Origin of the sequence: Pantoea sp. Seng (genome assembly GCF_009829935.1) — a bacterium.
Lineage (GTDB): Bacteria > Pseudomonadota > Gammaproteobacteria > Enterobacterales > Enterobacteriaceae > Pantoea > Pantoea communis.
This window is the reverse complement of the sequence record NZ_SZZV01000004.1, coordinates 57672-173014: the sequence shown is the minus strand read 5'-3', so window position 1 is coordinate 173014 and position 115343 is coordinate 57672. Positions and strand designations below refer to the sequence as shown.

Genomic DNA, 115343 nt, shown 5'->3' with positions numbered 1-115343 from the left:
ATAGTGCGCGTTTGAACATCATCATTTCTCACTCCTGTTGATGAAAAAATCAGCCAAAACATCAAGTATATAACCTGCTCACAATCATGCTGCAGGCTACACTGCTGAAAGTCCTCTTTGAAACCCCAGGAGCATCGGATGCCAGCCTCTTCACTCGCGTTGTTTACCGCCGCCACGCAGCAATGGTTTCGCGACACCTTTAAAGCGGCGACGCCCGCACAACATGAAGCCTGGCAGGCCATTTCGAGCGGTAAGAACTGTTTGGTGATTGCGCCCACCGGTTCTGGTAAAACGCTGGCGGCATTTCTCTATGCGATTGATGCCCTGTTTCGTGAACGCAGCGCCGAAGATCTCCCCGAACGAAGTCACAGAACACGCATTCTTTACCTCTCTCCGGTGAAAGCGCTGGCGGCGGATGTTCAGCGCAATCTGCAACGGCCTTTAGCGGGGGTGGCTGAAGAGCGGCGCAAACGCGGTGAAGCCGAGATCACCCTGGAGGTGGGCATGCGATCGGGCGATACGCTCAGCAGCGAGCGGGCAAAATTACAGCGGCGCCCACCGGATATTTTGATCACCACGCCCGAATCTTTATTTCTGATGCTGACATCAAAAGCCCGCGACACGCTGCGTGGCATCTCTACGGTGATTGTTGATGAAGTACATGCCATCGCGGGCAGCAAACGCGGCGCGCATCTGGCGCTCAGCCTTGAACGGCTGGATACGCTGCTAACGCACCCTGCGCAGCGTATCGGCCTCTCCGCCACGGTAAAACCGCCGGAGGCCGTCGCACGGTTTCTAGGTGGGAGTCGCGAAACGCTGATCGTGAATCCTACAGCTCAGCGCCCATTAGCATTAACTATCCGGGTGCCTGTTGAAGATATGACGGATATTCAGCAGCGCCCCGATAGCCGTTCAGTGCAGGATGCCACACTGTCCGCAGGATCCATCTGGCCACACATTGAAGCCGGGATTTTGGATGAGGTGTTACGCCATCGCGCCACTTTGGTGTTTACCAATTCCCGCGGATTGGCTGAAAAACTTACCGCGAGGCTGAATGAGCTCTACACGCGTCGCCTCGGAGAAAAGCCCACTGCGCCAGAAGAGTCCTTTGCCTACGGTTCCTTTACCGGCGGTACAGAGAAACGCACCGTCACACCGAATGACTTATTGGCCCGATCCCACCACGGTTCTGTTTCTAAAGAACAACGGCTGGAAATTGAAAACGCGCTCAAAGCGGGCGAGCTGCGTTGCGTGGTCGCCACATCAAGCCTGGAGCTGGGTATTGATATGGGCGATATCGATCTGGTGATTCAGGTTGGTGCGCCCCCTTCGGTTGCCAGTGCGCTCCAGCGCGTCGGGCGCGCGGGTCATCAGGTCGGCGGTACGCCGAAAGGCATCATCTGGCCGCGCACCCGACGCGATTTGGTGGATGCGGCTGTCATTGTTGAGTCGATGTTGGCGGGTGAACTCGATGCGATTACCCTGCCACACAATCCGGTGGACCTGCTGGCTCAGCACACGGTCGCCGCCGCCTCAATGGACACGCTGGAAATCGACAGCTGGTTTGAGCTGGTACGGCGTGCAGAACCGTTTAAAACGTTACCACGTCACGCATTTGAAGCGGTGCTAAACATGTTAGCCGGGCGCTATCCTTCCGATGAGTTCGCCAACCTGCGACCCCGCCTAATTTGGGACCGACAGAATAATACCCTGACTGGACGGCCTGGCGCGCAGCACCTGGCTGTCACCAGCGGTGGCACCATCCCGGATCGCGGGATGTTCAGCGTTATGCTGCCCGAAGGTGAAGAACAGACGGGCGCACGACGCGTCGGGGAACTGGATGAAGAGATGGTTTATGAGTCGCGGATTAACGACATCATTACCCTTGGCGCAACATCATGGCGTATTCAGCAAATCACCCATGACCAGGTTGTGGTGGTGCCTGCGCCGGGCCGTTCAGCGCGTCTGCCATTCTGGCATGGCGACAGTCTCGGCCGTTCAGCGACACTGGGTGAAGCGATTGGTGGTTATTTACGACAGGCCCATAGTGAAACGTCACTACCCGGTGACAGTCTTGACGCCAATGCCCGACACAATATTAAAAGCCTGATCGCCGAACAAATTCAGGCAACTGGCGAGTTGCCCACCGACCGCAGCTTGTTGATTGAGCCTTGTCGGGATGAAACCGGCGACTGGCGCGTGATCCTGCACTCCCCTTATGGTCAACGCGTGCACGCGCCCTGGGCGCTGGCGGTGGCAGAACGCATTGGCCGCATCATGGGGATCGATCCGGCTGTGGTCGCCAGCGACGACGGTATCGTGGCACGCTTCCCCGATAGTGACGGTCGGGTGCCGGGTGCCGAGCTCTTTTTATTCGAACCTGATGAACTACAACGTATCGTCATGGTATCAGTCGGGCATTCGGCGCTGTTCGCCGCACGTTTTCGCGAATGTGCTGCCCGCGCCCTGCTATTGCCACGCCGCAATCCCGGCAAACGTTCTCCTCTCTGGCAACAACGTTTACGCGCGAGCCAGTTGCTGGAAGTGGCGCGTCAGTTTACAGACTTCCCGATCCTGATTGAGACGGCACGCGAATGTTTGCAAGATGTATACGACCTACCCGCGCTGCATCACCTGATGGCGCGATTACATCAGGGTGATGTGCGGTTGACAGAAGTCACCACCGAAACGCCCTCGCCGTTTGCCGCACCGCTGCTGTTTGGCTACGTCGCCGAGTTCATGTATGCCAGTGATGCACCGCAGGCTGAACGACGCGCTTCAATGCTGGCGCTCGACAGCAATCTGCTGAGTGATCTCCTGGGTCAGGCGGAGATGCGTGAGTTACTGGAACCCGCCGTGATTGCACGGGTTGAACAGGAGTTACAGCGCTGCGTGGCAGAGTATCAGGCGCGCACTATTGAGGCTCTGGTGGATATGCTGCGCGAACTGGGTCCGTTATCAACCGAAGAACTTGTTGCACGCTTCAATGGCGATGAGCCCCTTGAGCCCGGCTTACACGCGCTGCAACAGGCGCAGCGGATCGTCAGTGTGAAAATCGCGGGTATCGCACGCTGGGCAGTGGCTGAAGATGCGGTACGTCTGCACGATGCGCTGGGTTGCGTGTTGCCGACAGGCCTCCCGGCTGCACTGCTCGAACCGGTCGTCCGACCATTGCAGGATCTATTGGGGCGCTACGCCCGCACCCACGCCGTGTTTACCAGTTTGCAAGTGGCTCAACGCTTTGGCCTCGGTCGCGCCGTTGTGGATGAAGCTTTGGATCAGCTTCGCCAGCAAAATAAATTACTTAAAGGCGATTTTCTCGCTTCAGGATCTGATGAGTCCACGCAGTGGGCAGCAGAAAGCGTCTTTCGCCGCTTACGTGTGCGATCGTTACAGTCCGCGCGCGACGCCACTCAACCCGTTGCACCGGCCGCCTATGTGACGTTTCTGCTTGAGCGTCAGGGGCTGTTGAGTGATGCAAACGCGCGACAGCCACAAGGCGCTTTCTCCGGTCTGAATGGCGTAATGAGAGTCGTTGAACAACTGGCAGGCGTGGTGCTGCCGGTATCACTGTGGGAATCGCAAATCTTCCCTGCACGCATTCGGGATTATCAGCCAGCCATGCTGGATGAATTGCTCTCATCGGGAGAGGTCATTTGGGTTGGTCATCCCTCATCAAACATGCAGGACGGCTTGGTTTCCCTGCATTTAAGTGAATTCGCCAGCGAAACCTTGCCTGCCCTGGATAACAAAGTGACATTGTCACCCATTGAGTCATCTTTACTGGCGTTGATGCAGGATGGCGCGGGTTGGTTCGTCAAACAACTGATCCCGCGCATAACCGAAATCCGGGACAACGGAGAAATAATCGATCCGACGGAGATTTATCAGGCTCTTTGGCAACTAGTCTGGCGCGGCGTCCTCACCATTGATACCTGGTCGGCGTTGCGTAATCTCAGCCAAATGACCATCACACCCAAACCACGCCCTGTACGTGCTCGTCATGGACGGCATAGTCGCGCCAGTTTTAGCGCCGGTCGCACCACAGCTCCCCGCTTATCGCTGAATACCATGGCCGGTCGCTGGTCGTTGATCCCCCGCCAGCCGATTGCTGACACCGAACGCGCGCTGTCAATGGCAGAAAATATGCTGGATCGATTTGGTGTCATCACGCGTGGTGCCGCAATCGCCGAACAGATTCCCGGCGGCTTTCCGGCGCTGCAACCGGTGTTGCGCGGGATGGAAGATGCCGGGCGACTGTTGCGTGGGCGTTTTATTGCAGGCATGGGCGCGGCACAGTTTGCCGATAACCCTGCTATCGATCGTCTGCGTCAACTCGACGCTGGCAAGTCAGTGCGACATCCCCCTGTCGTATTATCCGCAGTTGACCCCGCGAACCCCTTCGGTTTAACACTACCATGGCCGCTCAGCCTCACAGGAGCCAAACCCACGCGCCGTGCGGGTGCTTTTACGGTCATCGCCAGTGGTCGTGTCCTGCTTTACCTTCCCCCTGGAGGTAAAGAGCTGATGACCTTTGATGCGCAGGATGGCGACGAAGATCTTCATGCCGCACTGGTTGCGCTGGGCCAGGCGTTAAGCCGCGAAAAGCATCTTAATTTCACGCTGGAACGGGTTAACGATCGACCCGTCGGACAATCCAACCTGCTCGCAGCGTTGAAAGAGGCGGGTTTCTCACGTGTCCCCAAAGGTTACAGTTGGTACGGTTAATAAGCGCGCTGACGATAATCCTGCAGTTGCATTCTTTCCAACTGGCGCGGCGTGGCAATGGGCCACGCTTGCTCAGGAAACAGGTAAAGACGAATGCTAAACAGATGAAACAGCGGTGTGAGTAACCCGTCATCCTGCTTTGCCAGCCGCTCCAGCAGCAGCAACAGCCAGTCGAGTTCGTCCAGCAAATCCTGGTGTGGTCGTGTTTGTAGCGATTTCAGACGCCGTTTCAGGAACAAGGCAAGCTCGTGAAACATCTGTCCGCTGTCCAGCTGATGTTTTGCCAGCAGATCTTTATGGCGGGCGTAGTAATCAAAACTGTTCACGCCCAGCCACACTTCCGTCAGTAACATCCCGGCGGTCGACATATCCGGTTGTGGATCCAGTCGTAAACGCGGCAGTACCACGTTGACCTTATCCAGCATCAAACTGATGAAACGCTGTCTGCCCAGCAGCGATGAACCGGTACGTTCAAGTTCCTTGATAAAGCGTAATAGCTCACGTAACCCCTGACGAACCGCACGACGCGCCGTCCATGAAGGCCGTTTATTACGCATCAATACAGTCATAATGACGGCAAATAGCACGCCAGCCAACGAAGCAATCGCGTTGTTAATCAACAACACCAGATCGGGCTTAAGATGATGGCCTAAACCAATAAAGCCGGGAATCTGGATAGCCACGCTGATGCCAATCATATTGGTTGAGGGGCGTGCAATCATCAGGCCGAGTATCAGCAAGCCCGGCACCAGACAAATAATCAACGCTTCAAATGAGGTGGCCTGCGGTAACAGCAATGCCACATAAATCACGCTGATGAAGATGGCCACAATTACACCGCGCACAAACAATTTCATTGAGGTCAGTGGCGTATCCATACTGGCAAAGAGCGAGCTCAGGATGGCAGCCATTACGGGTGCTGAGGCACCGTCGTGCCAACCCGTGCCAATCCACAGTAAACAGGAACCAAAAATCGCGCAGAATGCGGTTAAGGCCGACAGCCTGATCAACCCTTTGTCATAGAAACGATGGGTACGTTTGCCGCGTGCGGGTGTGGTGTCACCCGAGAGATCGCTGACCAACCCGCCGACGCTTTGATAAGCGCCCGCAATGCGGACAAAGTCCGCCATGCGCTCCAGCAAACCGGTAAACAGCAGGCAGTGTTCAATCGGTAGCTCCCCGCTACGCCAGGCCTGGTTGATATCACTCTGACAACGGCTTAATTCCAGCTGGATACCGCTGGTTTCACCCACGGCTTCGCCATCGTTGAGCCAATGCAAAAACAGGCGGAATGCTACCGCGACGTTGTCCGGGAAGGTAATCTGCAATGCCGATAATCGCTGCAGGCGTAGTTCAATCGCAGTGAGCGTGGGGATTAAATAAGAGAGATATTGATACTGCACGCTGACCAGACGAATCAAACGGCGCGCGGCATCACCCTCGTAAACACAGTGCGTGATCAAAATTTCCACTTGCTGCGGATTGGTCGCCATACGCGTCAGTATTTCATCGCGTTCGGGAGACTTATCCCCCGGAATACCGGACAGCAAATCGTGGCAAAGTTTGCGCGCATTCAAATACCACTGGCTGACACTCTGTTCCAGCAAACTACGCATCGAGACCGGAAACAATAGCGCATGTACCAGGCTGCTACACACAGTGCCAACAGCGATCTCTTCAATGCGGGATAACACGGTATTGGTGATAGACAGCGGCGTCATCACCTCAGGAAATCCCATGATGGCAGCGCTGTAACCTGCCAGCATGAATACATAGCTTTTTGGCGTGCGATCGTGCAGGGAAAGGTACAGGCACACACTCACCCACAGTGAGATAATGAAGCTAAAAAGTAAGGGGTGTTCAACAGTGACGGGAAAAACAAAGAAGATAAACACGCCGCCTAACAAGGTGCCGAGCATGCGAAACAGTGATTTCGAAATGGTGGACGCAGAGTAAAGCTGAGAGGCAATGAAAACCGTGGTAATGGCCCAGGCGGGTTTATCCAGGTTGAGTTCCAGTGAGAAGTACAATGCCAAAAAGGCAGCCAGACAGGTTTTTACAGAAAAAAAAACGGCGTTTTTTGAAAACCACTGCATGACAGTATTGAGACCAGACGGCACTAAGTGCGGCGTATCCTGCCAGAATATTCAATCTACTCACGGCGATAAATATGTCAGGTTGTTACAGCATCAAAATTGGTGATATTGGCAGGCAATCAATATCAGAGTAATTATTAAGGGTTACTAATGGACTAAATGCAAATTCAGCTTCTATTTACAGAATCTCTCTGATTTATAAGCCTATTGCTTCACAACCTGTCATCAGTCGTATAAATGTGTCCTGGATCACACTTTTCTAAACAACCTCAATGATTACAACGGCTCCATAAAAACATTTCGCGCAATCTGGCGCAGAGCATTGCGCCAGATCATCGCAAGGGGGACTCAGTCACTTAGCACCGTTACCCAGTTCGCATCTTTACCAGCAGGCGCTTCACCCACACGCTTTAACGAACCACTTTTGGCATCAATGGCGTAGCTGCCTGTCACTGCGCTTTTTTCACCGCTGGCGATCAGCCATTTGCCGTCCGGTGTTATGGCAATACTGCGCGGCTGCTTCTCTACTGGCCAACTACCTATCAGCGTCAGTTTGCCACTGTGTTGATCAACGCGGTATCCGCTCACTGTGCTGCTGGTGCGTTCGGTCACAAACAGGAAATGACCGTTTGGCGTCAGATGAATATCGGCTGACCAGATGCGTGGCGTGGTATCGCTGTAACCTGCCGGTCGCTCACGTCCATGCTGCAACTTATACTCTGTGGCTACGGCGTTGGGGGTTTCGCTGACTTTGACCAGTTCGCCACTCGGCTCGCGACGGAACTGGGTGATGATGCCGCCCATCTCACCGACGTTATACAGAAAGCGTTGATCCGGTGATAACACCGAATGACGCGGGCCATTTTCGTCGGCGGTTTTGACATAACCGTTGCCCAGCGCGCTGAGTTCCCCCTCCTCGCTCAGCTTCAACTGCAATACGCGGTCAGTACCGAGATTGCCGACGTAGGCGGTTTTACCGGCATTATCAACAATCACCGAATGTGCCGCATGGCCAGTCTTGTAGCTGCCCACCGGCGGTGCTATCACCTTGCCATCTTTGGCTAGCCGATAGACATGCACCACATCGCCATCGTAGGAGGCGCCCAGCAGGAATCGCCCCTGTTTATCGGTGCTGATATAGGGATAACTGGCCATGGCAGGCACTGCAATCCTCTGATTAAGGTCGCCCGTCGCGCGATCGATGTGCCAGCTCACCAGTTGCAGTGGTTTACTGCGAATGGCCGCGTATAAATGCTGGTGGTCAGCACTCAACGCCAGCGGCATCACTTTTCCGCCTGCCTGAGTGCGCCCCATCAACTGCAATGCGCCGGTTTGTTCGTTCAGCGTGTAGCGGGCGATGGTGCCATCATCCGCTTCTGATACGTAGACAAAAGTTTTTGCCAGCAATGGTGCGCTGAGCGCCATCGCCGTAAGTAATGTGGCTATGTGAAAGGTTTTCTTCATTTAATGTCCTCAGCGAACCAGAGCCGGACGTTTTGCGTCAAAACGCCAGTTATCAATCAAAAACTGCATGCCCAATGCATCGTTGCGGTTCTTATCGGGCAGTGCGTTATAGAGCGCATGCGCCTGCTCGACGCGTTCCATATTCAGTTCAATGCCCAAACCTGGCCCCGGCGGCAGCTCCAGATAACCATCACGAATTTGCGGTGGCTGGTGGCTGAGTGGCTGGCCATCCTGCCATATCCAGTGCGTATCGAAGGCGGTCTGACGATTGCCAGGTGCTGCAGCACCAAGATGGGCCACCATCGCCAGTGAAACATCAAAGTGATTATTGGAGTGGCAACCGGTGGTAAGGCCCCATTCGTTACACAGTTGCGCGACGACGTTGGCGTTGCGCATTGTCCAGAAATGGGGATCGGCGAGCGGGATGTCGATGGCGTTGAGCTGCAGAGCGTGCTGCAGCTGCCGCCAGTCATTGGCGATCATATTAGTGGCCACCGGCACGCCAGTGGCGCGACGGAACTCGGCCAGGGTCTCGCGCCCGGAATATCCCTGCTCTGCGCCACAAGGATCTTCCAGGTATGGCACCTTACCTGCCAGCTGTTTACCAAAGCGAATCGCTTCATCCAGCGACCAACTGGCATTCGGATCCACGGTGACGCGAGATTGTGGAAACCGCGACAGCAAGGCTTCCACGGTTTCGACTTCCTGCTCGCCATGCAAGACGCCGCCTTTTAGCTTGAAGTCCCGAAAACCGTATTGTTCTACTGCGGCTTCTGCGAGCCGTACCACTGCTGCACTGTCCATTGCCGGTTGATGACGTAACCGGAACCAGCCATCCGCTTCGTCATCACCCGAACGGTAGTGCATGTTCGTGCGTTGACGATCTGCGATATAAAACAGATAGCCCAACACCGGAATACGCTCTCGTTGCTTACCGCTGGCGAGCAGATCCGCTACCGGTAAATCGAGGAATTTACCCTGCAAATCGAGCAACGCAGCCTCAATAGCCGCCGCCGCGTTGTAAAACTTCTCTGGATTCATCTGCGGAATATGAATGTCATTGGTGTGCGAGGTGTGTTGCTGCCGCGCGTCGCTGGCGAACAGTTGGCTCAACGTGGCGTTAGCACGCATCAGTGAGCTACCGATAATCAGCGGGCGAAAATGTTCTAGCAGTTGCAACGTTGAAGCGTGGCACGGCGTTTCCCCCACGCCGCTGTTGCCTGCTGAATCGGTAAGGATCACCAGAATGCGCGTGAAACAGCAGTTATGCGCCCCGCCGATGTTCAGCAGCATGCTGTCGTATCCGGCAACCGGAACGATACGCATCGATTTAATGACTGGTGTGTCGGACATGGTTTCTCTCCGTGTGACCGAATGCAGGGGGAACAGGTTTGCGTCGCAGCAGCAGCCAGACACCGGTGATGACCGACACGCTGGTCAGCGCATACAGCCCGCCGGTGGTGCTGCCGGTATGAAGTTCAAGATAGCCAAACACGGTGGGTGCAAAGAACCCGCCGAGGTTGCCGATGGAGTTGATGAGGGCAATACCAGGCGCGGCGATTGAAGCAGGTAATTCGCTTTGCGGCATTGGCCAGAAGAATGCCGCGCTGACTTTCGAGCCAATGCAAGCGACGATCATCGCGACAAAGCCAAACCAGGGTGTGCCGGTGGTGGCCATAAAGGTGCCGCACGCGGCAATCAGCATCGCAAGCCCCAGCCCTTTATCCAGCTTATCGCGGTAGCGGTCGGTGGTTTTACCCAGCAGGAACAAGGCAACAATGGCACATAACCACGGAACGGCGGTCAGCAAACCTATTTCAAAGCTGTTGTAACCCTGAATACGCTGGATGATTTGCGGCAGCCAGAAGACCAGGGTGTAACCGGTCATGGTCATGGTGAAAAAAATCAGACAATAGAACAGTAAGCTGCGATCGCGCAATAAACCCCAGCGGCCGTGCTCTTTAGCATGTACGTCACGAGCGGCATCCTCTAACGCTAACTGTGCTTGCAACGCACGTTGCTCTGCTGGGTTAAGCCATTTGGCATCCTGCGGTTTAGAGACCAGCACTAGCGCGGCCAGCAAACCAATCACAATCGATCCGCCCCCTTCCAGGAACATCACCCATTTCCACCCGGCTAGCCCGTTCACCTCATGCAGCATCAGAATGGCGCCAGTTAAGGGGCCGGAAAACAGAAAGGCGCTGGCGGTGGCACTCAGCACCATCGCGGTGGCACGACCGCGCCATGCGTTCGGCACCCATTGGCGAAAGTAGAATAAGACGCCAGGGAAAAATCCCGCCTCTGCCACACCCAACAAGAAGCGCAGGACATAGAAATGCAGCGGCGTGCTCACAAAACCGTTTAACACCACCACGATGCCCCAGGTAATCATGATGCGCGTCAGCCACACGCGTGCCCCGAGTTTTTTCAGCATCATATTGCTGGGCACTTCGAACAGCGCATAACCAATAAAGAACAATCCTGCGCCCAGACCAAAGGCTGCGGCACTGATCCCCGCATCCGTCTGTAATTCGGCTTTGACGAATCCAATGTTGGCTCGGTCAATCTGGTTAACAATCAGCATCAGCGCCAGCATCGGGATGATGCGACGGAAAAACTTAGCGATTGCGGAGGCGATATGCGCGTCGTGATCTGCTGCTAAATCATAAGATTGTTGAACCGTCATGCGTCACCTATTGGGTTAATTGCACCGCTATAGGTATACGCAGTCGATTAAAGAGCAGTTATGTGAGAATGCCCGAGACCGTTTGTGCAGATGTTGAAGGTGCTTTTATGTTCAATGCGTTAGCGGTTTTCCCAGCGTAAAGTTTTGTGTGGGTTTGTGCGCTGGCTCACTGGGAAGATAGATACCTCCCAGCGCTATTAGAGCAATGAGTCAGTTTTTCGTTTTTTAGGTCGTTTGACGTCAGTGGTTAAAAATACATTGTTAGTCGCCACGCTGCGAGTCAGAGACTGGGCGATTGATTCCTTAAGCGCAGGGAAATCATCGAAAATCGGGTTGTTATTTATTTGGTCACTTATGATATCTGCGAATTGCTCAATGATATCAGCAGGCTTGATGATTTTAAGCTCACGCGCAAACTTCAGCAGATTATCTCGATTGGGGAATAGTTTGCTTTTATTTAATTTAAGCGCCAACTCTTTATCAGTAGTTGGATAAATGTCTGTATTGACCACGTCATAGAGTGGGGATAACTTGGGTGATCCATTATTTTCACTTGCATACAGTAATGAAAAATTCTTCAAATGCGCGTCACCGTTGCCTACCATGCAGCTAAAAAGAACATAGCGCCAATACAACTCAACCTGGGACTGATCGCGCGTAAATAAACTCACAATTTTCCCACCGGTTTCATAAGAACCACTGTATTTATGGTCTGATGTTTTCCCTGATAGCACACAGAAGTCCTCCATTGCCAGACGTCTATTATGCTGAATATCAAAGCGTTCCATAATAAAAAGTTCTTTATTATCAGAAAGCCAAAAATCGGCAACTGGCAAGCCACAAAGCTTCGCCAGGGACATACAGATAAATTCATTTTCCGCTAATCGTGGGTACTCTTCATCACCCGTTTTCGCTATAAGATTTGGGTACAACACGGTACCACGATTCTCAGTGCTGATCATTACCTTAGGCTGCACACCCGAAATGGAGGTTTGTAGCAGGTATTTATTTAGCAAATATTGAAAAGCGCTTTCTTTATGATCCCAGCGAAGCAAATCATCCAGTTTTTCCGGTGAAGGCCGCGGAAAATCGATCTCACTTTTATACGATAATGCGCCTATTCCAGTGTCCTGCTGTAATGCGAGGAAAAGCATATCACTCACGTTCCCCACATAACGGCGTAAACGTTCAGCGATGTGGTAGCGAACATAGCCTTCAGGTATGTTCATCTCAAAAATATTAAATAATCGACTACCGTTATAACTGATCCGATTTTCCGCCAACATGGTAAGCGATACGGGGCGTGCCATTTCAGAGAAATAACTGAAATTGTAACTCCCCCGTTCATGCAACAATCTTCCGCTGTACTCACCCCCGCTAAACACGTCAATGTAACGCAGTGGCTTTGCCAATTGGTTGAAATCAGTCATCGTTAAACAATTCCTCCAGTTCATCCAGTTGCGGTATGCCCGCAGACTGCACGGAAAGTTTTAGTTCGAGCGTATTGAGATACAACGTCAATACTTTGAGTGACCCAGAATAAAGGCCGTTCTCAATCTGCGAGATCACGGTGCGGTGAACACCCGAATGCAAGGCTGCTTTGGCTTGCGTCCACCTTTTCGCTTTACGTTTTTCCTGGCACTTTCTGCCGATATCTTGCATGCCTGGCAGCATACGCCTCCAAATGTTGTTATATAGCAACATATATGTAAAAAACACCTAATTGTTATTATATAGCAACATTTCAAGATTGCGACAAACTCTTAAATAGGTTTCTACTACACTTGCCTGATTCAAATGAGTAAAGAGGTTTACATGACGCAATCCCCTGACAGCAATCAAGCCTGGCTATTGGCATCGCGCCCCGATGGCGAACCGGTTAAAGAGAATTTCCGGCTTGTTGAACAACCTATTCCCTCCATCAAAACAGGTGAAATGCTGCTCCGCACGGTTTACCTCTCACTGGATCCTTATATGCGCGGGCGCATGGATGACAGTAAATCCTATGCGCCTCCGGCACAACTTGATCAGCCAATGGTCGGCGGTACAGTTTCACAGGTGGTTGAATCGCAGCATCCCGATTATAAAACCGGTGACTGGGTACTGGCAGGCAGCGGATGGCAACGTTATGCCGTCTCGGATGGCACTGGCGTAGCGAAAATCGGCGATCTGCCCCACCCATCCTGGGCGCTGGGCATTCTGGGGATGCCCGGCTTCACCGCTTACATGGGCCTGATGGACATTGGGCAGCCAAAAGCAGGCGAAACCCTGGTGGTCGCCGCCGCGACGGGCCCGGTGGGAGCCACCGTCGGGCAACTGGGTAAGCTCAAAGGCTGTCATGTGGTTGGCGTTGCCGGTGGTGAAGAGAAATGCCGCTACGCGATTGAAAAACTCGGGTTCTCAGCCTGTCTCGATCACTATCGCGAGGATTTTGCTGAACAGTTGGCGAACGCCTGCCCGGACGGGATCGATATCTATTTCGAGAACGTTGGTGGCAAAGTGTTTGATGCCGTGTTCCCGCTGTTGAACACCGCCGCTCGCGTACCGGTTTGTGGACTGGTCTCAACCTATAACAGTGGCAAAACCCTACCCGCTGGTCCTGACCGTACGCCACAAATCCTGAGTGGGATATTGAAGCGCCGAATCCGTATGCAGGGGTTTATTATTTTCCAGGATTACGGTGATCGATATCCGGAATTTCTGCAGGCGATGACGCCATTGGTTGAACAGCAGAAAATTCACTATCGTGAACACATGATCGATGGATTAGAAAATGCACCACAGGCGTTCTTCGATATGTTGAAGGGTAATAACTTTGGTAAAACCGTGGTCAAAGTGGCTGAAGAAGAGTGATAAGGGCCGGTTATTCTTAACATTAAATAACCGGCTAAATAGCAGCGTTATCTCTGTTTGGCCTGCGGCAGCAAGAGTTCCGTCAAAATTTTATTACGCTGTTTTTTGGTCAGCCAAAACATGCGTGGAACCCACGCCGGACGCGGCTGCGCGGCATAGAAATGCTGCATTTCATCTAACCAGGTTGCGTTGTTCATTGTTCCCTCCTTTGTTAAAAAAAGTATGAAGGGAAAAAACCGGAACAAATAGTGAGAGGATTATAAAATTTGTTCCGGGTTTAAACAGTCATGGCAAATCCAGGGAAAATTTAACGCCCTTTCTTTTTACGACCAGGTTGAGCAAAGCGCTGACGTCCTGCTGGTTTGGCCGCAGCTTTCTCTGGAATCTTTGCACCGTTCGATGCGACTTTTTTCGCCGCTGCTGCCGGTTTCTTTTTCGCCTGGCTTTGCTGCGTTTTTTTGTCTTCGGATGAAGAATCCTCGATCAAGTTAAACAACTCAATCAATTCGTCATCAGTAAAATCACGCCATTCGCCCAGCGGGATGCCTTTCAGACTGACATTCATGATACGCGTACGTTCAAGCTTGGTGACTTCGAAGCCAAAATGCTTGGTCATTCGGCGAATCTGGCGGTTAAGACCCTGAACCAGGATGATACGAAACACAAAGGTCGACTCTTTCTTCACTTTGCATTTTTTGGTCACAGTACCCAGCATCGGCACACCCGCCGCCATCCCGGCAATAAACTCGTCGGTGATGGGCTTATCTACGGTCACCACGTACTCTTTCTCGTGGTTGTTACCGGCGCGCAGGATCTTATTGACCAGGTCACCGTGGTTGGTGAGGAAAATCAGACCCTGTGAGTCTTTATCCAGACGGCCGATCGGGAACACGCGTTTACTGTGGTTAACAAAATCACCGATGTTATCACGTTCACCCTCTTCCATAGTGGTAATAATGCCCACCGGCTTGTTAAGCGCAATCAGCACTAAATCTTCTTCGTTACGCGGCTCGATCAACTGTCCATTCACTTTCACTTCATCCCCGGCAAAGACCTGTGCGCCAACGGTCGCGCGCTTGCCGTTAATAAAAACGTTACCTTGCTCTATGTAACGATCGGCATCACGTCGTGAGCAGATTCCGCTCTCGCTAATGTATTTGTTCAGGCGCGTGGATGAGTTGGGCAGCATGGTTCCTCCGAAAAAAACGGACTATACAACAACCTTAGACATTGTGTAAGACACGGTTAAACATCATTGTTCCAGCTTGTAACCTCATCACCGTTTGGTAACAGCACACTAACATTGTGGTTGTTCCTCAGGAATCGATCAGCGACAATCGCCATCCATCGCGTTTTCTTATGACAGAGTATGACCTTCATGACACACCTGCGTCGCGCCAGCTGGATAACATCGCTGCGGACTTTCCTTGCCCGTCTTTGGCCGCATCCGTTACCGGTCGCCAAAAAACAGAGAGTGATGGCCAGCATCGGTGCGGGCCTCGGCCTGATGATCACCAGCCTGACCAGCCACTGGCTGCTTGGTGAGGTCAACTTATGGTTTGTGGCACCGATGGGGGCGTCTGCAGTGCTGCTTTTCGGCTTACCGAATAGTCCGTTGGCGCAACCCTGGTCGATTGTTGGCGGGAATCTGGTCGCAGGCGTGATAGGCGTGACAACCGCGATGTATGTGCCCTATCCCGCAGTCGCTTGCGGCATTGCGGCTTGTCTCGCCATTGCCGTGATGTTTCAGCTGCGCTGCTTGCATCCTCCCAGCGGGGCGGTGGCGCTGACAGCGATTCTGGGCGGCAGTGGCGTTCAGCAATTGGGATATCAGTTTATTCTCTCTCCCGTGCTGCTAAATTCCGTGTGTCTCGCTGTACTGGCAATCATTTTTAATAATCTTGCGGGTCGCCGTTACCCGCATCCGCTGGCTGCTAACGAACCTAAAACGAATTCAGTGGCGCTTGAAGTGCCAATTACTCGCGATGATCTGCATCAGGCACTGGAGAACGGTCAGCTTCTCGATATTGACGAGGATGATTTGCAGCAGCTGTTACAGCGTGCTGAAGAGATTGCGCGTCGTCGGCAACAGCTGCCGGTACAGTCGCTGAAGCGCGCTAGTTAAATAGCAGGCGGTACTAAACCCAACTGCAAACTGTATTAAAACAGACCGCGACTGATTTCCCCGCCGAAGCCGTGAATCCTTACACCATTATCATCCACTTCGACCACCGCAAAGGGCACTTCGGCTGGGCCATCGAGCATGCCCTTCATGGTATAAAACCCTGTCTGACCGATGTATGCAGCGTTGCCGCGGTGGTCATGCCCTGAGAAGCAAAAATGTATGTTGTAACTAGAAAGGAGATCCACCAGCACACTGGCGTTCATCAGTATATGCGTGGTGTGAGGCGCCAGCGGGTAATGACCAAACACCCCCACTTTTTCCCCCCGTTGCTGAGCTTCAATCAATTGCTGTTCAATCCAGTTCAGCTGCTGCTGACCGACGGCACCGTTCCATGGCTGAGCCTGCGGCTGTCGCTGCGCCTTTAATTCCGCTAACAGGTTCTCAGCCTGGTAATAGTCATCACCATTCAGTGCATTGCAGTACAAACTGACATCGTTACCGTCATAAACAATAAACCGCCACCCCGCTAAGCGAAACGAGTAATAACTTTTGGGGAGTGCCGCACGATTATTCAGATGCTGAGCAAGGGTTTGCGCATCATGATTCCCCAACACTACCGCATGCGGATGCACCAACTGGTCATACAGCGGCAGAATGGCGGCATAGCTTGCCCAATCGCGGTCAACCAAATCCCCCAGCGTGACAACAAAATCCAGCGGTTGCTGATTCAGGGCTTCAATTGCCTGCGGTAACTTATCAAGTGCATGACGGTAGTAGAGGTTATTGGCGATATCAGCTTCGACATCGGCATACTGCGGATCAGCAATCACACCGAAACGCAGCACGTTATCCATCATTGCAGGACGTAAATCAGGTAAAGCATAAAGCTCGGCCACATCGCCGAGGAGTTCGCGCTGCAAGGATGTCAATGGATGCGGATGAGTCACGAAAAACACTCCTTAGCGAATACCAGCACGCATGAACGACTGAATAAACTGGCGCTGGAAAATCAGGAACAGCACCAGCAACGGCAAGGTGGTCATCAAGGTAGCGGCACCAATGAGCGCCCACTGTACACCCTGCTCTGGCGCCGAGAACAATTGCAATCCGACGGTGAGCGGTCTTACGTTGACGGAATCGGTAATCACCAGCGGCCACAGGAAATCATTCCAGTGGAAACTGATCGAGACCAGGGCAAAAGCGATGTAGATCGGTTTCGCCAATGGAATGTAGATTTTGCGCAAGATATAAAACCGACTGGCTCCCTCCACAATCGCCGCCTCTTCCAGCACCAGTGGGATACTTTTGAACGTCTGACGCAGCAGGAAAATGGCAAAAGCAGAGGCGAAATACGGCAATGCTATTCCCGTTAAAGTATCGCGCAGCCCAAACGCACCGATGGTTTTGTAATTGTTCAAAATCAAAACGTCCGGACTAATCATCAACTGCAGCAGGATCAGCGCGAAAATAACCCCTGAGAATTTCATTTTGAAACGCACCAGCGCATAGGCCGCCATGGTCGCCAAAATTAACTGCACCACCACAATCATCAGCACCAGCAAGGTGGTATTGAGGAAGTAGCGGGCAAACGGCGCGGCATGCCAGGCCTTGATGAAATTATCAAAGGTCAGCGGTGAGAACAGCGAAAAACTGGCCTGATCCGATGCAGGATGGATTGCTACCCACAGGGCGACCAGAATCGGCAACAGCCACAGCAGCGCGGCCAGCCAAATGATGAGGTTCAGACACCAGCCACCCAACGCGTTCGTCTTCTTCATTGATAATGGGCTCGCTTGTCCAGCAGCGTAAATTTAATCAGCGCAATCGCCGCCAGAATCACCAGCAATACCACGGTCATCGCCGCGGCAGCAGGCATATCCCAGAAACTGAATGCGGTGCGATAGATGTAGAACAGCAGCAGACTACTGCTGTTGTTGGGGCCCCCGTTGGTCATGGCAATCACCTGATCGACAATGCGGAAGGCGTTCATCGAAGCATTGATCAACACAAATAGCGTCGTTGGCATCAACAGCGGCCATTGCACGCGACGGAAAAAGTAACCGCGTGAAGCCCCTTCAATCGCTGCCGCTTCATTGAGGCGGGGATCGATCTGATGTAAGGCAGCAAGATAGAAGATCATAAAGAAGCCCGCTTCACGCCAGACAGAAACCGCCATCAGACAATAAAGGGACGTGCCCGGCTCACCGAGCCAGTTCACGGCAGGCAGTGAGAACAGCGCCAGCAACTTATTCAACAGCCCCAACTGCGGAGTGTAGAAAAACAGCCATAGGTTGGCGATGGCAATCATTGGGAGCAATGATGGAATAAAAAACGCCGCGCGGACCAGCGAATTTGCCGCCAATCGTCGATTCACAGCCAGCGCCATCATTAACGCCAGCGCGACGGCCAGCGGAATGGTGATCAGTGCATACAACAAGTTGTTCCAGAACGACTGGATGAAGATATCGTCATCCAGCAAGGCCATGTAATTATCCAGCCCAACAAAGTGGGCCGGATGATTATTACGGGAAGCGCTGAACAGACTCTCCCAGATCGTCGCCACCGCGGGATAATGCGTAAACAGCAGCAAAAAACTCAGTGCTGGCAAAATCAGCAGGTAACCATAAAGCTGCGTCGACCAGAATGCGGGACGACGCTGCGCCGTACTGGCATTTATCGTGCTCATCGCGCTTCCATTACTGGTAGGACTTCAACAGGCGATCCGCTTGCTTCTGCGCACCTTCAAGCGCTTCTGCCGGGGTTTTTGCCTGGGTCACCGCCGCTTCGACAGCATGGTTCAACGCATCCTGAATCTGTACGCTGTTGTAGGTCGAGAGTTCTGGCTGCGCATACTTCAACTGCTCACGCGCGACCAGCGCCTGAGGGACCTCTTTCACGTAGTCTTTCATCACCGTGGTGTCCCATGCTGCTGGAGATGTCGCCACATAGCCTGTCGCGATACTCCAGCGCGCAGCTTGCTCCGGTGAAGTCACCCAGCGGATAAACTCCATCGCGGCTTTTTGCTGCTCGGGTGAGGCATTCTTAAAGACGTAAAGGTTACCGCCGCCGGTTGGGCTGCCACGCTGTGTTTTCTCTGGCAGCATCGCCACACCAAATGGGAATTTGGCGTTATCGCGCACGTTGGTCAGGTTACCGGTGGTGGTGACCATCATGGCGGTTTTACCGCTGATAAAGTCCTGTGGTGTGGTACCCCAGGCGATGGCGCCTTTCGGTGACACTTCTTCTTTTTGCCCGAGGTCGGTCAGCCATTGCAGTGTTTCAACGTTACCAGGGGTGTTGAAATGTACGGCCGTGCCTTTTCCGTTATCCAGACGACCGCCATTGGTGGCAGAGAGTCCCTGGAAGTTCCAGTAACCGTTTGGCGTGGACGGAATCTCGATGCCCCATTGGCTCACGCCGTTAGCATCTTTGATGGTCAGTTTTTTACTGAATTCCACCACCTGCTGCCAGTTGGCCGGCGGTGTGTCGCCATTCAAGCCAGCTTTCTCAAAGGCCTGTTTATTCCAGTACATCACCACGGTTGAACGCTGGAATGGCACGCCCCACACTTTGCCATCAATGTGACGCAGGAACGCTGGATAGAATCCATCGATCCATTTTTTACCTTCATCACCGGTCGCCAGATCGCTGGCGGCGACAATCGCGCCCGCATCAATCAGGGAATAAGCCTCAATGTCACCAATGACCGCCAGCTGCGGTGCATTGCCACCACGAAATGCGGTCAGCGCTTTGGTGACGGTTGTCGCATAATCACCGGTATACACCGGCTGAATGCTCACTTCCGGATGCACTTTTTCGAAATCAGCCACCAGCGCGTCAACGGTGTGGCTGACTTTGCCACCGACCGCGATCGGATAGTACATCTGCAATTTGACCGGATCAGCGGCAAAAGCGGAAACCGTAGTGCAGAGCAGTAAAGCAGAGGCCAGGCGTGAGTAACGAATCGCAGACATGATTATCCCTTGGGCGAAAAACAACGGTTAAACAGCGTATTTTTTCTGTGAAACAAACATCTGTTGCTCGGCAGACACACAGCGCTTGCCGGTCGTGGTGGAAAACAGATATTGACGGGTTGCGGACCACTGCAAGCCGACCTGGCTGTCCTCGACAAAATGCTGCATGCCGGGCACTTTTACGGTGATGGCATCGGCCAGGCCAGCCAGTTGGCACACCAGCAAGGTATCAGCACCCATGTATTCGTAGCTGATCACTCTGGCCTTTAAGGCAGCGTGTTCAGGTGAGATCAGCTGAATATCTTCCGCTCGTAAACCGAGACTCAATGCCACCTCATCGCAATGCTCAACCACCGGCGCCAGTAAGTGGCTCAGGTAATGACGGTTTTCTTTGTTGTGCAACGGCAGGATATTCATGGGTGGCGCGCCAATAAACTGCGCGGCAAAAACCGTGGCGGGGTTGTTATAGAGATCGTTCGGTGTGCCTTGTTGCTCAATGTGGCCGTCATTCAGCAGAATAATACTGTCCGCCATGCTCATCGCTTCGGTCTGGTCATGCGTGACATACAGCATGGTGAGCCCCAGCTTCTTCTGTAAGGCACGAATCTCACGGCGCATGCTTTGGCGAAGTTTGGCATCAAGGTTGGACAGAGGTTCATCCATCAAACATAGGTTGTTATTCGCGATAACCGCCCTTCCCAGCGCGACACGTTGCTGTTGGCCCCCCGAGAGCTGAGATGGCAGGCGATCAAGCAACTTATCCAGTTCCATCAGCTTACTGACGTCATCCAGTCGGCTCGCAAACGTCTGCTTGTCTTCCCCACGCGCTTTTAAGCCAAACAGCAGATTCTCGCGGACATTCAGATGTGGAAAAAGCGCATAGGATTGAAAAACCATCGAGAGTTTGCGCTGCGATGGGGGCAAATGAGTGATATCAGCGTGTTTAAAGTGGATTTCACCGCGGTCAGCAGTTTCCAGGCCGGCAATGGTGCGCAGCAGAGTAGATTTTCCACAACCGGAGGGCCCAAGCAGCGCAACAAAGCTCCCTTCTGCGGCATCAAAGGTAATGTCATTGAGGGCAATTTTTTCCCCCCAGGCTTTAGTGATGTGATGTAGCGAAAGGTGGCTCATGCATCCGCAGTCCTGAAAACAGAATGGCGGTAAGCTAGCTCAGGGAAATGAAGGATTTATGTTGCTGGGGTGACGGTTGGGTGACTGGAACAGGCTACCCTGCTGTTATAAGGGAGTGAAAAAACCTGCCGTGCAGTTTATATAAAGTCAAAAGGACGGCGATAATTGCCGTGCAACTCAAACACAACAAACCAAAATTTCCATCTGGTTTGCTTAATTTGAAATTAACGGCGATAATTGCCGTCATATGACCATTATGCAAACCAAAAGCAATGTTGAACGCTGAAAGTCGTAAAAGGCTGAAACAGATACTTCCTGCGGGATTACTCGCCACTAAACCCTGGTTGGTGACACAGGGTTTTAATCCGCACTTCATTGATAACGCGGTCAAAAGCCAAACCCTGCTGACACTGACCCCTGGGGTGTACGTCCGCGAAACATCGCAGGTTAACTGGAAAGGCGTTGTCACCTCATTGCAAAGAATGAGTCTCTTCCCCATCCATGTCGGCGGATTGAGCGCACTCGATCTGGAAGGACTCGCACATTATCAATCACGTAGCAAACATATCCACATCGAGCTATACGCAGAAACGGCATTGCCTGCATGGCTGAATAAAATTGACAGCAACATTCATTTTGCATGGCACAGCACCCGCCGGTTATGGCCAGCTTCACTGATGCAGGAAATACGCTATCTTCGTGAAGATAACTGGCGAGAGTCACTTCCGCCCTTGCTCTACTCTACACCCGAAAAAGCGATTCTTGAGGCCCTGGCCGGGGTTCCAACAGCAATGAGCTTTGAACATGCAGATCAACTGATGCAGAGCTTGCCTACTCTATCGCCCAAAAAAGTGGATGCGCTTTTGCGTGCCAGCTCCAGCATCAAGAGCAAACGATTATTTTTATGGCTGTCTCAGCAGCATAATCATGCCTGGTTCAAATACCTTAAGCCGGAAGAATATGATTTAGGTGTGGGTAAACGTGAAATAGCACGTGGCGGCAGATTGGATAAAACATGGAATATTACCGTCCCCAGGGAGTCGAATTAATGGACCGCCAAAGTGTTTATTGGTGGAATTACATAATTTATTGAATATGCAGCCATCTAAACACACTGAGGCGCTGGCGAAACTCAAAGAGGTATTGCTAATAACCACTTAGCTAAGCCATGCAGCATGGCTTAGCCACGGAATAGGATTTACTGCGACATACTCAAAATCGTCCGAATATTTTGCGCCGTGGTCGCCACAATGTCGATCGCCCCGGTACGCAGTGCGCCGAGTAGTGCCATCGCTTTGGTATTCTCGGAGGCAATGGCAATCACGCAGGGAATTTTACGTAATTCCTCGATGCTAAGACCAATCACCCGGTCATTCATCACCGTATCCACATGCTGTCCCTGGGCATTGAAGAAGTCATAACCCGCAACATCCCCGGTGACGCCCTGATTCACATGCGCATCGATGATCTCATGCGGCGTAAACCAGCCGAGTTTCACCATATAGCTGTTTTCATTCATATCACCGATACCCACCAGCGCCACATCGGCCTTACGTGCGCGATCGAGCGTCTCTTTGATGGTGCCATTCTGCATAAAGGCATCGCGTAGTGCGCGGTTCTCGACATAGGCGGGGGCGTACAGGGTTTCACTGGTACCGCCAAATTTCTTGGCGAGTCGACGGCTGATATGATCGGCGTTAATCGCATCACCGGGACGATGAGTCCCACCAATGCCGCTGATAAACAGGCAGTTACGTGTCGGCACCTGGCCGGGGTAATCGGCGACAGCGGCGACGTTGCGCCCTTGCCCGACAGCGACAATCGCATTGTCTTATAATGATTGTGCCAGATGGGCTGAGACTAACGCCGCTACCTGACGACGCTGTTCTTCATCGTCCGGCGAATCCAGTGCAATGAGCGCACGTTGTAGTTGGGGGAAACGGCTTTGCAGCTGTTGTTCAAGGCGCGTACTGAACACCGGATGGTAGCGCACATTAATTTCGACGATGCCCTCTTCACGCGCACGTTTGAGCAGTCGGCCAACTTTAATGCGGGATATCCCAAACTTACGCGCAATCTCCTCCTGGGTGATTTCGTCCTGATAATAGGCCACCGCAATTTCTGTCAGCAGCTCGGAGTCCTGAGAAAGCGTGTTCTTTTCCATCCGTTACCTGTCTTGTATCGTGACACCTGATTTAAGGAGGGAGTTATATCATTGATACGACTCGCTTCGCCAGACAGCAGCGAGGCGAGTCGCAGGTTGCATCACGCTTAACGTTTAATGGCGTCGATTTTCAGCATGCGGGCAATCACGATATCCAGCTCTTTCTGATCGAAGATCTGCTTCCAGTCTGGCTTCACAATCTTCTCGCGACCGTATTCCATGGCGATCATACAGGCATCAGAGAACGGGTTGGTGGCGCGGAAGGCCACGGCCAGTGCGATCTGAATATGGCCATACAGCATCGCTTTGGCCGCTTCTTCCGGCACGCCGCTGTGCTTGACGGTCTCATCCAGTGCTTCTTTCATAAAAGCACCCACCATGCAGGCCACGGTTTCCACCAGCGTTGGCTCCAGATAGGCCAGCTGCGTCACCGTGACCCAATGCACTTCCTCTACCGGACCGTACATCACGCTAATGACTTTGCTCAGTTCGGCTTTCTGCGCATCTGTGCCGGTTTCATACGAAGCGGCCACATGCTGTACCGCCGCGATGCCACCGAAGGCATCCGCGTGCTCTTCTTTGGTGTAGCGCTCGAGGAACACGGAAGGATGGCAAGGGTGCGCCACCGCATATTCGATGCCGTCACGATGGGCAATCAGGTTTGCGTAAGCCGCAGCCGGGTCCAGCGTCAGCAGAATCGCACCGGCCTTCATCTGTGGCACCACGCCCTCAGACACTTTGCCCAGAACGATATCCGGTACCGCCAGAATTACCACGTCACTGACCGGCACAACGGAAGCGGCATCAGACAACTCTCGGCCTTGCGCCGTGACTTGTTCCTGCGCCTTCGGTGAGTTCTCAACGTAAAACACCTGGTAATCGCTTTTCTGGAAGTTGGCAGAAATGCGCATACCCATTTTGCCGCCTGCGCCAATTACGGTGATGGTTTTCAATGCATTGCTCATTGGTATAACTCCTGATCTTGTTTACTACGTAAGAATTCAACGGTGCGGCGCGTCCATTCGGCTTCGCGCTCGCAGGTCAGCACGGCATCGTCCTGCCACGGCAACCAGTGTTCAACGATTTGATTAATCTCTCTTTCTGCCGGACGCACGCTGGCGATCATCCGGTCATAGTCCAGCAGGCCTTCGCCCATCAGGCAGCCAGCATAGGTAAAGCCGACCCAGCCATCACGACGCGTAAAGGCAAAATCTTTAATGTGCAGGTTGCCGACGCGCGCCGCCGTATTGGCGATCACCTGTTCAGGCAATTCCAGTCCTGCTACGCAGTTAGCGGGATCGAGACACACGCATAACCACGGCGAAAGAAACTAATTGATCACCGACATCATCGCGCCGCTGTTGACCTGCTCATACGTCTCCAGGCACAGACGCACCTGCTGACGGGCGAAATCAGGCAACACCGCACCAATCAACTCTGCCGCTTCATCCAGTGACGGACGGTGATCAGCGGTGTAGAACATGGAGCGCACCACATGCGCATCAAGAATGTTCGCCATATGCAGATATCGACGCAGATGCGCAGTGCCTAAGCCACGTGTGCCTAACTCCAGGGTGATGCCCAGCTTGTCGGCCAATTGGCGAAGGTCCTGCAACTGCGCATCAGACCAGCTTTCAATCGCCGGATAATCACAAATCTGGAATACCGAGACATCCATCTCGGCGGTCTGCTGCAGCATCTGCTCCAGCGATAGCGGGTTGGGCACTTTGCTGGACATGCGCCAGAAAAAGGCATAAGTACTGAGTCCGATACGGCTCATTAACGGATCTCCTTCGCCAGCACGCTGGCCTCTTCAATGATTTGCGCCAGTGCATTCGGGTCGTGGGCAAAACGGCCCAGGAACAGACCATGAACGTCAGTCCCCAGACGCTGAATCAGCCCCGGCCCGGCGCTGCCGCCATAAATGATTTTTAAGGTGATACCCTCCGGCGTTTTCAACTGTTGCAGGCCCGAACACACTGCGCGGATATAGCTATCCGGTGCAGGTTGTGGTGCACCAATCGCCCACTGCGGCTCATAGGCAAAGAACACTTCGCCGCGTAAACCTTGTTGCACCGCATCGGCCAATGCTTCCTCCAGCTGCAGCTCGCATAGCGCGATGGCCTGCTCCGGCTCAGCCTGCTGTTCTTCGCCGATGCACAATACCGGCGTTAACCCGTGTCGCAGCGACATAGCCACTTTGGCAGCAATCTGCGCTTTATCTTCATGAAAGTGGCGACGACGTTCAGCGTGACCGATTTCGGCCAGTGAGCAACCGAGCTCCTGCAACATGCTGGCGCTGACCTCACCGGTCCAGGCGCCGTTCTCAGCCTGGCAAACATCCTGGCCGCCATAGCGCACCGGTGTTTTTGCGAAAATGTCAGCCACAACGGGAATAGCCGGATAAGCGGGCAGTACAAACAACCCGACATCACCGTTTTTCACCGCCGGCAACTGAGCTAATCCGGCGACTTTGCGGCACCAGTCCAGTGTCTGCTGGTAACCGAAATACATTTTCAGGCTGACGCCGAGCCAGATTTTGGGCTGAGACATCATTACGCTCCTTGCTGAGAGGCTTTATGTTCTTTTAGCAGATCGCCAACGGTATTGACGATCATCGCCAGTGAAATGGCTCCCGCATCTGGCGTACCGACACTTTTTTCGGCTAGCGGACGCGCACGACCCATTTTCGGCACCAGCTGAGCGGTGTCTTGTGCGGCCTTATCGGCTACCTGCGCCGCCGCCAACCAGGCATCGGTCAGTGAAGCACCCTCTGCGACTGCAGCGTTAAGGCTGTCGCTAAACGGCGCCAACACATCGACCATGGTTTTATCGCCCACCTTCGCTTTGCCAAAGTGCATAATGCCCTCTTTGGCTTCGCGTACGCCGGTTGCAACGCGTTGCGCATTGGGTGACTGCTGATCGCCAATGGCCGTCCCCAGCGCAGTTAATGCCACACCCCACAGTGCACCCGATGTGCCGCCAGCTTTATCGGCCCAGGCATCCGCAGCACGGCACAACAGGCTGCCGGCACCTGCACCACGCGCAGCCACTTCACGCGCCTTCTCCACCGCGCCCAGCACGCCACGTTCCATACCGATACCGTGGTCACCGTCACCGGCCACTGCATCGATATCACCTAATTTTTTCGCGTTACGCTGTAACAAATCTGCCACTAATTCCAGGATATGTAACACGCGCTGTGCGCTCTGCTGGGACTCAGCTGAAGCCTGCGGCAATGCTTCTTCCGTGCTCTCTTCACGCTCTTCCGCACTTAGCGGTTCCGCGATCAGCACGCTTCCTTTGCGATAGGCTGGTGCATTTGCCGGCGCACACCACAGTGTCTCCAGCTCATCGTCCAACCACATCAGCGTCAGCGATGCGCCCGCCATGTTGAAGCTGGTAACAAACTCACCGACATCGGGCTGAACCACTTTAAGTCCTGCAGCGTCCAGCAGTTGTGCCACGCGGCGATACACCACGAATAACTCTTCATACTTCACTGAACCCAAACCGTTGAGGATCACCGCCACGCGATGACCTTCAATCTGTTTGACGTCGGCAGGTACTTCGCCTAGCAGACGTTCAACAAACAACTCGGCCAACTCATCGGCACTGGGCACATCAGTCTCACTGATACCCGGCTCACCGTGGATGCCCAGACCGAGCGCCATGCGCCCTTTCTCGACTTCAAATAAAGGATGCGTGGCACCCGGCAAGGTACATCCGCCAAATGCCACACCGAAAGTCCGCGTACGATCGTTAGCGTGTTGTGATTTCTTCAGCACGGTCGCTAAATCGTCGCCCGCTTCTGCCGCTGCACACGCTGCTTTAAACACACACAAATCGCCGGCCACACCACGACGCTTCACCCGTTCGTCTTTACTGGCGCTGGAAATATCGTCCGTTACCGCCAGAATTTCACAGGCAATACCTTCGGCACGCAGACGTTCGCAAGCCTGGCCGAAGTGCAGTACATCGCCCGCATAGTTTCCGAACATCAGCAACACGCCCGCGCCGTTATGTGCCGCTCTTGCCACGTTGTAGATCTGCTGAGCAGACGGCGAAGCAAACAGGTTCCCCATGGCTGCGCCGTGTGCCAGACCTTGTCCAACCAACCCGGCGAAGGCCGGATAATGACCGGAACCGCCGCCCACAATCACCGCAACCGTATTGGGTTGGCTGCGCGTGCTGCGCACCACACCACCGGTGACCTGACGAACTTTATCGGCGTTGGCGGCGACAAAGCCTTCAATGAGTTCAGCAGCAAAGGCTGAAGGTTGGTTAAACAGGTACGTCATTTTAGTGCTCCTGTGCGATAGAGGTCGGCTGAGACTGCGGGCGCTGGCGATTCAATAACAGCATAAGGACGGCTGACAGCAGCATGAAGCCACCGACCACGAACATCGGTAACACATAGCTGTTGGTGGCGTCGTGCAGTGCGCCAGTGATGTAGCCCGCGGAGAAGCCCGCCACGTTTCCTAAGGTGTTGATAAGTGCGATAGCCGCTGCGGCTGACGCGCCGGTCAGGAACTGCGTTGGCAGTGTCCAGAAGTTAGGCAAGGCAGCAAAGATGGAACTGGCAGTAATCGCGATCACCATGATGGTGGTGAACGGTGAATCCATATACAGCGCCAATGGCACGCTGATACCACCGGCCAGCGCTGGAATCGCGATGTGCCAGGTTTTGCAACCACGACGGGTGGCATCTTTTGACCAGAAGTACATCACCACGGCAGCAATCAGGTATGGCACGCCGGTGATCAATCCCTTCTGCATCACGTTAAAGGTAGTGCCGAACTGCTGCTGGAAGCCGCCGATAATGGTTGGCAGGAAGAAGGCCAGCGCATACAGGCCATAGATAAAGCCGAAGTAGATCAGGCACAGCGTCCACACACGGCCGTTGCCCATGACGGAGCGCAGGCTATGTTTCTTATGGCCCTGCTTCTGTTGATGCTCCGCTTCCAGCTCGTTGGTCAGCCAGGTCTTCTCATCTGCGGTTAACCATTTCGCCTGACGCGGTGAATCCACCAGCCAGAACAGCGCCACAATACCGATCAGAATCGCTGGGATGGAAACACCCAGGAACATTACGCGCCAGCCATCCAGACCGAACAGACCGTGTTGCTCAATCAAACCTGCCGCCAGGGGCGCACCGAATACGACGGTCAGCGGCTGTGCCAGATAGAACAAGGACAGGATTTTGCTGCGATGACGTCCCGGTACCCACATGCTCAGATAAAGAATCGCACCCGGGAAGAAGCCCGCTTCAGCAATACCCAGCAGCAGGCGCAGCGTATACAGGCCTTCGACACTGCTCACCCAGGTGAACAGCAGCGAGACGATACCCCAGCTGATCATGATGCGTGCCAGCCAGCGACGTGCGCCGAACTTATGCAACGCCAGGTTGCTCGGCACTTCCAGCAAGATATAACCGATAAAGAAGATGCCGGATGCCAGACCAAACTGCACACCTGTCAGACCGAGGTCCTGCGTCATGCCATTTGGGCCAGCAAAAGAAATTGCGGTGCGGTCAAGGAAGTTAATAAAGAACATCAGTGCCACGAAAGGCACCAGACGCCAGGAGATTTTGCTGATAGCGGATTTCTCAACCGCCGTCATGTTTTGCTGACTCATAACGCACCTCCGTGACGTGCGTGGTTAAAACTGTTGTTTGGTGTTGACCAGACGCGAAATGAGCGCTGGCTGCAGGTGTACTGAGAGGTACGGTGTAAATGACACATGTTCGAGTCCTCAAGGGGTCTTCTTGTACATTGGTATCGTTATGCGAACAAATGAACACTACACGTATAAATGTACATCTCTCAACTGCAATGATTGAAAATGTGAGCCTGCTCATGAGATTTGATTTTGGCCCTGAATCGGAAAAATACGCAGAAATGCAGCGCAATCCGCGCGGTATCAGCACCCTTCGCGCTTTGCATCACTAAATCAGCACGTAAGACACATGAACAACCATTGAACATATGATTGGATTTGTGGCAGGCTATCGATGAACATCTTCTCGCCTGCATAACAAACGTTCAGGCGTCAGAACTAAACCCTGCTGGAGAATGACGATGAAAACTATCGCAATTGGCGCCGATGATGCGGCTATCGAATTGAAAAACATCATTAAAAAACTGCTTGAAGAGAAAGACTTTCAAGTGACGGACTACACCAATGACGCACAAAATGACCGTCCGATGTACCCGGATGTGGCATTTGCGCTGGCAACCGCTATCCAGAAGAATGAATTTGAGCGCGGCATCCTGCTGTGCGGCACCGGTATCGGCGTGGCAATCGTGGCCAACAAAGTGGAAGGCGTGCGTGCGGCACAGTGCCATGACACCTTCTCTGCTGAACGTGCCCGTAAAAGCAACAATGCTCAGATCATGACCATGGGCGCACGCGTTATCGGTCCAGAACTGGCGAAGAACATCGTCAATGCCTGGCTGGCCTCAGAGTTTGAAGGTGGTGGCTCCACCGCCAAAGTCGAGAAAATCGGTTACTACGAACAAGTTTCACATTCTAAATAATCACCGACTTCTTACCTCTGGAGAACCTTATGTCAACACGCCGGGAAAGAGCCAACGCCATCCGTGCTTTAAGCATGGATGGCGTACAACAAGCCAAGTCAGGTCATCCGGGTGCCCCTATGGGCATGGCGGACATCGCCGAAGTTTTGTGGCTCGATTTTTTACAGCACAATCCAAACAATCCTAAGTGGGCTAACCGCGACCGCTTCGTCCTGTCGAATGGCCACGGTTCGATGCTGATTTACAGCCTGCTGCACCTGAGCGGTTATGATCTGCCACTCAGCGAACTGAAGAATTTCCGTCAACTGCATTCAAAAACGCCGGGTCATCCGGAATACGGTTATACGCCAGGCGTTGAAACCACCACCGGCCCGCTGGGTCAGGGGATCGCCAATGCCGTCGGCTTCGCGATTGCCGAACGTACGCTGGCGGCGCAGTTTAACCGTCCTGGCCACGACATCGTTGATCACCATACCTATGTGTTTATGGGCGACGGCTGCATGATGGAGGGCATTTCGCACGAAGTCTGCTCCATCGCCGGGACGCTGAAGCTGGGGAAACTGGTGGCCTTCTATGATGACAACGGCATCTCTATTGATGGTCACGTTGATGGCTGGTTCACCGACGATACCGCCGCCCGTTTCGAAGCGTACGGCTGGCACGTGGTGCGTGACGTAGACGGTCATGACGGCGACGCGATTAAGAAAGCGGTTGAAGCAGCCAAAGCGGTCTCGGACAAGCCTTCTCTGCTGATGTGCAAAACCGTGATCGGTTTTGGCTCACCGAACAAAGCCGGTACCCACGATGTGCATGGCGCACCACTGGGCGACGACGAAATTGCACAGATTCGTCAACAGCTGGGCTGGCACCACGCGCCGTTCGAAGTCCCTTCAGAACTTTATGCGCAGTGGGATGCGAAAGAGGCCGGCCAGGCGAAAGAGTCCGCGTGGGAGGCAAAAGTCGCGGCTTATGCCGAGGCTTACCCGGAACTGGCGGCGGAGTTTAACCGTCGTATCAAAGATGCGTTGCCGGATAACTGGGAAACTGAGTCGCAACAGTTTATCGAGCAGCTGCAGGCCAATCCGGCGAAAATTGCCAGCCGTAAAGCGTCGCAAAATGCGATTGAAGCCTTCGGCAAGATTCTGCCGGAATACCTTGGGGGTTCTGCTGACCTGGCACCCAGCAACCTGACGATGTGGTCGGGTGCTAAGCCGATCAATGAAGATCCCGCGGGGAATTACATTCATTACGGCGTGCGTGAATTCGGTATGACCGCGATCGCCAACGGTATCGCGCTGCACGGTGGTTTCCTGCCTTACACCGCCACCTTCCTGATGTTTGTCGAGTACGCACGCAATGCGGCACGTATGGCGGCGTTGATGAAAGTGCGTCAGATCATGGTCTACACCCATGACTCCATCGGCTTAGGCGAAGATGGCCCCACCCACCAGCCGGTTGAGCAGATGGCCAGTTTGCGCGTGACGCCGAACATGAGCTTATGGCGTCCGTGTGATCAGGTTGAGTCTGCGGTGGCATGGAAATACGCGATTGAGCGCGTCAACGGCCCTACTGCCTTAATCTTCTCGCGTCAGAATCTGGCGCAGCAAGATCGTACCGCTGAGCAGTTGGCTAACGTGGTGCGCGGCGGTTATGTGTTGAAAGACAGTGAAGGGGTTCCAGAGCTGATCCTCATCGCCACCGGTTCAGAAGTGGAGCTGGCGGTTGCTGCGTATGAGCAATTGACGGGCGAGGGCCGTAAGGTGCGCGTAGTTTCGATGCCTTCAACCGACGCCTTCGACAAGCAGGACGCGGCTTACCGTGAATCTGTGCTGCCTAAAGCGGTGGCCGCGCGTGTGGCGATCGAAGCCGGTATCGCCGATTACTGGTTCAAGTACACCGGTCTGCACGGCGCGATTGTCGGCATGACCACTTTCGGCGAATCCGCGCCAGCGGAGCTGCTGTTCAAAGAGTTTGGTTTCACCGTGGAAAACGTGGTTCAAACGGCGAAATCGATTCTGTAAATGGTCAACGCCAGAAATGGCGTGCGCCTGGCTACATAAGATGTGAGATGCCTCCAGGGGCGGCAAGAATGCCGCCCTTTTTCAGCCATTTCAACACAGCACTGATTTCCCGCTCGACGTGACATCATCAATGGCCTCCTCTGGTTGCAGGATGCGCACCTGACTCAACACGAAAATCACTCCGCTTATCTTTGCATCCGAATCAGCGTATTCTGTCCTCCGCTTGCCCTTTTCTCACGGAACTGGAGGAAACATGTCCACCTTACGTTTGCTGATCTCTGATTCACACGATCCCTGGTTTAACCTCGCGGTGGAAGAGTGCATATTCCGTCAGATGCCTACCACGCAGCGCGTATTGTTCTTATGGCAGAACGCTGAAACGGTGGTGATTGGCCGCGCGCAAAACCCGTGGAAAGAGTGCAACACGCGTCGGATGGCGGAAGATGGCATCAAACTGGCGCGACGCAGCAGCGGCGGCGGTGCGGTGTTTCATGATTTGGGCAACGCCTGTTTCACCTTTATGGCCGGTAAACCGGAGTATGACAAAACCGTCTCGACGGCGATTATTTTGCAGGCGCTTGAGAAGCTGGGTATGCGCGCCGAAGCCTCCGGTCGCAATGACATCGTGGTCAATGTGAATGGCGATATGCGTAAGATTTCCGGTTCCGCCTATCGTGAAACGCCGGATCGCGGTTTTCACCACGGCACTTTCCTGATGAGCGCCGATCTGTCGCGCCTTGCCGATTACCTCAACCCGGACATCAAAAAGCTTCAGGCCAAAGGGATCACCTCGGTGCGTTCCCGCGTGGCGAACATCGCGGATTTTATTCCTGATATCCGGTTTGCAGACATCCGTCGTGAGGTGATTGCGGCTTACTTCGCGCATTACCATGAAACCTGCGAGCCCGAGATTATTTCACCGGAAGCCCTGCCTGACCTTCCCGGCTTTAAGGCGCAGTTCGCCCGCCAGAGCAGCTGGGAGTGGAATTTTGGTCAGGCGCCTGATTTCTCACATCTGCTGCAGGAACGTTTTGTCTGGGGTGGCGTTGAGATTCACTTTGACGTTGAGCGTGGCACCATTACCCGCAGTCAAATTTTCACCGATAGCCTCAATCCCGCACCGCTTGAAACGCTGGCGATGCAGTTGCACGGTGTGGCGTATCGACCGGAGTCACTGCAGGCTGAAATGCAGAAACTGATTGCGGCGTTTCCGGAACAGCAGAAGGAACTCACCGAACTAACAAACTGGCTGGTGAACAGCATCAGATAAGGTGGCGCTGCACCAGCGCCTCAATGAGTCCCTGCAGTTCCTTTACGCCATCCAGCTGCCGGATATCGCCACACACTACAGCGTTTGAGAGGGCGTCTGCCGCGCCCAGTAAACCCCACAGGCTGGATTGCGGCAGCTTCGCCTCAGCAAACCACAGACGTAACTTCGCCATGAAATCGAGTTGGTATTTGCGCTTCACTTCAGCCAGTTCTGGCGAGCTATTGAGTGCTGACAGCACATCGGGAATTTCGCGCCCTTGTGTCAGTACACAGTTCACGTAACAAGCGGCTACCGTGCTGGCGCGTTCTGCCAGATCGTCTCCCGCTTTTGCCATCGCCGCGTCAATGACAGCGTTTTGCCGCACATCGAAGTCCTCATAAAGCGCAGCGAGCAAACCGTGGCGAGTGCCAAAATGCTCATACACCACAGGCTTGCTGACACCCGCTTCAATGGCCACTCGCCCAAGAGTAAGGGCATCGCTGCCCTGCTCTCGCACCAGATTCCACGCTGTGTTCATCAGCTGCTCGCGGCGGGCGTCAAAGGTCATACGCTGGCGCGTTGGTGAGTTCATGCAGATTCCTTTACAGTAAAAAGTCGCTGCCCCAGTTGCCGGGCAAGCGCGTAATGCGCATCAGGATAACCCTCATCGGAAGGCAACAACAGTTCGCTGGTGACTACCGGCGCGCCGCAATAACCAAATATTCCCTCATCGATCTGATTGCGCATACTGCTGAAATAGCCACGACGCAGGTAAGTGCGCGTATTGGCCGCACCCAGTGCCAGCAGATGCACCTGCAGATGCCCCAACTTTTTGATGACCTTTTCGCCGGTGTCGTCGTACGCCCAGCCCTGGGTAAACACGCGGTCAATCCACCCTTTTAACTGTGCCGGGAAAGACCACCAGTAAATCGGATACACCAATACCAACGCATCGGCACGATTGAGACGCTGCTGTTCGGCCAATACATCCTGAGGCGAAACGGTTCCCGATTTGAACTGTTCGACATCCGCCTGATTGAAGCGTGGATCAAAGTGCTCAGCCGCTAAATCGGCGATTTCAACACTGTGTTGGCCGCTCGCTGAAATGCCTTTAACCAGCTGTTCAACCACAGCATGGGTGTGTGAGTGATGGTCTGGATGAGCTGTAACGATAAGCGTGTGCATGGGGTTAACCTCCGACAATGATTGACCTACTATTGGTAACTTACCAGTGGTAGGTTGTCAATTATTCGTTTGCTGTTGGACTTGAGCGTGTGATGCCTTTGGTTGGGATGACGGGTGATGACAGCGTTTTGAGATTGGCTGGTGGTGGAGTGATTGGAGGCAGAGGCGATAATAAAGTCGGAGGTTGATTGGCTAGGTTGCAGAGTGGCGAAGGTGTTGGCTGTCATTGTCTGGGTGCGCAGGTGATGACGCTTGCTGGAGTCGCTTAGGTTCTGGCTTTCTCGTTTGATTCAATGCGTGTTGTTGAAGGATTAATCTGCTGGATTCAATCAAGGCATCCTCACAAATTGACCTAAGTCTACTCGGAAGCTTCAGTGGGTTTTATCAAAACGGGCACCATATGAATGGCGGTAGCGCCTCTGATGCTGCAAGGGCTATCCGCAGCGCTGAGGCTTTTACGTTGGGCCAGGAGATCCGCGCAGGGATGCGTGGATCAGTTCGGGGCCGACCAGGGATGGTCGATCCCCGAACGTTCCGTAGGCACGACGTGGAAGCCGAGGGCACCGCGTCAGCGGCGCGAGGACTGCCCGGCAGCAGCAGAGGTGCTACGGCCCGCACCACCGCACAAAAAAGCCCAAATGGTCCTCGCAGTAACAGGCTTTCTCATGAACAATGGCAGCCTGTACTCACAAAAACGTGACACCGTCACCCACCAGGAAAGCAATCACTGTCGCGTCACGCTCGCCTCGGACTGCAGGTAATGCGCCCTGCTCGCTGATAGCATCCCCCTGCAACAGCCGCTCCTCGCCAACAGTTACAATGCCATCCAGCAAGGTCAGCCATGTTGAGTAACCAGCAAGGTGTGGCACCTCAACCTGCGCGCCCCGCTCCACTTTCAGATCATAAATGAACACCTCCTGACCCAACGGCAGCGGCGCGTCGCTAGTTTCAGGTCCCGCCAGCAATGTCCAGGCGTTAAGCGGCACCCCATCAGCGCGAGTAAAATCCAGGGTGCGTGGTGCACCGCCGCTTTTGGCCGGACGGATATAAGCCTGCAACATCTCGGTTTCAACAAAAGGCGCAGACTCTTCATAACGCACGCCACTTCCTGCACTCACCACCATAGCGCGCTTGGCATTCAGCGCGGTTTTGTCGCCATTTTCAGCAAGGTGCTGCGCCGAACCACGCCAGACGTAGCTGAAAATCTCTTCGTCCTGACGGGTGTGCATCGGTATACGCGCATCCATTTTCAACGACATCTGATCAATAATCGTCAGCGGGCCAAAAGCCTCGCCAGGCCGTTGCCGGCGGATGGTAAAGGGACCGTATTCAAACAGTTGGTCACGCTGGGCACGCATTACGTTCATAATTTGCTCCTCAAAATGTGGCTATGCTCATCATGATAGCGACAAGAAAATCCCTGAACAGGTGTGCAATTTGCTCACTTAAGTCAAAATTTTTGAATATTGATAACTAACAGCAATAATTAGAAAAAGAAACAATCTAAAGAACGCGACTATTTAGCATTCAGGATTAGTCAGGCTGCTTGTTTTTGCGTAAAATACGCTTTTCCGTGATGAGTAAATAACATGAATCGCAGCGAACAGATTCTTGATGCAGCTGAACAGTGCATGCGCCTAAAAGGGTTTCATCAAACTTCTATTCAGAATATTGCCAGCCAGGCAAATGTTAGCATTGGTTTAATTTATAAATATTATAAAAACAAAGATGCCATTATCGAAGCGCTGGTGACCAATGTGGTGCAACGCATGATCGCATTATTAAACGCTGATTTTGAACGAATTGCCCATGCGGGAGGCGTCACGCATTCGGTGCAGGACATTGTGCCGCCCGAAGTTGAGCACAGTATTGTCTTGTTGATGGAAGTCTCATCTGAAGCCACACGTAACGAGCGTATTCGTCAGATAATGAATGATGCGTGGTTGGTATTAAAAAACAACTTTATTGCTCAGGAGCAGACGCTCAATCCGGCGCTGAAAGCCGACGTCATCAACACCCGACTGCATATCATCTCTCTGGTGATCGATGGGATGATCATTCGCCGTTGCATGAAACAACGTGACGTGCCCGACGGATTTATGCCCTTTTTTGATGCCATCACGCGTGACATCAATCAGCATGATATGGCCTGAAATCAGCCAAACAAATGATGTGTGAGAATGCCATTGATCCTGCCCTGTTCGTGATGATCCAGGTTCTTATCACCAAATGCGCGGCAGGCAACACCGTCTACCAGCATTAACAAAAATTGGATACGCTCATTACGCTGCTGTGGACTCACTTGAGCATACTGGCGGCTAAACGCTTTTTCCAAATCAGCAATCAATAGCTGTTCTTCTTGTGCCAAAACTTCCCGCACAGATTGATTACGCGACGCTTCCGAATACATCTCCAGTAATAAGCAGCGGTCCTGATAGGGCCAGTCCTGCCAAAATGGCGATTCCGCATCAATAATATCGCGGGTGCTGCTTTGCTTCGGCAGATTATCTTGTAAAAAAACACGCCAACTCGTGGCGATACTTTTAATCGTTTCACTGACGATGAATTCTTTGCTCTCGAAATAACGATATATCTGCCCTGCACCCAAACCTGATTCCCGGCTTATATCAGCCATGCTCGCCCCGTGAAAACCGGAGCGACTAAAACATATTTTTGCAGCGGCAATAATTATTTGCTGTCGCTGTCGCACGAAGGCGTCATTCTCTGATTTGCTCAACATAACTCCTAAAAGTGGCCGGCGCGTTATTATTGTTTTTTCCTATCATACGCGAAGGGATTTATAGCCGATATGCTGGCTATAAATCCGGTTACATTTTTCCCCAGGTCGCTAACGCATCGACCCGGGGCGATCATCACAGTTTCAGTTCAGATTCTTTCAACGCAGTACCACCACCCATCACTTTGTAGAAAGTATTGAGGTTCTGGTAGTAAGCCTGCTCAACGCTCACCAGGCTAGTGCGTGCTGTATACAGCGTGCGCTGTGCAGTTAACGCATTCAGATAGGTATCCACACCATTTTGATAGCGCAGATCTGCCAGGTGGTAATAGGTTTGCGAAGCAGCAACATTATTACGCTGACTGGTCAGCTGATCGTTGATGGTGCCGCGTCGTGCCAACGCATCGGCCACTTCTGAGAACGCCGTTTGGACCGCCTTCTCATACACCGCCACGTAATACTCTTTCTGCGCTTTGGTGTAGTTGAGGTAGGAAACGTTGTAGCCGCCTTTGAAAATCGGCAGCGAGATACTTGGGGCAAACGACCAGATTCCCGCACCGTTCTTGAACAGCGAAGACAAATCTGAACTGCCCACCCCACCGCTGGCGGTGAGGGAGATGCTTGGGAAGAAGTTAGCGCGTGCCGCCCCGATATTGGCATTAGCGGCTTTTAAGTTGTGCTCTGCCTGCAACACGTCCGGGCGATTGTTCAGTGCATCCGATGACACGCCAGCAGGTACGGCTTTCAATGCATCGCCAATGGACTCAATGCTTTCAGGCAACAAATTATCTGGCACGCTTTTGCCTACCACCAGATCCAGCGCGTTTTTATCCTGCGCCACGCTTGTGGTGTAACTGGCCACATCCGCCTGAGCAGATTGATAAGTGGTCTCTGCTGACGCGACATCCACCATCGAATCCACACCGTTCTGCAGACGCTTGCGCGTCACTTCCAGTGACTGACGCGCACTCTCTGCCGTCTCTTTAGCGATCGCCAGATTGCTGCGATCGGCGGCCAGCTGCAGCCAGTAATCCACGGTGTTATACAGCACCGTCAGGCGCGTACTGCGGGCGCCCTCCAGCGTGCCGAGATAAGTTTCATACTGCTGGCGCGACAGACTCTGGTTCTTGCCAAACAGATCCAATTCAAACGAGCTGACGCTGCCCTCGGCTGAATAGGTATTGCTGAGCGCAGTTTGATTTCCCTCCCCGGTTAGCGCGCGTGAACGTGTGCCGCTCACGCCAGCGCTCAGGCTGGGGAACAAATCGGCACGCTGCTCACCATACTGAGCATGAGCCGATTTCACACTGGCGACCGCTTCACGCAGATCGCGGCTGCTGTCCAGCGCCATCGTCACCACCTGGCGCAGCTTCGCATCCAGCACATAATCCTGCCAGCTGATATCACGATAGTTAGCCGGTGTGCCTTGTAACGTCCGATAGGCATCGCCGGTGGGCGCGGTGGTATTCACCGCATCCTTTGGCCGATCGTAATGCGGATCGAGAGATACGCAACCCGCAAGGAAACACGGCAAAAACACCATTAAAAGTTTTGCAGACATATTACTCCTCCGCCTTCACAGCAGATTCGGTTGACTGTGCATCGTCATGCGGAATCGCCGGGAAAACGCGACGGACCAGAACAAAGAACAGCGGTACAAAGAAGATGGCCAGCAAGGTCGCGGTCAGGGTGCCGCCGATAATGCCGGTGCCGATAGCGATACGGCTGTTCGCCCCCGCACCGGTTGAAATCGCCAATGGCAGTACCCCAGCGGTAAACGCCAGCGAAGTCATGATGATCGGACGCAAACGCATGGTGGCGGCATGCACCGCGGCTTTCACCAGGTTCTCACCCTTGCGATAGTTCTCCTCAGCGAATTCCACGATCAAAATCGCGTTCTTGGCCGAGAGACCAATGATGGTCAATAACGCTACCTGGAAATAGACGTCGTTTTCCAGACCGCGTAGCGTAATGGCCAGCAAGGAACCGATGACGCCCAACGGCACCACCATCATCACCGAGAACGGCACTGACCAACTTTCATACAGCGCGGCCAGACACAGGAACACCACAATCAGGGAGATGCCATACAACGACATTGCCTGGTTGCCGGAGAGTTTTTCCTGATAAGAGAGGCCGCTCCATGCATAGGTGGTACCGGTTGGCAGTTTGGCCGCCAGTTTTTCCATAGCGGTGATGGCATCGCCGGAACTCTTGCCCGATGCTGAAGATCCTTCAATCTCATAGGAAGCCAGGCCGTTATAACGTGACAGCACATCTGGACCGTAAGCCCATTTTGAGGAGGCGAACGACGAGAACGGCACCATGGTGGTGTTGCTGCTGCTATCCGTTCCACGCACGTACCATTGATCGATATCTTCAGGCTTACTGCGGAATTGCTGATCGCCCTGCATGTAAACCTTCTTCACGCGACCGCGGTCGGTGAAGTCGTTGACGTAACTGCCGCCAATCGCTGCACTCAAGGTGGTATTGATGTCAATGATGGTCAGGCCCAGTGACTGCGCTTTGGCATCATCAATACTCACATCCAGCTGAGGCAAATCGGGTAACGAGTTGGCACGCACCGCGCTCAACACCGGATCCTGATTGGCTTCAGCGATCAGCTGGTTACGCATCTTCAGCAGTTGGTCACGATCGGTTGAGCCGCGTGCTTGCAGTTCAAAAGTAAAGCCGTTGGACTGGCCCAATCCCGAGACTGAAGGCGGTGACAACACGAAAATCTGTGCATCACGAATACTGGATAGCGCAGCCATGGCGCGTCCTGCTATCGCATCGGCGCTGTTCTCTGAGCCTTTACGCTCACTCCAGTTTTTCAGCGAGATAAAACCAATACCGGCGTTCTGTCCGCTGCCCGCAAAGCTGAAGCCGTTCACCAGCATGCTGACGTTAACGTTATCTTTCTCTTTGGTCGCGAAGTACTGCTGAACCTGCTGACGGACTTCACTGGTGCGGTTTTCCGTGGCACCCGGTGCCAGCTGATACTGCACCATGATATAGCCCTGATCTTCGGTCGGCAGGAAGCCGGTCGGCAGGCGCAGATACAGCACCGCACATCCGATCAACAATACGCCGTACAGCAGCAGATAACGCACTGAACTGTGCACCACATGGCCGACGCCGTTTTGATAGCGCCCCTGTACTTTTTCATAGCTACGGTTAAACCAGCCAAAGAAGCCTTTGGTGCCGCTTTCATGGTTATGTGGTTTCAGCAAGGTGGCACAGAGTGCCGGCGTCAGCGTCAGCGCGACAATCACCGACAGCACCATCGACGACACAATGGTGATCGAAAACTGGCGATAGATCACACCGGTTGAACCACTGAAGAAGGTCATCGGCAGGAACACCGCCGACAGCACTAAGGCAATACCGATCAGCGCCCCTGTGATCTCTTTCATCGATTTTTCGGTGGCCTGACGCGGTGATAATCCCTCTTCGCGCATCACGCGCTCAACGTTTTCCACGACGACAATCGCATCATCGACCAGCAAGCCGATGGCGAGCACCATACCGAACATGGTTAAGGTGTTAATCGAATAACCAAACAGCGACAGCACGCCAAAGGTGCCCAGTAACACGACCGGCACGGCAATCGCCGGGATCAGTGTGGTACGAATGTTCTGCAGGAACACGAACATCACGATGACCACCAGAATCACCGCTTCGATCAGCGTTTTCACCACTTCTTCAATCGAGATTTTTACAAAGTCGGTACTGTCGAGCGGATAAGCGATCTCATAACCCGCAGGCATACTGCTGCGGAACTCATTGATGGTGGATTTCACCTGTTCGGCGGTGGAAAGCGCATTGGCACCCGACGCCAGCTGAACCGCGATACCCGAAGCGGGATGGCCGTTCGCCAGCACGTTGGCACTGTAATCCTCATCACCCATCTCGACGCGCGCCACATCACTCAGGCGCACCACGGAACCGTCAGACTGGCTTTTCAGCACAATATTACGGAACTGTTCTGGCGTTTGCAGACGTGAACGCGAACGCACCGTTGCCACCAGTTGCTGCTCTTTACTGGCAGGCTGCGCACCCAACTGGCCGGAAGAGACCTGGGTGTTTTGGCTCTCCAGTGCGGTGGTGACATCCGACGGCATCAGCGAATAGGAGGCGAGCTTGCTCGGATCTAACCAGATACGCATCGCGTATTCGGCACCAAATACCTGCACGCTCCCGACGCCGCTCACACGCGCCAGCGTATCTTCCATATTACTGACCATATAGTCAGCCACATCGGAAGAACTGCTTTTATTGGTTTTATCGTACACCGCAAGGATCAGCAGGAAGTCGCTCTGCGCTTTTTCCACGGTGACACCCTGTGTGGTCACGGCGGTAGGCAGACGGCTTTCTGCCTGCTGAACCTTGTTTTGTACCTGAACCTGAGCGATATCGGGGTCAGTGCCTTGCTGGAAGGTCACATTGATTTTTACCTGACCGGTCGATGCGGTGCTGGTGGAGTTGAAATAGAGTAAACCATCCAACCCGGTCAACTGCTGCTCAATCACCTGGGTGACACTGCTCTCCAGCGTTTCCGCCGAGGCTCCGGTGTAGGTGGCCTGAATGCTGATCTGTGGCGGCGCCACATCGGGATATTGCGCCACGGGCAGGCTGTTAATACTGAGTAAACCGAACATCATGATGCAGATGGCGATAACCCAGGCAAACACCGGCCGACGAATAAAGAACTGAGCCAACATATCAGTTGCCCTCGCTGGTCGCGGCTATATCGTTTGGCGTCACTTCTACGGCTTTAACGCTCATGCCCGCCTGCACTTTACCGGTACCTTCAACAATCAGTTTGTCGCCGCTGTTGAGACCAGAGGTAATCAGCCACTTATTGCCGATCACGCGATCGGCCACCACTTCACGGCTCTCGACTTTATTCTCTTTATCCACCACCAGCGCGGTGGCATTGCCTTTGGCGTCACGTGTGATGCCCTGTTGCGGTGCGAGGATCGCGTCGGTTTTAACGCCGTTAGTCACATTGGCGCGCACATACATGCCCGGCAACAACTCATGTTGCGGGTTAGGGAAAATCGCGCGCAGCGTCACGGTGCCCGTCGCTTCATCTACCGACACTTCCGTCAGTTCCAGCTTGCCCGGATGGTCATAAGCACTGCCATCTTCGAGTTTCACCGTCACCGGCACGGCATCCGTGCTCTGCTGCAAGGAAGCCTGCTGACGTTTCAGCTTCAGCAGTTGAACGCTGGATTGGGTGAGATCGACATAAATAGGATCGAGCGCGCGAATGGTCGCCAGCGCGGTGGTCTGGCTGGCAGTCACCAGCGCACCTGGCGTCACGGAGGAAATGCCAATGCGTCCACTGATTGGGGCTTTGATCTGCGTGTAATTAAGATTGATGCGAGCGCTTTCAACCGCAGCACGATACTGATCCACGGATGCGACATTTTGTTGGTAAGTGGCTAACGCGTCATCTGCATCCTGACGCGACACGCCGTTCTCTTTCACCAGTGCTGCATAGCGCTCCGCTTTGAGTTTGCTGCTTTTCACCAATGCCTGAGCATTCTTTAATTGTGCCAAAGCCTGATCGTAACTGGCCTGATAGCTGGCCGGATCGATTTGATACAGCACCTGACCGGCTTTCACTTCATCCCCTTCGGTAAACAGGCGCTTCAAAATAATCCCTTCAACCTGGGGGCGCACTTCTGAGGTCATACTGCCCGTCACGCGGCCCGCGAGCTGGCTGTCCAGCGCCACTGACTCGCTTTGCAAGGTTTTAACACCCACTTCGGTGGTCGGAGTGGCGGCTTGTTGACTGCTGTTTTGATCGCAGGCGGCGACTAACATCACCAGCCCGGCGATCACACTGCGCTGAAAATTCTTCATGAATTACCCTGTAGTGAACGTTCATTCTCAGAATGAAGTCTATCAAATTAGCTTTCCTTACACTGTCAGGAAAATGAAAAGAGAGAGGGCGTAGTGGATTTTTACAATGCGGACTTTAGATAAGGTGATGATGAATCTTTGTCGTTATAACACATGCTTTTCCCAAACTTCGTCGCAGCACGAACTCTCGTGCTGCGACGAAGCATTATTCCGCCGATATACGTACAACACTCTCAAGCTTTGCCGCTTTGGTCGCCGCGCCGTCATTTTTCACCGTGACGAACAGGGCGTGATTAGCCTCATCGAGTGCCAGGCTATTGGGGTGCGGACGCAACGCCAGGGTGTTAATTCGCTGCAGCGATCGGGCATCAAAGATCGTCACCGTGCCCGCGCCCTTTTCGACTCTGACACCGTTGCGGTTGGTGACATAAATGCGCTGCTGCTGCGCATCCAGCAGTAAGCCAATCGGCACCTGATCGGTATCCACCTTCGCCAGAACCTTGCCGCTGTCTGCATCCAGAGCAAACAGCTGATGTCCGCTGCTGCGTCGGGTGTAGGTCTGTCCCAGATAGTTATTTCGCGGCTTGTCACGATCGATCCCCTGATCAACGCCAAGCAGGCGATTCCCCTGCGGGTCATAGACCAGATTGAGCAGTTGATCGGCTTCAATCTCCTGCGTATGGGTGATCTCAAGCGTGTCCGCGTTCAGCGTCATCAGTTGCCCCTGCATATTGGAGACAAACACCCGACGCCCCGCTTCATCAATGGCGATACCGGTGGCGTTAAAGCCAAAACCAGGAATGACTTTCTCAAGCTGCTGCTTGCGGGTATCCACGACGAACAGCACACTTTCTACGCCGTAGCCTAGACCGGGTAAAAACAGTCGACCGCTGCGCGCGTCATATTTCACTTCACGTACTTTGTACAAGTAATCATCGCTGATACCGAAGCGCTGTAACTCTTCCAGCATTTAGTGGTGAGTTCACGCAGCCCCGCCGGATTGAGCAGCAGTTTGGCGCGCGCATTGGTGGTTTGCACTTCGCGCGGATCGCCCACCGGCGTGTAAGCGGGCAGATCGATGTCACTGCGGCGGCGCTGGCGATCAACGCTGACACGAAACGCCAGCTGTTCATCAATCAGTGGGCCACTGGCCATCGCCGCCAGTTATGAGGCGTGCTGATTGCCAAATCCACCCTTTATAGCGCTCTCCCATTCGAAGCTGGGATCTTTGGTGGTCATCACAATCGCACCGGCGATGGCATTGCGACCCTGAATGTAACTTTGCGGCCCTCGAAACACTTCCACGCGATCTAAATCCCACAGCGATTGCGGTCCATAGGCCTGTTCGTTATAGGTGAGCGCACGGCCATCCAGTGATAATCCTAAACGCGGGCGTGTTCCGCTAAGGAATGCCCCTGCACCCGTCGATGGGCCGGAGCCATGCACCCCGCGCACTGTTGGCAGATCGTTGCCGATCCCGACATCAACGGTATTCGCGGTCATCCGCATTAAGTCTGAAACGGTTTCAGCACCGGGCAGTGAATCAATCCTGCGGCTATCAAAAACTTCAACGCTCGATCCGGTATCAAAAATCGATCGTTCCGTTTTCTCTCCGGTTACCACCAGCTCTTGTTCGTCCTGATAGCTACGCTCCCGGCTGCTGGTAACTTCCTCCGAGTCCTTTTCTGCGGCGACGGCGGAACCCGACATGCCAATACACAGGCCGATAGCGATACTGATGACTTTAAGACGCGCATAATAGCCGTGGTGTGTGGTAATAGACTGACGCTTTTCGCGTGTCTCCTTCATCCCAAAGGTTTAAAAAACATTCATGTTTATTGACACAACCCACATTTTATTGAGTGCCATCAGTCTTTATTTTTCTGACTAACGGCAATAGCAAAGCCACCTCTTTTGCAGAGGTTGTTATAAGAAGATGTTCGTGAAGCGTAAAAAAGTGTTGCCAACCATAATCACTAATATCAGGCGATGCAAACAAATATTACACATTCATGAAAGCGTATTGTTATTAGCGGATCTATTAACCTGCCGGATTCAGCGGTTATTAACATGCGATAAATATCTGCACTAAAATAATCTCACAGTGATATGATTTTAAATCACAAGCGGATTCTTAATTTTTTTGTCAACCTTGTTCAGGTTGCTGGAGATGAAAAATGGGACTGATTGAACTGTTGAGACATACGCCAACATGGGTGTGGATATTACTCGTCTATCTGATTTTTCGCGGCATTAAGGCATTACAGACTCGTGAAGTCGCGGTGCAAAAACTGTTCTACATTCCAGTTTTGTTTTTAGTTTGGGGCTTTTATGGCGTATTTCGGGAAACCACCTGGGTTGCTTATACGCTGTTTTCCATGATTATCGGTTTACTGATTGGGGGTATCATCGGTGCCATGTTGTCTCACGCGACAGGCAAACCCATCTCCAGTGAAAATCACGGCATGATTATTCGCCCAGGTTCGGCGTTGCCATTAATATTTATGTTATTAGCCTTTGCCGCCAAATATACGCTTTCCGTTTCTGTGGCTTTGCACCCTGAATTAATCGCTTCCCTGTCATTTAATCTGATTCACGGTGCAATCAGCGGCGTTACTGCGGGGATATTCTGGGGGAGCATGCTGGTTTATTTCATTCCCTGGTATCGACAGCTAAAGAGGTTATCCCTTTAACGAGCAAAAGAGGGAGGACGCCACCCTCAGGCATTCCCTTCGCGACATTAACGCTTTGTGATCAACGCGGCTAATGCCAGCTGCGGAATCGTCAACGGACGCTCGCTCTCCGGCAGGCTGTCTGCCGCCGCCGCCATTGAAACCTGCGCCAGTGCTAGGTGTTGTGCGCCCTGCTCGCGTCCCTGTTTTACCGCGTCAGCGATGAGCGCGTGGTAGCGTTGATGATCACCCGCTTTAAATGCGGCCCAGGCGTCAGGAATCAGAGCGACCTGTGGCTGTTTTTCAGATGGCAACGTTGGTGGACAGAACAACAGACGGGTAGCCGCTAAGGTTGACTCAGCCGCGCAGAGTACCAGCGCAGGCCCTGCCATTTGATGCAGGTGATCTGCCAGCATCCGATCTGCGCGATAGACCGGGCAGCCCGATTTTTGCGGTTGGAAGGTGTCGGCCACTGGCCCCAGCGTTGAACAAGTAATGACTATCGCATCAAACCACGGTCCCATACTGTGCATCAGCTGAGCCAAACGTTGCTGTTGCTCCTGCGTCATACCGGCATTTTGCTCAGCTTCAGCCAGCAGGTGCGGCATCACAATATGGCTCAGTGTGTGGGGAGGTAATTCAAGGGCGTGTGCCGCGTGATCGAACAGCGCGATATTACTGGCGGCGGTGTGCAGGCAAGCGATGGTCATGGTCATCCTTATAGTTATGCTATTTATAGGTCCGCTGAGTCCTGGCGGCGTGATTGCAGTGGTAGATTATTGCTTCACCATCTAATAATATTCAAAATTATTTAACATTCCTTAGCCGTTACCCTCATGAACCTGCACGTGCTCGCCTTTATCATTGCGATCTTACCTGTGGCCTTGTCGCCAGGGGCGAGTTTCACCCTCGCGATTAACAACACGCTGGTGGCAGGCACGCGCGGGCTGGCGGCGATCATTCTCGGCACGGCTCTGGGTATTTATACCCATGCGCTGCTGATTGGTCTGGGCATCAGCGCCCTGCTGGTGCGTTCCCCCATTATCTTTAATCTGTTAAGCGTGGCGGGTGCTGCTTATCTGCTGTGGCTCGGCGTACAGTTGTTGCGTCGAGGTCGTCATATTTCCCAACCCGTCGCCTCTTACCGTAGCGCCCGCATGGGGATTAAAGATGCCTGGCTAGCCAATCTGCTTAATCCAAAAGCGGTGATGTTGTATCTCACCGTGGTATCGCAATTCGCCGGTCGCGATCATGCCTTGCTGCATTATCTGCTGCTGGCCTCCATACACGTTGCCATTATGGCACTGTGGCTGGTGATCATCTGTTTTACGCTGCTGACTTCAGCACGAGTGATCAGCATTCGTAAGCTGTCCATCGCCATCAACATTGGCGGCGGGCTGATACTGGTGTTTTTTGCTATCAGCAATTTGGTTCAGCTTTTTATGAAATTAAAAGGATTTTCATCATGATGGCATTAAGCGACTTCGGCCCACGCATCTGCATTTTGGGGCCTTCAAACAGCGGTAAATCGACACTGGCTCAGGCCATCGCCAGCAAGACAGCGCGCCCGCTCATCCACCTGGATCAGCTTTATCACCTCCCCAACACGCACTGGCAAGCCCGCGCTGAAGCAGATTTCCGGCAACTGCATCTCGACGCTATCGCAGGGGAAAGCTGGGTCATGGACGGCAATTATGTGCGCACGCTACCGGACCGCTTAACGCGTGCCAGTGGTATCATTCTGCTTGACCTGCCACCGACTCAAAGTTTCTTTCGTTATCTGCGTCGTACGCTGTTTGATGCCCAGCGCATTGGCGGTGTTGTCCCCTCACATCAGCGCGAGAAGTTGACCTGGGAAATGACGCGTTATCTGCTTATCACCTCTCGGCGCCATCGCCCGCGTAACCAACGCATGTATGCGGAATGGACCTTGCCCAAGCTGTTGCTTAGCTCCCCTTATGAGGTTAACCAACTCTGCCGAGAATGGGGCTTGCTCACGGACAAAATCTAATCCACGCGTCACAGCCTTGGTGGCAATAATTTAATCATGGATTTGATTGAATTCAGAAGATAACCGGCATCCTGACAACGTTAATATTTACCGCTTCGCATGCAATCCCTTCAGGGCCGGCTATGATAAATAAGTCTTTATTACGCCCTGTGATAAGACCTGCTCTCATTGGAAATGTTTGGTACAGGATTGTACAAGCCCGGTTGCCACCACTCCCGGGCTTTATTTTTGTAGCGATGAGAATTTTTTGGTGAAATGTGAAGTCGAGGACGTGAAGAACATCATTATTTATTGCTGACATCAAACACGTTACTGTTAATTTTTACTCGCTCTCCTAACGACCAGCCTTTTTTCCCCAGGATACGGTCTGGCGTGCCGTCCGGCACATTGAAATAATACGCCCCTGATGGCGTACCTGAAGAGCTATTCTCTTGAAAAATATCGTCTGAGTGTAGACCCATCTCCTTGACTTCGTCTTCCGTCAGACCTAATTCATTTGCAAGTGAAGAATAATCCATTGTTTATCCCCTTAATGCTATAAAAATCAATGATTACGCACTTTTAATGCGCGACTCACGCTACTTATCCTTGAATGGATCGTGCTTGTGATCCTGGCTATCATCACGCGTGCGAGGGATCTCGCCATGTTCATCAGGATTATCTGTAGCGGGATGATCATCCTCTTCGTACGCATTGCCGGCATTGGGCGCGGCCTCCGGAAGGCCTTTTTTGACATTGCCTTCTTTCTTTCGCTGTTCGTTCGTATTATGTGCTTTCATAATTAACTCCTTAGGAAGGAATGTTTTAGGTTAGGCTAACTTTTAAAAGTTCGCTTTCATGACTTAGCGTTTTAGTTATTTAATCGCATGTATCCGGACATCAATAATTTCCCGCTTGGCTTTTATCACTGTGTAAAAACACTGACAATGTTCTGACCTTCACTTGCCCGAGATTGAACCATTTATACGGCTTCGTTTATTTTCGTTCGAACAAATAACCACCTGCTAATATTTTTTCTTCTCCTATATTTAATGGGGTCATTAAATCAGTCACTGGAGAATAGCAATGTCGAGCGAAACCGATAAGAAAAAGCTGACTCAGCGAGCCCCGACGAAAGGGCCAGAATCATCACAACCTGGATTAGGGTCGCTGGCACCCATAGACGGTTCACACCAACCTCCCGCTGAACCAACTCCACCCGGAAAGCAGCCTACGGCACCGGGCAGCCTCAAAGCTCCTGATACACAGAGCACCAAGCTTGAGCAACTTGCTGCGCATCGTAAAAACGGCACCGAGCAGCCTCTAACGACGAATCAGGGCACGCGGATTGCGAACGATCAAAACTCATTGCGCGCGGGCACGCGTGGCCCGACTTTGCTTGAAGATTTCATCATGCGTGAAAAAATCACGCACTTTGACCATGAACGCATCCCTGAACGCATCGTTCACGCCCGAGGATCCGCTGCACACGGCTACTTCCAGCCATACCACTCGTTAAAAGCGCTGACTAAAGCGCACTTCCTTTCTGATCCGGAACGAGTCACGCCGGTGTTTGTCCGTTTTTCCACCGTCCAGGGCGGTGCCGGATCGGCTGACACCGTGCGCGATATTCGCGGGTTTGCCACTAAGTTTTATACCGATGAAGGGGTTTTTGATTTAGTGGGTAACAATACCCCGGTATTTTTCATTCAGGATGCTCATAAGTTCCCGGATTTTGTGCACGCCGTTAAGCCTGAGCCGCACAATGAAATCCCTCAGGGTCAAAGTGCACATGACACCTTCTGGGATTACGTTTCCCTGCAGCCTGAGACCTTGCATAACGTTATCTGGGCGATGTCCGACCGCGGGATTCCACGCAGTTACCGCACCATGGAAGGCTTCGGTATTCACACTTTCCGACTGATCAATGCGGAAGGCAAAGCGACCTTTGTGCGCTTCCACTGGAAGCCTGTCGCAGGTAAAGCCTCTTTGCTCTGGGATGAGTCGCAAAAACTGACCGGACGCGACCCTGATTTCCACCGACGCGATTTGTGGGAAGCCATTGAAGCCGGAGACTTCCCTGAATATGAATTAGGCCTACAACTGATCCCCGAAGAGGACGAGTTTAAGTTCGATTTCGATATCCTGGATGCCACCAAATTGATTCCGGAAGAGCTGGTGCCAGTAGAAATCGTTGGCAAGATGGTATTAAACCGCAATCCCGATAACTTCTTTGCTGAAACGGAACAGGTTGCTTTCCATCCAGGACATATTGTTCCGGGGCTGGATTTTTCAAACGATCCCCTGCTACAAGGCAGATTGTTCTCCTATACCGATACGCAGATTAGCCGCCTGGGTGGCCCTAATTTCCATGAGATCCCTATTAATCGTCCGGTTTGCCCTTACCATAATTTCCAACGGCAGGGCATGCACCGTCAGGACATTGATACTAATCCAGCGAATTATGAACCCAATTCGATTAATGATAATTGGCCACGTGAAACACCGCCGGCAGCGGAAGGTGGCGGCTTTGACAGTTATCAGGAGCGCATGGAGGGGCATAAAGTGCGCGAGCGTAGCCCGTCCTTTGGCGAATATTACTCTCAGCCGAGATTATTCTGGTTAAGCCAAACGCCTGTCGAGCAACAGCACATCATTGATGCCTATTCATTTGAGTTAAGCAAAGTCGCCCGACCGTACATTCGTGAGCGAGTGGTCGATCATCTGTTGAATATTGATATTGCCTTAGCGCAAGGGGTTGCTGATAACCTCGGGATTGCCTTGACGGCTGATCAATTGAAGACGCCGCCAGCACCCGATGTTAATGGCCTGCAGAAAGACAGTAGTCTGAGTTTGTATGCTGTTCCCGACGGTGATATCAAAGGCCGCCAGGTTGCCCTGCTGTTGAACGATGGCGTGAAATCAGCAGATGTACTGGCTGTATTACAGTCACTTAAAGCGGCTGGCGTACATACAAAATTATTGGCGGCTCACATGGGACAGGTTCGAGCCGACGATGGTTCAGTCTTACCCATTGATGCGACCTTTGCTGGGCTCCCTTCACTGACCTTTGACGCGGTGTTTGTACCCGATGGCAACATTGATGCGCTGTTGCTGAGTGGTGACAGTCGTTATTTCTTGCTGGAGGCTTATAAACATCTGAAGGTGATCGGCCTGAGCGGTGAAGCACGCCGCTTTAAAGCCCAGTTTGCGCTGCAGGAGAGCGAAAAAGAAGAGGGAATTATTGAAGGTGACAGTTCAGATGATGCTTTGCTGAGTGCTTTTATAGATGCAATGAAAGCACACCGTGTCTGGTCACGTAGCCAGAAAGCCCTTTCCGTTCCTGCCTGATGTTACGCATCGTCCAGAGGAATATTCCTCTGGACGACTTGGCTGTTATTTCACATTACTTCAAACGGAACGCCACCACACTGTCACCCGCCTGGGTGCCCAGCGAACCGTGACCGCCCGCCGCAATCACCACGTACTGCTTACCGTCTTTACCCATAAAGGTCGACGGTGTGGCTTGTGCGCCCGCGCTCAGCTCGGTCTGCCACAGCAACTCACCGGTGGTGCTGTCGTAAGCGCGGAAGAAGTTATCCGCGGTTGCGCCATGGAACACCAGGTCACCCGCTGTCAGCAATGGACCACCGTGTGCCACCATGCCCATCGGGAAGCCGATTGGGAAGCGGCCCGGCAGGAAGCTGGTTTTCAGGTTTTTGGTCACACCCACACGGCGCAACCACTCGGTTTTCCCGGTTTTCAGGTCTACGCCCACCATACGACCCCACGGCGGTGCGATACACGGAATGCCGAGGCCAGAGGCCAGCTGCTGAATGTGAATCGCGTAGTCACCCTGGAAGTTTTCATTCCAGTATGGCTGACCATCTTTGGTGAACAGACGCTGCGTTTCGGTCTGCGGCGTACGCCTGATCAGGTTGTATTTGTAAGCCAGGCGCACAGGCGCGGCAATCAGCATCTGACGCTGCGGATCAACCGCCACAGAACCCCAGTTGAACACGCCAATGTTACCCGGGAAGATCAGCGAACCGGCTTCAGTAGCTGGCGTCCATGGGTTGCCATCATAACGCAGCGAACGGAAGTCCATGCGGCATGACATCTGGTCAAACGGCGTGATGCCCCACATTGATTTCTCAGTCAGCGGGTCTGGAATAAAGTTCAGGCTTGATACCGGCTGTGTCGCGGCAAACTTCTCACCCGGCACACCGCCTTCAGTGGAAACCTTCACCTGATTAACCGGATACACGGGCTGACCGGTCAGGCGATTCAAGACAAACAGGTTGCCGGTTTTAGTTGGCAGGATCACCACAGGCTGTTTCTGGCCTTGATAATCGATATCCAGCAATGACGGCTGTGATGGGTTATCGCGGTCCCACAGATCGTGGTTCGAACTCTGATAACGCCATTTGAACGCACCGGTTTGCAGATCCAGCGCCACTAACGCATCGCGGAACTTCTCGGTGTTGCTGTTGGCATCACGTTCGATACCCACTTCATCCGGTGACGCGTTACCAAACGGCACGTAAACCAGACCATTTTTCAGGTCAGCGCTCAGCGTACCCCAGGCGACTGGCGTATCTTGCGGGTAGTTTTGTCCCGCAGCGATCGGCGCCGTATTTTCTGGGTTCGATGGATCAAAGTTCCACACCAGACGACCGGTTTCAGCGTCATAAGCACGAATCACACCTGACGGGTTACCACTGTTGAAGCCGTTGTCCATCACGGAACCACCGACAATCACCAGCTTGCCGGCCACCAGCGGTGCGGCGGTTTGCATCAACGCATGTGGACGTACTTCACCCATGTTGGCATGCAGATCCACCACACCATTGGTGCCGAAATCAGCACAAGGTTTGCCGGTATCGGCATCCAGTGCAATCAGCTGTGCATCGGTGGTGGCGTTGAAGATACGCTTACGGCAGATGGCCGGCGCTGCAGCAGAATCCTGCGCAGCAACCGGGCTTTGCTCGTAATAGCTCACGCCACGGCAGGTCTGGTGCTGCTGCAGGTAAGAACGATCTTTATTCGGCGTGTACTTCCACTTCACTGCACCGGTTTCGGGATCAAGTGCGTGCACTTCGTTATGCGGCGTACAGAAATACAGCATGCCGTTGGCTTTCACCGGCGTCGCTTCGAAGGTGTATTCGCTGGCATCCGCATCCTGACGCAGGTCACCAGTGTGGTAAGTCCAGGCCACTTCGAGGTTTTGCACGTTTTCTTTGCTGATTTGATTCAGTGAAGAGAAACGCTGGCCATCAGTGGTGCCGCCGTACGCGGTCCAGTCGTTAGCGGCGCCCTGCTCGCTAGCTTGTTCACGCGCATTGCTAATCGTGCCCGCCTGCGGTAACGGATCGTAGAAGCACAGACCGATCACCACCACAATCATCACGATCACCGTGCCACCCAGGAAGGTGTGGAAGCGGCGTTCGCCTTGATACAGCGGTTTCACCACCCACGGCATCGCCAGCCACAGGCCAATCACGCCAAACAGGTCGCCGCGTGGGATCCACTGCCATTTATCAAAGCCCACTTCCCAGATAATCCAGGCCAGGGTAATCCACATCAAAACCGCATACAGCGCCAGTGCACTACGCTGGTTTCTGAACAGTAAAATGGCGGTGATCAGTAAGCCCACCGCCATCAATGCATAGAACGCGCTGCCGCCCAGCATCAGCAACTTACCACCCATATAGAGCAACGCTAATGCCAGAATCGCCAGCACGATACTGGTTAATTTGTTAACCATGCCAATCCCTCAACGTTTTTCATCAATTACCACCCAAAATAAACCTACATAAACTCAACAGAATTTTAACTTACGTTATCGAACAGTAAAAACCCGTTGCTGAGTGTGTCGTTAGCTCCGCTTATGAATGTAGCCGGGCTAATGACTGACAAATCAGGCAGCCTTCAATCTGTGACTGAAATCACGTTTTATTTTTCGTTGTGATAATTAATCATTAGTGAGGATAACTCGCATTTTTTGATAACGGCAGTTGCGCAATCTTTCACCCTTCGTGGCTTTTGCGCTCATTGCATATCGTTGCGCGGATTTGTTACTACGCCTGCTGTAGCGGAAAACTTACGCTGTTTTCTTTTTTCTCAGGGAAACATCATGAAACTCACGTTTATCGCCAGCGCATTGTTGGCCGCCACCTTCACCACTTATGCCGCCAATACCGAACTCGTGGTCGGCGACCAAAAGGGGAACGCCCGCGCCGTGATGTCAGCAGCCGGTGAACTCACCAATGTGCCTTATGAAATCAAATGGTACGAATTCCCTAACGCCGCGCCGCTGCTGGAATCACTCAATTCTCAGCATCTGGATGCCGGATTAGTCGGTGATGGTCCGCTGGCTTTTGCCGTGGCGGCTGGGGCTAAAATCCGCGCTATTCAGGCCTCACAATATTTGGGTAACGGGCTGCTTGTTAAAAAGGATAGCGCCGTCCATACCATTGCCGACCTCAAAGGCAAAAAGGTGGCCACGGTGAAAGGTTCATCGGGTCAGAACATGGTGCTCAACGCGCTGCACCAGGCCGGTTTGCCTGATGACAGCGTTAACTTTGTTTTCACCACGCCTGCTGAGGCGACATTGGCATTGGATAACGGTGCCGTGGATGCGGTGGCGACATGGGAACCGTATGTCTCTTTTGCGGTGGCTCAGTCAGGTGATCGCATCGCCATTGACGGCAAGGAGGCACCGGTCTCCAACTATCTGGTGGCGACCGATAGCGCTATCAGCAATAAACGTGCAGAGCTGGCTGATTTCCGACAGCGTCTGATTCGCGCTCGCGCCTGGGGCGTGGCTCATCCGCAGGAGTATGCCAATGGCATCGCATCATTACTGCGTCTGCCAGATGCCGTCGCCTTGAGTAAGGTTCAGCGTGAAAACAACGCTCCGGTGGAAGACTACACGCTGGTGGCGCAACGCCAGCAGGCTGCGATTGATACTTTCGCACGTAGCGGGTTAATCAAACCCGGCTTGCAGGCGAGCAGTCTGGTCGATGCGTCATTTTTTGCCAAAGCAGGAGCCACTAAACCATGATGAACCTGGCGCTGTACCTCGACTCAGGCATTCATCAGGGTGGCTGGCGTCATCCGCAAGCCGCCACGACCGGTGGCCGCAACTGGCCGCTGTACCGCAAAATTGCCCAACGCGCTGAAGCGGCAAAACTCGATATGATCTTTGTTGCGGATAAGCTGGCGATTGATGATGTGTATGGCGGACATCTGGCGCACACCGTGCAGCATCGCCAGGTGGGCTGGTCTGAGCCGCTCACCCTGCTGGCCGCGCTGGCGGCGGTCACCGATCGTATTGGCTTAGGCGGCACCGTCTCATCCTCCTATTCCGAGCCCTATACCACCGCGCGACAGCTGGCCAACATCGATCACATCAGCGATGGGCGTGCCGCGTGGAATGTGGTGACTTCATTAACCCATGCCGAAGCACGTAATTTCGGCCGCAGCCAGCACTTCAGCCATGAGGATCGCTATCGCCGCGCGGCAGAGTTCATCGACGTGATGAAAGCACTCTGGGACAGCTTCGAAGAGGATGCATTGGTGGTGGAAAAATGCAGCGCACGCTTTGCCGATCCGGCACGTTTCCACCGCTTCGACCATCAGGGCGAGTCATTCGAGGTACAAGGACCGTTGAACCTGCCCCGTCCACCGCAAGGGCATCCGGTAGTGATTCAGGCTGGTGTTTCTGAGGCGTTTATTGACCTGGCGGCCCAACACGCGGAGATGCTGTTTGTTGTGCAACCGAACCGGGAACGCGCACAGCAGTTCTACCAAACGATCAAGGAGCGTGCTCAGCACTATCAGCGTCAGCCTGATCAACTGCGTATCATGCCGGGATTAGTGCCGATTGTCGGCCACAGCGAGCAAGATGCACGCGACCGCGCTGAACACCTCAAATCACTGATCACCGTGGAATCCGGGCTCAGTTTTGTTTCTGCCAGCATGAACATCGATCTGTCACAGTATCCGGTGGATGGACCGGTGCCCGACTTGCGCGAGCAAATTACCGGCAGTAAAGGACGTTTTCAGTATGTGATTGCTAACGCCATAGAGCAGAAACTCACTCTGGGGGAGATGGCCAAACGCTATGCGGAGAGCTTGTCGTTCCCTTCACCGACTGGCACGGCGGATCAAATCGCGCAACAGATGATTGACTGGTATCAACATCAAGCCTGCGATGGGTTTGTGATTCTCCCCACCTACATTGATGAAAATGAAGATCTCTTCCTCAGCCAGGTGGTACCCCGTTTGCAGGATGCGGGCGTGTTTCATCAGGATTATGCAGCGGGCACGCTGCGCGAACGTTTAGGCCTCGTGAAACCAGCTAATCGCTTTCATTGATGGATTTTGATCATCGCAAGTAATCGCAAAATGTGGGTGTTTTGAGATTGCTTGCGATCATGAGTAGTTAACAGATGACTGGATGTCGCTCAGAGGTCATTTATACCCTTCGCACTATAAAAGAACGCTTATGTGATCATGCTGGTGCAGACAGACATACAACGGGCGTCCTGATGGTCGCCCTTGCTACAGAAAGGCCTTACCTTGTATATCCGCGCTAATTGTTAGCAGCCTTACCATTCTGGCATCAGCTTTGCTTAATGAATCCTGTGTTCTATTTCAGGAGTCGCGCTATGCAAGCATCCTCTACTCGCTACACTATTTTTTCACTGCTGTTTCTCATCGCGCTGATCAACTACGTTGATCGCGGCGCACTCTCGTTTGCTGCTAACGCTATCTCTCAGGAATTTCACTTCACCAAAGTTCAACTGGGTGCGGTATTGGGCTATTTCGGTTTTGGCTACCTGTTCGGCTCGCTGTGTGGCGGTTTTCTCGCTGATAGATTGGGCACCAAAAAAGTGTGGTTGATGGCGGGGATTCTTTGGTCCTTGCTGGAAATTGGCACCGCATGGGCCGGTGAAGTCGGCATGGCGCTGTTTAGTGGTTCAGCCATTATGGGATTTGCTGCATTGCGTATCCTGTTTGGTTTTTCCGAAGGCCCGGCCTATGCGTTGATGAATAAAACCATTGCCCACTGGGCCCCGGATAATGAACGCGGTTTTGCGCTGAGCATCGGTTTACTCAGCACTCAGGTAGGTTCACTGCTGACCGCACCCATTGCCGTGGGTTTGCTGCTGTTAACCAACGACTGGCGCATGATGTTTATCCTGCTCGGCGCTTTCTCGCTGCTGGCGATGTTGCTGTTTGCACGCAACTTTACCGACACACCGCTGCTGCATCCCCGCGCCAATACGGCCGAACGTCAGCTGATCATCAATGGACAAAAGCCTGAAAGCCAACATGAGTGTGCACTGCCGTGGTGGCGTTTCTTTACCAGTCGCACGCTGGTGTGCAACGCACTTGGCTATTTCAGTTTTCTCTATATCACCTTTACGCTGGTCACCTGGCTGCCTAAATATCTGCAAGATAACTTCCACTACGATCTACATTCGTTATGGTACGTGGCGATGATTCCGTGGAGCGGTGCCTGTTTCACTGTGTTGCTTGGCGGGCGTATAGCCGATCGTTTGCTGGCACGCTTTAACAACCTTCGCCTGGCAAGGAACGTCTTCGCAGCCGTCACGCTGTGCGCGACCGCCTGCTGTTTTATGGCGATTCCGTGGGTCAGTTCAGCGGCAGGGATCATCGCTCTGATGACGCTAGGTAACGCGCTCAATGCGCTGGTGAATAACGTGTATTGGTCGGTGGTGATTGATGTGACGCCAAAAGCTTCGGTAGGTGCTTACAGTGGCATGACGCTGGCGATAGCCAACCTTGCCTCCATCATCTCCCCGATGCTGTGCGGCTGGCTGGCGGAATATTACGGTTATAACGCCATGTTCACCGTTACCGCCTGCATTGCGTTTGGCAGCATGCTGGCGATGACGCTATTACAACCCGAGAAACGCCTGCAGGCTGATGCACCCAAAGTGGCAGCACAGCAGGCGATGTAATTTTACACCGCGTGCCGCTGGCAGAACGCAGCAATGTCTGGCGATTGGAAATCCGCCAAATGCGTCATCAGCTTCTCCAGCGGCCAGTTCCACCACGCAATCGCCTGCAACTGCGCCGCGATTTCTGGTGTGAAGCGGCCACGAATGGGTTTCGCAGGGACGCCGCCCACAATGGTGTAAGGGGCCACATCTTTGGTCACAACCGCGCCAGCCGCCAATACCGCGCCGTCACCAACGGTCACGCCCGGCAGCACAATGACGCCATGACCAATCCACACATCATTACCGATGATCACGCGGTCCTCGCGGCGATCGGCAAAGAAGCCTGCGTCACGCTGCGCCTGCGGGTCATAATATTCCGGGCAGTAGGTAAAACGATGCTGGGACGCACGATCCATCGGATGATTTGGCGCACCAATACGCACCTGATTGGCTATCGCGGTAAAGCGACCAATTTGCGCATCAGCGACACAACAGTGCTCGCCGAGGTAAGAAAAATCGCCCAATTCGCTATATTCAAGATAACTTTCGGCGAGGATCTCACATTGCTGACCAATGTGGGTTTCGCGCATACGCACGCTAGGATCGATGACGGTGTGTTGCAGTTTAGCCGGTTGGACAGCGGCAAGGGCCATAGCAAGCTCCAATGTGGGCAGAGGTCTGGATAACGAGTTGTAATAGGTCAAGCGCGAAGCACAACACTAAAGCGGCAAGATGACAGAAATGCTATCGTAGCGGCTTCGTTTGAGGCCATTTAAGGAAAGGGAATGAGAACACCGTGGTCACTGTTAGCTCTATTGTGGTCTTCTGGCCAGGCGTCAGCAGCACTGCCCGCTGATATCAAAGCAGGTGATATCGTGCAGGTGCAGTTATCACAATTGCATCCCACGCAAGCCGCGATTGGTTATCGCCAGTTGGATTACAAACTGCACCGTTACCAGGCCGATCCCAAAAAGCTGTTCGATGATTTTTGTGAAAGCATGGGGCAGAAAGGCGTAGACAAGTTCAACAGCAAATCACGCATCTCCGATCCTGACAGCTTCACCTGTAAAGCCCCGGTGGGTGCGCAGCCAGGACCGATGAAAACTGCCGTCATCGCCCCGGATAATGCGCTCTATCTCACTGATGGGCATCACACCTTCAGTAATTTCGCTGATGTTGGGGGTTTGAAAACGCTGGTACAGGTGCGCATCACCAATGATTTCCGCAGTCTGAAAACGATGAATGCGTTCTGGCAGCAAATGGAAGCCGCCCATCTGGTCTGGCTGGATACGCCTAAAGGCAAAATCACCCCGCATGACCTGCCTAAAGAGTTGGGCCGTAAACACATGCAGGATGATGAATATCGTTCGCTGGTCTATTTCGTGCGCGATATCGGCTTTGAGAAAGAGGACAATCCGCCGCCGTTCCTTGAATTCTATTGGGGTAAATGGCTTGAGACTGAACTGCCGCTGAAATCATTCGATCTGCACGATCGCAAAGGCTATGGCGCAGCGGTCACCGCCATTGCTGAAAAAATCACCGACGTACCTAAAGACACGGTGATTGCCCAGAGCGACGCCGGACCGCTCACCGCTGAAAAGTTGGGGGCGATGAAAAAGGTCAACGCGAAGAAACTCGATAAGATGATTTCTGCGGATGGAAAACTTGGCTGGGCGTTTAAACAATAACGCCACTGCCTCTGACTAAACCCAGAAAATTGTGCGCCGTTGCCGTCAATGCATGCTCATGCCAGGCCACCGCTAATCCGGTAGTCGGTACCGGCGCTTTTATCTGTTTAAAAACCACGCCTGATAAGCTGAATTGGCGCATCGATTCCGGCACCAGCGATACCCCTAACCCCGCTGCCACGACCGATAATATCGAAACGATATGCGGTGCGGGCTGCCCTTCTACCGGGGTGAAGCCCTGCTGGCGGCAGGCTTGCAGCACGGATTCACGCAAGCTGGTACCGCTCTCCTTCGGTGTCAAAATAAAGTGCTCGTCGCGCAACGACGGCAACGCAATTTTACCGCGTAAGCGCGCCTGCGGATGGTTAAGTGGCAATGCAGCCACCAGCGGTTCCTGCAATAAGAGCTGAACCGTCACGTTATCCGGCATCGCGTTTTCCTGCCGTAGTAGCGCGATATCCAGTTGCTGATTGGCGAGCGCCTGAAGCAACACAATGGAGTTGGCCTCCATCACGTTCAGCATCACGTCGGGATAGGCCTGTCGGAAGGCGCGGATAAAACCAGGCACCAGCGGATTCATCCCCACGGTGCCCGTAAACCCTAAGCGCAACGAACCTGATTCACCTTGTGCCGCGCGGCGTGCGGCATCCACCGCCGCAGAAGCGATACCCGGCAGAGGCTGAACGGATTGCAAAAATGCACGTCCGGCCTCCGTCAGTTCCACACCCTGTGCAGTGCGGTTGAACAACGCATAGCCAATCTCTGTTTCGAGATCCTTGATTTGCATGCTGAGCGGTGGTTGTCCTATGCCGAGTTTCGCCGCTGCGCGCGTAAAATTACGCTCGCTGGCAACAGCAAGGAAGTAGCGTATGTGGCGTAACTCCATCTGTTTTATAGATACCTTTATGCAGCGCTATATATTGGACAGATGATAGGCGGCGCGGTAGCGTTGTGCAATCTTCGTTACCCTGGAATCACCATGAGTCGCTCGTTAGAAAATGTCCTGCCTGTCTCATCCCCTGCAACGTCCAGCATCGCGCGTGGGAGCAGTGAGTATCGCCGCGCGGGTATTGCTTTTTTCATGCTCGGACTCGCCAGCTTTTCACTGATCTACTGTGTACAGCCACTGCTGCCTGCCTTTACCCATGCTTTTGGCATCACGCCCGCGCAAAGTTCACTGGCGCTGTCGCTCACCACCGGCTTGCTGGCGGTGTCAATTTTGCTGGCAGGGGCATTTTCTCAGGCGGTCGGACGTCGTGGATTGATGTTCACGTCGATGGCACTGGCATCGGTCTGCAATTTCATCGCCGCCGTATTACCGAATTGGCATCTGCTTCTGGTCGCCCGCGCAGTGGAAGGCGTGGTGCTGGGCGGTGTGCCCGCGGTAGCGATGGCCTGGCTGGCAGAGGAGATCGACAAAAAAGATCTCGGTAAAACCATGGGATTGTATGTCGGCGGCACGGCGTTTGGCGCGATGGTGGGCCGCGTTGGCATGGGGTTGCTGACTGAATTCACCTCATGGCGCATCGCTATGGGTGTGCTGGGCCTGCTCGGTTTGGCAGCAGCGATGGCGTTTGTGCTGCTTTTACCTGAATCGCGTCATTTCGAACGCAAACCCGGCCTCAATCTTCACTTCCACTTCAAAGCCTGGTTCAGTCATCTCGGCAATAAGGGGCTGATTCGCCTGTATGCCACCGGTTTTTTCCTCACCAGTGTATTTGTCACGCTGTTTAACTACGCCACCTTCCGCCTCTCTGAGGCGCCGTTTAACTTTAGCCAAACACAAGTCAGCCTGATTTTCTGCGCCTATGCGATTGGTATTGTCTCTTCCTCACTGTCGGGCAGCCTGGCCGATCGGTTTGGTCGTAAGCCGTTGCTAATTGCCGGTTTTCAGTTGTTGCTGGCCGGTATTTTGCTGACGGTGCCGGATAACCTGTTGTGTCTGATTGGCGGTATTATCCTGATCACCAGCGGTTTCTTTGTGGCGCACGCTGCGGCGAGCGGTTCCGTCGGCCCGCTAGCCGGTAACAATCGCGGCCATGCTTCGTCGCTGTATCTGTTGTTCTATTACATGGGTTCCAGCATTACGGGCTCGTTCGGCGGCTGGTTCTGGCTGCACGGTGGCTGGAATGCGGTAGTGGGCTTGACGGTGGTTATCGCGCTGGCAGGGTTGGCGTTAAGTGGATTGTCGCGGCAGGCGTAGCGTGTCAGGCGACTTATAATCGTCGCCTGACACGTTCAACTATGGACACGGCTAAGCCAGTTCGCAGTTTTTCACATCAGCAGAAGGGGCCAGAAGGTTGTTATCAAACTCACGCAAGGCTGCTGCATCACGGACACGCATCGGCCAGTCGGGATTGGCCAATGCACTTTTGCCCAACGCCACATAATCCGCCCCCTGCTCCAGCGCCTGAGAGGCGGCACGGCTGTCTGACAGCGAACCATTCGCCACAATAGTCAGGCTTGGTGCTGCCTCTCGCGCTATCTGTACCAGCGAAAGCGCATTGTCCGCAAAAGCGGGTTGTAGTGCGTCGTATTCGGTGAGATGCAGGTAATCAATACCTGACTCGGCCAATAAGCGAAACACCTGTTTTGCGCCCGCTTCTCCTTCCTGCCACTTATGATGGAAATCATTCACTTTGCCCTGTGAAATACGCACACCTAAAGTGACATCGTGGCCTATACGCTGGCGTACCGCGCGGATCACCGCCAGGGTCAGTGACAGGCGGGCAGCGATATCACCGCCCCAACGATCACCACGCTGATTGGTGTAATCCGTGAAGAATTGATCGAGCAGGTAGCCATTGGCACCGTGAATTTCAATGCCATCAAATCTCGCTACGCCAATAGCGCGCGCGGCGGTCTCGGCAAAACTGTCAATCGCCTGCTGAATCTGATCTTCGCTCATTTCTCCTGGCAACGCATAGTCGCCATGACCATGATAAAAGCCCAGCTGTTCTCCACGCGGTTGCACGACGGAGGGAGCCAGGGTATCGCGTCGGTAAATATTGCCCTGGGAAATCGCACCGGCGTGCATCAGTTGCGCAATGATCTTGCCACCATACTGATGCACACCATCAGTAATGGCTAGCCAGCCTGCGACCTGGCGGCTATTAACCAGCCCCGCTTGAAACGCATACGTCTGCGACCAGGCTTCGTCGATATACAGCCCTTCGGTGATGATGGTGCCAAAACCCCCCCGCGCGAAACGTTTGTAATAGTGCTTCATGCGGTCACCCGGTACGCCATCTACCGTGGCGGAGATACGCGTCATGGGTGCCACCATGATGCGGTTTTTCAGCGCGAGTCGATTTAATGTCCCGCTCTGAAATAAGTTTTTATCGGCCATTTGCTACATCGTGTTCCCTGATTATCGTCAGAGCGCATTGTAGTGTGTCGCTTTAGCGGCAAAAATGACCGAAGATGATACGTCTGTATAACGGAAATCGTTACAATGCACTCCAAAGATATTGAGGTTTTCCTGATGGTGTCGCAAACGCGTAGCCTGACCCAGGCAGCACGGCGGCTGAATACTACGCCGATGACGGTGTCGCGTCGGCTGGCCTCGCTGGAGGACGATCTCGGCGTGCGGCTGATGCACCGCACGACTCGCGCCATCGCGCTCACCGTCGAGGGAGAAGAGTTTCTGCCCTATGCGAAATCGCTGGCGGAAACCGAACAGAGCGCACGCAATCTGTTTTCACCACACCAGCAAGGTGCAACTGGCCAGCTGCGGATTACGGCGCCTTCTGGCTTTGGTCGTCGCACCATCATTCCGCTGTTGCCTGCCTTGATGGAGGCCAACCCGGAACTACGCATTGAGTTTCAGTTGAGCGATGACGTCACCGACCTGGTAGGTTTGGGCTACGATGTCGCTATCCGCATTGCACCGCTGCGTGACTCCCGTTTAGTGGCTCACCGTCTCGCTAACAACCCGCGTATGCTGTGTGCTTCACCCGATTATCTTCAACGCTTCGGCACGCCTCAGACATTAAACGACTTACATCATCACAACTGCCTGCGACTCTCAGGCGTGGTGCAGTGGAGCTTCATCATTGATGGGCATATTTCGAGCTTAAGCGTGGAAGGCCGTTTCAGTGGCAGTAACGTGGAAGGGGTGCGTACTCTGTGCGTGGCGGGAAGCGGCATTGCTCAGTTATCTGAGTGGGACATCCGTGAAGAGCTCGCTTCAGGCGAGCTCATCGCCATTGAATTACAGGATGCTCAACCGCAGATGCTTGGTGTCTGGGCATTGTTCCCCACGACTCGCCAGTTGCCAGCACGGGTGACGGTATTTCTTCATGCTTTAAAAAAAGCGATGGAAAAAACAGATAAGTTACCTGTCACGGCACCCCGTTTATAGGCTTAAATCGTTGACTCACTGATTCACTTCATGGAGGCCCCTTTTGAAACCAGAAATTCAAACCCTCACATCGACAGAGATCTATCGTAACCGCTGGATGACGTTAAAAGAGGACAAAATTCAGCGTGCCGATGGCAGCGAAGGTCTCTATTCGGTGATCGAAAAAAACGATTTTGTCGTCATCGTTCCGGTGGAGCAGGACAGCATTTTTGTGGTTGAGCAGTATCGTTATCCGATAAGTGAACGCACCATTGAGTTGCCGCAAGGCAGCTGGGAGCTGGACCCTGGCGCTACACCGGAAGCACTGGCGGCGGGCGAACTGCAGGAAGAGACAGGATTGATTGCCGATCGTTGGCAGTACGTGGGCTATCAAAAACTGGCGCAGGGATACTCCGCGCAGGGTTATCACATCTATCTTGCCAGCGAATTACGCTATGAAGGGCAGAATCTGGATGCCGAGGAAGTCGGACTCACTGCACGCAAAATGAAAATCAGCGAGTTTCTGCAGCTCGTGCTGGAAGGTAAAGTGACCGATGCCACTTCAGTGACCGCGTTTTTACTGGCGCGGGCCAAAGGGTTGCTTGATTAAGCCGGGTAACGCACAGGGCCACATTGATGTCAGGTCGCTGCGCGTTTGAAGAGTGCGCATTGCTGCGCACTCCTCCCTGAACAATGACGCTTAGTGACTCGCTATCTCCGCCAGCACTGCTTGCGCATCTTCCGCAGCAACCGCGACACCATCAATGTAAAGCTGGCGCCGTTCTCCGGCTGGCAAAGCAATTTGCAGCGTTTTCCATGCTGGCTGATAATCGCCTTTGCGTGTGAAGCTCAGGTGGATTGCCTCGGCATCGCTGCGCATCTCCCAGCTTAACCACAGCGCATTACCCTGCTGATAACCCCAGGACTCACCGTCATCTTCAAATACCAGGCCTTTGCTCTCGCCTTTACCCTGTAATGGATAAAGTTGCAGCGTGCGACGGTCATCTGCTTGTGCATCAACATGACGCAGACGCTGGCTCAGTGGCAAGGCCGCACCGGCGCGAACCAGCATCGGCTGGGTTTCCAGCGGTGCTGGCAGCGTGATCCATTGACCGCCGCTGTACCACTGTTGCGTTGCGAAGTCATACCAGCCAGTTTGGTTATCTGGCAGCCACAAACTGCGTTCACGCTGTCCTGCTTCCACCACGCTGGCCACCAGCAAATCGCGGCCCAGCATAAACTCATCGCACTCGGCGAAAGTCTGTTTATCCTGCTCATGGTCGAGGAAGGTTGGACGCAGCATCGGCTCATCATCAGCATGCGCTTGCCACAGTAAGGTATACAGATACGGCAACAGGCGATAACGCAGTTCGATTGCAGCACGAATCGCAGGCGTGACCGACGGATACATCCACGGCTCATTCACCGTGTGATCGTCATTCCACGAGTGAATGGTGAAACGCGGGTGCATTACGCCGTTTTGTACCCAGCGTACAAACAGTTCAGCGTCCGGCTTATCACCTGAGAAACCGCCGACATCGTGCCCGACGTTATACAGACCCGACAAGCTCATCCCCAGGCCCATACGGATGTTGTAACGCAGTGACGTCCAGTTAGTACGGTTATCGCCGCTCCATGTCTGCACGTAGCGTTGCATACCGGCACAGCCAGAACGCGAGATCAGGAAAGGACGCTTCTCTGGCGCGAAACGCTGCTGCGCTTCCATCGACGCACGCATCATCAACAACGGCATCACCGGGCGAATATGCTTGATGGCGATGGGCGTACCAAAGCCATGGCAACGCGCTTCGCCGTCCCACACTTCATATTCGTTGTTGTCATTCCAGGTCGAATCGATGCCCTTCGCCAACAGCTGTTGGGTGACGTTCTCCTGCCACCACGCCACCGCCTGAGGATGGGTGAAATCGAGGTGTGAACCCTCGTCGTCCCAGAACACTGAACGCTCTGGCGCATCTTCTTCTGAATCGCGAATAAACAAGCCCTGCGCCGCGACTTCTTCGTAGCGCGGATGGTCCTGCAACAGGCAAGGTTTGATGTTGGCAGCCAGACGCAAACCGGCATCGTGGAACGCCTGGCTCATCACTTCCGGCTGTGGCACTTTGTCGTAGTTCCAGTTGAACACGTAGCGCTTGTTATTGATCGAGGTATAACCCGATGACAATTGGAAAGAGTCGCACGGAATATCATGCTGTTCGCACAGGCGAATGAAGTTCATCAGCTGATTTTGTGCATCCGGTGCATCGGTGTAGTGCATGGTTGAGCCGCTGTAACCGAGGCTCCATTTTGGGCCAAACAGCGTTTTACCGGTCAGGCGCACAAAGGCCTTGGTGACATCCAACACTTTGTTGCCAACAAACAGGTAATAATCAATATCCCCGCTTTCCGCTTGCCAGCGGCGATAAGGCTGATGGTAGTTATCCAGCTCGTTACCGAGATCAAACCAGCTGCTGCTGAGGTTATCGTAGTAAAGACCGAAACTCACATCGCTGCGGCGCGTAATGGTAAACGGCACGTGTTTGTACAGCGGATCGGTTGACGAGGCGTTGTAGCCCATCGCATCGAGGTTACGCATCTCATAACGTTTGCCATTGCGTTGAAGGTCACCGGTTTTCTCGCCCAGACCGTAATAGGCATCGTCATTCATACGGCGCTGGTAGTGCGCCACACCATCACCGTGCGCGTTAATCAGGTAGGCACTGGTTGGGCGGTCGCAGGTCAGCAGTTGCCAGGCGCCAGCGCTATCACGATGTTGCCACTCCAGCGCCAGTGGCTGATGGACAATCACGCGCAGCACATCGGTGGAAACCACCAGCGTATCGCCCTCTTCTTCCAACGTGAACCCTGGCAGGGTAAAGCCCGCCAGGCTGTCACGTGGACGCCCTTCCCACTGCACATCGCTGTCTGGCGCTATGCTCCAGGTGCGGTCCAGTGCATAGCCGCTCTGACGTTTAATCGAAACACGGAACATGCCTGATTCCAGCACGAATAGGTTCAGCTGGTACTTCCCATCGACGGTTAACGCAACATGGTGTTGATCAGAATGCGTGAGTGACCAATTCTTTAAGGTTTTCATTGTTACCTACTTTAATCAGGCGCGCTGGGCGCGACGTTCAGCAATAAATGCAATCAGGAAGACCGCGCCAATCAGGTCGAAGAAGCCCATGGCGACAAATAACGGGTTAAAGCCAATCTTGTCGGCGGTGACACCAATTACCAGTGAGAACAGGAAGCTGGATATCCACGCGAAGGAACCGCGCATGCCATTGACGGTGGCCATCTGGCCTTTATCAAACTTCTCCACCACCAGCGCGCTGAGCATGCAGGAGATGATCTGGTGACCGAAACCACCAATCGAGATCAGTGCAATCGCCACGTAGGGATCTTTGGTCATCGCCACCAATGCGAGGGAGAGCATCAGGAAAGCGCCGGTGACCGAACTGGCAACCACGGAGTTGACCAGTCTGAAACCAAACAGGCGGGTATAGAGGCGCGTCAGATAGCCACTGGCGACGCTGCCGAGATCCGCCGCGAGGAATGGCATCCAGGCGAACATGGCGATCTGTTTGAGATCCATGCCGAGATCTTTCGCCAGGTAGAGCGGCACCCAAAAACTCAGCACGCCCCACGCCGGTTCGGCCATAAAGGCGGGAATGGCGATACCGTAAAAACGTTTGTTTTTTGAGACGCTTTTCAGGGCTTTAAAGAACGGTAATTTGACAGCAGGCGGTTCATTATCCTGACGAATAAATTCCAGTTCCGATGCAGACAGATTGGGATGAATTTCCGGATCGCGATACAGCAACCACCAGAGCACTACCCACGCCAGTGCCAGGCAACCCGTAAACAGGAAAGCGCCCTGCCAGCCGAAAGAAGCGTGCGCGAAGTAGATGATGGGCGGCGCCAGCATAGCGCCAATTGAGAAGCCCACGCCGGCCCAACCCGCTGCAACCGGACGCTCTTTTTTCGGGAACCATTCGCCTATCACTTTGGCGTTGGCTGGCGTGGCTGCGGCTTCCGCTCCGCCCATGACAAAACGCAGAATGGCAAGATGTACCCAGCTCGCCGCGCCTGCATGGAACAGACAGGCGACCGCCCAGACCGAGGCACAAATCAGGAAGCCGACTTTCAGGCCGATGACATCAATCAGCCAGCCGCAAATTGGTTGAAAGAAGGTGTACGCCAGCTGAAACGCACCGACGATCCATGAATATTGTTCAGTGGTGATGCCCAGGCTGGTTTTCAGCTCAGGTGCCAGAATGCCTAATGAGTTACGCGTGATGTAGTTGACGGTAACGCCCGCTAAGAACAACACCAATACCCACCAGCGCAAATTGCGGAAGGTGCGTTTGCTGCCAGCGGCAGCGATCCCTGGATTCAAACTGCGGTTCATCTGGTTCTCCATTCTTTATTAACATCATGAGCTTACAAATCCTGTGGTGAATGCGCGGGCAAGCGATAAACCGGAAATATCGTTGGCTGCCGCCCAGGAATTGTTGCTTGTTGTTGAGGAGCGACTTCAGTGAGTCATCTCTAACCATCCGCCAGGAGTGAACCACAGATGCGGAACCTGGTCGCCACTCAGATGCCGCATTTGTGATCTGGTTAACCAAAATGGCTTGCGAGGTTGACATCAGACGTTAAAGAGCCGAATTTTAGGCTCTGAGAGCGCAATCCACGCCATAAGCGGTGCGCTAACCGATAAATAGGTCAACCAATATAAGAATTGTCCTGGGTTTCATTGTCAGGACCTAAAAGAGGTAACAACATGAAGCAGACCTGGCGCTGGTATGGCCCAAATGATCCCGTTTCTCTTGCCGATGCACGACAGGCTGGCGCGACCGGCATCGTCACAGCCCTGCACCACATCCCTAACGGCGAAGTGTGGTCGGTGGACGAAATTATGCAGCGTAAAGCCATCGTGGAAGCCGCTGGGCTGGTGTGGTCAGTGGTGGAAAGCGTGCCGATTCACGAAGAGATCAAAACCGGCAGCGGTGAGTGTCAGAAGTGGATCCGTCATTACCAGCAGTCTCTGCGAAATCTGGCGCAGTGCGGTATTAAAACCGTCTGCTACAACTTCATGCCGATTCTCGACTGGACGCGCACAGACCTTGAATATCTGTTACCCGATGGCGCGAAAGCGCTGCGTTTCGATCAGATCGAATTTGCCGTATTTGAGCTGCACATCTTGCAACGTCCCGGTGCAGAGAAGGACTACAGCGCCACGGAAATAGCGCAGGCAGCTGAGCGTTTCGCCAACATGAGCGAAGCACATAAAACCCGCCTGACGCGCAATATCATCGCTGGTTTACCGGGTGCAGAAGAAGGTTACACGCTGGACCAGTTCCGTGCTCAATTAGCCCGTTATGACGGCATCGGCAAAGCTGAGTTACGTGAAAACTTCGCGACCTTCCTGCGCGCGATTATTCCAGTGGCGGAAGAGGCGGGTGTTCGGATGGCAGTGCATCCGGATGATCCCCCGCGTCCGATTCTGGGTTTACCACGCATCGTCTCTAACGCAGAAGATTTGCAGTGGATGATCGATACCGTACCCAGCCCGGCGAATGGCTTCACCATGTGCACCGGCTCTTACGGCGTGTTGGCAGATAACGATCTCGCCGGCATGGTGAAACGTTTTGGCCCACGCATTTACTTCGCACACCTGCGGTCAACCAAACGCGAAGAGAACCCGAACACCTTCCACGAGGCAGCGCATTTAGGCGGCGATGTTGACATGTTCGCCGTCATTAAGGCGATTGCTGAAGAAGAACATCGTCGTAAAGCGGCCGGTCAGGAGGATTTGATTCCGATGCGCCCGGATCATGGTCACCAGATGCTCGACGACTTGAGAAAGAAAACCAACCCCGGCTATTCGGCGATTGGTCGTCTGAAAGGGTTGGCGGAAATTCGCGGTGTGGAACTGGCGATTCATCGCGCTTATTTCTGATGGCATTCGTTGCTGCCGGGTGCCATTGATGGCGCACCCGGCTTGATGGAGTTTACATGGAACCTAACCTCGCCAATGGCGAACTGAACGTGACCCGCCCCGCCTGGAACCATCAGCGGCTGGTGCCGCGTATTGTGCATATCGGCTGTGGCGCCTTTCATCGCGCGCATCAGGCGTTGTATCTGCATCACCTGCTTGAAATCAGTGACACTGACTGGGGCATCTGTGAGGTCAACCTGATGTCGGCGAGCGGCAAACTGTTGGTCGAACAACTGCGCCAGCAAGATCTGCTCTACAGCGTGACGGAAAAAGGTGCCGGGCAGAACGACGTTCACCTCGTTGCGGCCATCAAAGAAGCCTTGCATCCTGCACTGGATGGACACGACGGCATTATCGAAGCGCTGGCTCGTCCGGAAACCGCTATCGTTTCATTGACGATGACGGAAAAAGGCTATTGCACTCAGGGTGCCAACGGTGAATTGGATGCGGATAATGCACTTATTCAACACGATGTTGCGCACCCTGGCACGCCGAAATCCGCCATTGGTTTTATTGTCGAAGCATTACGTGTGCGTCGTGAGCGTGGTTTAGGGCCGTTTACTGTGCTTTCCTGCGATAACTTGCGTGATAACGGCCATGTGGCCCGAGCTGCCGTGGTGGGGCTTGCTCAGTTACGCGATGCAGCGCTGGCGAAGTGGATTGATGAGCACGTAACTTTTCACAGCAGCATGGTTGACCGCATCGTTCCCGCAGTGACCGACGAAACACATCAGGAGATTCGCGACTTGCTGGGCGCACCCGATCCCTGCGGCGTGGCCTGTGAGCCGTTTCGCCAATGGGTGATCGAAGATAACTTTGTCAACGGCCGTCCTGACTGGGATCGCGTGGGCGCGCAGTTTGTGGCCGACGTTGCGCCATTTGAAATGATGAAACTGCGTATGCTCAACGGCAGTCACTCATTTCTTGCCTACCTCGGGTATTTGGGTGGCTGTGAAACCATCGCTGACACCATGCAACTCCCGACCTATCGCCAGGCAGCATTAGCACTGATGATGCAGGAACAGGCACCAACGCTATCAATGCCAGAGGGTATTGATCTGCTGGCCTATGCTAATCAGCTGATCGAGCGTTTTAGCAACCCTTCCCTGCGACACCGGACGCAACAGATTGCGATGGATGGCAGTCAGAAGCTGCCACAGCGCTGGCTCGATTCCGTGCGCTATCACCTGAAGCACGGCAGTGACTATCGCCACTTGATGCTGGGAATTGCCGGCTGGATGCGTTACGTCGTCGGGCAGGATGAGCGAGGTGAAGCATTTGATGTGGTTGACCCATTACTTGCAACCTTGCATGACATCAACCAGCTCACGCCAGAAGGCGATGCGCGCGTTAGCGCCCTGCTCGCCGTGAGAACCATTTTTGGAGACGATTTGCCCGCCAATCCGGGCTTCGTCAGCCATCTTCAACAGGTGTACGCGCAGCTTTGCCAGCATGGTGCCCGCGCCGCCGTTGCATCCCTGAATCAGGAGCCGAAATGAAGCACTTTATGGATGACGATTTCCTGCTGCAAAGCGACGTTGCGCGTCGTTTGTACCATGACTATGCGGCTGACATGCCGATTTATGACTACCACTGCCACCTCAATCCGCAAGAGATCGCCGAGGATCGTCAGTTCGCCAACCTCGGACAAATTTGGCTGGAAGGTGACCATTACAAATGGCGCGCCTTGCGTGCTGCGGGCGTGGATGAATCGATGATCACCGGTAAATCTACGAGCGATTACGATAAATACCTCGCGTGGGCCCACACCGTGCCCAAAACGCTGGGCAATCCGCTCTACCACTGGACGCATCTGGAGCTGCGTCGCCCGTTCGGCATCACCAATACGTTATTTGGGCCGGACACCGCACAACGCGTATGGGACGAATGCGCCGAGATACTGGCAACCCCGGCATTTTCTGCACGCGGCATTATGCGTCAAATGAATGTACGTATGGTTGGCACCACCGATGATCCGGTTGATTCGCTGCAATATCATCGTCAGATTGCTGAAGACAGCAGCTTTGATATTGATGTCGCCCCAAGCTGGCGTCCGGACAAGGTGTTTAAGATTGAGCTGGATGGCTTTATTGACTATCTGGGTCGCCTGGAATCGGCAGCGGATGTGGCGATCACCAGCTTTGACGCACTGCGCACCGCCCTGCGTCGTCGTTTAGATCACTTCTCCGCCCACGGCTGCCGGGCATCAGATCACGGTATCGAAGTGCTGCGCTTTGCCCCGGTTCCGGATGATCGTGTATTGGATTCCATTCTGTCCAAACGCCGCAACGGCGATACGCTAAGCGAGCTAGAAATCGCCCAGTTTAGCAGCGCGGTGCTGGTCTGGTTGGGTTCCGAGTATGCACGACGTGATTGGGTGATGCAGTTACACATAGGTGCCATTCGCAACAACAGCACTCGCTTGTTCCGTTTGCTGGGTGCCGACAGCGGTTTTGACTCGATTGGCGATAACAATATTGCTTTGCCGCTCTCGCGCCTGCTGGATGCGATGGATGTTAACGACCAACTGCCAAAGACCATTCTGTACTGCCTCAATCCGCGTGACAACGAAGTGCTGGCGACGATGGCAGGTAACTTCCAGGGTGCGGGTATCGCCGGGAAAGTGCAGTTTGGTTCCGGCTGGTGGTTCAACGATCAGCGCGATGGCATGCTGCGCCAGTTGGAGCAACTGTCGCAAATCGGTTTGCTCAGCCAGTTTGTCGGGATGCTGACCGATTCTCGCAGTTTCCTCTCCTATACGCGCCACGAATACTTCCGCCGTATTCTGTGCAACCTGCTCGGTCAATGGGTGCAGGATGGCATTGTGCCGCACGATGAAGCGGTGCTCGGCAACATGCTGCAGGATATCTGTTTCAATAACGCACAGCGCTACTTTACCCTCAATCCACGTTGAGAATTCCGCCCTGTGCTATAGTGCAGGGCGCAATTGATGGCAGCGTCAGTGGTCGTCAACTTCTTAATCAGCAGAAAAGAGCTCATGAAAACACAAGCATCAGCGCAGCGCCCTTATCAGGAAGTGGGGGAAATGTTGCGTAACATGATTATGCAAAAGCAGTATGCCGTGGGCGAACGCTTGCCGCCTGAGCGTGAACTGGCTGCGCTGCTGGATGTCACGCGTACGCTGGTGCGTGAAGCACTGATCATGCTGGAGCTGGAAGGCTTGATTGAAGTGCGTCGTGGTGCCGGGATCTACGTGGTAAACGACAGTCCTGCACCGCGTGCAACGGCACAAGCCGCCTGTAACGATGCCGGCCCGTTTGAGATGCTGCAGGCGCGTCAATTGCTGGAGAGTAATATCGCGGAGTTTGCCGCCCTTCAGGCCACGCGTGAAGACAGCATCAAGATGCGTCAGGCGCTGGAACTGGAAGAGAGAGAACTGGCATCCGGCGCCGTGAATGAGAGCGAGAACGGCGATCGTAACTTCCATTTAGCGATTGCCGAAGCGACCCATAACAGCATGCTGGTCGAGTTGTTCAAACAATCCTGGCAGTGGCGTGAAGATAATGTGATGTGGAGTCAGTTACATCGTCATCTGGTGAACACTCATTATCGTAAGCAGTGGCTCGACGATCACAAGAAGATCCTCGCCACAATGATCAAGAAAGATGCACGCGCCGCCAAGCAAGCGATGTGGCAGCATCTGGAAAATGTGAAACAGCGATTGCTGGAATTTTCAGATGTCGATGACATCGATTTTGATGGTTATCTGTTTGAATCCTGGCCGCTGGACAGTGCCAACGGCTAAAACAAGCCCTTGTTACCAAGGGCTTTCAGGCGATTACTGCGGTAATGAAGCTTTCAAACGCTCTGCTGCTACGGCCAGATTGGTTTCCGATACTGAGGCATACGAAATACGCAGCGTTGAAGTATCTGGATTATCACAGTAGAAAAACTCACCCGGGACATACACCACACCCTTGCTCAGCGTGGTTTTCAGCCATTCGGTGGTGTTGAAAGCTTCCCTGAACGTTGCCCACAGGAACATGCCACCCAGCGGGCGATAGAAGTGCAGCTTATCCCCCAACTCCGTCTCCAGCGCTGCACACAATGCATCGCACTTCTGCTTATAGGCCGCGCGGATCAAGCGAATCTGCTCCGGCAAGCGACCGGTTTCCAGATAATGACGCGTCAGGGATTGTGACAAGGCACTGGTGTGCAGATCCGTTGCCTGCTTCAGGTTCACCACTGATGACTTCAACCAGCCCGGCATGGTGATCCAGCCAACGCGTGCGCCCGGTGCCAGGATTTTGGAGAAGGTTGAGGTATAAATCACATTCTCGCTGGCCCCCATCGCTTGCGCATGGGATTTTAATGGGCGGAATGTCTGATTGGTGAAGTTGATCTCGCTGTAGGGATCGTCTTCAAAAATCAGGAAATCATACTGCTTCGCCAGCGCGACTAACTGCTGACGACGCGCATCAGATAAGGTGACGCCGCTTGGATTGCCAAAGGTCGGAACGATATACACGGCTTTGATTCTTGTCTGTTTGACTAGCTCTTCCAGCTCATCAACAATCATGCCTTCGCCGTCAGTGCCAACAGATTTGAACTGCGCTTCAGCCAACTGGAAAACCTGCAATGCGGCGAGATAAGTTGGACGCTCCACCACCACCACATCACCGGGGTTGATTAACGCGCGGGCGAGAATATCCAGTGACTGCTGGGAGCCAGAAGTGATCACCACGTCGTCTGGCGTGCAATCAATACCGCGGTCGGCTGAAATGCGGCAGATCGCTTCACGTAATAGCGGATCCCCTTCACTCAAGCCATACTGAAATGCGTTGTGACCATCCTGCGACAAGGCGCGATCCATGGCGATCTGCAGGCCTTCGGTATCAAACAGGTCGGGATTCGGGATGCCACCACCCAGAGAGATCACCCCTTCCATTTTGCTGTGTTTCAATAAATCCCGAATGGCAGATGAATGAATGCGTTGAACGCTTTTGGACAATTTTTGCGACGACATAAAACCTTTACCTGATTATTTTTTTCTAAGACTAAATTCATAACATAAGTTAGCTAAGCTGATAATCACATTTTCACTGTCTGGCAAAGAGAATTTAGTGCCGGAAGGTAACTACCGATATTGAGAAAAAATCACCTGTTGAAACTAACGAAAAAAGGCGGAGGGGTAAGCTCCGCCTTGTTTCAAGTTCCGGTCAGTGCGCCTGACCGGTCAGTTGCAAAAGGGCAACGATGATTTGCAGGATCACCCGGACCAGGTCCAGGAGTAACCGAACAAGTTCCATCACTTTCCTTCTCCTCTGACAGGAGCGCGCTTTTCAGCCTTCGGAGCTTTGACTCCACCCGCCGATGGCCTGAGCACAGCTGTGAGGAGTGCTGAGCGCCACTCATTGTGGAAGCCACAGGCCAGCACCACCTGAAACCTGCCGGGATTTGACAATCCGCGCCCCTGGGAGTCATCAGAAAACAATGAGACTGCGCTCGCCACTCAACACCTGTATAACCATACAGTACTTTTGCGAAACTTGAAATATTCCCCCGCACATTTTATGATTTGCTTTGTGAGGAGTGCTGAGCACCCCGTTCGCAGCGCGGTTACCAGCCGGTTAGCGAACATAAAAAAAGGATTTGGCTATCAAGCCAAATCCTTTTTTATTGCCTGCAGAAATCAATTGGCAGAGCTGATACGCCAAATGGCATTACCTGCATCATCCGCGATCAGCACACCGCCCTGCTGATCCGATGCCAGTCCCACCGGTAAGCCCCGTACCTGTTTTTGGTCATCGGTCAGGAATCCGGTCACCACCGGCTGTGGCTGACCAACCGGTTTCCCGTTTTCGAATTTCACCCACACCACCTGATAGCCATTCAACGGCGTGCGGTTCCAACTGCCATGTTCACTGATAAATGCCCCACCACGATACTGCGGCATGTTGTCAGCGCCATAGAATAGCAAGCCAAGCGGTGCCACGTGTGAACTGAGCGCGTAATCTGGCTTGATGGCTTTTTCTACTAAGTCAGGCCGCTGTGGCTGCGCCCGCACATCGACATGTTGACCATAATAGCTGTACGGCCAGCCGTAAAAGCCTTTGTCCTGCACCGAGGTCATATAATCCGGCACCAGGTCCGAGCCAATCTCGTCGCGTTCATTAACGATCGCCCACAGCTTGCCCGTTTGCGGTTCCCATTGCAGACCGGTGGGGTTGCGCAGCCCACTGGCATAGATGCGGCTGGCACCGCTCGCCGCATCGACTTCGAGTACCGCCGCTCGACGATATTCGGCACCAATGCCATTTTCCGTAATGTTGCTGTTTGACCCTACCCCGACATACAGCCTGCTGCCGTCGGGGCTGGCCAGCAGTGACTTAGTCCAGTGATGGTTAATCGGCCCGCCGGGCAGTTCAGTCACCACCACCGGCGGCGTACGAATCTCAGTTTGTCCGTTTTCATACGGGAATTTCACCAGACTATCGGCGTTGGCAACATACAACGTATTGCCCACCAGCTGCATGCCAAACGGCGCGGTCAGGTTATCGATAAATCTATGCTGCTCCCACTTGCCGTTCACATTACGCAACAGCGTAATACGATTGCCACCGGCCCCGCCTTTGCCCGAAGCATTTTTTACGATGCCGGTAATGAGATCTTTCGGCGCGGTTGTCGGTTTCGGTGTGCCGTTGGATTCGGCCACCAGCACATCATTGTTCGGCAGCACCAGTACCTGACGTGGATGCTGTAAGTTATCAGCGATCTTTTCAATCTTCAGCCCCTCCGCCACTTTTGGCATTTCACCGGCTTTCCAGGGGATACCCTCCGGCACCTGCATCGGCGGTACAAAGAAGTTTTGCGCCTGGGGGAGTTCAGGATTGGGGCCAATCTGTTTTTGCGGATCGATAAGTGAGCCATCATCACAAGCGCTGAGAAGCATGGCGAGGGTCACTGCACTCAGAATCTGTTTCATGCGCGACCTCCTGCTGTGGTGCGTCCACGCAGCGCTAACTGCACGTTGGCGAGCAACAGCAGTGCCACCACCAGAGTCGATAGCGTTACCCCTAGCGGTACCACGGCATACGCATCACGACTGTGAATAAAGGCATTTGCGATAGCCACGACGATGGCCAGCATTGACAGCCAGAAATGGGTCTTTTCACTGGGATAAGGCCCGCGGAATAAGTAAACAAGACTGATTAATCTTGGCAGGATGGCGAGCACCAGACCGATAGCAATCAACCAACTGGCTGATTTGGTCCACATGATGACGAAGGTTTGCAGATAGATGATATCGAACAGCCAGGCCGCAACAAAAAAGCCCAGCGGTAGCGGTTCCAGCAGAGCGTAAAGCCCCACCGCAAATGCTGAACGTCCCGAGGTATACAACATTTCACTCTCCCTATTACGTTTATTATTCAGGCGATGGCTGCGTTTCGCTTCCCCGAAATCGCAGCCAACCGCCTGTAAAATATTAGTAAAGATGAAGAGTAATGCGCGCGATTACCGCAAAAAGCCTAAAGGTTATGACTTATCCGCAGGCAGTGTCACCCAGTAACCCGGCTGATAAGGCAATGGCAGAAACTTTTCATGGAACTCACGGAAGGTGGCGTCAGGATCGATATCTTTGAACAGTTCCGGATGCAGCCACTTGGCCATCGCCTGAATCGCGACAAACTGATATGGGCTGTCGTAGAACTGGTGCCAGATGGCGTGTGCATTGCCGTTGTGGGCAACCGGCAGGGTTTTAAACGCATCGCGCATCATCAGCAACTTCAGACGTGCCGTGGCTTCTTTGGTGTCTGCGCCAGGGCCAACACCCACCCATTTGCCCACGGTGTTGTAGTTCTTCCAGTTGGCTCCGGTCACTACCACCACATCCGGACGGCTGGCAATGATTTGCTCTGGGTTCAGGGTACCGAAGGTGCCAGGGATCAGATCTTTAGCGATATTGCTTCCGCCGGAGATTTCGACCATCTGACCAAAGTTCTCATTACCAAACGACATGCAGCATTCATCGGTGTAGCCGCCTGCACGATCAATCATCACTTTTGGACGTGTGCCGGTGAAGTTTTTCAGGCGATCGGTCACCTTTTCGATCTGCGCGCGGCGGAAAGCCACAATCTCTTCAGCACGCTGCGGGTTATTGACCAGTTCGCCCATGATGCGGATGCTCTTCTCGGCGTGCTCCATCGGTTTCTCACGGAAGTCGATAAACACCACCGGTACGCCAACCGCCTGCAACTTCTCAATCAACTTGCCTTCATCCGTGGCGGCTTTTGATTCGAGGTTCATCAGCACCAGGTCCGGCTTTAACGTCAGTGCCTGCTCAACGTTGAAGGTGCCATCTTTCGCCCCACCAAAGGTAGGCAGCTTTTTAATTTCCGGATACTTGTTCTCATAAGCCATATAACCGTCATAGTCGGCCTTATGGAAATCATCACGCCAGCCCACTACGCGATGGAAAGGCGCGGCGGTATCGAATGCCGCCAGCAGATACATCTGACGCCCTTCACCCAGAATGATACGTTTGGATTCTTCTTTGACTTCAACCTGACGCCCTGCTATGTCAGTGATGATTTTTGCCGAAGCAGAACCCGTTACAGCCAGTAACCCCAGTGCTAACAGCCATTTCTTCATTGTGTCTACCCATACAAATGATAATGATTATTATTAAAATTTCGCGGCGTCACTATTACCTGGCAGACGCGAAATGAAAAGCCCCTGAGACACATTTTTTTACATCCCCTTGCCGTTTTTCTTACTGTCTAGCCGCTCACAAAACGACCTCCTTTCGTGAAAGTGCTCACAGCACCCCATGCAACTGCCCAGGTAATGACCTTCTCTTCCCGCATTTCACCTAATGCGTAAACAAATTGTGAACGCTAAATTACGAATTGAAACGCTGTTTTATTTTTAATTTAACGCTCGCCCTGAGCATGGAAATCCTGTCTGGAGGTCTTACCGTGAAGATCAGCGCCATTGATGTCACCCTCTTTACCTACCCTACGCGCCGCGTATCAGATAGCGCGGGCCACTCGCACCCTGGTGCAGAAACCGATGCGCAAATGGCGCTGCTCACGCTGACCAGCGAAGACGGCGATTGCGGATATGCTTTCGCACCAGCCGAAGTCATACGGCCGCATGTGGTCAACGCCTTCTTCCGTAAGGTGCTGATCGGGCAAAACGCCTTTGATCGTGAACGCTTGTGGCAGGATTTGGTGCACTGGCAGCGTGGCAGCGCGCACCAACTCACTGAGCGCGCACTCTCCGCTGTCGAACAAGCAATGTGGGATCTGATTGGCCGCAAGCTTAAACAACCGGTGCATAAGCTAATGGGCGGTTACCGTGAAAAAATTCCCGCTTACGGCAGCACCATGTGCGGCGATGAGTTGGAGGGTGGCCTCTCAACGCCGGACGAGTACGCCCAGTTTGCCGAGAAGTTGGTAGCACGCGGTTATCAAGCCATAAAACTGCATACCTGGATGCCGCCGGTTTCTTTCGCCCCCAGCACCTCAATGGATATCAAAGCCTGTGCCGCGGTACGCGAAGCGGTAGGTCCGGATATCGCCCTGATGCTGGATGGCTACCACTGGTACAGTCGCAGCGAGGCACTCACCATAGGTAAAGCGCTGGAGAAGCTTAACTTCGCCTGGTTTGAAGAACCGATGGAAGAGGAGAGTATGGCCTCTTACGCCTGGCTGGCGGAAAATCTCAGCATTGACGTACTCGGCCCGGAAAGCCTCGGCGGCAAACACCACAGTCGTGCCGACTGGGTGCGTGCAGGTGCCTGTGACATCCTGCGTGCCGGAGCCAACGGCGTCGGTGGCATCTCTGCCACCCTGAAAGTGGCCAGCCTGGCAGAAGCCTTCGGCATGGATTGTGAAGTGCACGGCAACGGCGCGGCCAGCATCGCGGTGGTGGGTGCAATTCGTAACTGCCGTTGGTACGAACGGGGGTTGTTGCACCCTTTCCTCGATTACGAACAGCCGCCGGCCTACCTCAATAGCCTGGTCGATCCGATGGACGATCAGGGCTTTGTTCACCTGCCTACCCGGCCTGGACTTGGGGAGGACATTAATTTCAGCTGGATTGAAACCCACACGCTCAATCGCTGGTAAGCGTCGAACACAAGCAGTACGGCAAACAACTATAAACCTCTGACCTGCTGGACTTTGCTTATGAACATATCTCGTTATTGCAGAGCATGGTGCGCCGCGCTAATGCTGCTCACGGGTAGCCCGTCGCTGCTGGCCGCCACGCCAGACGACCAGCTGATTGTGGGCATGAACATGAACAACCTATTGACGCTCGATCCCGCTGCCATGACCGGCAATGAAGTGGTGGGCATTGTGGTCAATCTTTATGATGGGCTCGTCGAGTTAGATCCGCGCCAGCTCACCCACGTGCGCCCTGCTCTGGCGGAACGTTGGGAGATCAGCGCCGATCATCGCCAACTCACTTTCCATCTGCGCGAAGGCGTGCATTTCCATTCCGGTAACCCACTCACCAGCGAAGACGTGATTTGGTCGATGCGCAGGGTGTTGCATCTCAATCTGGCTCAGGCGTCAGTGTGGAAATCCTATGGCTTCAGTAAAGACAACGTGGATCAGATGATCACTGCACCTGATGCCCGCACGGTGGTGATCCAGCTGCCTAAGCCTAACGATCCGCAACTGGTGATCTACTCCCTGGCAGCACTCGGCAGCATGGTGGTGCTGGACAGTAAAACTGTACAGGCCAACGCGGTGAACGATGACTGGGGCAACCGCTGGCTGACCACGCACGAAGCCGGTTCCGGCCCGTTCCGTCTTGATGTCTGGCAGGCCAAAGATGTATTGCGCATGAGCAGGGATGAAAATTACTGGCGTGGCGCTCCCAGGTTAACCCGCGTGGTGTTTCGGCATTTGCAGGAGTCACAAACCTTGCGCTTGATGATGGAGAAAGGCGATATCGACATTGCCAGTAACATGGCCATTCCTGATGTGCAGGCGCTGCGCCACGATCCGGATCTCACCATTGATGCGGTGCAGAAAGGCACCCTTTATTACCTGGCGATGAGCATGAAGGATGACCACTTCGCCAATCCGCAGGTGCGCGAAGCCGTGCGCTACTTAGTCGATTATCAGGGCATCAATAAAACCCTGATGGCCGGTTATGGCACTTTGCATCAGCGTCCGATCCAGTCTGGTATGCCTGAAACACTGCCCGATCCCGGCTATCGTCTTGATGTGCCGCGAGCCAAAGCGTTGCTGGCCGCAGCGGGCTACCCCAATGGCTTCGACACCACCTTGCGTGTGCTGGCCGATCAACCGTTCCTGAACATCGCTATCGCCATTCAATCCACGCTGATGCAGGCAGGCATTCGCGCCAAAATCATCACCGGCACTGGCAACCAGATTTATGGCGCAATGCGCGAACGTCAGTTCAATCTGCTGGTGGGGCGTGGCGGCAGTGGTGTTGAACCGCATCCGCACTCCAGTTTGCGATCGCTGGTGTACAACCCGAATAACGCCGACAGCGCCCGACTCACCAACTTCCAGGGCTGGCGCACCAGCTTCTACGATGCTCAGCTTAATCAGATGATCGATCAGGCGCTGCTGGAACGAGACAGTCTCAAACAGCAGCAGGATTACGTGGCGATTCAACAGCGTTACGACCAGTTGATCCCGGCGCTGATGCCGATTTCGCAGATGACCGATTCCGTGGTGGTAAATAATCGCGTACAGGATTATGTGTCGCATCCTTCTGCCACCACCTTCCTGCGTGATGTGTGGAAAACGCCAAACAGCCTGGTCGGAGGTGTCCAATGACCTTAACCAAACGCCACTGGCGGCGGGTGCGCAGCCGCGCATTGCAGGTCGCCATCACGCTGTTCGGCCTGTTGCTGCTGACCTTTTTTATTGGCCGCGTGATGCCGCTCGATCCGGTACTGGCGATTGTTGGACCGGATGCCGACCACGCCACTTACCAGCAGGTTTATCACCAGTTAGGCTTTGATAAACCGCTGTGGATGCAGTTCTGGATCTACCTGCAAGGCTTGCTGCACGGCAATCTTGGGCTGGCGCTGCTCACCGGACAGCCGGTGATTAACGATATCCTGCGTGTGTTCCCGGCCACCCTGGAACTCGCCACGCTGGCGATTGTACTTGGCACCGGACTCGGCGTACCGCTGGGCGTCTGGGCTGCGGCACGCCGCAACAGTCTGGTGGATTATCTGGTGCGCATTATCAGTCTGGCCGGTTACTCCACGCCAATCTTCTGGGTCGGCATGATCGGTTTACTGCTGTTTTACGCGCATTTGGGTTGGGTTGGCGGTGCCGGACGGGTTGATTTCAGTCTGGATGGCATTGTGCCGCGCCGCACTGGCCTGCTGCTAGTGGATGCACTGCTGGCGGGCAATATTACGGTGTTTAACAACGCGCTCAATCATCTGATCCTGCCCGCTTCGCTGTTAGGTTTCCACTCGCTGGCCTACATCAGCCGTATGACGCGCAGCTTTATGCTTGCGCAGCTGTCGCAGGAGTTCATCCTGACCGCGCGGGTGAAAGGGCTGACCGAGTGGCAAGTGATTTGGCAACACGCCTTCCGCAATATTCTGGTGCAATTGCTGACGGTGGTGGCACTGGCGTACGGATCCCTGCTCGAAGGGGCAGTGTTGATTGAAACCGTGTTCTCATGGCCCGGCTTTGGCTCTTATCTCACGGGCAGTTTGATGCTCGGCGATATGAATGCGGTGATGGGCTGCGTGCTGGTGGTCGGCCTGATTTTCGTGCTGCTTAACCTGCTTTCCGACCTGCTTTATCAGGTATTCGATCCGAGGACCAAAGTATGACTGCCTCTCTCGATCTGCTTCATGCCAGCGCCACGCGCGAACGTGTGGCGCGCTATCGTCGTACGCTCTCGCGTATAGCCCATTTCCTGTGGCAAATGGCTTGTAACCCTCTCACGGCCATCGGCGGCGGCATCATTTTACTGTTGCTGATCGTGGCGCTGTTTGCGCCGTGGATCGCCCCCTACCACCCCTTGATTCAGGATTTGAATAACGCACTCACGCCGCCGAACGCGCAGCACTGGTTTGGCACCGATGAGTTTGGACGCGACATCTTCAGCCGCTTAGTGTGGGGCGCGCGCATTACCTTGTATATCGTCATGCTGGTGTCGATCACCGTCGGGCCATTAGGCCTGCTGTTGGGCGTCACCGCCGGCTACTTTGGAGGCAAAGTGGACAGCGTATTAATGCGCGTCACCGATATCTTCATCTCATTCCCGAGCCTGGTGCTGGCGCTGGCGTTTGTCGCGGCGCTTGGCCCCGGCCTGGAACATGTGGTGATGGCGATTACCCTCACCGCCTGGCCGCCGATTGCTCGACTGGCACGCGCGGAAGCGCTGTCGCTGCGGCAGGCAGACTTTGTCTCTGCCGTGCGCCTGCAAGGTGCCTCGTCTCTGCGTATTTTGTGGAAGCACATTGTGCCGCTGTGTCTGCCTTCGGTGATCATCCGCATCACGATGAATATGGCGGGCATCATTTTGACCGCGGCAGGTCTGGGTTTCCTCGGTTTAGGCGCGCAGCCACCCGAACCGGAATGGGGCGCGATGATCGCCAGTGGCCGCACGTATATGCTGGAGTGCTGGTGGGTGGTCACCGTGCCTAGGTTAGCGATTCTGATCAACAGTCTGGCGTTTAACTTCTTAGGAGATGGCTTACGTGACATTCTCGATCCCCGCAGCGAATAGCGTTGCTCCCCTGCTCGACGTGCAGGATCTTCAGGTTAATTTCGTTAACGGACGCCAGATTACCCCAGCAGTGCGCGGCATCTCTTTTCAGTTAGGCAAAGAGAAACTGGCCATCGTTGGCGAATCAGGCTCAGGTAAATCCACGGTGGGCCGCGCACTGTTGCAACTGCATCCGCGCAGCGCGCAGGTTACCGCCCAGCGCATGCAGTTTGCTGATGTCGATCTGCTGCGGGCTTCTCCTGCACAAATGCGTGCCGTGCGCGGCAAGCGTATTTCGATGATCATGCAGGACCCGAAATACTCGCTGAATCCCGTGGTACGCGTGGGTGAACAAATTGCCGAAGCCTGGCGCAGTCACCATCCGGGGCAGCGTGAGGTGGCACGCCAGCGGGCGCTGGAGATGCTGGAGGTGGTGCAGATCCGCGATCCTCAGCGCGTCTATCAGTGCTACCCACATGAGATCTCCGGCGGACAAGGTCAGCGTGTGATGATCGCCATGATGCTGATTACCGACCCGGAACTGCTGATCGCCGATGAACCGACCTCGGCGCTGGATGTTTCCGTTCGCTTGCAGGTATTGACGCTGCTGGATGAACTGGTGCAACAGCGCGGACTGGGCCTGATCTTTATCAGTCACGACCTCAATCTGGTGCGGCGCTTTTGCGATCGCGTATTGGTGATGTATGCCGGTCGCGTGGTCGAATCGCTGTCTGCCGATCAACTCGACCACGCCCAGCATCCTTATACCCAGGGATTACTGGCCGCGCTGCCGGATATGGATGCGCGCCGTTCTCGGTTGCCAGTGCTACAGCGCCAGGCCAGCTGGTTACAACCTTAAGGAGTGAGCATGAACGAGATGATCCGTGTGAGTCACCTTAACCTCAGCTTTGGCGAGGACGAGCAGCGCAATCAGGTGCTATATGACGTCAATTTGTCGGTGCGTGAAGGAGAAATTTTTGGTCTGGTCGGCGAGTCTGGATCGGGGAAAACCACTGTGCTGAAATGTCTTGCCGGGCTGTTTACCCATTGGGATGGAGATCTCGCCATTGCAGGACGAAAACTGGAGCATCGCATTGATCGTGCCCTCTGCCGCCAGGTGCAGATGGTGTTCCAGGATCCTTATGGCTCGTTGCATCCGCGCCATACTATTGGCGACATTCTTGAAGAGCCGCTGCATATTCACGGTATCGGACAACGTTCCCAGCGCGTGATTACCATGCTGGAAAAAGTGGGCTTGAACCGCGCCTGGCAAACTCGTTATCCGCATCAGCTTTCGGGCGGTCAGCGTCAGCGTGTGGCGATTGCACGTGCGTTAATCCTCGAACCGCGCGTGCTGTTACTGGATGAGCCGACCTCGGCGCTGGATGTTTCCGTACAGGCAGAGATCCTGAACCTGTTGAGTGATTTACAGCAGCAGGAGAATCTTACTTATTTAATGGTGACACACGATCTCGGTGTGGTGGCGCATCTGTGCCATCGGGTTGCCGTCATGCAGCACGGGAAAATGCTGGAGACGCTGGATGTCGATGCATTGGTGGGGAATCGCGCGCAAGTGGCGTATACACAGATGTTGGTGGAGTCGAGTAGGGCTTAAACGGTACGGGTTGCCATTAACGGGGATGGCGCTGAGGTGAGTTCTGATCAGGTGCGCAAGGGTGCGCACCTGATTTGAGTAGCAAGATCCGCTTAACAGCAGCGCATTAAAGCAATTCACGCACGTATCGCACGATATCCTGATTCTGTCCGTGTTCGAACAGGCACTCCTGCAAACGCGCCCCGCTCACTGCGGTTTTTACCAACTCAGGGTCCAGCGCGCGCAGTGAATCGAGGTAATTGTCTTTCATCAGCGCGGCTTTGACTTCATTGAGAATGCCCGCATTGCGCACCTGCGGCTCTTTGCGCTCTGGCGGGTAACCCAGACCTTTTTCGCCGGTAAAGGCCTTCTCAAAGATAAAGCGCAGATTCAGTTCAGCACCCCAGCCAAAACCTTTGGCGAACGGCAGCGAAAGCGCGTTGCCATTGTTGATCTGAGCAAACAGATAGGCATCAGCGGGATCGATACAATAGCCACACACCACGCCAGGATGCAGGTTGAGCGATACCAAGGCGCCCTGTCCGGTGCCACAACCGGCGACCACAAAGTCCACCGCTTTGCTGTTAAGCAGGACGCTGGCCATGATGCCGAGGTGAATATAAGTCAGATGGTGATCCTGCTCGTCGCTCATGCCGACGTTGAATACCTGATGGCCGAGCGGTTGCGCGACGGTTTGCAGCTCCTTCCATACGGTTGCGTTCTTAGCGGCCTGGCTATTTTCCATCATCAAAGCGATTTTCATGATCCATCCTCAAATTAAATTGAAACACTGTTTCATTTTAATCAAGGTGCGCTAAAATGCAGCCCTGAAATGCCCTTTTCGGTGTGATTTACGTCACACATTGATGAAGTCACTGGTGAGGAGAACCCATGTTTATTTATAAAAGCGCAACCACTCAGGAAGACCTCGGTAACGGCGTGAAGAGGCGAGTCATGGCCCACGGGGGACGGATGATGGCGGTCGAAGTGACCTTTGAGAAGGATGCGGTTGGACCGTTGCATCATCATCCACATGAACAACTAACCTACGTGTTGTCGGGCCGTTTCGCTTTTACGATTGATGGGCTTACGCAGGAGGTCGGCGCTGGAGATACGTTGTATAAAGCGCCCAATGTGGTGCACGGCTGCGTTTGTCTGGAAGCGGGTACCCTGCTGGATACCTTTACACCGCAGCGCGAGGATTTCCTCGGAGCGCGGTAGATAGCGGATACACATGCAGTTACATCTCTGGATAGCGCATGCGTTCCTGCTGGATTGCCGCTTGTCTGTTAAACGATCAGCGTTAACGCAGTCTGGGGCCGCTTTGGGGCTGGCGGTCCTCGCGCCGCTAACACGGTGCCTTCACGTCATTCGTTTGCCTTAGCACGAAAAAAGCTGCCACTCCGAGAAGTGACAGCCTGGCTAAGCAGTAATCCTATCTGTCAGTCAATACGCTGTTTAGCGCGATCTGACATTCACTTACGCGCTAGCTAAATTTTTCCGCCCACCAGAGCCGCAATTTCAATCCCCAACTGCTGCTCCAGCCGGTGGTGGTGCTCACCACTTTGCCCTGCTGCAATACGATAAAGGTCGGTGTCACGCTGATATCCCAGCGTTGACTCACTGCACCGTTTTCATCGTTCACCGCTGGGCCTTGCAGCCCTTTCTTCTCCAACCAGGTCGCAACACGCGAGTCATCACCCGACCGCAATGCCACGCTCACCACCTGCGTACCGCTCTGGCTGAGCGCGGCTACCGTTGGCGTGGTGAGTTTGCACACCCCGCACCAGGTGGCCCACACATACACCAGCACCGGCTTGTCCTGGCTTAATGTGGCCAGATTGACTTCGCCTTGCAGCGTCGTTAGCGGCTGTTGTGCCAGATCGGCTGGCAGCTGCGGGGCGCGCAGCCAATCCATCCCCCAAATGACAGCAGCGGCGATCAGCACCAGCCAGAGCGCTTCACGCAGCCAGCGCTTAATGCGCATCATGGCTTCGCCTGCAACGCGCCCTTCACTGCCGCTTCGAGTTGCGCATACGGCACCGCGCCGCTGATCAGCTCATTGCCCACCAGCGTGGCGGGTGTGCCCTGAACACCTAACTGCTGCGCCAGCGTCAGGTTCTCGTTGATGGTATCGAGGCTGGCTTTGCTGGGTTCTTTCAGCTTAATGCCGGTTTTATCCAGCGCCGCGGCAATGCTCGCCTCATCGTGGTTACCCTTTTTCGCCATTAAGCGCTCATGGAGTTTCAGGAAGTTTTTAGGTTGTTGTTCCCAAACCGTTAACGCCAGACGCGCGGATGTCAAAGAGGTTTCGGCACGATACGGCAGCGGTTTTAATACCACCGCCACCTGTGGATAGGTTTTCAGCAGCTTCTCAATATCCGCATCGAATTTCTTACAGAACACGCAGTTGTAGTCAGTGAAGTACACCAGCGTCAGCGCGGGTTTTTCAGCGCCGATGCGTGGTGAACCCGCATCGTTGAACAAGGCATCGTGGTTTTTCTTCACCATCTGCGCGACAACGCTCTGCTGCTGTTTCGCCGCTTCTTTATCAAAGGCATCCGCTGCTTCGGCCAGAATCGCCGGATTCTGCACCAGCGTTTCTCGAATCAGCTGTTTGATGCGTGCCTCTTGTTCAGGTGTAAAAGGTGCCGCCGCCAGTACAGGCATAGCCAGGAACATCAGTGACAGTAACAGGGATTTCTTGATCATTTTTTGGCCTCAGAGAGAGTAGAAATCACCGCTTCACGACTCAGCAACGGTGACAAAATGTGGCCATGCGGCAGTGCCGGGCCATAAATTTGGTTAAAAGGGATGGCGACACGGTCGCGTTTACGCAGGAATTCACCGATCGCCGGATCGGGCTGGGTCCAGTCACCGCGCAGCAGCACCACATCGTCGGCTTTCAGCGCGGCGCGCACGTCAGGTTGATTCAGCACGCGGGATTTATTCACCTTGCAGGTAATGCACCAGTCGGCGGTGACATCGACAAACACGCGTTTATCTTGCTCCAGCGCCTGATTGATTGCCGCTTCGGTCAGCGGCTGCCAGCAGAGCGTTTCCTCCTCTGGCTCAATGCGCGTCATCAGGAATACCGCCCCCACCAACGTCAGAGTGATAAATACCACACCGGCTTGTTGCAGCGCCCGACGCTGAATTAACCAGCCACAGAGCACCAGCAGCAATACGCCACCCAGTACCGTGGCAACGGTGCTACCCCAATGCGGGATCAACAGCGTGACCAGCCAGAAGGTGGCGAGCAGCATTAACAGACCAAGCAGAGTACGCAGATGAACCATCCAGCGCCCCGGACGCGGCAGACAGCGCGCCAAACCTGGCAATGCCGCCACCAACAGCCATGGCAAGCTCATACCGATACCGAGTGCCGCAAACAGCAACCACAGCTGCGGCAAGGGTGCGGTAAGCGCATAGGCCACTGCGGTTCCGAGAAAAGGCGCGCTGCACGGCGTCGCCAGTAAGGTGGCAAATGCCCCCTGACCAAAATGCCCCAGCAGCCCGCTACCGCCCTGCGTTGCCAGTCGGGTGTTAAGACCGGAAGGTAAACGGAAATGCAGCAAATCGAACAGACTGGCGGTGAACAGGAACATCACCAGTACCATCAATAGCAGGAAACCACTGCTCTGGAACTGGATGCCCCAGCCCAGCGCCTGGCCGCTAAGCCGCAGGCCAGTCATCAACGCCGCGAGCAGCAGGAACGAGAACAGGATTCCGGCGCTGGAGGCGAGGAACTGCTGGCGAGTCTGACGGCGTGATTGCCCCTGTTGCTGTACGAGACTGCTGAGTTTGATCGCCAGTACCGGCAGCACACAAGGCATGAGATTGAGGATTAAGCCGCCCATCAGTGCCAGCAATATCACCGACCATAGGGTTTGTGGGCTTCCGCCTGTGACAAGTGGCTGCGCGCCGATGACCACAGAACTCTGCTGGGCAATTCCCGCGTCAACGACCACCAGCGACAAGGTTTTGCCCCACAAATCGGGTGCTGCTTCGCCCCACTCATCGGTGACCGCGACCCGAGCGCGGAGTATGTCGCCCTTCACCGTGATCTGCGGTGCTGCCAGCATGCTGCCTTTTGGATAGTCGAAGAACAGCTCAGGTTTAGTCCAACCACCCTGACGCTGAGCGCGGATTTGGAGTTCGCCATTGACGTTGCTGACGTCGAGTTGATCGGTCAAACCGCTTTCAGCGGGGATCTGCCCCATCGCCTGGGCGTAATCACGGGCGAAATCACTATCAGCTTGCTGGTTGAAATCCAGCGTGAAAGGGAAATCGGTCAGAATGCAGACATCGCTACAGGTCGACAGCGTGAGCGTGCCGGCGAGGTGTTTATCTGACACCTTAGCCAACTCGATCGGCAGCGTGATATCGCCTTTATAGCCTTGGGTGGTAAGTCCGCTCACGTCAAAACGAGCAGGTGCTGGCCAATACCACGTGGCATTGACATCGGGCGTTTGCCAGCGAATTTCAGGGGCCACGCCGCCTTCGCCCGGCGACCGCCAGTAGGTTTTCCAACCCTTTTCCAGGCGGATATCCAGCAATATTTGCGCATCGGCGCCATTGTTTGCGTTGCGTAAGCGCACTTCTGCATGGCTGTTTTGTGCATTACGCAGCCAGCCTGTGTCGGCAGCGTGCACAATACTCGTGCAACTGACCAACAGGAGCAATAGGCTCCTGATAAAGAGATTCATTCATTTTTCTCCGGTGAATAACAAGGTTTACGCGATGGACAGCGTGGTGTTATTCCCGGAAGACACAGAAGGTCAGATGCCGCCGCTGTATCGGCGGAAAGAGGGGTTCGCGACGATAGCCGCTAACAGCATTGGACGGACATAGCGTGGTAAGCAGAGCCACGACCATCAATAAAAACGGCATGACGCTGTCGATAATCGGGGCAGCCGCGTGCAGTGATTTTCCGCTGATGGAGCAGAGTTTTTCGCCACCGAACGTTTCATGATCGCTGAACGACGAGGCGCTGATCTGCGCCTGAGGGGCACTCGGCAGATTAAAGCTACGCTGGGCGAGACAGAACGCCAGCACCAGACAAAGCAGTGCCAGAATCCATTTTGCGCGTTGTGCTGATTTGGTCATGCCATCGCCCCAGAGTAAAGTGCGGGCATTTTATGCACATGCAGCAGAAACACCAAGCTTTGCTGTGTAAACTTTTGTCTTGGTGTTTTGCATGTCGATAGCGTAGCAGCGAATGATTTATGCTTTCTGGCAGTTTGATAGCTGTCAGAAGGCGCGATAAATCACGCCGCTACGGTTTTGTGCTTACCATCAAATGGTTAAACAATATCATCCACCACACCGCCATCAACGCGCAACGCCGCGCCGGAGGTTGCTGATGCCTGTTGTGAACAGACGTATACCACCATATTGGCAACTTCATCGACCGTTGCCGCGCGCTGAATCACCGAACTCGGCCGCTGTGCCATCACAAACTCTTTTGCCAGCACCTCTAACGATTTTCCGGTACGTTTTACCTCATCTTCCATCATCGCGGCAAAGCCATCGGAGATCGTGGGGCCCGGCAGCACGCTATTCACCGTCACGCCGCTCCCTGCGGCCACTTTCGCCAGCCCGCGCGCCAGTGAGAGCTGCGCGGTTTTAGTCACACCGTAATGCACCATATCGGCAGGGATATTGCGTGCCGACTCAGAAGAGATAAATACCACGCGGCCCCAGCCACGTTTCACCATATCCGGCAACAAAGCGCGCGACAGTCGCACGCCTGACATCACATTGGTTTGCCAGTAGGCTTCCCAGGTTTCGTCATCGGTGGCATAGAAGTCCTGCGGACCATAAATCCCCGCATTGTTGACCAGAATATCGATGGGCGGTAACCCATTAAGCAACTGCTTCACGCCCTGCGCGCTACCCAGATCGGCAATAAAAGTATGAATTTTGGCCCCCGCCACCAATCCATTCAGCTTCTCACGCGCGCGGCTTACCGAGGCTTCACTGCGACCGTTAAGCACCACTTCGGCCCCACTCTCAGCCAATCCCTGAGCGATGGCGAAGCCAATGCCGCCCGTTGAGGCAGTGACTAATGCGGTTTTACCGTGCAAATCAATTTTCATACAGGTCTCCTTGATGGATGCGCAATATCATGCAGAACATCCATCAAGCCTGGTTGAGCGTATGAAATATGCCTTATCAAATCATGCGGTTATTATCACGATCCGGGATGACCATAAGCGCTTGCGGCCCGTTTTCTTCCCCGCCAAATTGTCCACAGCGCCACCGTCAGCAGTAATAAAAGTGCCGGGGCAAAACCACATCGAGTTAACGGTTGTATTTGCTTGCACTTCCCTGCACACGATCCTTTTAACACGTTCCATACTGAGAACTTGATGCCTGAAGGAGTTATCGTGATGACGACTATTGCTATCGCCGCACCGGGCGCTATGGGCGCGGCCATCGGGGCTGTGCTTGCCCAGCACGGGGCGCAGGTGATTACCCCGCTAAGCCAACGCTCCGCTCAATCTCAACAGCGTGCACAACAAGCCAATATTGCCAACTGCAGCGCAGAGGCGATTTGCGAGGCCGATATTATCCTTTCAATCCTGCCGCCCGAATCGGCACTCAGCTGGGCGCAGCAGATGGCCCCGCTTCTGCAAGCTGCCGCACATAAGCCGCTGTATGTAGATTGCAACGCCATCAGTCCGGAGACGCTAAAGCAGGTGGCTCAGGTGATCGAAAGCACCGGCACACCCTTTGCCGATGCAGCGATTATTGGCTTGCCGCCGGGCGAGCAAAATCCCACCGGACCACGCTTATGGTTTGCAGGACCCCATGCCGGAAAACTGGCGCAGTTAAGTGATTATGGATTGCGGATACGGGTGATGAACGCTGAAAACGGCGCCGCCTCAGCATTGAAGATGGCGTACGCCGGTATCAACAAAGGCATTACCCTGCTGACCTCGGCGATGCTGATTAATGCCAGCCGCGTGGGTGCCGCCGAAGCGTTACGTGAAGAGATGCAGGAGAGCCAGCAGGCCCTGCTGAAACGAATGGAAAAAGCCGCCCCGGACATGCTGCCAAAAGCCTGGCGCTGGGCGGCGGAGATGGATGAGATTGCCACGCTCAATCAGGGCGAACTGGCCACCGACCAGCTTTATCGCGCATTAGGGGAAATCTGCCGCCAGCTGGCTGACGATCGTCAACACGATCAACAGTTCAGCGCCTTACTGGCGGACTTCTTTCAACCTGATGCAGACAAAGCGGGCTGAGCACTCACCGGCAGCCGCAGCTGACGCTGCAACCAGGCACACGCGGCCGCTTCATCCGGGTCGGCCGCATCAAGTTGCAGCACCGGTCCGAGCGCCATCGGCTGCGCCGTTTCCGCCAGCTTTCGCAGTTCCGGCAGGTACTCGGCACCTGGATGGCCTGGCATGCGATCGGTCAATCGTAACTGATAGCGCGCGACCGCGTCGTCCGGTGTGATGGAAAGCCACAGCTCCAGTACCCGGGTAATGCCCGCCTGCTGCAATCCTTGCTGCAGCACTTCTTTGGGCTGGAAACCAAACCAGGCGTCAATCAGGTAAACGCAGCAGTTGGGAGCCTGTCCGACCACCTTCCAGATCGCCTGATAGGCCGCGCACCCCAACTGCCGGTTACGCAGTCGGTCCACCGGCGCGAAACTGGCCATAAACGGTTCTTTCAGGCTGTCCAGCGTCAGCACTGGAAAACCAAACTGCTCCGCCATGGCGCGTGTCAGGGTGCTTTTCCCCGACGCGGGGATGCCGTTGACCAGCACCACCACCTTTTCTGCAGTGTGAGAAGTCATAGGATTTCTATCACCTCCGCCACACTGCTGGCCTGGCGTAACCGCATCAGCGTCTCTTCATCTTCCAATAATGAGACGATGGCGCGAATGCCCTCTTCGATGTGCGCATTGCTGTCGCGCGCGCCGAACATGATCACGATATCGGCTTTGTCACTCCCTTCAAAAGAGATCGGCTCATCCAGCACAATCATGCTGAAGCAATCTTTCAGCACGCCCGTTTCCGGACGCGCATGCGGAATGGCTATCCCTTCCTCAAACACATAATAAGCGCCGTGCGTCAGGGTATTGGCTATCACCGCCTCCGGATAGGAATTCTTCACATATCCACCGCTCACCAACGGTTGTGCGGCCAGCGCGATCACTTCGCGCCAGTCCGTGGCGCTGATCCCCACCTGAATCGCATTCGCTTCTTGCAGCAGTCGCTTAATACTCATACTGCCTCCTTAAATTGATTTGCGAATGGTATTACGCAGTTCATCAATTTTAACGAACAGCGGATCAATTTCCTGACGAAAACGACGGCTTTTCGCAAAGATATTTAATGCACGATTATATTCCAGCATTAATTGTTTTTGCGCATCGACCGCTTGCGGATTAACAGCGAGCTGTTGTTCCAGCTCGCTAATTTTTCCACTGATGGTTTCTGCCTGAAGATCTATTTCTTGTGAATCCTGGCTCTTATTTTCTGAGCCCTTTTTCAAGAATCCAAACATAGCGTCTCCTGCCCCGAATGGCGCCAGGGCACCTCAGGTTTATTACGTCATGAGTGAGTCGTACTTAACGGAACAGTGAAATCTTTTCTACCAGCACATTGGTAACGGCATCATTTGCGGGCACCAGGAAGTTGCGTACGCTGTCATTCACTTTACCTTTTTCAAACGTCTGCTTGCAGTTTGCCACCCACTGCACATTCATTTCCGTGCCGACGTTCACTTTTTCGATACCGCTGCGCACGGCCAGGCGCATGTCTTCATCACTCACGCCCGTACCGCCGTGCAACACCAACGGGGTTTTAGTCGCTTCAGTAATATCCGCCAGACGCTGATGCTGAATATGCGCTTTACCGGTATACAGTCCATGTACAGTACCGATGGAGATGGCCAGCATATCAACGCCTGTTTCATCCACGAAACGCTTAGCATCATCTACGGTGGTAAAGGACGCATCGTTCATTTCGACTTCTTTACCGTCTTCTGAACCCCCGATAGCACCCAGTTCGGCTTCAACCGATACCTGCAATGGGCGCGCCATATCAATCACGCGACGCGTATTGGCAATATTCTCTTCAATTGATAAATGCGAGCCGTCGTACATAATGGAGCTGAATCCGGCGTCCAGTGCCGTTTGAATCGCATCGAGATCTGAACAGTGATCCAAATGCAGGCACGTCGGTACATTACGGCTTTCAGATAATGAGCGAATCGCATCGACTAATAATTTGTGTCCGAGATATTTCGCCGTGCCGGTTGAGATCTGAATCATTAATGGACTGTTGGTTTTCTCTGCTGCTTTAAAAAAGGCCGGTAACATTTCCAGGCAGTGCAAATTAAAGGAACCTAGCGCTTTAAATTCACGTTGTTTAGCCACCTGTAACAGATCGGTAAAGTTATAAAGTTTCATGAAGCTTTTCCTCGTGGGATTTAGGGGATTTTCCGTTAACAAACCAGGCGATCAGAGTGATAAAGACAATAAAGAGTGCGACGAACAACCAGTTGCCCTGGAACGCATGACCCAATACCAGTCCGGTACTGATGACGTCAGAGTCACTGAAGGTCACACCGGTGAAGCCGTAGCTTTCGAGCATCGGTACCAGAATGGCCGGCAAAAAGGTGATAAACAGACCGTGTACAAAGCCGCCAATCATCGCTCCGCGGCGTCCACCCAGCGCGTTACCAAACACGCCAGCGGTGCCACCAGCAAAGAAGTTAGTGAGCAGCCCAGGCAGAATCATCGCCAGACCGAACATTGGGAATACCAGCATACCGACCACGGAACCCAGCGTTGTTGCCAGGAAGCCGACAATCACAGCATTCGGTGCGTAAGGGAACATTACCGGGCAATCGAGTGCCGGTTTGGCATCCGGCACCAGGCGCATAGCGATACCACGGAAGGCTGGCACCAGTTCGTTCAGCAGTAAACGCACACCGCTGTACAACACGAAGACACCCGCAACAAACTGAATCGACTGCATGAAGGCATACATCAGGTAGTTCATGCCGTTGCTGTACTGGCCGATAAATTCTGGGCCTGCTGCCACTGCCGGGATCAGGTACATCGGTACCATCACCACTGCCATCGACAGATAGGTGTCCTGCAGGAACTTGAAGTTGTCTGGCAGCTTGAGATCTTCCGTTGAGCGCGAGCCTTTACCGACCACCTTCGCCACTGCCGCTGTCAACAAGTAGCCAATGGTGCAGAAGTGTCCGAGTGCCACATCATCGGAATCCGTGATTCGGCGCACCACCGGCTGAGCCAGCGCTGGCATCACGACCGCCATAATGCCGCCGAAGATGCCGCCCGTCAGGATCAGCGGTAAACCTGTCAGCCCGGCTTTGTAGCCAATCACCGCGCCGATGGTTGCCATCCACAGCAGCGCCTGCCCGGTGAGGAAGATGTATTTGAACGGCGTCAGACGCGCGATGATGATGTTGACGATAAAGATCACCAACAATGTCAGCGCCACTTCTGATCCCAACTCGCGGCTGGCTAATCCGGCAATGGCGGCCACATCGGTGATATAGCCCTTCATGCCAAAACCGTGGGTGAAGATGGTATTCAGGAAGGTCAGCGTACCGACAATAATGTTGATACCCGCCATCATAATTAAGAAGCCCAGCAGCGTTTTAAAGGTGCCTTCCACCACCTTACCTGCGGATTTTTTCTGCAGTAGCAGACCAATCAGGGCAATAAAGGCGATCAAAATCGATGCCTGCCCTAATAAGTCTTTTACCAGGAAGTTGATCACACTATTCATGGTTAGCAACCTTCAGATTACGTTCTTTCATAAACGCCACGATTTTTTCTTCAATTTCTGCCTTGTCGGTCAGCTTATTGAGAATAATCACCCGTTTGATTTGCTCGGGGCTGGCATCGGCATTCAGGACATCCGCAAAGGCTTTTTGGGTTAGAATCATGTCGGATTTAAAAGCATTGGCTTCTGAAATCGTGGTGTGATCAATATCCGCTTCAATTTCGAGTTTCTTTAATACGGATTTGGCACTCATTTCGATAGCGAAACTGGAGCCCAGACCACATCCACAGACACATAATATTTTCAGCATGGCGTTTTCCTCACAGAATATGCAGTTGTTTAGCAAGTTTGTAATGATGCCCTTCGGTATCAACCAGGCGTTTTTTCATGCTTATAAGATCAATCGGTATCGGTCGATTACTGCCATTAATAATCACCGCTTTGTTGCGCATCCCCGACTGAATACAGCGCGCAACTTCACTGGCCATAATGGTGCCTTGATAAATCTCTTCACAGGTCGGGTCACCACTACGCAAGCCGTAACCGATAATAGTTTTACGAATTCGTACCCCTATTAGCGGCTCAATCTGTTTAATTAAGGTATCAATCGCGCCCTGAAAGCCCGGCGAGTATTCGCGGGTGTAGCCTTCAGAGCAGAGGATTACCACACTGTTTTGTGCAGCAAGCCGTTGCGTGATGCGCTCTGCCAACTCTTGTGTTGGGATTTGGCACTCCGGAATCAGCGCAAAATCAGCATTGGATTTGATTGCTGATTGCAGCGTCAATTCACCACAATAACCGCCGAGCAACTCCACCATGAATACGCGACCGGTTAATGCACGGCCGGTATTTCTTAACTTCGAGACTTCTTTCAAGACTTGCTCACAAGCGGTAGAGAAACCAATGGTGTAGTCACTGCCAAAAACATCATTATCAATGGTCATGCCTACACCAAAGCAATTCACGCCGAATTCACTTAATGTATGTAAAAACTGTAATGAGCCATCCCCCCCGGCCATAATTAATACATCAATGCGCAGCGATTTGAGTTGTTTGGCGATCATCTCATACTCAGGGCGAATTAATTTTCGCGTGGTTCGTCCTGATTGCATCACGGGAATGGAAGTGATGGCATAGTCCACCAGATCGCGCTGTGACATTTCCTGATGGCGATTTTCTAATAAACCGGGAATGCCTCCATTAAATAACACCATATCCGCCTGCGTCATACGTGATATCTGAAACACAAAGTTATTTATTCCGGTAACATCGCCACCGCTTATCACTATGCCAATTCTCATTGTCATCACTCCGTATGCTGCGCGTCTGACATTCATTCTTCCGGTGAACGACTTTTCTATTTGCAACAGAGATCACATTTTTGCCATGTATTTCATTCCCTCTGACGTTGACAAGGATTAATAGTCATTGTTTTTTGTGATATTTATCACATTGCAATTCTTACCCATTATTTAACAAAACCAATAAAATCATCCGGTTATATTTATTTCATGGTGTGAAACGCATTTAGCCTGCCATCACGTTTTCGCCTGAGTTTCTTTCGATCTGAATTGTGATTGCCCGCGCATTTTTATCGGTACGCCGACTTTTCCCCACGAAAGATAAAGGGATAATGATTCAGTGCGTTATTTGTTGATCAGTGCCGATGAATGATTGACGTCACGTTTATCTGGCTGTCCAATATCGCAGCAAATAAATGACGAAGAAGAGAAAACATGACCAACTCGCAGGAGATGTTGCGTCAGCTCACTGGCATAGTGGGCGACAAACAGGTATTGACCCATGCTGATGATAAAGCCTGGTACACCAAAGGATTTCGTGTCGGTCGCGGTGAGGCACTGGCAGTGATATTGCCGCAAAACTTGCTACAACTTTGGCAAAGTCTACAGGTCTGCGTGGCACAGGACGCTATTATCCTGATGCAAGCCTCGAATACCGGTGTGACCGGTGGCTCAACGCCGGATGGCAATGATTATGACCGCGAAGTGGTGATCATCAGTACCCGCCAGCTCAAGGGCGTGCAGGTGATCGATCAGGCGCGTCAGGTCATCGCCTTCCCCGGCACCACCCTGACCGAACTAGAGCACACGCTGCAACCGCTGGGACGCGAACCGCACTCGGTGATTGGTTCCAGCTGCATTGGCGCTTCTGTCGTGGGCGGTATCTGCAACAACTCGGGTGGTTCGCTGATTCGCCGGGGCCCCGCCTTTACTGAAAAATCACTGTTTGCCCGTATTCATGATGATGGGCGCTTAGAAATGGTCAATCATCTGGGTATCGATTTGGGTGAAACGCCGGAAGCAATGCTGAAGAGTCTGACTGAGCAACAGTATCAGACCGGCGACCAGGCAGACTGGGACGGCAAAATCTGGGCCGATGATTACGCCGATCGCTTGCGTGATGTCAACGCTGACTCCCCTGCGCGTTTTAATGGTGATCTGCGCTATTTGCACGACAGTTCTGGCAGCGCGGGTAAAGTGGTGGTGTTTGCGGTGCGCTTGCCCACCTTTGAGGCCAGCGCGGGTAGCGATACCTTCTACATTGGCACAAACGATGAACGCGAATTGGTGGCACTGCGTCGTTTTCTCCTCACCGAGATGAGCGAACTGCCGCTGCAGGCAGAATACATTCATCGCAACGCCTTCGACTTAACCGTGCGGTACGCCAAGCATATGTATCTGGCGATCCGCAAACTCGGCCCGCAGGCTATTCCTAAAATGATGGGCAATAAAGCGAAGTGGGACGTGCGTGTCAGCCATCTGCCTTTCCTGCCGCGTAATTTTGTTGATCGGGCGCTGCAATGCTTTAACCAGCTCACGCCGAGCTTTATTGCCCCGCGCGTCATGGCTTATCGTGATGAATATCAACATCATCTGATGATTAAAGTCGATGCCCAGCAGACCCCTGAATTGCAGACGTTATTGCAGCAGTTCTTTGCCGGGCACAGCGGCGGCTTTTTCCATTGTGATGCCCGGGAAGGCGCAGATGCCTTCCTGGTGCGCTTTGGCGTGGGCGGGTGCACCATCTCTTATTGTGATGCGCTGGGTTATAACCCGAATGAAAGGCTGGTGGCCTTCGACGTGGCGCTACGCCGCAATGATGAGGACTGGCGTTTAACCTTGCCGGATCACTTAGCAGCGCAGGTGCAGGTTGATTCATGCTGCGGACACTTTTTCTGTTATGTGAATCATCAGGATTATGTGTTGAAGGAAGGGGTCGATGCGAAGGCGTTTAAGGAGGCGGTGAAAGTCTATCTGGCTGAACGTGGTGCAAAGTATCCGGCTGAGCATAATGTGGGGCATCTCTATCAGGCATCGTGCGAGCATGTGGATCATTGGAAGCAGTTGGATCCGACTAATAGCTGCAACCCTGGCGTGGGTAAAACCAGTAAGAAGAAGTATTGGGGTTAAGGTTACAGGGTAAAAAGACTTTAGCTGTAGCGGCTTGAGTTATCACGCATCCTGATGCTGTTTGGTGGACAGGATGCGTGATTTTGCGACGTTAATATGCAGTGTGAATTACTTCGCGTACGCTTCGGTAGACAAGGTCAGCGTCACATCATCGTTTACCGCTGGCACATATTTATCCAGTTTGAAGTCCGAACGTTTGATCACGCCTGTAGCATCAAAACCAATCGCCTGCTTCTTCACCATCGGGTGCATGCCCTGGTGATTCAACGTCGCGTGCAGCGTGACCGGCTTAGTGATGCCTTTCAACGTCAGATTACCTTCCACATCAAACTTATTGTCACCCTTCGCCACCACTTTGGTGCTGTGGAACACAGCTGAAGGATATTTAGCCGTATTGAAATATTCCGTACCGAGGAACTCTTTGGTCAGCGCGGGCACATGCGTATCAATCTGTGAAACCGGCAACGTAACGTCGACGCGCGACTGCTCTGGATGATCCTTATCAAACACCAGCGTACCTTTGCTGTTGGGGATGTCAGCCGTTGGATGGGAAAAACCGAAGTGCGTCCAGGTCACAATAACCGAGGTATGCGCGGGGTCGAGGTCATAATGCATCGCCGCAGCCTGAGAGACAGGTGCATACAAAGCAGCGGCTGCCAACATTGGCAGGATTAAACGGGTAACGTTTTTCACTCAGCGTTCCTTTTAGATCGGGAGAATCTATTGAGTGTCTCGGAATCCCGGGCTGAGGAATAGTGAAGAGATTTGCCCGTGACCTTCAAATATATTCAAAAATATCAGTAGGTAATGGTTTAGTGTGGTGAAAGTTTTTTTGACTGATAGTATTCATAGCCTGTTAACTATGACATCTGTCATAGCAGAAAAAACTGTGGGATTGCGCACACAACACCGCATTATTTGATTGGCGATTCATTCAAGTAGTGTTCAATTAAAAATAGCGGCTTGCCCCGTATTTTGCTATGTTCTCGTTTATATACCTACAATCTGTAATGGAATTATTGATAAGGAAATCAACTTGCACAACGACTACATCATTTCTCAAATCGAGTCAGACAGGTCTCTAGCTCTGCGCTTAGAGAACGCCGTCAAAGGTGTGAGTGAAAATCTTGCAAAACAAATGAGCCAGATTGGCTCTGGTGTGACCCGGCTCAGCTGGTATACGTCATGTTTAACTGATAACTATCTCGACGTGTGTTCTAAATTGAAGGACGAAGATGTTAGATTTTTACTCGGCCTACGGGAAATTTACAAAAGGCAGAGCATTGCAGTTGATATAATACAAATATATGTGGAGCATGAAATAAAAAACCTTAACTCTCATGGTAGAGATAAAATAATTAAAGAGTTAAGCGGGTATGGTAGTCGAATAGCATCCAACTTTGGCTTAAGCAATGGAATTTCCCTATCCATTGCATTAGCTGTAACTCGTGGATTAAATATTTCTGGATTTCATGTCGGAAAATGGACGGCTATACCTGTAATGGCGACAGGGCTTTATGGTGTTGTTCAGGATGCTGCAGAATCAGCTGGAAGATTGAAAATGTTAAATCCATTATTTCATCATGTTCTTTACACTAAAAAATTAGAAATGATGTACTTTATAGTGGAACCGGTTCTTGGCCATGTCATCAAAGATTCATTTTTCGACGAAAATACAGTAATTAAAAATTTAAAACATTTGCTCACCATGTCAGGAAATATGTAATCTTATGAGAAATTTAAAAAGCTTACTAAAAGATTTCCTTTGGATGCAAGTATTTACTGTGATACCCATTATATTTCTGGTGATCATTACATCATTTACCTATGACAGATGGCCTGAGAAAACCTGGGCTACGTTAGCAATAAGTACATTTATACTGTATGGAATATTGATTTTCCTCGCTAAGAAATTTTGGAAGTAACTTCGGACTATAAGGCGTTACGTGGCTGCATTGGGCGGAGAGATAAGTATTGATGTGACTTTGCCTAACGGTAAGCACATCGCTTTTCAACTTTGATTAACGAGTATTCTCCAGCGGCGGCGTTCGCGCATTAAGCGGGTATGAAGCTGCTGGATAAGGGGCAGTGTCAGGGATGCAACCGCATCGCGCGTGAGGGTCGGCAATCCCTGCTGTTGTCGTAACCCCTGCAGTGCGACTTCCGCGTTATCGCTGGCATCGCACTGTTCGCGCAGTGTGGCTTGCCAGGCCGCTAAGGTTTGCGGCGTGATAATATCTAGCTCTGCCACGATTTCGCGTAAAAAGCGTTTGCAGTGTCCAAGCAGCGTTTGCCATGGAATCTGTGGCGACTGCAGTGCCAGCATTAGCCCATCGACATCCGCCACGCGCTGGTAGCGTGCCGACACCACATAGCCAATTTGCTGATCGACCCGTAATCGCTGGAAAAAGCGCGGTTCCAGCAACAACGACAGCGCGCGCAGTGCGGCTAATTGCCTGTCATCAGCTAGCGGCAGCGGAATAAACAGCAACAGCGCCTGATCGCCTCCGGTACAAGGGACCGGCTTAATGCCCCGCTGCAAGCGCGGCGGCTGTGCACCGCTTACTAAATCAGGCGTGAAGTCGCTGAGCAGATGCGATACTCGCTGATGCAATGACGTGTGCTTACCGCACCATGCTGCCAGCCATCGAGTGTCACCGGCCGGGGCAATCAATTGAGCGGGCAAGGCGGCAAGAAGCTGCCGAATCACAATCGTTTGGGCATGCGGCAGCGGTTTTGGCTGGGGCGTCAGGTTCAGTGCCTCAAGTGCATGATGCACAGCCAGCAAAGCGTGTGACTCACAGGCAGGAAGATTCAGCACCAACTGCCAGGCCCCCTGCTTCTGCTGCCAACTGCCACTTCCTCCAGCATGCCGCAACGCCGCCAGCACTGGACGCAGCCGGGTTTGCCGGGCCTGCGCTTCGGCATCACTCATCGTGTGATAAAAAGCGGGTCGCAAAAGCAAAGTTTCAACCTGTTGCCGGGGCGCAAAACGCGGCAGCGGCATTGCTATCGGTGATAACAGTGGCAATACGGCCGGTTGCGCAGTGGGATAGAAAAAGAATGCCGGCGTTGAGAATGTGCTCGGACTTTGCGGCAGCCCTTTTTTGCGCAAGAGCGTGAAACCTTGCGTCTGGACGCTTTCCGGCGAATCCAGTTGCTGCTGTGTGATCAAGCGTGAGCAAGGCACCTGCGCCAATGCGGCGATAAAAACACTGAACCCCTGCGGCACATAATCGGCAGGCGCAAAGCCCAGCGCCCGGCCACGCAACTGCTCCAGTGGCGATAAGCAGGCAAAATCGTGCCGCGCCAGCTGCGCATAATGCTGCTGTTGCTCCGAAGAGCAGAGTTTGATGGCGTCTAAATGCTGCCAGAAGCAGTGTTCAATGTGATGAGCCTGCTCCGCACTGATTTTAGGCCCGCTGAAGCGCAGTACTAGCCAACCGTGCTGCGCATCCTGCCACAGCCATTGTCCCTGCAGCGTATCGCATAATTCAGCTTCTCTGAGCGCGCTCAGCAGGCTGCCCGGTGCCTCATCTTGCCAGAACACGCTGAGCAAGGTGACATTGTCACGTAAAGTCCGTTCATCGCCGGATAACATCAACGTCAGCCAGAAGCTTTCATCACCTGCCAGCTGCAACATTACGTCGCCAGGAGGCTGTGTGAGTGTGAGATTTGAAGGTAAGATTTTTGCCGAGCTGATCGAAGAAAAATGCAGCGCCAGTTCCGCCAGCTCATCTAACGATTGCGGTCCCTGCAACCACAACTCCATGGCATTCGCGTGATAAAAGCGCTGATGGAAGACGCGCAACGCAACCTGCAATGAAGTGACATTGTCACCAAAAACCTGCTGATTGCCGACGCGAAAACGTTGAAATGCCCCGCCCAAGCTATCCACCAGCGCCGTTTCGCAAAGCGTGTCGGCATGCTGTTGCAGAAGTTGACATTCCGCATCAATCACCGCCACTTCCTGCTCAATAGCCTGCTGGCTTAACAGTGGTGCGGCGATCATATCGCTCAACCGCTGCACACCCTCAGACAGGTTCGCCGCGGGAAGCTGGAAAAAAAAGGCGCTGTGGCTGAGTTGCGTGGTGGCGTTGACCTGCCCGCTGCGCTGTTGCACCCACGGCATCAGGCGCTCGCTATCTTTAAAACGCTCGCTGCCGCAAAACAACAGGTGCTCCAGCAAATGCGCCAGACCCGGCCAGCGGTCGGGTTCATCCAGACTGCCCGCCTGCACGCGAATCAGGGCTGCAGCGTCGCGCGCATCGGCCTGATGATGCAGGTGGCAACGCAGGCCATTGGCTAACACCAGCTGGCGAGAGGTCATCAGGTGACTCGCTGCTTGAAGATCAGTTCAGAGTTGGAGCGATTGCGGAACTGAAGCTGGGCGATTTTGATATCGCTGCAGGTGGCTTCGCGGCGCGCTTCAAGGATCTTGCCGTGATGGGGTGACTTACTGCATACCGGATCGGTGTTGTCCGCATTGCCGGTCAGCATGTAGGCCTGGCAACGGCAACCACCGAAGTCTTTCTCTTTCTCATCACAGGAGCGGCACGGCTCCGGCATCCAGTCATAGCCGCGATAACGGTTAAAACCAAACGAGTTGTACCAGATGTCTTCCAGACTGTGCTCAAGCACTGATGGGAACTCAACCGGTAACTGGCGTGCGCTGTGGCAAGGTAACGCCGTACCTTCCGGTGTCACACTGAGGAAAATCGAACCCCAACCGCCCATACAAGGCTTTGGCCGCTCTTCGTAATAATCCGGCGTGACGAACAGCAGATTCGTGAGGTTACCGGTTTCGCTCATTCGCTCACGGTACTCCGCCACTACCGATTCGGCATGGGCAATCTGTTCCCTCGTCGGCAATAAGCCCTGGCGGTTAAGATGCGCCCAACCATAGAATTGGCAGGTTGCCAGTTCCACGTCGTCCGCTTCCAGCTCAATGCACAGGTCGATGATCTTATCGATCTGGTCGATATTATGTCGATGCAGCACGAAGTTCAGCACCATCGGATAGCCGTGCGCTTTAACCGCTTTCGCCATCTCCAGCTTCTGCTGGAAAGCTTTTTTCGAACCGGCCAGCGCGGCATTGAGGGTTTCATCACTCGCCTGGAAGCTAATCTGAATATGATCCAGACCCGCATCCGCGAAAGCGTCGAGTTTTTTCGCCGTCAGACCGATACCGGAAGTAATCAGGTTGGTGTAGAAACCGAGATCGCGCGCTGCCTTGATCAACTCGGGCAGATCTTTCCGCGTCAGCGGTTCGCCGCCCGAGAAGCCCATCTGCACACTGCCCATGGCGCGCGCCTGACGGAACACCCCGATCCACTGCTCAGTCGTCAGCTCTTTCTCCTGTTGCGAGAAGTCGAGCGGATTCGAGCAGTATGGGCACTGCAGCGGGCAGCGATAAGTCAGCTCAGCCAACAGCCACAGCGGCGGCGTGGCGGTTTTATTCAGGTTCACGACACTGGATCCATTTCTGTTCTACGGCGGATTGCAGGAATTCCTTCACGTCATCATCCACGCCGCCCGCTTCCGGGAAACGGCTGTTGAGAATGGCGATGATGGCGGCCACATCCTGTTTGCCGGTGACCAGTTCAAGGATCGCCGTCGCGGTTTCATTCAGCTTCGCCATGCCTTCGGGATACAGCACCACATGGCTATCCTGCGCCGCTTCCCACTGCATGCGATAGCCACGACGGAAGGCGGGAATCAGATTATCTTTCATCATGTTATACCAGTCTTGTGCTGTGCCAGGACACCTGATCGGTGACCGTGTGATAAGGCGGGCGTTGCAAAGAATACGCCATGGTCATGGCATCCAGCAGCGTCCAGAGAATATCGAGTTTGAACTGCAGAATTTCCAGCATGCGATTCTGCTGCTCAGCAGTGGTGAACACTTCCAGCGCCAGCGCCAACCCGTGCTCCACATCGCGGTTTGCCTGGCTCAGGCGGCTGCGGAAATAGAAGTAACCCTCTTCTTTGATCCACGGATAGTGTTGCGGCCAGCTGTCGAGGCGCGACTGGTGGATTTGCGGTGCAAACAGTTCAGTTAATGAGCTACAGGCTGCTTCCTGCCAGTTGGCGCGACGGGCGAAGTTAACGTAGGCATCCACGGCAAAACGCACACCCGGCAGTACCAGTTTCTCAGACAGCAGGACTTCACGATCCAATCCCACCGCTTCACCCAGTTGCAGCCAGGCTTCAATACCGCCTTCCTGATCGTTGCTGCCGTCATGATCGAGAATGCGCTGCACCCATTTACGGCGGGTTGCGGGATCCGGGCAGTTCGACATGATCGCCGCATCTTTCAACGGAATATTGGTCTGGTAATAGAAGCGGTTCGCCACCCACCCCTGAATCTGTTCACGCGTCGCTTCACCATTATGCATCGCGATATGGTATGGATGATGAATGTGGTAAAACGCGCCTTTGGCACGCAGCGCCTGCTCAAACTCTTGAGGCGATAAGGCTTCGGTGATGATCACGATGCGCTCTCCTGCAGATGAATCGCCATCCCGTCCCAGCTCACTTCAATGCCCTGCTGCGTCAGATACTGACGCTGCGGCGACTGCTCGTTGAGGATCGGATTGGTGTTATTAATATGAATTAAGATTTTGTGTTTTGCCGGCAATGCAGCCAGCAGCGCCATCAGGCCATGCTCTTCCGCGAGGGCCAGATGCCCCATCGCTTTGCCGGTGTTTTTACCGACGCCAGTGGCGAGCAACTCATCGTCTTGCCAGACGGTGCCGTCAATTAACAGGCAATCGGCTTTCTCCAGCCACGGCATGATCACCGCATCGGGCTCGCCCAGACCTGGCGCATACAGCAGCATCTGGCCATTGGCGGTGTTCTCAATAAATAGAGCGACGTTGTGGCCCGGTAACGGACGATCGCGATACGGCGAGTATGGCGGCGCGTTGCTGAGAATCGGGATGGCGGTGAACTGCAGGTTATGGCAGACATCGACGCGGAACGGTTCGAGTGGCGTAAGACCATGATGCTGCAGCCCGCCATTCCAGTGCTGCAACATGGTAAAAATCGGGAAACCGCTGGTGAGATCGGCATGCACCTCGGGCGTGCACCACACCTGATGCGGGCAGCCTTCGCGCAGACTGAGTAAACCGGTAGTGTGATCGATCTGACTGTCGGTAAGAATGATGCTGCCAATCGCCGTGCCGCGCAGCACCCCTTTTTTATTCAGCTCGGGTGTGTGGGCGATCTGCTGGCTGATATCTGGCGATGCGTTACACAGCACCCAATCTTCGCCGTTGTCACTGACAATGATCGAGGATTGCGTCCGCGCCTGAGCCTGAATCGTACCGTTGCGCAGGCCGCTGCAATTGGCGCAGTTACAGTTCCACTGCGGAAAGCCGCCGCCTGCCGCTGAACCGAGCACTTTAATAAACATGAGAGATAACCAGAATGAAAAATAAAATGCCCGCACGAATGGCGGGCAGAAAGTCTTAGCGGTTGGAGATGTACAGAGTCACTTCCAGGCCCAGACGCAGGTCAACAAATTCAGGTTTTTTCCACATAACTTTCTTCCTCAAAACAAATAACGCAGAGCAGGCTCTGCTGGAAATGCTTGCACCAGTAAACGAATTTTCTGGCAGCAAGGCACGACGCGGGCTGATGTTGCGCCAATGTAGCGGGCAGATCAACCCTGATTCGGTAAGGGAATTGTGCTAATCCTGCCAAATCTGTTGCAGGACGCGCAGCCAGTTCCCCCAGGCAAACTGTTCGATCAAGGCTTGATCATAGCCGAGCGATGTGAGCAGCGCATAGAGATGCGGTAGCCCTGAAACATCTTTCAACGCATCGGGCACGCTATTGCCGTCGAAATCCGAACCAAATGCTACGTTTTCTGGCCCCAGTATTTCAACTAAATGATCCAGATGTTTAACAATTTCAATCAATGGCGTATCACTATCGCGCTTGCCATCCGGCCGTAAGAAAGCGTTACCAAAATTAATCCCTACCACTCCGCCACGATCGCGAATGGCACGCAGTTGATCGTCAGTCAGGTTACGCGGCTGGGCGCAAAGCGCGTGCACGTTAGAGTGGCTGGCCACCAGCGGTGCCGTTGAGAGCCGTGCAGTGTCCCAAAACGCTTTCTCATTCATGTGCGACACGTCAATCATCATGTGATGGCGATTGGCAGCAAGGATCAACTGCTCACCGGCGGAGGTCAGGCCCGGTCCGGTGTCTGGCGAATGCGGGAAAGCACCGTTTACTCCCTCACCAAATCGGTTAGGTAAGTTCCAGAAAGGCCCAATGCTGCGCACGCCTGCCTGATAGAAGGCATGCAGATCTTCGCCATCGGCATCGAATCCATCCGCCCCTTCAATATGCGCGACCATCGCCAGCACGCCATCCTGGCGACAGCTGGCAATATCCGAAGCCGTCAGGCATAAGCGGGCGCGCCCGCCGGACTGCGCTGCCAGCGTCTTGAGGATGTCGAGTTGCTGCCAGATAATATCCAGCGGCTGCCACTGCTCGTTTGCACGTTGTGGTGCCACTTCGTTGATGTAACGCTGCGGCGGGACAAACAGCGCAAAGAGCCCAGCGGCAAAACCACCCTGCTGCATACGTGGAAAATCCAGATGCCCTTTCTCAATGCCAGAAAAAAAGGCGCCAGCGGGATCGTCACGATGATGCAGCCACAGATTAAGCAGCAGGTCGTTATGACCATCGAAGGTTTTAAATAACATAGGGGATCACACAGCGAGATATATAGGCGCTATGCTACTCGCGCCCGGTTGATTCGCCAAACAAAGGGGCACAAAGCGTTAGTTTTGTGCAACCTTTAGGCCATGATAAAAGGTGGGTTTGACGTCGAGATGCTGCTTAATCAGGCCCTGTTTTTGATAAAAATCGGCGGTGTCCTGCTGCTGCGCAATGGTGGCGTCATCAATGGCTTGCCAATGCGACTGGCGGCGTGCAAAGGACTTCGCCGCGGCTTCTTTCGGGAAGCCGATGATTTTCGCCAGCGTGGTGGAGTACGCATCAACATGGCTGTTCGCCCAGCGATCCGCCGCCGCCAGGCGATTAACGTAATCCTGCAGCGCTGCACGTTTGGCCTCGTCATTGATTGCCGCATCGGTCGCCGCGAGGAAGCTGTTGCCGCTGGAGAGGCCAACGCCATTGATCAGCACACGTCCAGTATGCGTGACTTCCGCCAGCGCGGTATAAGGATCCCAGGTTGACCAGGCATCCACTGAACCGTTGGCTAATGCGATGCGCGCATCGGCGGGTGTCAGGAAACGAAAGTTGGCGTCCTTATCCGTCAAACCGGCCTTTTCCAGTGCTTTCAGCGCTTCAAAATGGCCGATGGATCCACGCCCGGTGGCAATATTTTTCCCTTTGAGATCGGCCACGGTTTTAATTTTTGAATCCGGGCTAACCAATACCGCTAAGCCTTCAGGCACAGATTTACTCACCGCCACCGCTTTCACCTGCGAACCGGCCGCCAGCGAAAACAGCAGCGGCGCATCACCGATGATACCCGCATCGACGGCGCCCGCATTCAGTGCCTCCGCCAGCGGTGCCGCTGCCGGGAACTCCGCCCATTCGATTTTATAATTGAGATTATTGAGCTGCTGTGCCGCTTCCATCTCGGCATGCATATTGCCCTTCTGGTCGGCAATGCGCAGTGTGACGGTTTCCGCCGCAGCGGTTCCACTGGCAAGCATCACTAACAGGGCTAAAGCTTTTCTTTTCATTCTATTTTCTCTTATAGCGCAAAACCCCAGACTACCCTGTTGTGCTAAAAGCCCAGATGCCGATTTCGTCTGAGGAAAATCATCCTGCGCATAAGCAGCACAACGCTTTTGGCCGTCGATTCTCATCATCCCACATTTGTTGTGAACGGTTGGGATAGCGAGGGTTCACAGAATGTGGGCCCGGCTGCTGCGGCAACTTCGCAACGAAATGTCAGTTACGCAATGTGGCTTGTCAGTTATGCGTGAGCAGCGTGCGGCGATGTGGTCCAGACTGAGTACAGACCCATAAGGAGAACCTCATGCTGAACCACCCTGCTGAAAAATACCGCCCCTTCCCGGTGATTGAGTTGCCTGACCGTCAGTGGCCCTCGCGCCAGCTCACCCAGGCACCGCGCTGGCTGTCCACCGATCTGCGTGACGGCAACCAGGCGCTGGCGACACCCATGGACAGCGCCCGCAAGCTGGAGTTTTGGCAGCTGTTACTGCGCTGCGGCTTCAAAGAGATTGAAGTGGCGTTTCCTGCCGCCTCACAAACTGATTTCGACTTTGTACGCCTGCTGATTGAGCAGCATCATATTCCGCAAGGCGTTGCGATTCAGGTACTGACGCAAGCACGCAGCGATCTGATTGATCGCACCTTTGAAGCCCTGCGCGGCGCACCGCAGGCGATTATTCATATGTACAACGCCACGGCACCGTTGTTCCGCGAACGCGTATTCCGCCAGAGCAAAGCAGAGATCATTGAGCTGGCCTGCGCTGGGGCACGGCAAATCCGCGCCCAATGTGAAGCACAAAACGACACCGCCTGGACCTTCCAGTATTCACCTGAAACGTTCTGCTTTACCGAACCTGAATTCGCGCTGGAGATTTGTGAAGCAGTCGCAGCGATCTGGCAGCCGGGGCCTGAACGCCCGATGATTATTAACCTGCCCGCCACGGTGGAAGTGAATACTCCGAACGTGTATGCGGATCAGATTGAGTATTTCTGCCGCCACTTTAGCCAGCGATCGCAGGTGGCGATTTGCGTGCATCCGCATAACGATCGCGGCACCGGCGTGGCCTGCGCCGAACTGGCGATACTGGCCGGAGCCGATCGCGTTGAAGGCTGTTTGTTCGGTAATGGTGAGCGCACTGGCAATGTCGATATCGTGACGCTGGCTCTGAATTTATATACTCAGGGCGTAGCGCCGGAACTCGATTTCAGCGATATCCAGCAGGTGCTGGAAGTGGTGACACGCTGCAACCAGTTGCCGGTGCATCCGCGCCATCCGTACGCTGGTGAGTTGGTGTTTACCGCGTTTTCGGGTTCGCATCAGGATGCGATTCGTAAGGGCTTTGCCGAACGTAGTGAGCGTCAGGAGGCGATCTGGCAAATGCCGTATCTGCCACTTGATCCGATCGACATCGGTTGCAGCTACGAAGCGGTGATTCGCGTCAACAGTCAGTCCGGTAAAGGCGGTGCCGCCTGGCTGCTGGAGCAAAACCATGGCCTGCAGTTACCGCGCGGGTTGCAGCAGGAGTTCAGCCGCATTGTGCAGCAGCAAACCGATGCTCACGGACAGGAGATGACGCATCACGCACTGTGGCAACTGTTCTGCCAGCATTACGGCTTAACGCAGCCTGCACGCCGCTTGCTGGACGCGGAAAGCCATAGCGATGAGAAAGGTGAAACACGATTTAAAGCGCGCCTGCAGGATGGCGGACAAACGCTGACGCTGGAAGGCAAAGGCAACGGACTGCTGTCGGCGGCGGTCGCGGCACTGCGTCAGCGCTATGATCTGGCAATCAGCATTGAGGATTACCACGAGCATACGCTGGGTAAACGCAGTGATAGCCGCTCTGTTACCTATATTAGCTGTACCAATGCACGCGGCGAACGTGCCTGGGGTGTGGGCATCGATAATGATGTGACACGCGCCTCATTACAGGCGCTACTCAACGCAGCCCACGCTTTTCTGCCGCAGGAAAGTAGTTTGCCGGTGTAACGCCGAGCACGCGGCGGAACATCGCACTGAAGGCGCTCGGGCTGTCATAACCGAGTTCGAGCGCCACCGTTAACACCGTTTCGCCCTGCGCCAGCCGCGCCAGCGACACGCTGAGGCGTGCGCGGCGCACCCAATCGCTGAACTGCAAGCCCGTTTCGCGGTTAAAATGACGCGCCAGCGTGCGTTCAGCGACACAGAGTTCGCTGGCCGCTCTCGCGAGTGTCCAGCTCTCGCCCGGTTGCTGATGAATTTGCTGGCACAGTGCACGCATCCGCTCACTTTCCGGCCACGGCAGGCCGAAGGGCAGCACATCCATTACGCGAATTTCATCGAGAATCAATTCATAAATGCGTTCCGCACGACTGCCAGAGGCGTAAGCGTCCGGCAATGCCAGAGCACTGACGATCAGCTCTCGCAGTAGCGGGGAAATCTGCACCACCTGACAACTGGCAGGCAGATCCGCTCGTGCGAGCGGATCGACAAACAGCGTGCGTGCAGCCACGGCACCCACAATCTGCAGTGCATGCCCGGTGCCCGCCGGTAACCACACGCCACGACTCGGCGGCACAATCCAGCTGCCCTGCCGGGTTTCGACTTTCACTACGCCGCTTAAGGTATGGATCAACTGTGCACAATCGTGGTGATGCCATGACTCAGCATCACCGTGCACATAATCGTGCGCATAAGGCACCAGCGGACGCTGGCTAAAATCGAAGTTGAGGCGCTGGCTCATTTAGCGCTTCAGGTATTGGTAAACCGCCGCCAGGTCCTGCTCGCCGTAACCGGCATCGACCGCCTGCTGCCAGACATCGACGATGTTCTCCAGCGCGGGCAGTTTGGTCTCACCCGCAGCATCCAGTGCCAGTCTGGCATCTTTCAAGGCCCACACCAGATGCATCTGCGGGGTGAAATCACCACTGGCGATCATACCCAGTTTCATTTTGGCGTACGGGGCTGCCAGCGGGCCACCATCCAGCACTTTCCACAGATCGTCGGTGCTGAAACCAAACTGCTCCGCCAGGCGTGTACTCTCCGCCAGACTTTGCATCAGGCCAATCAGCCAGCTGTTGACCACCAGTTTCATACGCGAGCTGGCACCCGCCTCACCCAGCCACTGTGTGCCTTTTCCAATTGCAGCAAACACCTGCTCAGCGGCCTGCGCTTTGCTTTGATCGCCGCTGGCCATCACCAGAATCTGCGCATTTTCGGCAGGCGCTTTGGTACCGGAAACCGGCGCATCGATAAAGAGCACGTCCGGACGTGCGTGTTGCAGGTCGGCAATCAGCGCATCAGTCGCTTCCACGCCAATAGTCCCCATCTGGCAGACGGTCGCGCCCTGCCTCAGTGCGCTGCTCGCTTCGGTCAGGGTCTGGCGCGTGATGTCGCCGTCAGACAGCATGGCGATCACCACATCTGCGCCTTCCACCGCCTGTGCCGCGCTGTCGCTAAGCTGCAAACCAGCATCCAGCAGGTCTTCACCTTTGGCACGCGTGCGATTCCAGCCACGCACCACGAACCCTTTTTTCAGTAAGTTGGCGGCAAAAGCGTGCCCCATTGCGCCTAAACCTAATACCGCGACAACCGGTTGCTGACTCATCTTGATTCCCTTTTATGCATTCAGACAAAACAGTCAGACTGACAGAAATTTCTGCGCGCAGCCAGGCGAGAGGTGCGCCGAAAGGCATTTTTTAATCTCAACCCCGACAAGGCACAGGGTTAATCAGCATGCTTTTAAACAACCCTGGGCGCTTTCTGGCGAGTAGGATGGGATAACGATTTACCGGGTTAATTTTATCATTGCGGCAATGACACAAGAATTCGTATTCATCGCTATTCGATTATTGGAAAAAGTTCGCATATGATAAATGGGAAATTAACACTCTATAAATAATTACCGATGTCATCAGAAAACCAAAGCTTAAAAGTCACTCGAGAACGTGGAAGACCCCGAGTCTTCGATATGGACGACGTTTTAGATAAAGCAATGATAGTATTCAGAAAGAAAGGTTATCACGCTTCATCAATAGCCGACCTGGGCGAAGCCATGAGTTTAACGGCTGGAAGTATATATAAGGCGTTTACTGATAAGCGCACCCTTTTTTTGCGGGTATTTGAACGCTACATTGCCCTCCGTAATGCCGATTTACGTCAGCGGTTGCAACATTTCCCGGATGGCAGATCGCGGATTGAGGAATTACTGCAATTTTATTTAGACTCTGCGGTTGAGATTGAAGGGCGTAGAGGTTGTTTGGTTGTTGGGAGCACGGTTGAACTGCAAACGCTGGATGAAGAACTTTCAGCGTTAGTCAGGCAGGCCGTGTTGCGTAATCAAAACTTTCTCGTTTCGCTTATTATTGAAGGCCAGAAAGACGGATCTATTTCCTCTCAACTGGATGCTGAAACTGCGGCAGGCTTATTGCTGTGCGTGGCATTCGGCATGCGTGTGGTTGGTAAAGTTCAGGATGTGACTAATGGGAAAAAAACCATTACTATGGTGATGAAGGTTCTGGAATAATTCATTTGCCATATTAGGAAATAGTCATTTCCTAATTAAATTTAATCATAGCGCTCTCCTGACGCCTGTGATCCCTAAGAGGAATTGATATGTGCATCAATGATGTAGCGAAGAATCACAGAATGGCTATGGAGCAGGATGCGGCACCTCCAAAAGATATTTCAGAAGAGGAAGCCCTGGGGCGCGTTGTGGGCGAAATTTTAAGCGCGGGAAAAACGCTCAGTCGTAAAACACTGTGTTTTGAATTGCTCAAAAAGCTGGATGAAGCTGAAGAATCATCAGTTAAAAGGCACTATTCAAATATTTTTAAGAAATTATTGTCTTGTTAGCTTATAAATAAAAAGCGCATCCGTTTGATTGCTTTTAATATCTCTATTTTGAGCAATCATCGTTTCGTGTCGCCGACATCCTTTTTGTATTCGATAACATCATGAGCCAGTGCTTGCCGTTACGCTTATTCTTCTCGTTTCTGTATAAGAAACATCCCAATCATGGCTCAAACAAAGTAATAGGGAATAATCTGCTTTCCCCAGCGCAGAAAAAAAACAAAATCACCTCCTCATCAGATAAGAATTAATTATGTTTTTAAGTCATGAGGATAATAAAAATGAAAGACCCTATACAGCGTCGCATCCCGTCAAATTTGTCGCGCATTGAATTATCTGAACAGTGGCAAATCACTTACTGGACGCTCACTCTGCATACGACTCAGGAAAGACTTACCCGGGCGGTGCGAGAAGTAGGATCAGAGACCGAAGCTGTTCGCCGATGGCTCACTGAGCATCCTCCTGCCCGACAACCTCAGTCTTATTAAGGTGATAGGCCATCGTCATGACACTGGCGGGATAGACGCATAAGGACAACGTGAGCGCAGTTTCATTATCGTTATGGCTTATGAATCCATCCGGCAGCCGCTCAGTCGTTTGCGTTGTCCCTGTTCAGCCCATAGCCAACAAAATAGCCATGAGTCAACGGCCTTTACACATCAAACGTCACAGCCCTCTCCCTGCCTGAGGTATAAAACGCTAATAACAGCATTTATTTAATATAATGCGTGAAAATGTAATACCATTTATCGGCAAAACTATTAACATATGCGCGATTAATGTTCCATTTGGTTCATTCCACGTCTTTTATACGGTCTTTCATAATGAAAATTGCTTTACTGCGACAGGCACCGTTGCTGATGCTGCCTGCATTATTCCCTTTGCAATTGATGGCGGCGGATAATGCCAGCAATACCATGGTCGTCAGTGCCGCGCCCGCGGGCACCGGTTTGTCAGAGCTGGATACGCCCGCGGCGGTGAGTGTGGTGTCTGGTGAGGATATGCGTCATGCGGCACCACGCGTCAACCTCTCGGAAAATCTCGCCAGCGTGCCGGGCATGCAGATTCAGAACCGTCAAAATTATGCGCAGGATTTACAAATTTCCGTGCGCGGATTTGGCTCGCGATCAACCTTTGGCCTGCGCGGTATCCGTCTTTATGTCGACGGTATTCCCGCCACGATGCCCGATGGTCAGGGACAAACCTCAAATATCGACATTGGTTCGATTGATCACGTTGAAGTACTGCGCGGCCCCTTCTCAGCCCTGTACGGCAACTCGTCGGGCGGTGTCATTAATGTCGAGACCCAAACCGGCCAGCAGCCTACCACGCTGGAAGCCAGCACCTGGTACGGCAGCTACGGCAGCTGGCGCAACAGCGTCAAAGCCAGCGGTGCGACCGGTGATGGCACGCACGCCGGCGACGTGAATTACACCGTGTCGGCCTCGCGCTTTACCACCCATGGCTATCGCGATCACAGCTCGGCAGAGAAAAACCTCGGTAACGCCAAACTCGGTGTGCGCATTGATGATGTCAGCACCCTGACGCTACTGTTTAACAGCGTTCACGTGGATGCGCAGGATCCCGGCGGTTTGACCGAGGCGCAATGGAAAGATAATCCGCGTCAGGTTGCAAGTAACGTGACGCTTTACAACGCGCGCAAAACCGTCGACCAAACGCAGGCTGGGCTGCACTATCAGCGCCAGATGAGCGAGAATGACGATCTCAGCGTAATGATGTACGCCGGTGAGCGTGAAACCACGCAGTATCAATCGATTCCGATGGCGACCCA

100 protein-coding genes and 5 pseudogenes (2 of these 105 cut by a window edge) are annotated in these 115343 nt (G+C 53.6%); 39 read left to right on the top strand and 66 right to left on the bottom strand.

The window, feature by feature from the left end; all coding sequences use genetic code 11:
- On the bottom strand, positions 1-25 hold the beginning of the coding sequence (locus FD737_RS05480) for a YbhB/YbcL family Raf kinase inhibitor-like protein (protein WP_034823536.1). Its footprint begins 527 nt before the window's first position; only the first 25 of its 552 coding nucleotides appear in the window; it begins with the start codon at positions 23-25; its stop codon lies off the left edge, out of view.
- 113 nt (positions 26-138) lie between these two features.
- On the opposite strand from FD737_RS05480, the gene FD737_RS05475 reads away from it, so the two are divergent.
- Positions 139-4728: an ATP-dependent helicase gene (locus FD737_RS05475; protein ID WP_160832919.1), complete on the top strand. Its 4590-nt coding sequence runs from the start codon at positions 139-141 to the stop codon at positions 4726-4728.
- Here the strand turns inward: FD737_RS05475 and FD737_RS05470 are convergent.
- The 6 genes from FD737_RS05470 to FD737_RS05445 form a co-directional block, all read right to left on the bottom strand.
- Positions 4725-6824, bottom strand: coding sequence for an FUSC family protein (locus FD737_RS05470; RefSeq protein ID WP_160832918.1), 2100 nt, complete (start codon positions 6822-6824; stop codon positions 4725-4727). The genes FD737_RS05475 and FD737_RS05470 overlap by 4 nt on opposite strands.
- 348 nt (positions 6825-7172) lie before the next feature.
- Positions 7173-8288 (bottom strand): beta-propeller fold lactonase family protein, encoded by a 1116-nt coding sequence (locus tag FD737_RS05465; protein WP_097117145.1) that lies wholly within the window; start codon positions 8286-8288, stop codon positions 7173-7175.
- 9 nt (positions 8289-8297) lie between these two features.
- Entirely contained in the window at positions 8298-9641 is a 1344-nt protein-coding gene (locus FD737_RS05460; protein WP_097117146.1) for an enolase C-terminal domain-like protein, read from the bottom strand.
- Positions 9619-10974 carry an MFS transporter gene (locus FD737_RS05455; RefSeq protein WP_160832917.1) on the bottom strand — a complete coding sequence of 452 codons (1356 nt, stop codon included), beginning with the start codon at positions 10972-10974 and terminating at the stop codon, positions 9619-9621. Before FD737_RS05455 ends, FD737_RS05460 begins: the two co-directional genes overlap by 23 nt.
- Positions 10975-11171: 197 nt before the next feature.
- Positions 11172-12404, bottom strand: coding sequence for a type II toxin-antitoxin system HipA family toxin (locus tag FD737_RS05450; RefSeq protein ID WP_097117148.1), 1233 nt, complete (start codon positions 12402-12404; stop codon positions 11172-11174).
- Positions 12397-12636 carry a helix-turn-helix domain-containing protein gene (locus FD737_RS05445; RefSeq protein WP_234473204.1) on the bottom strand — a complete coding sequence of 80 codons (240 nt, stop codon included), beginning with the start codon at positions 12634-12636 and terminating at the stop codon, positions 12397-12399. Before FD737_RS05445 ends, FD737_RS05450 begins: the two co-directional genes overlap by 8 nt.
- Before the next feature lie 153 nt (positions 12637-12789).
- On the opposite strand from FD737_RS05445, the gene FD737_RS05440 reads away from it, so the two are divergent.
- Entirely contained in the window at positions 12790-13827 is a 1038-nt protein-coding gene (locus FD737_RS05440) for an NADP-dependent oxidoreductase (RefSeq protein WP_097117149.1), read from the top strand.
- 47 nt (positions 13828-13874) lie between these two features.
- Here the strand turns inward: FD737_RS05440 and FD737_RS05435 are convergent, their stop codons facing one another.
- Together FD737_RS05435 and rluF are read right to left on the bottom strand one after the other, a co-directional pair.
- The gene (locus tag FD737_RS05435) at positions 13875-14024 is read right to left on the bottom strand and encodes a hypothetical protein (RefSeq protein WP_160832916.1); all 150 of its coding nucleotides are present in this window, start codon (positions 14022-14024) and stop codon (positions 13875-13877) included.
- A gap of 110 nt (positions 14025-14134) precedes the next feature.
- Positions 14135-15016, bottom strand: coding sequence for a 23S rRNA pseudouridine(2604) synthase RluF (gene rluF, locus FD737_RS05430; RefSeq protein ID WP_034823556.1), 882 nt, complete (start codon positions 15014-15016; stop codon positions 14135-14137).
- A gap of 189 nt (positions 15017-15205) precedes the next feature.
- Between rluF and FD737_RS05425 the strand changes: the two genes are divergently transcribed.
- Complete coding sequence (locus FD737_RS05425; protein ID WP_097117274.1) at positions 15206-15952, top strand: HPP family protein; 747 nt, start codon at positions 15206-15208, stop codon at positions 15950-15952.
- Between the two features lie 35 nt (positions 15953-15987).
- Here FD737_RS05425 and FD737_RS05420 read toward each other — a convergent pair whose 3' ends face one another.
- Genes FD737_RS05420 through FD737_RS05400 form a run of 5 tightly spaced genes read right to left on the bottom strand, consistent with a single transcriptional unit; the run spans position 15988 to position 21057 of the window.
- On the bottom strand, positions 15988-16899 hold the full coding sequence (locus FD737_RS05420; protein WP_097117150.1) for a metallophosphoesterase: 912 nt from the start codon (positions 16897-16899) through the stop codon (positions 15988-15990).
- A 12-nt stretch (positions 16900-16911) separates the two neighbouring features.
- On the bottom strand, positions 16912-17730 hold the full coding sequence (locus FD737_RS05415) for a carbohydrate ABC transporter permease (protein ID WP_058960559.1): 819 nt from the start codon (positions 17728-17730) through the stop codon (positions 16912-16914).
- Entirely contained in the window at positions 17727-18638 is a 912-nt protein-coding gene (locus FD737_RS05410) for a carbohydrate ABC transporter permease (RefSeq protein ID WP_097117151.1), read from the bottom strand. The genes FD737_RS05415 and FD737_RS05410 overlap by 4 nt, the downstream gene beginning before the upstream one ends.
- Positions 18639-18648: 10 nt before the next feature.
- Positions 18649-19926 carry an ABC transporter substrate-binding protein gene (locus FD737_RS05405; protein WP_034823562.1) on the bottom strand — a complete coding sequence of 426 codons (1278 nt, stop codon included), beginning with the start codon at positions 19924-19926 and terminating at the stop codon, positions 18649-18651.
- A gap of 27 nt (positions 19927-19953) precedes the next feature.
- Positions 19954-21057, bottom strand: coding sequence for an ABC transporter ATP-binding protein (locus FD737_RS05400; protein WP_160832915.1), 1104 nt, complete (start codon positions 21055-21057; stop codon positions 19954-19956).
- A 272-nt stretch (positions 21058-21329) separates the two neighbouring features.
- On the opposite strand from FD737_RS05400, the gene FD737_RS05395 reads away from it, so the two are divergent.
- On the top strand, positions 21330-22106 hold the full coding sequence (locus FD737_RS05395) for a type IV toxin-antitoxin system AbiEi family antitoxin domain-containing protein (RefSeq protein WP_160832914.1): 777 nt from the start codon (positions 21330-21332) through the stop codon (positions 22104-22106).
- A 149-nt stretch (positions 22107-22255) separates the two neighbouring features.
- On the opposite strand, the pseudogene FD737_RS05390 reads toward FD737_RS05395, so the two are convergent.
- The 6 genes and pseudogenes from FD737_RS05390 to FD737_RS05365 all read right to left on the bottom strand — a co-directional run bounded on the left by FD737_RS05390 (position 22256) and on the right by FD737_RS05365 (position 28858).
- Positions 22256-23221, bottom strand: a pseudogene (locus FD737_RS05390) (sugar-binding transcriptional regulator).
- A 107-nt stretch (positions 23222-23328) separates the two neighbouring features.
- Positions 23329-24186, bottom strand: coding sequence for a phosphogluconate dehydrogenase C-terminal domain-containing protein (locus FD737_RS05385; RefSeq protein WP_160832913.1), 858 nt, complete (start codon positions 24184-24186; stop codon positions 23329-23331).
- Positions 24183-25001, bottom strand: a pseudogene (locus FD737_RS05380) (sugar phosphate isomerase/epimerase family protein). Before FD737_RS05380 ends, FD737_RS05385 begins: the two are co-directional and overlap by 4 nt.
- The gene (locus FD737_RS05375; RefSeq protein WP_160832912.1) at positions 25001-25774 is read right to left on the bottom strand and encodes a triose-phosphate isomerase family protein; all 774 of its coding nucleotides are present in this window, start codon (positions 25772-25774) and stop codon (positions 25001-25003) included. Before FD737_RS05375 ends, FD737_RS05380 begins: the two are co-directional and overlap by 1 nt.
- Before the next feature lie 2 nt (positions 25775-25776).
- Positions 25777-27522, bottom strand: a complete 1746-nt coding sequence (locus FD737_RS05370; RefSeq protein WP_160832911.1) for a dihydroxyacetone kinase family protein — start codon at positions 27520-27522, stop codon at positions 25777-25779.
- A 1-nt stretch (position 27523) separates the two neighbouring features.
- The gene (locus FD737_RS05365; protein WP_034823583.1) at positions 27524-28858 is read right to left on the bottom strand and encodes an MFS transporter; all 1335 of its coding nucleotides are present in this window, start codon (positions 28856-28858) and stop codon (positions 27524-27526) included.
- Between the two features lie 443 nt (positions 28859-29301).
- Between FD737_RS05365 and FD737_RS05360 the strand changes: the two genes are divergently transcribed.
- From FD737_RS05360 to FD737_RS05350, 3 genes are all read left to right on the top strand, one after another.
- On the top strand, positions 29302-29760 hold the full coding sequence (locus FD737_RS05360) for an RpiB/LacA/LacB family sugar-phosphate isomerase (RefSeq protein ID WP_160832910.1): 459 nt from the start codon (positions 29302-29304) through the stop codon (positions 29758-29760).
- A 29-nt stretch (positions 29761-29789) separates the two neighbouring features.
- The gene (gene tkt / locus FD737_RS05355; RefSeq protein WP_160832909.1) at positions 29790-31781 is read left to right on the top strand and encodes a transketolase; all 1992 of its coding nucleotides are present in this window, start codon (positions 29790-29792) and stop codon (positions 31779-31781) included.
- A gap of 253 nt (positions 31782-32034) precedes the next feature.
- Positions 32035-33051 (top strand): lipoate--protein ligase A, encoded by a 1017-nt coding sequence (locus FD737_RS05350; protein WP_160832908.1) that lies wholly within the window; start codon positions 32035-32037, stop codon positions 33049-33051.
- Here FD737_RS05350 and FD737_RS05345 read toward each other — a convergent pair.
- The 3 genes from FD737_RS05345 to FD737_RS05335 all read right to left on the bottom strand — a co-directional run bounded on the left by FD737_RS05345 (position 33044) and on the right by FD737_RS05335 (position 35582).
- On the bottom strand, positions 33044-33622 hold the full coding sequence (locus FD737_RS05345; protein WP_097117160.1) for a TetR/AcrR family transcriptional regulator: 579 nt from the start codon (positions 33620-33622) through the stop codon (positions 33044-33046). The genes FD737_RS05350 and FD737_RS05345 overlap by 8 nt on opposite strands.
- A complete protein-coding gene (locus FD737_RS05340; protein ID WP_160832907.1) occupies positions 33619-34215 on the bottom strand; it encodes an NAD(P)H-dependent oxidoreductase in 597 nt (198 codons plus the stop codon). Before FD737_RS05340 ends, FD737_RS05345 begins: the two co-directional genes overlap by 4 nt.
- A 686-nt stretch (positions 34216-34901) precedes the next feature.
- On the bottom strand, positions 34902-35582 hold the full coding sequence (locus tag FD737_RS05335) for a pirin family protein (protein WP_160832906.1): 681 nt from the start codon (positions 35580-35582) through the stop codon (positions 34902-34904).
- 222 nt (positions 35583-35804) lie between these two features.
- Here FD737_RS05335 and FD737_RS05330 point away from each other — a divergent pair, with 222 nt between their 5' ends.
- Entirely contained in the window at positions 35805-36368 is a 564-nt protein-coding gene (locus tag FD737_RS05330) for a TetR/AcrR family transcriptional regulator (RefSeq protein WP_058959940.1), read from the top strand.
- Positions 36369-36370: 2 nt separating this feature from the next.
- Here the strand turns inward: FD737_RS05330 and FD737_RS05325 are convergent, their stop codons facing one another.
- The 6 genes and pseudogenes from FD737_RS05325 to FD737_RS05300 form a co-directional block, all read right to left on the bottom strand.
- Positions 36371-36955, bottom strand: coding sequence for a TetR/AcrR family transcriptional regulator (locus FD737_RS05325; protein ID WP_237448745.1), 585 nt, complete (start codon positions 36953-36955; stop codon positions 36371-36373).
- A gap of 133 nt (positions 36956-37088) precedes the next feature.
- Complete coding sequence (locus FD737_RS05320; protein ID WP_034823599.1) at positions 37089-38513, bottom strand: efflux transporter outer membrane subunit; 1425 nt, start codon at positions 38511-38513, stop codon at positions 37089-37091.
- A 1-nt stretch (position 38514) separates the two neighbouring features.
- Complete coding sequence (locus tag FD737_RS05315; protein WP_160832904.1) at positions 38515-41676, bottom strand: efflux RND transporter permease subunit; 3162 nt, start codon at positions 41674-41676, stop codon at positions 38515-38517.
- A 1-nt stretch (position 41677) separates the two neighbouring features.
- Entirely contained in the window at positions 41678-42826 is a 1149-nt protein-coding gene (locus FD737_RS05310) for an efflux RND transporter periplasmic adaptor subunit (RefSeq protein ID WP_097117165.1), read from the bottom strand.
- Positions 42827-43031: 205 nt separating this feature from the next.
- Positions 43032-43796: pseudogene (locus FD737_RS05305) on the bottom strand (YncE family protein); the annotation flags it as partial.
- Positions 43766-44536 (bottom strand): annotated as a pseudogene (locus FD737_RS05300) (TonB-dependent receptor plug domain-containing protein); the annotation flags it as partial. The pseudogenes FD737_RS05305 and FD737_RS05300, both read right to left, overlap by 31 nt.
- Positions 44537-45003: 467 nt before the next feature.
- Between FD737_RS05300 and FD737_RS23815 the strand changes: the two are divergent.
- Positions 45004-45519, top strand: coding sequence for a DUF6622 family protein (locus FD737_RS23815; protein ID WP_237448744.1), 516 nt, complete (start codon positions 45004-45006; stop codon positions 45517-45519).
- A gap of 47 nt (positions 45520-45566) precedes the next feature.
- Here the strand turns inward: FD737_RS23815 and FD737_RS05290 are convergent, their stop codons facing one another.
- Positions 45567-46208 (bottom strand): glutamate racemase, encoded by a 642-nt coding sequence (locus tag FD737_RS05290; protein WP_160832903.1) that lies wholly within the window; start codon positions 46206-46208, stop codon positions 45567-45569.
- A 138-nt stretch (positions 46209-46346) separates the two neighbouring features.
- Here FD737_RS05290 and FD737_RS05285 point away from each other — a divergent pair, with 138 nt between their 5' ends.
- Together FD737_RS05285 and FD737_RS05280 are read left to right on the top strand one after the other, a co-directional pair.
- Entirely contained in the window at positions 46347-46967 is a 621-nt protein-coding gene (locus tag FD737_RS05285; protein ID WP_370523006.1) for a LysE family translocator, read from the top strand.
- Positions 46964-47509, top strand: coding sequence for an AAA family ATPase (locus tag FD737_RS05280; protein WP_237448743.1), 546 nt, complete (start codon positions 46964-46966; stop codon positions 47507-47509). The genes FD737_RS05285 and FD737_RS05280 overlap by 4 nt, the downstream gene beginning before the upstream one ends.
- A gap of 284 nt (positions 47510-47793) precedes the next feature.
- On the opposite strand, the gene FD737_RS05275 is transcribed toward FD737_RS05280, so the two are convergent.
- Positions 47794-48027, bottom strand: a complete 234-nt coding sequence (locus FD737_RS05275) for a hypothetical protein (protein ID WP_058959945.1) — start codon at positions 48025-48027, stop codon at positions 47794-47796.
- A gap of 60 nt (positions 48028-48087) precedes the next feature.
- Entirely contained in the window at positions 48088-48288 is a 201-nt protein-coding gene (locus FD737_RS05270; RefSeq protein ID WP_160832901.1) for a hypothetical protein, read from the bottom strand.
- 286 nt (positions 48289-48574) lie between these two features.
- Here FD737_RS05270 and katE point away from each other — a divergent pair, with 286 nt between their 5' ends.
- Positions 48575-50839 (top strand): catalase HPII, encoded by a 2265-nt coding sequence (gene katE, locus FD737_RS05265; protein ID WP_160832900.1) that lies wholly within the window; start codon positions 48575-48577, stop codon positions 50837-50839.
- 55 nt (positions 50840-50894) lie between these two features.
- Here katE and FD737_RS05260 read toward each other — a convergent pair whose 3' ends face one another.
- Entirely contained in the window at positions 50895-53255 is a 2361-nt protein-coding gene (locus FD737_RS05260; protein WP_160832899.1) for a membrane-bound PQQ-dependent dehydrogenase, glucose/quinate/shikimate family, read from the bottom strand.
- Between the two features lie 369 nt (positions 53256-53624).
- Here FD737_RS05260 and FD737_RS05255 point away from each other — a divergent pair, with 369 nt between their 5' ends.
- From FD737_RS05255 to FD737_RS05245, 3 genes are all read left to right on the top strand, one after another.
- Positions 53625-54554, top strand: coding sequence for an aliphatic sulfonate ABC transporter substrate-binding protein (locus FD737_RS05255; protein WP_160832898.1), 930 nt, complete (start codon positions 53625-53627; stop codon positions 54552-54554).
- Positions 54551-55870, top strand: coding sequence for an NtaA/DmoA family FMN-dependent monooxygenase (locus FD737_RS05250; protein WP_160832897.1), 1320 nt, complete (start codon positions 54551-54553; stop codon positions 55868-55870). The genes FD737_RS05255 and FD737_RS05250 overlap by 4 nt, the downstream gene beginning before the upstream one ends.
- A 293-nt stretch (positions 55871-56163) precedes the next feature.
- Positions 56164-57483: an MFS transporter gene (locus FD737_RS05245; protein WP_097117172.1), complete on the top strand. Its 1320-nt coding sequence runs from the start codon at positions 56164-56166 to the stop codon at positions 57481-57483.
- Between the two features lie 2 nt (positions 57484-57485).
- Here FD737_RS05245 and FD737_RS05240 read toward each other — a convergent pair whose 3' ends face one another.
- Positions 57486-58118: a DapH/DapD/GlmU-related protein gene (locus tag FD737_RS05240; protein ID WP_034827214.1), complete on the bottom strand. Its 633-nt coding sequence runs from the start codon at positions 58116-58118 to the stop codon at positions 57486-57488.
- 132 nt (positions 58119-58250) lie between these two features.
- Here FD737_RS05240 and FD737_RS05235 point away from each other — a divergent pair, with 132 nt between their 5' ends.
- Positions 58251-59153: a ParB/Srx family N-terminal domain-containing protein gene (locus FD737_RS05235; protein ID WP_160832896.1), complete on the top strand. Its 903-nt coding sequence runs from the start codon at positions 58251-58253 to the stop codon at positions 59151-59153.
- Here the strand turns inward: FD737_RS05235 and FD737_RS05230 are convergent.
- Positions 59143-60039 carry a LysR family transcriptional regulator gene (locus tag FD737_RS05230; protein WP_160832895.1) on the bottom strand — a complete coding sequence of 299 codons (897 nt, stop codon included), beginning with the start codon at positions 60037-60039 and terminating at the stop codon, positions 59143-59145. The genes FD737_RS05235 and FD737_RS05230 overlap by 11 nt on opposite strands.
- A 93-nt stretch (positions 60040-60132) precedes the next feature.
- Here FD737_RS05230 and FD737_RS05225 point away from each other — a divergent pair, with 93 nt between their 5' ends.
- The gene (locus FD737_RS05225; RefSeq protein ID WP_160832894.1) at positions 60133-61356 is read left to right on the top strand and encodes an MFS transporter; all 1224 of its coding nucleotides are present in this window, start codon (positions 60133-60135) and stop codon (positions 61354-61356) included.
- 51 nt (positions 61357-61407) lie between these two features.
- Here FD737_RS05225 and FD737_RS05220 read toward each other — a convergent pair whose 3' ends face one another.
- The gene (locus FD737_RS05220) at positions 61408-62502 is read right to left on the bottom strand and encodes an NADH:flavin oxidoreductase (RefSeq protein ID WP_160832893.1); all 1095 of its coding nucleotides are present in this window, start codon (positions 62500-62502) and stop codon (positions 61408-61410) included.
- Positions 62503-62607: 105 nt separating this feature from the next.
- Here FD737_RS05220 and FD737_RS05215 point away from each other — a divergent pair, with 105 nt between their 5' ends.
- Entirely contained in the window at positions 62608-63516 is a 909-nt protein-coding gene (locus tag FD737_RS05215; RefSeq protein WP_160832892.1) for a LysR family transcriptional regulator, read from the top strand.
- A gap of 43 nt (positions 63517-63559) precedes the next feature.
- A complete protein-coding gene (locus FD737_RS05210; protein WP_097117177.1) occupies positions 63560-64105 on the top strand; it encodes an NUDIX hydrolase in 546 nt (181 codons plus the stop codon).
- Between the two features lie 90 nt (positions 64106-64195).
- Here the strand turns inward: FD737_RS05210 and FD737_RS05205 are convergent, their stop codons facing one another.
- Both FD737_RS05205 and FD737_RS05200 read right to left on the bottom strand, forming a co-directional pair.
- Complete coding sequence (locus FD737_RS05205; protein ID WP_160832891.1) at positions 64196-66589, bottom strand: TIM-barrel domain-containing protein; 2394 nt, start codon at positions 66587-66589, stop codon at positions 64196-64198.
- A gap of 15 nt (positions 66590-66604) precedes the next feature.
- Positions 66605-67906, bottom strand: coding sequence for an MFS transporter (locus FD737_RS05200; protein ID WP_034827231.1), 1302 nt, complete (start codon positions 67904-67906; stop codon positions 66605-66607).
- Between the two features lie 375 nt (positions 67907-68281).
- On the opposite strand from FD737_RS05200, the gene uxuA reads away from it, so the two are divergent.
- From uxuA to uxuR, 4 genes are all read left to right on the top strand, one after another.
- On the top strand, positions 68282-69460 hold the full coding sequence (gene uxuA, locus FD737_RS05195; RefSeq protein WP_058959958.1) for a mannonate dehydratase: 1179 nt from the start codon (positions 68282-68284) through the stop codon (positions 69458-69460).
- Between the two features lie 56 nt (positions 69461-69516).
- Positions 69517-70998, top strand: a complete 1482-nt coding sequence (locus FD737_RS05190; RefSeq protein ID WP_160832890.1) for a fructuronate reductase — start codon at positions 69517-69519, stop codon at positions 70996-70998.
- Complete coding sequence (uxaC, locus tag FD737_RS05185; RefSeq protein WP_160832889.1) at positions 70995-72413, top strand: glucuronate isomerase; 1419 nt, start codon at positions 70995-70997, stop codon at positions 72411-72413. The genes FD737_RS05190 and uxaC overlap by 4 nt, the downstream gene beginning before the upstream one ends.
- An 84-nt stretch (positions 72414-72497) precedes the next feature.
- Positions 72498-73265 carry a Uxu operon transcriptional regulator gene (gene uxuR, locus FD737_RS05180; RefSeq protein ID WP_160832888.1) on the top strand — a complete coding sequence of 256 codons (768 nt, stop codon included), beginning with the start codon at positions 72498-72500 and terminating at the stop codon, positions 73263-73265.
- Between the two features lie 33 nt (positions 73266-73298).
- Here the strand turns inward: uxuR and FD737_RS05175 are convergent, their stop codons facing one another.
- The 4 genes from FD737_RS05175 to FD737_RS05160 all read right to left on the bottom strand — a co-directional run bounded on the left by FD737_RS05175 (position 73299) and on the right by FD737_RS05160 (position 78112).
- Positions 73299-74486, bottom strand: a complete 1188-nt coding sequence (locus FD737_RS05175) for a PLP-dependent aminotransferase family protein (protein ID WP_160832887.1) — start codon at positions 74484-74486, stop codon at positions 73299-73301.
- Between the two features lie 666 nt (positions 74487-75152).
- Positions 75153-76445 (bottom strand): sorbosone dehydrogenase family protein, encoded by a 1293-nt coding sequence (locus tag FD737_RS05170; RefSeq protein ID WP_097117183.1) that lies wholly within the window; start codon positions 76443-76445, stop codon positions 75153-75155.
- Positions 76442-76864, bottom strand: coding sequence for a DUF2231 domain-containing protein (locus FD737_RS05165; RefSeq protein WP_160832886.1), 423 nt, complete (start codon positions 76862-76864; stop codon positions 76442-76444). The genes FD737_RS05170 and FD737_RS05165 overlap by 4 nt, the downstream gene beginning before the upstream one ends.
- A 132-nt stretch (positions 76865-76996) precedes the next feature.
- On the bottom strand, positions 76997-78112 hold the full coding sequence (locus FD737_RS05160) for an ABC transporter substrate-binding protein (protein ID WP_160832885.1): 1116 nt from the start codon (positions 78110-78112) through the stop codon (positions 76997-76999).
- 299 nt (positions 78113-78411) lie between these two features.
- Here FD737_RS05160 and FD737_RS05155 point away from each other — a divergent pair, with 299 nt between their 5' ends.
- Genes FD737_RS05155 through FD737_RS05130 form a run of 6 tightly spaced genes read left to right on the top strand, consistent with a single transcriptional unit; the run spans position 78412 to position 84803 of the window.
- Positions 78412-79593: a mandelate racemase family protein gene (locus FD737_RS05155; protein WP_202404472.1), complete on the top strand. Its 1182-nt coding sequence runs from the start codon at positions 78412-78414 to the stop codon at positions 79591-79593.
- Positions 79594-79653: 60 nt separating this feature from the next.
- Entirely contained in the window at positions 79654-81285 is a 1632-nt protein-coding gene (locus FD737_RS05150) for an ABC transporter substrate-binding protein (RefSeq protein ID WP_160832883.1), read from the top strand.
- On the top strand, positions 81282-82307 hold the full coding sequence (locus FD737_RS05145) for an ABC transporter permease (protein ID WP_034827253.1): 1026 nt from the start codon (positions 81282-81284) through the stop codon (positions 82305-82307). The genes FD737_RS05150 and FD737_RS05145 overlap by 4 nt, the downstream gene beginning before the upstream one ends.
- Positions 82304-83209: an ABC transporter permease gene (locus FD737_RS05140; RefSeq protein ID WP_160832882.1), complete on the top strand. Its 906-nt coding sequence runs from the start codon at positions 82304-82306 to the stop codon at positions 83207-83209. Before FD737_RS05145 ends, FD737_RS05140 begins: the two co-directional genes overlap by 4 nt.
- Positions 83181-84047 (top strand): ABC transporter ATP-binding protein, encoded by an 867-nt coding sequence (locus tag FD737_RS05135; protein WP_097117283.1) that lies wholly within the window; start codon positions 83181-83183, stop codon positions 84045-84047. Before FD737_RS05140 ends, FD737_RS05135 begins: the two co-directional genes overlap by 29 nt.
- An 18-nt stretch (positions 84048-84065) precedes the next feature.
- Entirely contained in the window at positions 84066-84803 is a 738-nt protein-coding gene (locus FD737_RS05130) for an ABC transporter ATP-binding protein (RefSeq protein ID WP_160832985.1), read from the top strand.
- 106 nt (positions 84804-84909) lie between these two features.
- Here the strand turns inward: FD737_RS05130 and FD737_RS05125 are convergent, their stop codons facing one another.
- Positions 84910-85545 carry an RpiB/LacA/LacB family sugar-phosphate isomerase gene (locus FD737_RS05125; protein WP_034827257.1) on the bottom strand — a complete coding sequence of 212 codons (636 nt, stop codon included), beginning with the start codon at positions 85543-85545 and terminating at the stop codon, positions 84910-84912.
- A gap of 128 nt (positions 85546-85673) precedes the next feature.
- Here FD737_RS05125 and FD737_RS05120 point away from each other — a divergent pair, with 128 nt between their 5' ends.
- Positions 85674-86003, top strand: coding sequence for a cupin domain-containing protein (locus tag FD737_RS05120; RefSeq protein WP_034827258.1), 330 nt, complete (start codon positions 85674-85676; stop codon positions 86001-86003).
- 265 nt (positions 86004-86268) lie between these two features.
- On the opposite strand, the gene FD737_RS05115 is transcribed toward FD737_RS05120, so the two are convergent.
- The 5 genes from FD737_RS05115 to FD737_RS05095 all read right to left on the bottom strand — a co-directional run bounded on the left by FD737_RS05115 (position 86269) and on the right by FD737_RS05095 (position 90883).
- Positions 86269-86772 carry a protein disulfide oxidoreductase gene (locus tag FD737_RS05115; protein WP_097117190.1) on the bottom strand — a complete coding sequence of 168 codons (504 nt, stop codon included), beginning with the start codon at positions 86770-86772 and terminating at the stop codon, positions 86269-86271.
- On the bottom strand, positions 86769-87494 hold the full coding sequence (locus FD737_RS05110) for a DsbA family protein (protein WP_160832881.1): 726 nt from the start codon (positions 87492-87494) through the stop codon (positions 86769-86771). Before FD737_RS05110 ends, FD737_RS05115 begins: the two co-directional genes overlap by 4 nt.
- Complete coding sequence (locus tag FD737_RS05105; protein WP_160832880.1) at positions 87491-89491, bottom strand: protein-disulfide reductase DsbD; 2001 nt, start codon at positions 89489-89491, stop codon at positions 87491-87493. The genes FD737_RS05110 and FD737_RS05105 overlap by 4 nt, the downstream gene beginning before the upstream one ends.
- Before the next feature lie 49 nt (positions 89492-89540).
- Positions 89541-89891: a hypothetical protein gene (locus tag FD737_RS05100; protein ID WP_097117192.1), complete on the bottom strand. Its 351-nt coding sequence runs from the start codon at positions 89889-89891 to the stop codon at positions 89541-89543.
- A gap of 197 nt (positions 89892-90088) precedes the next feature.
- On the bottom strand, positions 90089-90883 hold the full coding sequence (locus tag FD737_RS05095; protein ID WP_160832879.1) for an SDR family NAD(P)-dependent oxidoreductase: 795 nt from the start codon (positions 90881-90883) through the stop codon (positions 90089-90091).
- 294 nt (positions 90884-91177) lie between these two features.
- Between FD737_RS05095 and FD737_RS05090 the strand changes: the two genes are divergently transcribed.
- Complete coding sequence (locus FD737_RS05090; RefSeq protein ID WP_097117193.1) at positions 91178-92035, top strand: NAD(P)-dependent oxidoreductase; 858 nt, start codon at positions 91178-91180, stop codon at positions 92033-92035.
- Here FD737_RS05090 and FD737_RS05085 read toward each other — a convergent pair.
- The 7 genes from FD737_RS05085 to FD737_RS05055 all read right to left on the bottom strand — a co-directional run bounded on the left by FD737_RS05085 (position 92008) and on the right by FD737_RS05055 (position 96864).
- Entirely contained in the window at positions 92008-92592 is a 585-nt protein-coding gene (locus FD737_RS05085; protein WP_160832878.1) for an ATP-binding protein, read from the bottom strand. The two genes, FD737_RS05090 and FD737_RS05085, sit on opposite strands and share 28 nt — an antisense overlap.
- Positions 92589-93026 (bottom strand): PTS sugar transporter subunit IIA, encoded by a 438-nt coding sequence (locus FD737_RS05080; protein WP_097117195.1) that lies wholly within the window; start codon positions 93024-93026, stop codon positions 92589-92591. Before FD737_RS05080 ends, FD737_RS05085 begins: the two co-directional genes overlap by 4 nt.
- A gap of 9 nt (positions 93027-93035) precedes the next feature.
- The gene (locus FD737_RS05075; protein WP_097117196.1) at positions 93036-93305 is read right to left on the bottom strand and encodes a hypothetical protein; all 270 of its coding nucleotides are present in this window, start codon (positions 93303-93305) and stop codon (positions 93036-93038) included.
- Between the two features lie 64 nt (positions 93306-93369).
- Positions 93370-94212 (bottom strand): class II fructose-bisphosphate aldolase, encoded by an 843-nt coding sequence (locus FD737_RS05070; RefSeq protein WP_045814340.1) that lies wholly within the window; start codon positions 94210-94212, stop codon positions 93370-93372.
- Complete coding sequence (locus FD737_RS05065) at positions 94199-95566, bottom strand: PTS sugar transporter subunit IIC (RefSeq protein ID WP_034827290.1); 1368 nt, start codon at positions 95564-95566, stop codon at positions 94199-94201. The genes FD737_RS05070 and FD737_RS05065 overlap by 14 nt, the downstream gene beginning before the upstream one ends.
- Positions 95559-95873, bottom strand: coding sequence for a PTS sugar transporter subunit IIB (locus tag FD737_RS05060; protein WP_034827292.1), 315 nt, complete (start codon positions 95871-95873; stop codon positions 95559-95561). The genes FD737_RS05065 and FD737_RS05060 overlap by 8 nt, the downstream gene beginning before the upstream one ends.
- A gap of 10 nt (positions 95874-95883) precedes the next feature.
- Positions 95884-96864, bottom strand: coding sequence for a 6-phosphofructokinase (locus FD737_RS05055; protein WP_034827295.1), 981 nt, complete (start codon positions 96862-96864; stop codon positions 95884-95886).
- A 435-nt stretch (positions 96865-97299) separates the two neighbouring features.
- Here FD737_RS05055 and dld point away from each other — a divergent pair, with 435 nt between their 5' ends.
- Complete coding sequence (dld, locus tag FD737_RS05050) at positions 97300-98994, top strand: D-lactate dehydrogenase (RefSeq protein WP_160832877.1); 1695 nt, start codon at positions 97300-97302, stop codon at positions 98992-98994.
- A gap of 108 nt (positions 98995-99102) precedes the next feature.
- Here dld and FD737_RS05045 read toward each other — a convergent pair whose 3' ends face one another.
- The gene (locus tag FD737_RS05045; protein WP_202404478.1) at positions 99103-99657 is read right to left on the bottom strand and encodes a YceI family protein; all 555 of its coding nucleotides are present in this window, start codon (positions 99655-99657) and stop codon (positions 99103-99105) included.
- 373 nt (positions 99658-100030) lie between these two features.
- On the opposite strand from FD737_RS05045, the gene FD737_RS05040 reads away from it, so the two are divergent.
- Both FD737_RS05040 and FD737_RS23810 read left to right on the top strand, forming a co-directional pair.
- On the top strand, positions 100031-100720 hold the full coding sequence (locus FD737_RS05040) for a hypothetical protein (protein WP_097117199.1): 690 nt from the start codon (positions 100031-100033) through the stop codon (positions 100718-100720).
- 199 nt (positions 100721-100919) lie between these two features.
- A pseudogene (locus FD737_RS23810) lies at positions 100920-101015 on the top strand (transcriptional regulator); the annotation flags it as partial.
- Here the strand turns inward: FD737_RS23810 and pqqF are convergent.
- From pqqF to FD737_RS05000, 8 genes are all read right to left on the bottom strand, one after another.
- The gene (pqqF, locus tag FD737_RS05035) at positions 101006-103324 is read right to left on the bottom strand and encodes a pyrroloquinoline quinone biosynthesis protein PqqF (protein ID WP_160832875.1); all 2319 of its coding nucleotides are present in this window, start codon (positions 103322-103324) and stop codon (positions 101006-101008) included. The pseudogene FD737_RS23810 and the gene pqqF overlap by 10 nt on opposite strands.
- Positions 103324-104463, bottom strand: a complete 1140-nt coding sequence (gene pqqE, locus FD737_RS05030) for a pyrroloquinoline quinone biosynthesis protein PqqE (RefSeq protein ID WP_097117202.1) — start codon at positions 104461-104463, stop codon at positions 103324-103326. Before pqqE ends, pqqF begins: the two co-directional genes overlap by 1 nt.
- Positions 104450-104728, bottom strand: a complete 279-nt coding sequence (gene pqqD, locus FD737_RS05025) for a pyrroloquinoline quinone biosynthesis peptide chaperone PqqD (protein ID WP_058960028.1) — start codon at positions 104726-104728, stop codon at positions 104450-104452. The genes pqqE and pqqD overlap by 14 nt, the downstream gene beginning before the upstream one ends.
- Positions 104729-104732: 4 nt before the next feature.
- A complete protein-coding gene (gene pqqC / locus FD737_RS05020; protein WP_097117203.1) occupies positions 104733-105488 on the bottom strand; it encodes a pyrroloquinoline-quinone synthase PqqC in 756 nt (251 codons plus the stop codon).
- The gene (pqqB, locus tag FD737_RS05015) at positions 105485-106411 is read right to left on the bottom strand and encodes a pyrroloquinoline quinone biosynthesis protein PqqB (RefSeq protein WP_160832874.1); all 927 of its coding nucleotides are present in this window, start codon (positions 106409-106411) and stop codon (positions 105485-105487) included. Before pqqB ends, pqqC begins: the two co-directional genes overlap by 4 nt.
- 55 nt (positions 106412-106466) lie before the next feature.
- Positions 106467-106538: a pyrroloquinoline quinone precursor peptide PqqA gene (gene pqqA, locus FD737_RS05010; RefSeq protein WP_010617686.1), complete on the bottom strand. Its 72-nt coding sequence runs from the start codon at positions 106536-106538 to the stop codon at positions 106467-106469.
- 150 nt (positions 106539-106688) lie between these two features.
- On the bottom strand, positions 106689-107714 hold the full coding sequence (locus FD737_RS05005) for a dipeptidase (RefSeq protein WP_160832873.1): 1026 nt from the start codon (positions 107712-107714) through the stop codon (positions 106689-106691).
- A gap of 78 nt (positions 107715-107792) precedes the next feature.
- Positions 107793-108725: an ABC transporter substrate-binding protein gene (locus tag FD737_RS05000; RefSeq protein ID WP_160832872.1), complete on the bottom strand. Its 933-nt coding sequence runs from the start codon at positions 108723-108725 to the stop codon at positions 107793-107795.
- A 299-nt stretch (positions 108726-109024) separates the two neighbouring features.
- On the opposite strand from FD737_RS05000, the gene leuA reads away from it, so the two are divergent.
- Positions 109025-110710, top strand: coding sequence for a 2-isopropylmalate synthase (leuA, locus tag FD737_RS04995; protein WP_160832871.1), 1686 nt, complete (start codon positions 109025-109027; stop codon positions 110708-110710).
- On the opposite strand, the gene FD737_RS04990 is transcribed toward leuA, so the two are convergent.
- Positions 110661-111443, bottom strand: a complete 783-nt coding sequence (locus tag FD737_RS04990; RefSeq protein WP_160832870.1) for a helix-turn-helix transcriptional regulator — start codon at positions 111441-111443, stop codon at positions 110661-110663. The genes leuA and FD737_RS04990 overlap by 50 nt on opposite strands.
- Positions 111444-112307 (bottom strand): NAD(P)-dependent oxidoreductase, encoded by an 864-nt coding sequence (locus tag FD737_RS04985; protein ID WP_160832869.1) that lies wholly within the window; start codon positions 112305-112307, stop codon positions 111444-111446.
- A gap of 300 nt (positions 112308-112607) precedes the next feature.
- Between FD737_RS04985 and FD737_RS04980 the strand changes: the two genes are divergently transcribed.
- The 4 genes from FD737_RS04980 to pqqU all read left to right on the top strand — a co-directional run.
- Complete coding sequence (locus tag FD737_RS04980; protein ID WP_097117210.1) at positions 112608-113225, top strand: TetR/AcrR family transcriptional regulator; 618 nt, start codon at positions 112608-112610, stop codon at positions 113223-113225.
- Positions 113226-113314: 89 nt separating this feature from the next.
- Complete coding sequence (locus tag FD737_RS04975) at positions 113315-113554, top strand: hypothetical protein (RefSeq protein WP_237448741.1); 240 nt, start codon at positions 113315-113317, stop codon at positions 113552-113554.
- Positions 113555-113817: 263 nt separating this feature from the next.
- Positions 113818-114039 (top strand): DUF3606 domain-containing protein, encoded by a 222-nt coding sequence (locus FD737_RS04970; RefSeq protein ID WP_306439518.1) that lies wholly within the window; start codon positions 113818-113820, stop codon positions 114037-114039.
- A 336-nt stretch (positions 114040-114375) separates the two neighbouring features.
- Positions 114376-115343 carry the 5' portion of a TonB-dependent receptor PqqU gene (pqqU, locus tag FD737_RS04965; protein WP_202404470.1) on the top strand. The gene runs 1156 nt beyond the window's last position, so only the first 968 of its 2124 coding nucleotides appear in the window; it begins with the start codon at positions 114376-114378; its stop codon lies beyond the right edge, outside the window.

Bases quoted from the DNA above. Each gene is read 5' to 3' on its own strand.
- FD737_RS05405 (WP_034823562.1), bottom strand. From the start codon at position 19,926: ATGTCTGCGATTCGTTACTCACGCCTGGCCTCTGCTTTACTGCTCTGC.
- FD737_RS05470 (WP_160832918.1), bottom strand. From the start codon at position 6,824: ATGCAGTGGTTTTCAAAAAACGCCGTTTTTTTTTCTGTAAAAACCTGT.
- FD737_RS05105 (WP_160832880.1), bottom strand. From the start codon at position 89,491: ATGAATCTCTTTATCAGGAGCCTATTGCTCCTGTTGGTCAGTTGCACG.
- FD737_RS05060 (WP_034827292.1), bottom strand. From the start codon at position 95,873: ATGCTGAAAATATTATGTGTCTGTGGATGTGGTCTGGGCTCCAGTTTC.
- FD737_RS05005 (WP_160832873.1), bottom strand. From the start codon at position 107,714: ATGTTATTTAAAACCTTCGATGGTCATAACGACCTGCTGCTTAATCTG.
- FD737_RS05320 (WP_034823599.1), bottom strand. From the start codon at position 38,513: ATGTCTGCAAAACTTTTAATGGTGTTTTTGCCGTGTTTCCTTGCGGGT.
- FD737_RS05410 (WP_097117151.1), bottom strand. From the start codon at position 18,638: ATGAGCACGATAAATGCCAGTACGGCGCAGCGTCGTCCCGCATTCTGG.
- FD737_RS04985 (WP_160832869.1), bottom strand. From the start codon at position 112,307: ATGAGTCAGCAACCGGTTGTCGCGGTATTAGGTTTAGGCGCAATGGGG.
- FD737_RS05130 (WP_160832985.1), top strand. From the start codon at position 84,066: ATGATCCGTGTGAGTCACCTTAACCTCAGCTTTGGCGAGGACGAGCAG.
- FD737_RS05460 (WP_097117146.1), bottom strand. From the start codon at position 9,641: ATGTCCGACACACCAGTCATTAAATCGATGCGTATCGTTCCGGTTGCC.
- pqqD (WP_058960028.1), bottom strand. From the start codon at position 104,728: ATGAAAGATAATCTGATTCCCGCCTTCCGTCGTGGCTATCGCATGCAG.
- FD737_RS05345 (WP_097117160.1), bottom strand. From the start codon at position 33,622: ATGAACTCACCAACGCGCCAGCGTATGACCTTTGACGCCCGCCGCGAG.
- FD737_RS05365 (WP_034823583.1), bottom strand. From the start codon at position 28,858: ATGAGTCAGCAAAACATGACGGCGGTTGAGAAATCCGCTATCAGCAAA.
- FD737_RS05065 (WP_034827290.1), bottom strand. From the start codon at position 95,566: ATGAATAGTGTGATCAACTTCCTGGTAAAAGACTTATTAGGGCAGGCA.
- FD737_RS05070 (WP_045814340.1), bottom strand. From the start codon at position 94,212: ATGAAACTTTATAACTTTACCGATCTGTTACAGGTGGCTAAACAACGT.
- FD737_RS05375 (WP_160832912.1), bottom strand. From the start codon at position 25,774: ATGTCTCAGCCCAAAATCTGGCTCGGCGTCAGCCTGAAAATGTATTTC.
- rluF (WP_034823556.1), bottom strand. From the start codon at position 15,016: ATGCTGCCCAACTCATCCACGCGCCTGAACAAATACATTAGCGAGAGC.
- FD737_RS05330 (WP_058959940.1), top strand. From the start codon at position 35,805: ATGAATCGCAGCGAACAGATTCTTGATGCAGCTGAACAGTGCATGCGC.
- FD737_RS05110 (WP_160832881.1), bottom strand. From the start codon at position 87,494: ATGATCAAGAAATCCCTGTTACTGTCACTGATGTTCCTGGCTATGCCT.
- FD737_RS05095 (WP_160832879.1), bottom strand. From the start codon at position 90,883: ATGAAAATTGATTTGCACGGTAAAACCGCATTAGTCACTGCCTCAACG.
- FD737_RS05055 (WP_034827295.1), bottom strand. From the start codon at position 96,864: ATGAGAATTGGCATAGTGATAAGCGGTGGCGATGTTACCGGAATAAAT.
- pqqB (WP_160832874.1), bottom strand. From the start codon at position 106,411: ATGTTTATTAAAGTGCTCGGTTCAGCGGCAGGCGGCGGCTTTCCGCAG.
- FD737_RS05325 (WP_237448745.1), bottom strand. From the start codon at position 36,955: ATGTTGAGCAAATCAGAGAATGACGCCTTCGTGCGACAGCGACAGCAA.
- FD737_RS05450 (WP_097117148.1), bottom strand. From the start codon at position 12,404: ATGACTGATTTCAACCAATTGGCAAAGCCACTGCGTTACATTGACGTG.
- FD737_RS05175 (WP_160832887.1), bottom strand. From the start codon at position 74,486: ATGTCGTCGCAAAAATTGTCCAAAAGCGTTCAACGCATTCATTCATCT.
- FD737_RS05445 (WP_234473204.1), bottom strand. From the start codon at position 12,636: ATGCAAGATATCGGCAGAAAGTGCCAGGAAAAACGTAAAGCGAAAAGG.
- FD737_RS05165 (WP_160832886.1), bottom strand. From the start codon at position 76,864: ATGTTGTATACCTCGGGACGTTCAGCATTTGCGGTGGGGCTTTACGCT.
- FD737_RS04980 (WP_097117210.1), top strand. From the start codon at position 112,608: ATGTCATCAGAAAACCAAAGCTTAAAAGTCACTCGAGAACGTGGAAGA.
- leuA (WP_160832871.1), top strand. From the start codon at position 109,025: ATGCTGAACCACCCTGCTGAAAAATACCGCCCCTTCCCGGTGATTGAG.
- FD737_RS05280 (WP_237448743.1), top strand. From the start codon at position 46,964: ATGATGGCATTAAGCGACTTCGGCCCACGCATCTGCATTTTGGGGCCT.
- FD737_RS04975 (WP_237448741.1), top strand. From the start codon at position 113,315: ATGTGCATCAATGATGTAGCGAAGAATCACAGAATGGCTATGGAGCAG.
- FD737_RS05235 (WP_160832896.1), top strand. From the start codon at position 58,251: ATGAGAACACCGTGGTCACTGTTAGCTCTATTGTGGTCTTCTGGCCAG.
- FD737_RS05145 (WP_034827253.1), top strand. From the start codon at position 81,282: ATGACCTTAACCAAACGCCACTGGCGGCGGGTGCGCAGCCGCGCATTG.
- uxuR (WP_160832888.1), top strand. From the start codon at position 72,498: ATGAAAACACAAGCATCAGCGCAGCGCCCTTATCAGGAAGTGGGGGAA.
- FD737_RS05120 (WP_034827258.1), top strand. From the start codon at position 85,674: ATGTTTATTTATAAAAGCGCAACCACTCAGGAAGACCTCGGTAACGGC.
- FD737_RS05315 (WP_160832904.1), bottom strand. From the start codon at position 41,676: ATGTTGGCTCAGTTCTTTATTCGTCGGCCGGTGTTTGCCTGGGTTATC.
- FD737_RS05455 (WP_160832917.1), bottom strand. From the start codon at position 10,974: ATGACGGTTCAACAATCTTATGATTTAGCAGCAGATCACGACGCGCAT.
- katE (WP_160832900.1), top strand. From the start codon at position 48,575: ATGTCGAGCGAAACCGATAAGAAAAAGCTGACTCAGCGAGCCCCGACG.
- FD737_RS05465 (WP_097117145.1), bottom strand. From the start codon at position 8,288: ATGAAGAAAACCTTTCACATAGCCACATTACTTACGGCGATGGCGCTC.
- FD737_RS05395 (WP_160832914.1), top strand. From the start codon at position 21,330: ATGTTGAACGCTGAAAGTCGTAAAAGGCTGAAACAGATACTTCCTGCG.
- FD737_RS05230 (WP_160832895.1), bottom strand. From the start codon at position 60,039: ATGGAGTTACGCCACATACGCTACTTCCTTGCTGTTGCCAGCGAGCGT.
- FD737_RS05335 (WP_160832906.1), bottom strand. From the start codon at position 35,582: ATGAACGTAATGCGTGCCCAGCGTGACCAACTGTTTGAATACGGTCCC.
- FD737_RS05215 (WP_160832892.1), top strand. From the start codon at position 62,608: ATGCACTCCAAAGATATTGAGGTTTTCCTGATGGTGTCGCAAACGCGT.
- FD737_RS05385 (WP_160832913.1), bottom strand. From the start codon at position 24,186: ATGAGCAATGCATTGAAAACCATCACCGTAATTGGCGCAGGCGGCAAA.
- FD737_RS05190 (WP_160832890.1), top strand. From the start codon at position 69,517: ATGGAACCTAACCTCGCCAATGGCGAACTGAACGTGACCCGCCCCGCC.
- FD737_RS05075 (WP_097117196.1), bottom strand. From the start codon at position 93,305: ATGTTTGGATTCTTGAAAAAGGGCTCAGAAAATAAGAGCCAGGATTCA.
- FD737_RS05090 (WP_097117193.1), top strand. From the start codon at position 91,178: ATGACGACTATTGCTATCGCCGCACCGGGCGCTATGGGCGCGGCCATC.
- FD737_RS05255 (WP_160832898.1), top strand. From the start codon at position 53,625: ATGAAACTCACGTTTATCGCCAGCGCATTGTTGGCCGCCACCTTCACC.
- FD737_RS05160 (WP_160832885.1), bottom strand. From the start codon at position 78,112: ATGAAGAAATGGCTGTTAGCACTGGGGTTACTGGCTGTAACGGGTTCT.
- FD737_RS04990 (WP_160832870.1), bottom strand. From the start codon at position 111,443: ATGAGCCAGCGCCTCAACTTCGATTTTAGCCAGCGTCCGCTGGTGCCT.
- FD737_RS05260 (WP_160832899.1), bottom strand. From the start codon at position 53,255: ATGGTTAACAAATTAACCAGTATCGTGCTGGCGATTCTGGCATTAGCG.
- FD737_RS05170 (WP_097117183.1), bottom strand. From the start codon at position 76,445: ATGAAACAGATTCTGAGTGCAGTGACCCTCGCCATGCTTCTCAGCGCT.
- FD737_RS05310 (WP_097117165.1), bottom strand. From the start codon at position 42,826: ATGAAGAATTTTCAGCGCAGTGTGATCGCCGGGCTGGTGATGTTAGTC.
- FD737_RS05115 (WP_097117190.1), bottom strand. From the start codon at position 86,772: ATGATGCGCATTAAGCGCTGGCTGCGTGAAGCGCTCTGGCTGGTGCTG.
- FD737_RS05415 (WP_058960559.1), bottom strand. From the start codon at position 17,730: ATGAAGAAGACGAACGCGTTGGGTGGCTGGTGTCTGAACCTCATCATT.
- uxuA (WP_058959958.1), top strand. From the start codon at position 68,282: ATGAAGCAGACCTGGCGCTGGTATGGCCCAAATGATCCCGTTTCTCTT.
- FD737_RS05435 (WP_160832916.1), bottom strand. From the start codon at position 14,024: ATGAACAACGCAACCTGGTTAGATGAAATGCAGCATTTCTATGCCGCG.
- FD737_RS05245 (WP_097117172.1), top strand. From the start codon at position 56,164: ATGCAAGCATCCTCTACTCGCTACACTATTTTTTCACTGCTGTTTCTC.
- FD737_RS05350 (WP_160832908.1), top strand. From the start codon at position 32,035: ATGTCCACCTTACGTTTGCTGATCTCTGATTCACACGATCCCTGGTTT.
- FD737_RS05045 (WP_202404478.1), bottom strand. From the start codon at position 99,657: ATGTTGGCAGCCGCTGCTTTGTATGCACCTGTCTCTCAGGCTGCGGCG.
- FD737_RS05150 (WP_160832883.1), top strand. From the start codon at position 79,654: ATGAACATATCTCGTTATTGCAGAGCATGGTGCGCCGCGCTAATGCTG.
- FD737_RS05290 (WP_160832903.1), bottom strand. From the start codon at position 46,208: ATGACCATCGCTTGCCTGCACACCGCCGCCAGTAATATCGCGCTGTTC.
- FD737_RS05085 (WP_160832878.1), bottom strand. From the start codon at position 92,592: ATGACTTCTCACACTGCAGAAAAGGTGGTGGTGCTGGTCAACGGCATC.
- FD737_RS05225 (WP_160832894.1), top strand. From the start codon at position 60,133: ATGAGTCGCTCGTTAGAAAATGTCCTGCCTGTCTCATCCCCTGCAACG.
- FD737_RS05425 (WP_097117274.1), top strand. From the start codon at position 15,206: ATGACACACCTGCGTCGCGCCAGCTGGATAACATCGCTGCGGACTTTC.
- uxaC (WP_160832889.1), top strand. From the start codon at position 70,995: ATGAAGCACTTTATGGATGACGATTTCCTGCTGCAAAGCGACGTTGCG.
- FD737_RS05200 (WP_034827231.1), bottom strand. From the start codon at position 67,906: ATGAACCGCAGTTTGAATCCAGGGATCGCTGCCGCTGGCAGCAAACGC.
- FD737_RS05340 (WP_160832907.1), bottom strand. From the start codon at position 34,215: ATGCACACGCTTATCGTTACAGCTCATCCAGACCATCACTCACACACC.
- FD737_RS05240 (WP_034827214.1), bottom strand. From the start codon at position 58,118: ATGGCCCTTGCCGCTGTCCAACCGGCTAAACTGCAACACACCGTCATC.
- pqqF (WP_160832875.1), bottom strand. From the start codon at position 103,324: ATGACCTCTCGCCAGCTGGTGTTAGCCAATGGCCTGCGTTGCCACCTG.
- FD737_RS05440 (WP_097117149.1), top strand. From the start codon at position 12,790: ATGACGCAATCCCCTGACAGCAATCAAGCCTGGCTATTGGCATCGCGC.
- FD737_RS05370 (WP_160832911.1), bottom strand. From the start codon at position 27,522: ATGACGTACCTGTTTAACCAACCTTCAGCCTTTGCTGCTGAACTCATT.
- dld (WP_160832877.1), top strand. From the start codon at position 97,300: ATGACCAACTCGCAGGAGATGTTGCGTCAGCTCACTGGCATAGTGGGC.
- tkt (WP_160832909.1), top strand. From the start codon at position 29,790: ATGTCAACACGCCGGGAAAGAGCCAACGCCATCCGTGCTTTAAGCATG.
- FD737_RS05205 (WP_160832891.1), bottom strand. From the start codon at position 66,589: ATGAAAACCTTAAAGAATTGGTCACTCACGCATTCTGATCAACACCAT.
- FD737_RS05100 (WP_097117192.1), bottom strand. From the start codon at position 89,891: ATGACCAAATCAGCACAACGCGCAAAATGGATTCTGGCACTGCTTTGT.
- FD737_RS05270 (WP_160832901.1), bottom strand. From the start codon at position 48,288: ATGAAAGCACATAATACGAACGAACAGCGAAAGAAAGAAGGCAATGTC.
- FD737_RS05140 (WP_160832882.1), top strand. From the start codon at position 82,304: ATGACTGCCTCTCTCGATCTGCTTCATGCCAGCGCCACGCGCGAACGT.
- FD737_RS05220 (WP_160832893.1), bottom strand. From the start codon at position 62,502: ATGGCCGATAAAAACTTATTTCAGAGCGGGACATTAAATCGACTCGCG.
- FD737_RS05250 (WP_160832897.1), top strand. From the start codon at position 54,551: ATGATGAACCTGGCGCTGTACCTCGACTCAGGCATTCATCAGGGTGGC.
- FD737_RS05400 (WP_160832915.1), bottom strand. From the start codon at position 21,057: ATGAGCCACCTTTCGCTACATCACATCACTAAAGCCTGGGGGGAAAAA.
- FD737_RS05000 (WP_160832872.1), bottom strand. From the start codon at position 108,725: ATGAAAAGAAAAGCTTTAGCCCTGTTAGTGATGCTTGCCAGTGGAACC.
- FD737_RS05475 (WP_160832919.1), top strand. From the start codon at position 139: ATGCCAGCCTCTTCACTCGCGTTGTTTACCGCCGCCACGCAGCAATGG.
- FD737_RS05275 (WP_058959945.1), bottom strand. From the start codon at position 48,027: ATGGATTATTCTTCACTTGCAAATGAATTAGGTCTGACGGAAGACGAA.
- FD737_RS04970 (WP_306439518.1), top strand. From the start codon at position 113,818: ATGAGGATAATAAAAATGAAAGACCCTATACAGCGTCGCATCCCGTCA.
- FD737_RS05125 (WP_034827257.1), bottom strand. From the start codon at position 85,545: ATGAAAATCGCTTTGATGATGGAAAATAGCCAGGCCGCTAAGAACGCA.
- FD737_RS23815 (WP_237448744.1), top strand. From the start codon at position 45,004: ATGGGACTGATTGAACTGTTGAGACATACGCCAACATGGGTGTGGATA.
- FD737_RS05155 (WP_202404472.1), top strand. From the start codon at position 78,412: ATGGAAATCCTGTCTGGAGGTCTTACCGTGAAGATCAGCGCCATTGAT.
- FD737_RS05080 (WP_097117195.1), bottom strand. From the start codon at position 93,026: ATGAGTATTAAGCGACTGCTGCAAGAAGCGAATGCGATTCAGGTGGGG.
- FD737_RS05360 (WP_160832910.1), top strand. From the start codon at position 29,302: ATGAAAACTATCGCAATTGGCGCCGATGATGCGGCTATCGAATTGAAA.